Origin of the sequence: Anaerococcus tetradius ATCC 35098 (assembly GCF_000159095.1) — a bacterium.
GTDB lineage: Bacteria > Bacillota > Clostridia > Tissierellales > Peptoniphilaceae > Anaerococcus > Anaerococcus tetradius.
This window is the reverse complement of sequence record NZ_GG666295.1, coordinates 470,827-586,169: the sequence shown is the minus strand read 5'-3', so window position 1 is coordinate 586,169 and position 115,343 is coordinate 470,827. Positions and strand designations below refer to the sequence as shown.

107 protein-coding genes, 3 tRNA genes and 2 other annotated features (1 of these 112 running past the window's edge) are annotated in these 115,343 nt (G+C 35.0%); of the genes, 86 read left to right on the top strand and 24 right to left on the bottom strand.

Features of this window, described 5'->3' with window-relative positions; all coding sequences use genetic code 11:
• The 3 genes in view from HMPREF0077_RS02915 to HMPREF0077_RS02905 are tightly spaced (at most 6 nt apart) and all read left to right on the top strand, a layout consistent with a single transcriptional unit that may run on beyond the window.
• On the top strand, positions 1-842 hold the final stretch of the coding sequence (locus HMPREF0077_RS02915) for a penicillin-binding transpeptidase domain-containing protein (RefSeq protein ID WP_004836471.1). 2,629 nt of this gene lie to the left of the window's left edge; 842 of the gene's 3,471 nt are visible here — the last part of the coding sequence; its start codon lies beyond the left edge, outside the window; its stop codon occupies positions 840-842.
• Positions 843-848: 6 nt separating this feature from the next.
• Entirely contained in the window at positions 849-1,472 is a 624-nt protein-coding gene (locus HMPREF0077_RS02910; protein ID WP_004836470.1) for a P-loop NTPase family protein, read from the top strand.
• Entirely contained in the window at positions 1,469-2,398 is a 930-nt protein-coding gene (locus HMPREF0077_RS02905; protein ID WP_004836469.1) for a ribonuclease E/G, read from the top strand. The genes HMPREF0077_RS02910 and HMPREF0077_RS02905 overlap by 4 nt, the downstream gene beginning before the upstream one ends.
• On the opposite strand, the gene HMPREF0077_RS02900 is transcribed toward HMPREF0077_RS02905, so the two are convergent.
• The gene (locus HMPREF0077_RS02900; RefSeq protein WP_004836468.1) at positions 2,387-2,644 is read right to left on the bottom strand and encodes a GIY-YIG nuclease family protein; all 258 of its coding nucleotides are present in this window, start codon (positions 2,642-2,644) and stop codon (positions 2,387-2,389) included. The two genes, HMPREF0077_RS02905 and HMPREF0077_RS02900, sit on opposite strands and share 12 nt — an antisense overlap.
• Positions 2,641-3,246, bottom strand: coding sequence for a regulatory protein RecX (locus HMPREF0077_RS02895; RefSeq protein ID WP_004836467.1), 606 nt, complete (start codon positions 3,244-3,246; stop codon positions 2,641-2,643). Before HMPREF0077_RS02895 ends, HMPREF0077_RS02900 begins: the two co-directional genes overlap by 4 nt.
• A 302-nt stretch (positions 3,247-3,548) precedes the next feature.
• Between HMPREF0077_RS02895 and HMPREF0077_RS02890 the strand changes: the two genes are divergently transcribed.
• The 19 genes from HMPREF0077_RS02890 (at position 3,549) to topA (ending at position 19,166) form a co-directional block, all read left to right on the top strand.
• Positions 3,549-3,625 (top strand) — tRNA-His (locus tag HMPREF0077_RS02890).
• Positions 3,626-3,628: 3 nt separating this feature from the next.
• A tRNA-Leu gene (locus HMPREF0077_RS02885) sits at positions 3,629-3,715 on the top strand.
• 244 nt (positions 3,716-3,959) lie between these two features.
• Positions 3,960-5,207, top strand: coding sequence for a S1C family serine protease (locus HMPREF0077_RS02880; RefSeq protein ID WP_004836466.1), 1,248 nt, complete (start codon positions 3,960-3,962; stop codon positions 5,205-5,207).
• Between the two features lie 131 nt (positions 5,208-5,338).
• Positions 5,339-5,662 (top strand): YlxM family DNA-binding protein, encoded by a 324-nt coding sequence (gene ylxM, locus HMPREF0077_RS02875; protein WP_004836465.1) that lies wholly within the window; start codon positions 5,339-5,341, stop codon positions 5,660-5,662.
• An 11-nt stretch (positions 5,663-5,673) separates the two neighbouring features.
• Positions 5,674-7,011, top strand: a complete 1,338-nt coding sequence (ffh, locus tag HMPREF0077_RS02870) for a signal recognition particle protein (protein WP_004836464.1) — start codon at positions 5,674-5,676, stop codon at positions 7,009-7,011.
• A gap of 24 nt (positions 7,012-7,035) precedes the next feature.
• The gene (rpsP, locus tag HMPREF0077_RS02865) at positions 7,036-7,281 is read left to right on the top strand and encodes a 30S ribosomal protein S16 (protein WP_004836463.1); all 246 of its coding nucleotides are present in this window, start codon (positions 7,036-7,038) and stop codon (positions 7,279-7,281) included.
• A 1-nt stretch (position 7,282) separates the two neighbouring features.
• Positions 7,283-7,507, top strand: a complete 225-nt coding sequence (locus HMPREF0077_RS02860) for a KH domain-containing protein (protein WP_004836462.1) — start codon at positions 7,283-7,285, stop codon at positions 7,505-7,507.
• Positions 7,504-7,992 (top strand): ribosome maturation factor RimM, encoded by a 489-nt coding sequence (rimM, locus tag HMPREF0077_RS02855; RefSeq protein ID WP_004836461.1) that lies wholly within the window; start codon positions 7,504-7,506, stop codon positions 7,990-7,992. Before HMPREF0077_RS02860 ends, rimM begins: the two co-directional genes overlap by 4 nt.
• Positions 7,985-8,701: a tRNA (guanosine(37)-N1)-methyltransferase TrmD gene (trmD, locus tag HMPREF0077_RS02850; RefSeq protein ID WP_004836460.1), complete on the top strand. Its 717-nt coding sequence runs from the start codon at positions 7,985-7,987 to the stop codon at positions 8,699-8,701. Before rimM ends, trmD begins: the two co-directional genes overlap by 8 nt.
• The gene (rplS, locus tag HMPREF0077_RS02845) at positions 8,679-9,026 is read left to right on the top strand and encodes a 50S ribosomal protein L19 (RefSeq protein ID WP_004836459.1); all 348 of its coding nucleotides are present in this window, start codon (positions 8,679-8,681) and stop codon (positions 9,024-9,026) included. Before trmD ends, rplS begins: the two co-directional genes overlap by 23 nt.
• A 101-nt stretch (positions 9,027-9,127) precedes the next feature.
• Positions 9,128-10,006 (top strand): helix-turn-helix domain-containing protein, encoded by an 879-nt coding sequence (locus HMPREF0077_RS02840; protein WP_040349279.1) that lies wholly within the window; start codon positions 9,128-9,130, stop codon positions 10,004-10,006.
• Positions 10,007-10,783: 777 nt separating this feature from the next.
• Complete coding sequence (locus HMPREF0077_RS02835) at positions 10,784-12,217, top strand: ATP-binding cassette domain-containing protein (protein ID WP_081445712.1); 1,434 nt, start codon at positions 10,784-10,786, stop codon at positions 12,215-12,217.
• Between the two features lie 114 nt (positions 12,218-12,331).
• Positions 12,332-13,048: an ABC transporter ATP-binding protein gene (locus HMPREF0077_RS02830; protein ID WP_004836455.1), complete on the top strand. Its 717-nt coding sequence runs from the start codon at positions 12,332-12,334 to the stop codon at positions 13,046-13,048.
• Between the two features lie 8 nt (positions 13,049-13,056).
• The gene (locus HMPREF0077_RS02825) at positions 13,057-13,836 is read left to right on the top strand and encodes a hypothetical protein (RefSeq protein ID WP_004836454.1); all 780 of its coding nucleotides are present in this window, start codon (positions 13,057-13,059) and stop codon (positions 13,834-13,836) included.
• Positions 13,837-14,226: 390 nt separating this feature from the next.
• A complete protein-coding gene (gene ylqF / locus HMPREF0077_RS02820) occupies positions 14,227-15,063 on the top strand; it encodes a ribosome biogenesis GTPase YlqF (protein ID WP_040349339.1) in 837 nt (278 codons plus the stop codon).
• Positions 15,060-15,689 (top strand): ribonuclease HII, encoded by a 630-nt coding sequence (locus HMPREF0077_RS02815; protein WP_004836452.1) that lies wholly within the window; start codon positions 15,060-15,062, stop codon positions 15,687-15,689. The genes ylqF and HMPREF0077_RS02815 overlap by 4 nt, the downstream gene beginning before the upstream one ends.
• The gene (locus tag HMPREF0077_RS02810) at positions 15,679-16,026 is read left to right on the top strand and encodes a YraN family protein (protein ID WP_004836451.1); all 348 of its coding nucleotides are present in this window, start codon (positions 15,679-15,681) and stop codon (positions 16,024-16,026) included. Before HMPREF0077_RS02815 ends, HMPREF0077_RS02810 begins: the two co-directional genes overlap by 11 nt.
• Entirely contained in the window at positions 16,016-17,107 is a 1,092-nt protein-coding gene (dprA, locus tag HMPREF0077_RS02805; RefSeq protein WP_004836450.1) for a DNA-processing protein DprA, read from the top strand. The genes HMPREF0077_RS02810 and dprA overlap by 11 nt, the downstream gene beginning before the upstream one ends.
• Before the next feature lie 4 nt (positions 17,108-17,111).
• On the top strand, positions 17,112-19,166 hold the full coding sequence (topA, locus tag HMPREF0077_RS02800; protein ID WP_004836449.1) for a type I DNA topoisomerase: 2,055 nt from the start codon (positions 17,112-17,114) through the stop codon (positions 19,164-19,166).
• Positions 19,167-19,202: 36 nt separating this feature from the next.
• Here the strand turns inward: topA and mscL are convergent, their stop codons facing one another.
• Positions 19,203-19,610 carry a large conductance mechanosensitive channel protein MscL gene (gene mscL, locus HMPREF0077_RS02795; RefSeq protein WP_004836448.1) on the bottom strand — a complete coding sequence of 136 codons (408 nt, stop codon included), beginning with the start codon at positions 19,608-19,610 and terminating at the stop codon, positions 19,203-19,205.
• Positions 19,611-19,719: 109 nt separating this feature from the next.
• Here mscL and HMPREF0077_RS02790 point away from each other — a divergent pair, with 109 nt between their 5' ends.
• The 5 genes from HMPREF0077_RS02790 (at position 19,720) to HMPREF0077_RS02770 (ending at position 23,027) form a co-directional block, all read left to right on the top strand.
• Positions 19,720-20,310: an NUDIX hydrolase gene (locus tag HMPREF0077_RS02790; protein WP_004836447.1), complete on the top strand. Its 591-nt coding sequence runs from the start codon at positions 19,720-19,722 to the stop codon at positions 20,308-20,310.
• Complete coding sequence (locus HMPREF0077_RS02785; protein WP_004836446.1) at positions 20,300-21,130, top strand: aminoglycoside 6-adenylyltransferase; 831 nt, start codon at positions 20,300-20,302, stop codon at positions 21,128-21,130. Before HMPREF0077_RS02790 ends, HMPREF0077_RS02785 begins: the two co-directional genes overlap by 11 nt.
• Positions 21,131-21,136: 6 nt before the next feature.
• The gene (locus tag HMPREF0077_RS02780) at positions 21,137-22,345 is read left to right on the top strand and encodes a D-alanyl-D-alanine carboxypeptidase family protein (protein WP_004836445.1); all 1,209 of its coding nucleotides are present in this window, start codon (positions 21,137-21,139) and stop codon (positions 22,343-22,345) included.
• A gap of 42 nt (positions 22,346-22,387) precedes the next feature.
• A tRNA-Arg gene (locus tag HMPREF0077_RS02775) sits at positions 22,388-22,464 on the top strand.
• A 53-nt stretch (positions 22,465-22,517) separates the two neighbouring features.
• Entirely contained in the window at positions 22,518-23,027 is a 510-nt protein-coding gene (locus tag HMPREF0077_RS02770) for a nucleoside deaminase (RefSeq protein ID WP_004836443.1), read from the top strand.
• Between the two features lie 28 nt (positions 23,028-23,055).
• Here HMPREF0077_RS02770 and HMPREF0077_RS02765 read toward each other — a convergent pair whose 3' ends face one another.
• Positions 23,056-23,460 (bottom strand): VOC family protein, encoded by a 405-nt coding sequence (locus tag HMPREF0077_RS02765; RefSeq protein WP_004836442.1) that lies wholly within the window; start codon positions 23,458-23,460, stop codon positions 23,056-23,058.
• A 161-nt stretch (positions 23,461-23,621) separates the two neighbouring features.
• Between HMPREF0077_RS02765 and HMPREF0077_RS02760 the strand changes: the two genes are divergently transcribed.
• The 6 genes from HMPREF0077_RS02760 (at position 23,622) to HMPREF0077_RS02735 (ending at position 30,394) form a co-directional block, all read left to right on the top strand.
• Entirely contained in the window at positions 23,622-24,569 is a 948-nt protein-coding gene (locus HMPREF0077_RS02760; RefSeq protein WP_004836440.1) for an NAD(P)-dependent oxidoreductase, read from the top strand.
• On the top strand, positions 24,566-25,195 hold the full coding sequence (gene udk / locus HMPREF0077_RS02755; protein ID WP_004836439.1) for a uridine kinase: 630 nt from the start codon (positions 24,566-24,568) through the stop codon (positions 25,193-25,195). Before HMPREF0077_RS02760 ends, udk begins: the two co-directional genes overlap by 4 nt.
• The gene (glgB, locus tag HMPREF0077_RS02750; protein WP_004836437.1) at positions 25,185-26,996 is read left to right on the top strand and encodes a 1,4-alpha-glucan branching protein GlgB; all 1,812 of its coding nucleotides are present in this window, start codon (positions 25,185-25,187) and stop codon (positions 26,994-26,996) included. The genes udk and glgB overlap by 11 nt, the downstream gene beginning before the upstream one ends.
• Positions 26,986-27,453 carry a UPF0158 family protein gene (locus HMPREF0077_RS02745; RefSeq protein WP_004836436.1) on the top strand — a complete coding sequence of 156 codons (468 nt, stop codon included), beginning with the start codon at positions 26,986-26,988 and terminating at the stop codon, positions 27,451-27,453. The genes glgB and HMPREF0077_RS02745 overlap by 11 nt, the downstream gene beginning before the upstream one ends.
• Positions 27,450-28,619, top strand: coding sequence for an FAD:protein FMN transferase (locus HMPREF0077_RS02740; RefSeq protein WP_004836434.1), 1,170 nt, complete (start codon positions 27,450-27,452; stop codon positions 28,617-28,619). The genes HMPREF0077_RS02745 and HMPREF0077_RS02740 overlap by 4 nt, the downstream gene beginning before the upstream one ends.
• A gap of 299 nt (positions 28,620-28,918) precedes the next feature.
• The gene (locus tag HMPREF0077_RS02735) at positions 28,919-30,394 is read left to right on the top strand and encodes a DUF1846 domain-containing protein (protein ID WP_004836433.1); all 1,476 of its coding nucleotides are present in this window, start codon (positions 28,919-28,921) and stop codon (positions 30,392-30,394) included.
• 36 nt (positions 30,395-30,430) lie between these two features.
• On the opposite strand, the gene HMPREF0077_RS02730 is transcribed toward HMPREF0077_RS02735, so the two are convergent.
• The gene (locus HMPREF0077_RS02730; RefSeq protein WP_004836431.1) at positions 30,431-32,587 is read right to left on the bottom strand and encodes a metallophosphoesterase family protein; all 2,157 of its coding nucleotides are present in this window, start codon (positions 32,585-32,587) and stop codon (positions 30,431-30,433) included.
• Between the two features lie 177 nt (positions 32,588-32,764).
• Between HMPREF0077_RS02730 and HMPREF0077_RS02725 the strand changes: the two genes are divergently transcribed.
• The 9 genes from HMPREF0077_RS02725 to HMPREF0077_RS02685 are packed head-to-tail and all read left to right on the top strand — an operon-like array spanning position 32,765 to position 40,659.
• Complete coding sequence (locus tag HMPREF0077_RS02725; RefSeq protein ID WP_004836429.1) at positions 32,765-33,667, top strand: YybS family protein; 903 nt, start codon at positions 32,765-32,767, stop codon at positions 33,665-33,667.
• Positions 33,657-35,666 carry a DHH family phosphoesterase gene (locus HMPREF0077_RS02720; RefSeq protein ID WP_004836428.1) on the top strand — a complete coding sequence of 670 codons (2,010 nt, stop codon included), beginning with the start codon at positions 33,657-33,659 and terminating at the stop codon, positions 35,664-35,666. Before HMPREF0077_RS02725 ends, HMPREF0077_RS02720 begins: the two co-directional genes overlap by 11 nt.
• On the top strand, positions 35,644-36,093 hold the full coding sequence (gene rplI / locus HMPREF0077_RS02715; protein WP_004836426.1) for a 50S ribosomal protein L9: 450 nt from the start codon (positions 35,644-35,646) through the stop codon (positions 36,091-36,093). Before HMPREF0077_RS02720 ends, rplI begins: the two co-directional genes overlap by 23 nt.
• Positions 36,093-37,424 (top strand): replicative DNA helicase, encoded by a 1,332-nt coding sequence (gene dnaB / locus HMPREF0077_RS02710; RefSeq protein WP_004836425.1) that lies wholly within the window; start codon positions 36,093-36,095, stop codon positions 37,422-37,424. The genes rplI and dnaB overlap by 1 nt, the downstream gene beginning before the upstream one ends.
• A complete protein-coding gene (locus HMPREF0077_RS02705) occupies positions 37,417-37,971 on the top strand; it encodes a GNAT family N-acetyltransferase (RefSeq protein WP_004836423.1) in 555 nt (184 codons plus the stop codon). The genes dnaB and HMPREF0077_RS02705 overlap by 8 nt, the downstream gene beginning before the upstream one ends.
• Positions 37,961-38,728, top strand: a complete 768-nt coding sequence (locus HMPREF0077_RS02700) for a DnaD domain-containing protein (RefSeq protein ID WP_081445711.1) — start codon at positions 37,961-37,963, stop codon at positions 38,726-38,728. Before HMPREF0077_RS02705 ends, HMPREF0077_RS02700 begins: the two co-directional genes overlap by 11 nt.
• The gene (locus HMPREF0077_RS02695) at positions 38,709-39,677 is read left to right on the top strand and encodes an ATP-binding protein (RefSeq protein WP_248596426.1); all 969 of its coding nucleotides are present in this window, start codon (positions 38,709-38,711) and stop codon (positions 39,675-39,677) included. Before HMPREF0077_RS02700 ends, HMPREF0077_RS02695 begins: the two co-directional genes overlap by 20 nt.
• Before the next feature lie 2 nt (positions 39,678-39,679).
• A complete protein-coding gene (locus HMPREF0077_RS02690) occupies positions 39,680-40,339 on the top strand; it encodes an NAD(P)H-hydrate epimerase (RefSeq protein WP_004836418.1) in 660 nt (219 codons plus the stop codon).
• A complete protein-coding gene (locus HMPREF0077_RS02685) occupies positions 40,282-40,659 on the top strand; it encodes a DUF1294 domain-containing protein (protein WP_248596425.1) in 378 nt (125 codons plus the stop codon). The genes HMPREF0077_RS02690 and HMPREF0077_RS02685 overlap by 58 nt, the downstream gene beginning before the upstream one ends.
• A gap of 48 nt (positions 40,660-40,707) precedes the next feature.
• Here the strand turns inward: HMPREF0077_RS02685 and HMPREF0077_RS02680 are convergent, their stop codons facing one another.
• The 3 genes from HMPREF0077_RS02680 to HMPREF0077_RS02670 all read right to left on the bottom strand — a co-directional run bounded on the left by HMPREF0077_RS02680 (position 40,708) and on the right by HMPREF0077_RS02670 (position 44,276).
• Positions 40,708-41,478, bottom strand: coding sequence for a type III pantothenate kinase (locus tag HMPREF0077_RS02680; protein WP_004836414.1), 771 nt, complete (start codon positions 41,476-41,478; stop codon positions 40,708-40,710).
• Position 41,479: 1 nt separating this feature from the next.
• Positions 41,480-42,229, bottom strand: coding sequence for an ECF transporter S component (locus HMPREF0077_RS02675; protein WP_004836413.1), 750 nt, complete (start codon positions 42,227-42,229; stop codon positions 41,480-41,482).
• A gap of 202 nt (positions 42,230-42,431) precedes the next feature.
• Positions 42,432-44,276 (bottom strand): acyltransferase family protein, encoded by a 1,845-nt coding sequence (locus HMPREF0077_RS02670; RefSeq protein ID WP_004836410.1) that lies wholly within the window; start codon positions 44,274-44,276, stop codon positions 42,432-42,434.
• Positions 44,277-44,382: 106 nt separating this feature from the next.
• Positions 44,383-44,548 (top strand) — a binding site (T-box leader).
• Positions 44,549-44,586: 38 nt separating this feature from the next.
• Here HMPREF0077_RS02670 and serS point away from each other — a divergent pair.
• Positions 44,587-45,876, top strand: a complete 1,290-nt coding sequence (gene serS / locus HMPREF0077_RS02665; RefSeq protein WP_040349273.1) for a serine--tRNA ligase — start codon at positions 44,587-44,589, stop codon at positions 45,874-45,876.
• 243 nt (positions 45,877-46,119) lie between these two features.
• On the opposite strand, the gene HMPREF0077_RS02660 is transcribed toward serS, so the two are convergent.
• The 6 genes from HMPREF0077_RS02660 to HMPREF0077_RS02635 form a co-directional block, all read right to left on the bottom strand.
• Entirely contained in the window at positions 46,120-46,854 is a 735-nt protein-coding gene (locus tag HMPREF0077_RS02660; RefSeq protein ID WP_004836407.1) for a cyclase family protein, read from the bottom strand.
• Positions 46,854-48,014 carry a uroporphyrinogen decarboxylase/cobalamine-independent methonine synthase family protein gene (locus tag HMPREF0077_RS02655; RefSeq protein WP_004836406.1) on the bottom strand — a complete coding sequence of 387 codons (1,161 nt, stop codon included), beginning with the start codon at positions 48,012-48,014 and terminating at the stop codon, positions 46,854-46,856. The genes HMPREF0077_RS02660 and HMPREF0077_RS02655 overlap by 1 nt, the downstream gene beginning before the upstream one ends.
• 114 nt (positions 48,015-48,128) lie before the next feature.
• Positions 48,129-48,363 (bottom strand) — a binding site (T-box leader).
• Between the two features lie 26 nt (positions 48,364-48,389).
• On the bottom strand, positions 48,390-50,099 hold the full coding sequence (gene ade / locus HMPREF0077_RS02650) for an adenine deaminase (RefSeq protein WP_004836404.1): 1,710 nt from the start codon (positions 50,097-50,099) through the stop codon (positions 48,390-48,392).
• A 123-nt stretch (positions 50,100-50,222) separates the two neighbouring features.
• Positions 50,223-50,759 carry a 5-formyltetrahydrofolate cyclo-ligase gene (locus HMPREF0077_RS02645; protein ID WP_004836401.1) on the bottom strand — a complete coding sequence of 179 codons (537 nt, stop codon included), beginning with the start codon at positions 50,757-50,759 and terminating at the stop codon, positions 50,223-50,225.
• Positions 50,752-51,714, bottom strand: coding sequence for a YihY/virulence factor BrkB family protein (locus HMPREF0077_RS02640; RefSeq protein ID WP_004836400.1), 963 nt, complete (start codon positions 51,712-51,714; stop codon positions 50,752-50,754). The genes HMPREF0077_RS02645 and HMPREF0077_RS02640 overlap by 8 nt, the downstream gene beginning before the upstream one ends.
• Positions 51,695-53,623: an alpha/beta hydrolase family protein gene (locus HMPREF0077_RS02635; protein ID WP_040349271.1), complete on the bottom strand. Its 1,929-nt coding sequence runs from the start codon at positions 53,621-53,623 to the stop codon at positions 51,695-51,697. Before HMPREF0077_RS02635 ends, HMPREF0077_RS02640 begins: the two co-directional genes overlap by 20 nt.
• A 115-nt stretch (positions 53,624-53,738) precedes the next feature.
• On the opposite strand from HMPREF0077_RS02635, the gene hpf reads away from it, so the two are divergent.
• The 6 genes from hpf to HMPREF0077_RS02605 all read left to right on the top strand — a co-directional run bounded on the left by hpf (position 53,739) and on the right by HMPREF0077_RS02605 (position 62,570).
• A complete protein-coding gene (gene hpf / locus HMPREF0077_RS02630; RefSeq protein WP_040349270.1) occupies positions 53,739-54,278 on the top strand; it encodes a ribosome hibernation-promoting factor, HPF/YfiA family in 540 nt (179 codons plus the stop codon).
• Between the two features lie 308 nt (positions 54,279-54,586).
• Positions 54,587-57,313: a preprotein translocase subunit SecA gene (gene secA / locus HMPREF0077_RS02625; protein WP_040349269.1), complete on the top strand. Its 2,727-nt coding sequence runs from the start codon at positions 54,587-54,589 to the stop codon at positions 57,311-57,313.
• Between the two features lies 1 nt (position 57,314).
• A protein-coding gene (prfB, locus tag HMPREF0077_RS02620) for a peptide chain release factor 2 (protein ID WP_155811718.1) occupies positions 57,315-58,425 on the top strand; the annotation gives its coding sequence in 2 pieces (ribosomal slippage) (positions 57,315-57,389 and positions 57,391-58,425; 1,110 coding nt in all).
• Positions 58,426-58,468: 43 nt separating this feature from the next.
• Entirely contained in the window at positions 58,469-59,551 is a 1,083-nt protein-coding gene (gene trpS, locus HMPREF0077_RS02615; protein WP_040349268.1) for a tryptophan--tRNA ligase, read from the top strand.
• Between the two features lie 58 nt (positions 59,552-59,609).
• Positions 59,610-60,902 carry a sodium-dependent transporter gene (locus HMPREF0077_RS02610; protein WP_004836390.1) on the top strand — a complete coding sequence of 431 codons (1,293 nt, stop codon included), beginning with the start codon at positions 59,610-59,612 and terminating at the stop codon, positions 60,900-60,902.
• A 363-nt stretch (positions 60,903-61,265) separates the two neighbouring features.
• On the top strand, positions 61,266-62,570 hold the full coding sequence (locus HMPREF0077_RS02605; RefSeq protein ID WP_004836389.1) for a sodium-dependent transporter: 1,305 nt from the start codon (positions 61,266-61,268) through the stop codon (positions 62,568-62,570).
• Between the two features lie 68 nt (positions 62,571-62,638).
• Here HMPREF0077_RS02605 and HMPREF0077_RS02600 read toward each other — a convergent pair whose 3' ends face one another.
• The 3 genes from HMPREF0077_RS02600 to HMPREF0077_RS02590 all read right to left on the bottom strand — a co-directional run bounded on the left by HMPREF0077_RS02600 (position 62,639) and on the right by HMPREF0077_RS02590 (position 67,757).
• The gene (locus HMPREF0077_RS02600) at positions 62,639-64,111 is read right to left on the bottom strand and encodes an aldehyde dehydrogenase family protein (protein WP_004836387.1); all 1,473 of its coding nucleotides are present in this window, start codon (positions 64,109-64,111) and stop codon (positions 62,639-62,641) included.
• 203 nt (positions 64,112-64,314) lie between these two features.
• Positions 64,315-66,945, bottom strand: a complete 2,631-nt coding sequence (gene ppdK, locus HMPREF0077_RS02595; protein WP_004836385.1) for a pyruvate, phosphate dikinase — start codon at positions 66,943-66,945, stop codon at positions 64,315-64,317.
• Entirely contained in the window at positions 66,942-67,757 is an 816-nt protein-coding gene (locus tag HMPREF0077_RS02590; protein ID WP_004836384.1) for a pyruvate, water dikinase regulatory protein, read from the bottom strand. The genes ppdK and HMPREF0077_RS02590 overlap by 4 nt, the downstream gene beginning before the upstream one ends.
• Positions 67,758-68,213: 456 nt before the next feature.
• On the opposite strand from HMPREF0077_RS02590, the gene HMPREF0077_RS02585 reads away from it, so the two are divergent.
• Genes HMPREF0077_RS02585 through HMPREF0077_RS02575 form a run of 3 tightly spaced genes read left to right on the top strand, consistent with a single transcriptional unit; the run spans position 68,214 to position 71,789 of the window.
• Complete coding sequence (locus HMPREF0077_RS02585) at positions 68,214-70,853, top strand: valine--tRNA ligase (protein ID WP_004836382.1); 2,640 nt, start codon at positions 68,214-68,216, stop codon at positions 70,851-70,853.
• The gene (locus tag HMPREF0077_RS02580; protein WP_004836381.1) at positions 70,853-71,581 is read left to right on the top strand and encodes a class I SAM-dependent DNA methyltransferase; all 729 of its coding nucleotides are present in this window, start codon (positions 70,853-70,855) and stop codon (positions 71,579-71,581) included. The genes HMPREF0077_RS02585 and HMPREF0077_RS02580 overlap by 1 nt, the downstream gene beginning before the upstream one ends.
• A 1-nt stretch (position 71,582) precedes the next feature.
• Entirely contained in the window at positions 71,583-71,789 is a 207-nt protein-coding gene (locus tag HMPREF0077_RS02575; protein ID WP_004836380.1) for a cold-shock protein, read from the top strand.
• 40 nt (positions 71,790-71,829) lie between these two features.
• Here HMPREF0077_RS02575 and HMPREF0077_RS02570 read toward each other — a convergent pair whose 3' ends face one another.
• Positions 71,830-72,126 (bottom strand): rhodanese-like domain-containing protein, encoded by a 297-nt coding sequence (locus HMPREF0077_RS02570; RefSeq protein WP_040349266.1) that lies wholly within the window; start codon positions 72,124-72,126, stop codon positions 71,830-71,832.
• Positions 72,127-72,205: 79 nt separating this feature from the next.
• Here HMPREF0077_RS02570 and pcp point away from each other — a divergent pair, with 79 nt between their 5' ends.
• From pcp to HMPREF0077_RS02550, 5 genes are all read left to right on the top strand, one after another.
• Positions 72,206-72,850, top strand: a complete 645-nt coding sequence (gene pcp, locus HMPREF0077_RS02565; RefSeq protein ID WP_004836377.1) for a pyroglutamyl-peptidase I — start codon at positions 72,206-72,208, stop codon at positions 72,848-72,850.
• Positions 72,851-72,907: 57 nt separating this feature from the next.
• Positions 72,908-73,915: an alpha/beta fold hydrolase gene (locus tag HMPREF0077_RS02560; protein ID WP_004836376.1), complete on the top strand. Its 1,008-nt coding sequence runs from the start codon at positions 72,908-72,910 to the stop codon at positions 73,913-73,915.
• A 52-nt stretch (positions 73,916-73,967) separates the two neighbouring features.
• Entirely contained in the window at positions 73,968-74,120 is a 153-nt protein-coding gene (locus HMPREF0077_RS10750) for a hypothetical protein (protein WP_004836375.1), read from the top strand.
• A 100-nt stretch (positions 74,121-74,220) separates the two neighbouring features.
• Positions 74,221-75,168, top strand: coding sequence for an L-lactate dehydrogenase (locus HMPREF0077_RS02555; RefSeq protein WP_004836373.1), 948 nt, complete (start codon positions 74,221-74,223; stop codon positions 75,166-75,168).
• Between the two features lie 24 nt (positions 75,169-75,192).
• Positions 75,193-75,402 carry a TOBE domain-containing protein gene (locus HMPREF0077_RS02550; RefSeq protein WP_004836372.1) on the top strand — a complete coding sequence of 70 codons (210 nt, stop codon included), beginning with the start codon at positions 75,193-75,195 and terminating at the stop codon, positions 75,400-75,402.
• 88 nt (positions 75,403-75,490) lie between these two features.
• On the opposite strand, the gene HMPREF0077_RS02545 is transcribed toward HMPREF0077_RS02550, so the two are convergent.
• Positions 75,491-76,759: an L-cysteine desulfidase family protein gene (locus HMPREF0077_RS02545; RefSeq protein WP_004836371.1), complete on the bottom strand. Its 1,269-nt coding sequence runs from the start codon at positions 76,757-76,759 to the stop codon at positions 75,491-75,493.
• 1 nt (position 76,760) lies between these two features.
• Positions 76,761-77,954, bottom strand: coding sequence for a dicarboxylate/amino acid:cation symporter (locus tag HMPREF0077_RS02540; RefSeq protein ID WP_004836368.1), 1,194 nt, complete (start codon positions 77,952-77,954; stop codon positions 76,761-76,763).
• Between the two features lie 193 nt (positions 77,955-78,147).
• Here HMPREF0077_RS02540 and HMPREF0077_RS02535 point away from each other — a divergent pair, with 193 nt between their 5' ends.
• From HMPREF0077_RS02535 to HMPREF0077_RS02480, 12 genes are all read left to right on the top strand, one after another.
• On the top strand, positions 78,148-79,248 hold the full coding sequence (locus tag HMPREF0077_RS02535; RefSeq protein ID WP_004836367.1) for an ABC transporter ATP-binding protein: 1,101 nt from the start codon (positions 78,148-78,150) through the stop codon (positions 79,246-79,248).
• Complete coding sequence (locus HMPREF0077_RS02530) at positions 79,241-80,032, top strand: ABC transporter permease (protein ID WP_040349265.1); 792 nt, start codon at positions 79,241-79,243, stop codon at positions 80,030-80,032. The genes HMPREF0077_RS02535 and HMPREF0077_RS02530 overlap by 8 nt, the downstream gene beginning before the upstream one ends.
• Complete coding sequence (locus HMPREF0077_RS02525) at positions 80,029-80,841, top strand: ABC transporter permease (RefSeq protein ID WP_004836364.1); 813 nt, start codon at positions 80,029-80,031, stop codon at positions 80,839-80,841. Before HMPREF0077_RS02530 ends, HMPREF0077_RS02525 begins: the two co-directional genes overlap by 4 nt.
• Positions 80,834-81,922: an ABC transporter substrate-binding protein gene (locus tag HMPREF0077_RS02520; RefSeq protein ID WP_004836362.1), complete on the top strand. Its 1,089-nt coding sequence runs from the start codon at positions 80,834-80,836 to the stop codon at positions 81,920-81,922. The genes HMPREF0077_RS02525 and HMPREF0077_RS02520 overlap by 8 nt, the downstream gene beginning before the upstream one ends.
• Before the next feature lie 366 nt (positions 81,923-82,288).
• Positions 82,289-82,741 carry a MarR family winged helix-turn-helix transcriptional regulator gene (locus HMPREF0077_RS02515; protein ID WP_004836360.1) on the top strand — a complete coding sequence of 151 codons (453 nt, stop codon included), beginning with the start codon at positions 82,289-82,291 and terminating at the stop codon, positions 82,739-82,741.
• A gap of 81 nt (positions 82,742-82,822) precedes the next feature.
• On the top strand, positions 82,823-83,683 hold the full coding sequence (locus tag HMPREF0077_RS02510) for a fructosamine kinase family protein (protein ID WP_248596424.1): 861 nt from the start codon (positions 82,823-82,825) through the stop codon (positions 83,681-83,683).
• Between the two features lie 13 nt (positions 83,684-83,696).
• Positions 83,697-84,998 (top strand): pyrimidine-nucleoside phosphorylase, encoded by a 1,302-nt coding sequence (locus tag HMPREF0077_RS02505; protein WP_004836357.1) that lies wholly within the window; start codon positions 83,697-83,699, stop codon positions 84,996-84,998.
• 135 nt (positions 84,999-85,133) lie between these two features.
• Entirely contained in the window at positions 85,134-86,555 is a 1,422-nt protein-coding gene (locus HMPREF0077_RS02500; RefSeq protein ID WP_004836356.1) for a tellurite resistance TerB C-terminal domain-containing protein, read from the top strand.
• The gene (locus HMPREF0077_RS02495) at positions 86,536-87,861 is read left to right on the top strand and encodes a BREX system ATP-binding domain-containing protein (RefSeq protein ID WP_004836354.1); all 1,326 of its coding nucleotides are present in this window, start codon (positions 86,536-86,538) and stop codon (positions 87,859-87,861) included. Before HMPREF0077_RS02500 ends, HMPREF0077_RS02495 begins: the two co-directional genes overlap by 20 nt.
• An 11-nt stretch (positions 87,862-87,872) precedes the next feature.
• Positions 87,873-89,963, top strand: coding sequence for a DEAD/DEAH box helicase (locus HMPREF0077_RS02490; RefSeq protein ID WP_248596423.1), 2,091 nt, complete (start codon positions 87,873-87,875; stop codon positions 89,961-89,963).
• Positions 89,964-89,966: 3 nt separating this feature from the next.
• Complete coding sequence (locus HMPREF0077_RS02485) at positions 89,967-90,887, top strand: restriction endonuclease (protein ID WP_004836351.1); 921 nt, start codon at positions 89,967-89,969, stop codon at positions 90,885-90,887.
• Between the two features lie 111 nt (positions 90,888-90,998).
• Positions 90,999-92,066, top strand: coding sequence for a TIGR04086 family membrane protein (locus HMPREF0077_RS02480; RefSeq protein WP_004836348.1), 1,068 nt, complete (start codon positions 90,999-91,001; stop codon positions 92,064-92,066).
• 47 nt (positions 92,067-92,113) lie between these two features.
• On the opposite strand, the gene HMPREF0077_RS02475 is transcribed toward HMPREF0077_RS02480, so the two are convergent.
• The 3 genes from HMPREF0077_RS02475 to HMPREF0077_RS02465 are packed head-to-tail and all read right to left on the bottom strand — an operon-like array spanning position 92,114 to position 95,504.
• Entirely contained in the window at positions 92,114-93,472 is a 1,359-nt protein-coding gene (locus tag HMPREF0077_RS02475) for a S41 family peptidase (RefSeq protein WP_004836347.1), read from the bottom strand.
• Between the two features lie 12 nt (positions 93,473-93,484).
• The gene (locus HMPREF0077_RS02470; RefSeq protein ID WP_004836345.1) at positions 93,485-94,810 is read right to left on the bottom strand and encodes a sensor histidine kinase; all 1,326 of its coding nucleotides are present in this window, start codon (positions 94,808-94,810) and stop codon (positions 93,485-93,487) included.
• Positions 94,791-95,504: a response regulator transcription factor gene (locus HMPREF0077_RS02465; RefSeq protein ID WP_004836343.1), complete on the bottom strand. Its 714-nt coding sequence runs from the start codon at positions 95,502-95,504 to the stop codon at positions 94,791-94,793. Before HMPREF0077_RS02465 ends, HMPREF0077_RS02470 begins: the two co-directional genes overlap by 20 nt.
• 174 nt (positions 95,505-95,678) lie before the next feature.
• Here HMPREF0077_RS02465 and HMPREF0077_RS02460 point away from each other — a divergent pair, with 174 nt between their 5' ends.
• Positions 95,679-95,942: a GlsB/YeaQ/YmgE family stress response membrane protein gene (locus HMPREF0077_RS02460; protein WP_004836342.1), complete on the top strand. Its 264-nt coding sequence runs from the start codon at positions 95,679-95,681 to the stop codon at positions 95,940-95,942.
• 162 nt (positions 95,943-96,104) lie between these two features.
• Here the strand turns inward: HMPREF0077_RS02460 and HMPREF0077_RS02455 are convergent, their stop codons facing one another.
• Positions 96,105-99,026: a transglycosylase domain-containing protein gene (locus tag HMPREF0077_RS02455; protein WP_040349264.1), complete on the bottom strand. Its 2,922-nt coding sequence runs from the start codon at positions 99,024-99,026 to the stop codon at positions 96,105-96,107.
• Positions 99,027-99,196: 170 nt separating this feature from the next.
• Between HMPREF0077_RS02455 and hflX the strand changes: the two genes are divergently transcribed.
• From hflX to leuS, 16 genes are all read left to right on the top strand, one after another.
• The gene (gene hflX / locus HMPREF0077_RS02450; RefSeq protein ID WP_040349262.1) at positions 99,197-100,435 is read left to right on the top strand and encodes a GTPase HflX; all 1,239 of its coding nucleotides are present in this window, start codon (positions 99,197-99,199) and stop codon (positions 100,433-100,435) included.
• Positions 100,410-101,045: a YigZ family protein gene (locus HMPREF0077_RS02445; RefSeq protein WP_040349330.1), complete on the top strand. Its 636-nt coding sequence runs from the start codon at positions 100,410-100,412 to the stop codon at positions 101,043-101,045. The genes hflX and HMPREF0077_RS02445 overlap by 26 nt, the downstream gene beginning before the upstream one ends.
• A gap of 11 nt (positions 101,046-101,056) precedes the next feature.
• Positions 101,057-101,788, top strand: coding sequence for a YebC/PmpR family DNA-binding transcriptional regulator (locus HMPREF0077_RS02440; protein ID WP_004836336.1), 732 nt, complete (start codon positions 101,057-101,059; stop codon positions 101,786-101,788).
• 2 nt (positions 101,789-101,790) lie between these two features.
• The gene (gene lgt, locus HMPREF0077_RS02435; RefSeq protein ID WP_004836335.1) at positions 101,791-102,591 is read left to right on the top strand and encodes a prolipoprotein diacylglyceryl transferase; all 801 of its coding nucleotides are present in this window, start codon (positions 101,791-101,793) and stop codon (positions 102,589-102,591) included.
• A gap of 125 nt (positions 102,592-102,716) precedes the next feature.
• A complete protein-coding gene (mraZ, locus tag HMPREF0077_RS02430) occupies positions 102,717-103,130 on the top strand; it encodes a division/cell wall cluster transcriptional repressor MraZ (RefSeq protein WP_004836333.1) in 414 nt (137 codons plus the stop codon).
• A 1-nt stretch (position 103,131) separates the two neighbouring features.
• Positions 103,132-104,052: a 16S rRNA (cytosine(1402)-N(4))-methyltransferase RsmH gene (rsmH, locus tag HMPREF0077_RS02425; protein WP_040349327.1), complete on the top strand. Its 921-nt coding sequence runs from the start codon at positions 103,132-103,134 to the stop codon at positions 104,050-104,052.
• A 2-nt stretch (positions 104,053-104,054) separates the two neighbouring features.
• Complete coding sequence (locus HMPREF0077_RS02420; RefSeq protein ID WP_004836331.1) at positions 104,055-104,456, top strand: hypothetical protein; 402 nt, start codon at positions 104,055-104,057, stop codon at positions 104,454-104,456.
• A gap of 2 nt (positions 104,457-104,458) precedes the next feature.
• Positions 104,459-105,409 carry a phospho-N-acetylmuramoyl-pentapeptide-transferase gene (gene mraY, locus HMPREF0077_RS02415; RefSeq protein ID WP_004836330.1) on the top strand — a complete coding sequence of 317 codons (951 nt, stop codon included), beginning with the start codon at positions 104,459-104,461 and terminating at the stop codon, positions 105,407-105,409.
• Positions 105,406-106,722, top strand: coding sequence for a UDP-N-acetylmuramoyl-L-alanine--D-glutamate ligase (gene murD / locus HMPREF0077_RS02410; RefSeq protein ID WP_004836329.1), 1,317 nt, complete (start codon positions 105,406-105,408; stop codon positions 106,720-106,722). The genes mraY and murD overlap by 4 nt, the downstream gene beginning before the upstream one ends.
• Before the next feature lie 3 nt (positions 106,723-106,725).
• Positions 106,726-107,817, top strand: coding sequence for an undecaprenyldiphospho-muramoylpentapeptide beta-N-acetylglucosaminyltransferase (murG, locus tag HMPREF0077_RS02405; RefSeq protein WP_004836327.1), 1,092 nt, complete (start codon positions 106,726-106,728; stop codon positions 107,815-107,817).
• Complete coding sequence (locus HMPREF0077_RS02400) at positions 107,807-108,607, top strand: cell division protein FtsQ/DivIB (RefSeq protein ID WP_004836326.1); 801 nt, start codon at positions 107,807-107,809, stop codon at positions 108,605-108,607. The genes murG and HMPREF0077_RS02400 overlap by 11 nt, the downstream gene beginning before the upstream one ends.
• Before the next feature lie 37 nt (positions 108,608-108,644).
• On the top strand, positions 108,645-109,736 hold the full coding sequence (gene ftsZ / locus HMPREF0077_RS02395; RefSeq protein WP_040349259.1) for a cell division protein FtsZ: 1,092 nt from the start codon (positions 108,645-108,647) through the stop codon (positions 109,734-109,736).
• Position 109,737: 1 nt separating this feature from the next.
• Complete coding sequence (nrdR, locus tag HMPREF0077_RS02390) at positions 109,738-110,205, top strand: transcriptional regulator NrdR (RefSeq protein ID WP_004836324.1); 468 nt, start codon at positions 109,738-109,740, stop codon at positions 110,203-110,205.
• Between the two features lie 28 nt (positions 110,206-110,233).
• The gene (locus tag HMPREF0077_RS02385) at positions 110,234-111,553 is read left to right on the top strand and encodes a replication-associated recombination protein A (RefSeq protein ID WP_040349257.1); all 1,320 of its coding nucleotides are present in this window, start codon (positions 110,234-110,236) and stop codon (positions 111,551-111,553) included.
• A complete protein-coding gene (gene asnS, locus HMPREF0077_RS02380; protein ID WP_040349255.1) occupies positions 111,543-112,931 on the top strand; it encodes an asparagine--tRNA ligase in 1,389 nt (462 codons plus the stop codon). Before HMPREF0077_RS02385 ends, asnS begins: the two co-directional genes overlap by 11 nt.
• Before the next feature lie 8 nt (positions 112,932-112,939).
• Positions 112,940-115,342, top strand: coding sequence for a leucine--tRNA ligase (gene leuS, locus HMPREF0077_RS02375; RefSeq protein WP_004836321.1), 2,403 nt, complete (start codon positions 112,940-112,942; stop codon positions 115,340-115,342).
• The last annotated feature ends 1 nt before the right edge of the window (position 115,343 follow it).

Here is a 115,343-nt window from a genome sequence, read left to right as displayed (position 1 = left end):
AGGATATTGACGAGATTGTCTCCTTTGCAGATGATCCAAAGAAATGGACTAGAGATAAAATCATAGATTATTTGGATGAAAAAGGCTATGATTCAATGGGCATATACGATGGACAAATAGCAGGCCTTGCCGATACTATAAAATTCACCTACCTAAACCAAGCTAATTGGGATGTTACGGATATGCTAAACATAGTAATAGGTCAAGGTCAAAACGCCTACACTCCTTTACAGATGAATAGGGTAATGGCAACCATCTCAAATGGTGGCTACCTCAACAAATACACTCTAATAAGTAAGATTGCCAACCATGATTCTAAGGAAGTTCTCTTCAAAAATGTTCCAGAATCAAAGAGAATTGACATAAATGATACTAAACACCTTGAAGATATCAAATATGGTGCACTCTTAGTAGCTCAAAACAATCCAATCCTAAACAAAATGCCAATAGATATAGGAGTTAAGACTGGTACAGCCGAAGTAGAAGGTAAAAACGCAGACGGTTCTGACTATTCATCCTATGCTTGGATGATAGGCTTTGCCCCTTATGATGATCCAGAAATTGCCGTATCAGTAATCCTTACCCAAGGAGATACTAGCTACAATGTTAGTCCTATAGTGAGGGATATAGTCTCAAAATACTTTGATCTTAATACAGGTGCGTCTAACTCATCTGATTCGAAGGCTGACTTTAACCAAGTTGAATTTGGAACAAACCCAGCTACAAGAAATATGGACGATGAAGCCGGTATGAATCATGAAGGTAATATGAACCATGATGGAGCCATGAACCAGGAAACAATGAATCATAAAGGCCACGAAAAAAACACTGAAGGGAATTGATCTTTTATGAAAGTTTATATAATAAATTCAAGCGAGTCTAGGGCGAGGGTTAGCTTTGCCCTAGCCCTAGCAAAAAGCCTAAAAAAAGATGGCAAGACCCTCCTCATATCGACAAAAAGAAATGATGTAAATATAGAAGATTATTTCGGAAAAGATGGAATGATTAGCTATGATTTGGCTGATTACTTCAAGGAGGTCTATAGCTTTAAAGATGTTAAGTGCCATGAAGAAGAAAATCTAGACTTTATCATCGCTCCCCTCCTAGAGGGAAAACATGAAATAAGCAAAGAAGATTTGCAAAGACTGGTCAAAGAAGAAGCCTATGAATATATAGTAATAGATAAGCTCGACTTAAATCTAATAGATGAGAAAAAATCTGTAAAAATAATTAAGATAGACCAGGTCAATGAACGTATAGAGGAAGATAGCTTTTTTATAGATGAAGTCGATGAAAACTTAGATATCAGGCTATTCAAAGAAAAAATTGAAGCAAAAGGAAAAATCTTTTTAGGAAAAAGAAGAGCCAATGAAGTCTACGATAAGATAATCGACAATCTCATAAATGGTAGAAATACAAGCATAGCTAGCCTATCATTTTTCGAAAAGCTAAAGATGAAGTTTAAAAAATGACATCCTATGTATTTATAGACCGAGAAAAAAAACTTCTTGGCAAATTAATAGACGACAAAATAGTAGAAATCAAATTTTTTGATAGTCTCATAGGAAATATATATAGGGGAAGAGTTGTAAACAAAATTGATGCCCTAAATGGCTATTTTGTTGAATACGATAAGGGAGAAAGCCTTTATCTAAACTCAAGTATTCCCTACAAGATAGGCGATAATGTAATCGTTCAATATGTAAGAAATCCAGCAAATGGCAAGCTTGCCCTTGGATCTCTTAATTTTAAAATAGAAAATGAATCCTACTCAATAAAGAGATTCCCACCAAAGGCGGGGCCAAGGCTAAAAAAGGGCAAGAAAAAAGATGATGCTTCCTATAAAGAAATCTTTGAAAGAAAGACTAGGCTAATAGAAGAAGAAAAATTCTTTCCAACTCCCAAAATCCTCTATAAAAACTCTTTCTTAGCTTCTTATTTATCCAAAAACAAGGACCTAGAAGTAAGAGAAGTAAATATTGAAGACTTTAATCCCTACAAGGAAGTATTAAAACTGATAAAGGATCCAAGACCAAGCCTTGGGGACTCATCACTAATAATTGATCAACTAGAAACCCTAACTGTAATAGATGTAAACTCATCTGCTGAGAAATCAAAAAACAATAAAGACAAATTTTTGGAAAACATAAATCTAAAGCTAATCGACCTTATAATTTATAACCTAAAAATTAGAAACATAGGTGGTATGGTCCTTATTGATTTTCTAAGAAACAAAGATAAGGAAAAAATCGAAGAAAGCTTCAGACAAAAAGCAGAAGAAAAAGGTCTAGAATGTGAAATCTATGGCTTTAGTCTCATGGGGCTATTTGAAATGACCATAAAAAGAAGAGGAGCTAGTCTAATAGATGAACTTAGAAGAAGAAAATTACTTCTCTAAGCCAAAACTATGGACTAGGTCCTCTTTTTTCTTTTTACTAAATTTTTTAATAGTACGCTCAAGCCTTAGCCCTTCAGACATAGAGGAAACTTCCTCATAAAAAACAAGCCTAACTGGCCTTCTGCCACGAGTGTACTTAGCTCCTTTGCCCTTATTGTGAACATCAACTCTCTTATCAATATCATTAGTATAGCCTGTATAAAGACTATCATCTGCACATCTTAAAATATAAACAAAATGACTCATGAGAAAAGCTCAGCTATAACCCTTCCTATGATATCAAAATCAAAGCCCTTAGAAGCCAAATGTCTGTAGACCTTATTCTTACTCTCAAAAGAAAAATCTCCACGAGCCTTTTTCTCCGCAAAATAAAAAGCCTTCTCATACTCCTTATCATCATCAATAAGATCCAAATTCTCATCGATAAGAGAATCAGAAACTCCCTTTAGCTTTAACTTATACTTGATTTTATTCTTAGGCCAGCCATTAATAGAAGACTTATCAGCAATAAAAGACCTGACAAAGGCCTCATCATCAATCAGATTATAAGAAATAAGAAAATCAATCAGCCTGTCGATTACATCCCCATCATAGCCCTTATCCTTGAGAATCTTTCTAATCTCAAAACTAGTCTTTGTAGCATAAGAAATACGACTAAGAATATAATTCTTAGCCCTATTATAAGAATTATCGGCAAGAATTAACTTATAAGTATCAAAATCAAGCTCAGCATCCTTAACAATATGTAGCTTATTAAACAAATCATAAGAAATATAAAAAAGCTCGCCAGAAATATCCAACCTACACAAGTTGTACTTATCAGAATAGCTGATTTCTTTTACAATCATAGACCGACAAAAGAATTGTAAGCACTATAGATAATAGGGGCTATCATTGAAATAGCAATAACAATTGCAAAAATTTTAAGTATAGTTTTTCTACTGTTCATAATTCACCTCTACTCATATTCTACTACATAAGCCAAAAAATAAAAACTTTCTAAAAAAACTTGCACGAAAATAAAAAACATGGTATTATAAATATTGTTGAGAGAGAGATAAAGCAATTAAATACTTAAAAAATATAAATAATTGTTAGAAAAACTTGACAAGCTACTTCATAGATGGTATCATGAAATAGTGATGGCTTGGTGGGTATGGTCCAGTTGGTTAAGACACCTGGTTGTGGCCCAGGAGGCCGTGAGTTCGAATCTCACTACTCACCCCATATGCGGGATTGGCGGAATTGGCAGACGCGCTAGACTTAGGATCTAGTGGGAATTTTCTCGTGAAGGTTCAACTCCTTTATCCCGCACCAGTAACGACGTTGAGAAATCAGCGTCTTTTTTTGTGCTTACAAGTATGGAGGATTTATGAGTTGCTAGGGGGATATTTGTGTTGATTAAAGATTTTTATAGTTAGTTATTTCTTCTTGACTGGTGAGTGATTAACCATATATTTATTTTAGGTTCGTATTTTCTTATGAACTTTATATTAACTTAATATTTCTGACAAAGTATTGCCACAAATATCTTGTATTATTAGTAAAACAGGAGGTAGTTATGAGAAGTAATAAATCAGGTGGAGCTTTTTTCCGTTTTTTATCTGCTTTTTTGGGAGCTATTATTGGTGGCTTTCTTGTATTTTTTCTCCTAAATGGGGAAGTTTTAAAGGATAAAGCTAGCCTTAAAGAGTCTGATAGCCCAAAGCAAATAGAAAGTAAAGAGGATAAGGCTTCTAATAAAGATATTAATATTAAGGCTAATCAGTCTATAGAATCTGTTGTTGTTAAGAAGTCTATAAATTCGGTTGTTGGTATTAATACAATTTCCGAGGTTACTCAGAATACATTTTTCGGCCAACAGTCTGGTTATGTGGAAGGTATTGGTTCAGGTTCTATTGTTACTGAGGATGGTTATATTGTAACTAATTCTCATGTAGTAAGTAATGGAAATGTTAGTCAGATAAATGTGCTTTTTTCTGATGGTAAAACTAGTGAGGCTGATCTTGTTTGGAATGATGCAGCCCTAGACCTTGCTATTATTAAGGTTAAGAAGAAAAATCTTCCTGCTATTGAATTAGGTGATAGTGATAAGGTCGGTATTGGTGATAAGGCTATAGCTATTGGTAATCCACTAGGCTTCGAGCTTCAATCAACTGTTACTAGTGGTATTATTTCAGGTCTTAATAGGTCAGTTAAGTTTAATACGGGTGTTAGCATGGATGGTCTTATGCAGACTGATGCTGCTATAAATTCTGGTAATTCTGGCGGGGCTCTTCTTAATACGAATGGTGAGCTTATAGGTATTAATACTGCCAAGGCTGGTAATAGCGATGGAATTGGTTTTGCTATTCCTATTAATATTGTTAAGCCTGTTATAGAGAAGGTAAGAAAGACTGGTAAGTTTAATTCAGTTTATCTTGGTATTACTGGTCAATCAATTGATTATCTAAAACAAGTTCCAAACTTTAAGACTGATAAGCTCGGCACAGATAAGGGAGTTTATGTAGTTTCTGTTTTTGATAAGAAGAGTGATATAGAAAAAGGCGATGTGATTACTGCCATTGATGGTAAGGATGTTAAGGATATGAATAGTCTTAGGAAGGTCCTCTTATCATATACTGTCGGAGATAAGGCAAAACTCACTGTTTATAGGGATGGAGCAAAGAAGGAGATTGAGGTTAAGTTTAATATAGATTCATCTAATATAGATGAGTTTGATAAGGCTAAGCCTAAGAAAATTAATAGTAAAGACGACACTGACGATGAAAATGAGAGTGATTCAAATCCATTTTTCAATCTTCCTTAGATAGTTTAAGGCTCTTGTAAGTTATGAAAAGTAAGCTTGCAAGGGCTTTTTTAGTCAATATTTTATCTTGACTTAGGCATGTTTTTGGTGTATAATAGCTAAGTCAAGTAAAAGACTTGACAGGTGATTTTATGGAAAAAATAGTAAAAGTGGCTCAATTATTTGATATATACGGCGCACTTCTTAATGAAAAACAAAGAGATGTTATTAATTGTTATTATAACGAAGATTTATCTTTGCAGGAGATTGCTGATAATACCGCTAGGAGCAAGCAAGCTATATCGGATATGATGGCAAGGTCTGTTGATAAATTATTTGAGTTTGAAGATGAGCTTTCTTTACTGAAAAGCCGCGAGGAACTGAAAGATTCTCTTATTGGTATAAGAGAGCTGATGGAAAGTTCAAATTATGAATTAGCAATTAGTAAAATAACGGACGTAATAGATAAGATTTAGAGAGGGATGCTATGGTATTTGAAGGCCTTTCGGAAAGACTCCAGGAGACTCTTGGAAAGCTTACAGGAAAAGGAAAATTAAGTGAAAAAGATATAGATGCCGCTATGAGAGAGATAAGGCTCTCTTTACTAGAAGCAGATGTCAACTACAAGGTTGTAAAGGACTTTGTGAAGACAATCAAGGAAAGATCACTTGGGCAAGATGTTATGACTTCCCTATCGCCAGGACAGATGGTAGTCAAAATTGTAAACGAAGAGCTAACTTGTCTAATGGGTAAGGAAAATTCCAAGCTTGACCTAAAGGGTTCTACACCTCACATGGTAATGATGGTAGGTCTTCAAGGTTCAGGTAAGACAACCCATTCGGGAAAGCTTGCTTTAAAGCTAAAGAAGGAAAATAGAAATCCTATGCTTACTGCCCTAGATATTTATAGGCCTGCTGCTATTGAACAATTAAAGGTAGTAGGTAAAAATGCAGGGGTTGAGGTTTTTGAGAAAGATAAGCAAGACCCAGTTAAGACTGCAAAAGAAGCCAAGGATTATGCTAGGGCTAACAGGCACGATGTTGTTATACTCGATACAGCTGGACGTTTACAAATAGACACCGACCTTATGGATGAGCTTAAAAATATAAAAGAAGCTGTAAATCCAGATGAAATTCTTCTTGTCGTTGATGCTATGACAGGTCAAGAGGCGGTTAATGTTGCAAAGACTTTTGACGATTATCTAGATATAACTGGTGTTATACTAACAAAGCTAGATGGTGATGCCAGGGGTGGTGCAGCCCTATCAATCAGGCAAGTTGTAGGTAAGCCTATCAAGTTCATAGGTGTTGGAGAAAAACTAGAAGACCTAGAGCCTTTCCATCCAGATAGGATGGCAAATAGGATTCTAGGTATGGGAGATGTACTTTCTTTGATAGAGAAAGCTGAAAAGCAACTTTCCCTAGAAAATGCTAAGGAGTTAGAGCGTAAGATGCGTGAGCAGACTTACACCTTAGATGACTTCATGGAGCAAATCCAACAAATAAGGAACATGGGCCCCCTAGAAGATTTGCTTGCGATGATTCCTGGAGTAAACTCCAAGATGCTAAAGGGAGTAGACATTGACGATCGAGGATTTGTAAGAATCGAAGCTCTAATCAATTCTATGACCAAAGAGGAAAAAGAAAAACCTGAGATTATTGGCAAGAGCAGAAAAGATAGAATAGCCAAGGGCTCAGGGGTAGATGTCAAAGAACTTAACAAATTGCTCAAACAGTTCAAAGAACTGAAAAAAATGATGAAGAAAATGACAGGCATGAAAATGAATAAAAGAGGCAGAAGATTACCAAAGTTGCCTTTCTTTTAAGCCTAAATCAAATAGGAGGAAACAATGGCAGTAAAAATTAGATTAAAGAGAATGGGACAAAAGAAAAAACCATTCTACAGAGTTGTAGTAGCAGATTCAAGAAGCCCAAGAGATGGTAAGTTCATCGAAGAAATTGGAACATACAATCCAATTTCTAATCCAAAAGAATTTAGAATTGACAACGAAAAAGCTAAACAATGGATTAAGAACGGTGCAAAGCCAACATCAATAGTTGAAAAACTATTCAAAGACAATAACGTATTAGCATAAGATGAAAGAATTAGTAGAACTAATTGTAAAAGAATTAGTAGAAGATAAGGAAGCTGTTTCTATCGAAGAAAATAGAAATGGCGGAGAAGTAGACATACTTATCCATGTAGCAGAATCCGACAAGGGTAGAGTTATAGGAGTTCGTGGAAATATCATCAATTCCATAAGAAACATAGCTCGATCTTGTGCAATCAAGGAAGATGTTAAGGTCAACATAAGAATATGAGAATAACAGTAGCAGAGGTAATAACAACTCATGGCATTAGGGGAAATGTCAAAGTTAAGACTTATTCCGACAATGAAATGAGATTTAAAAAAGGAGCAAAAGTTTATATAGGAGATGAGCTTCTAACAATAGAAGATTCTTTCAATCAAAAAGGAATGATGGTTCTAAAGTTTGATCAGTACAATGATATAAACGACTCCCTAAAATTAGTAGGCAAGGACATAACCATAGAAGAAGAAGACTTGGGAGAATTAAAAGAAGATGAGTTTTACATCTACAAACTCATAGGACTTGACACTTACTCCAATGGGCAAAAAGTGGGTAGGGTCAAAGACGTAATCACCGGAGTCTATCCAAACGATGTTTATGTCATAGAAACTATGGACAAGAAAGAAATCTTATTACCAGCCCTAAAATCTGTTATAAAAAATGTTGATATAGAAAACAAGAAAATAGAAGTAGATAACCTACGAGATTATGAATAGAGTTACCATACTTAGCCTATTTCCAGAAAGCTTCGAGTTCTTAAAGACTTATGGAGTAATAGGAAAAGCAATAGAAAATAAAAAACTAGAAATAAAATTAGTAGACATAAGAGATTTTAGTAATGACAAGCACAATCATGTAGACGATACAGTTTACGGCGGGGCAGCCGGCATGCTTATCAAACCACAAGTAATCTATGATTGTTTGATGTCTGTAAAAAAACCCCAATCAAAAGTCTGCTTCATGTCAGCAGCAGGCAAGAAATTAAATCAGGAATTAGCAATCGACTTTGCAGAAATCAAAGATCTAATAATAATATGTGGTCACTACGAAGGAATTGATGCGAGAATCACTAACCACTATGTCGACTACGAAATATCTATAGGAGACTATGTCCTAACAGGTGGAGAAATACCTGCCATGGTACTTATAGATTCAATGGCAAGATTCATAGATGGAGTTGTAGGAAAGAAAGAATCCTTAACTACAGACTCCCACTACAATACTCTCTTGCAACAAGATGAATACACCAAACCAAGAAACTTCAGAGGCTACTTCGTGCCAAATGAATTAGTTAGCGGAGATCACAAGAAGATTGCCGCTTGGAATAGGAAAAGTGCAATAGAGAAAACAAAAAGAGTTAGGCCAGATTTATACGAAAAATTCTTACGAGAGGAGAGCAAAGATGGAATTAATCAAAAAAATTGAACAAGAAAATCTACGTAAAGAAAACTACGATTTCAGAGTAGGAGATACAGTAAGACTAAGCTACAGAATCAAAGAGGGAGATAAGGAAAGACTTCAAGACTTCGAAGGAACTGTAATCTACATCAAAGAAGGTGGAGTAAACAAAACCTTCACAGTTAGAAGAATCAGCTACGGAGTAGGAGTAGAAAGAACTTTCGCTTATCACTCACCAAAAATCGAAAAACTAAGAGTTGTTAGACGTGGTAAGGTAAGAAGAGCTAAACTTAAATACCTTAGAGACCGTCAAGGTAAGGCAGCTAAAGTTAAAGAAAAAACAAATTATTAAGATTAAGGACTTTTGCAAAATATATTTGCAGAAGTCTTTTTTTGGTTATTTTCATGATTTATGATATTATTTTATTAAATCATATATACATAGAGGCTAAGATGACAGATGAAAGAAAAGAATTTGGCAAAAAATTAATAGAAATAAGAGAAGTAAAAGGCCTAAGACAGGCCGATGTAGCAGAGATATCAGATATAAGTCAAAGAACAATAGGTAGGCTAGAAAGAGGAGAAATTTTTAATCCATCCGTAGACAGTCTAATTGAATTATCCAAAATATATAATATTGATATCTTAACCCTATACAAAAAATATATCTATGGAAGTTTTTACATACTAGAAGAAATCAAGAACTTACTAGATATCAATGCAATGTTTCTAACAAAGGATATAAGAATAGACCTTTTAGAAAAAATAGACTTAATAAAAGATTGCAGAGAACTAAAAGCAAGGAAATACGAGATAGACATCTTAGATCTATTTATACGATATCTAAACTGTGAGGTAACTAGCGAACAATTAAGTGAAATATACGAGGACCTATCCTCAAGTAAGATCAAAAGAAAAAACTTCGAAAATCTAGACCTTCAAGGCATAGACCTCCGCATATTATTAAATATAGCAACCACTTCCCAAGATTTTAAGGGAATTGATAGGGTGGAGATATTTAATAAGTGCAAAAATCAAGATAAAGATAAAATAGTAAAAATAGCTACTTGTAATAACCTTGCTAATTGGAATATAGTAAATAAAAATTATATAGAAGCTATTAAAACAACAAATGAAGGGCTAGTATGTTCAAGAGAAAACTCATCGATAGATGCTTTTTTATACCTATATTTTGCAAAATTTATTGCTTGTTATAGAGCTCATAAAAATTATGAAGAGCCATTAACAGTAGCAAAAGTCTTATTGGAAAATATCTTAAATAAAGATTTACAGGTTCTAATGAATAAAAAAATAGAAAATATACTGGTATAAACTGAAGAGTAGTAATGGAATCTAAATAAATATCGCCCTAAAAGTAGAAAGCTTTCCTAGGAAATTTAGCCCGATATACCTGAAGTATGTTTCATACTTCAGGAATACGAGAAAAAGATTCAATTGAGTTTTTTAATAATTATTGGACGATTAATATAGTGTAAGAGTAGTGAAAGAGCTAGACTATTTTATTTATCCAGAAACGTCAATTTTTAAAATTAAATATAATCAGATTTATATGTAATAGATTTAATCATAATAATATTATCTTCATCATCAGCTAAAGATTAATTGATATTATACAAAAATTGTGTTAATAGCATGACTAAGACTATGGCTAAAAATTTAAATTTTTTCATAAAATCACCTCTGTCTACCTTATATAATAAAGAATACTAATGACTTTTTCAAAGGCACATATGCCTTTGAAAATTCGAATATATTGTTGTATCCTTATATCGAGAATATTCATAATAAAAATAGTAGGAAAATATGAAAAATAGAAAATTTAGAAGAAGTAATAGACTCTTGAAATGGGGGATGTTTTGTCGAAAAAAAGATTGTTAATAATAAGTATGATAAATGTTGTGATCCGAAATGTTATAGATATTTAGGTGTGTAGTAATGTTGGTGTATCTTTTTAAGAAAAATAAAAAATTGTTTATCAAAAGCCTTATATTTTTGTTATTATTCTCCTTGAGTAGGCCAGTTTTTTCTAAATTGATAATTTATTATACCAATTTATCAAAATCATAAACTGGAGTTAATATTGGATATTTGCTATTACCTGGCTTATTGTATCTGTTGGGGTACTTTTTGGTTAATTTATTATCTGAAAAGTACTTGGATAAGTTTATGATCATGTGTAAGCAATGCTTAAATGAGGGAGTCTATGAAAGCTTGCTGGATAGGCATGGATTAAACTTTGATAAATCGTATTTAACTAGTATCTTTACAAATGATATAGATCAGATTTCGAATGATTATATCCAGGGATTGACTCAAATTGTCTATTTTATAGTGTCTTTTCTGGGTGCAAGTCTAGTTATATATTCCTTATCTGGTAAGATTTTGCTATATTTGATAGTCATCTCTACTCTAACTTTTATAATTCAAAAATTACTTGCGAATACTTTAGCAGATAAGCAATATTCATACAATACCAAGTTTTCAAAAATCATAAAAATATTAAATGAAAGTATTGATAATATTAGAGAGATAAAGATTTATAATTTAGAGGACAAGTTCAGATATAAGTTTAAGAAGGCATCGATAGAAGCTAATGAGGAACTTTTCAGGTTGAATTTGTCTGAAGATATGGTAGAAGTTATTAATCAGACATCTGCTAGTTTGATTGAGGTTGGTCTATATATTGTAGGGGTTGTTTTGATTATTGATGGTAAGCTCACTATTTCTGAATTGTTAGCGATTGTAGTTTCTTGTGATTCTATAACTCTTCCTATATATGCATTTTCCAGAACTTATGCTAAGTTTGCAAAGACTAAGAAAACAAGGGAAAAACTAATTGAAATTATAAATGGGTCCAATACATCTAAGGGCGATTTTAAAATATCTACAATAGATGAAATAAGAGTGGACGAATATGCTTGCAAATATCAACTTGAACCTATAAGTGATAGTTTTAGTTTTTCAATTAACTATGGAGAGAAAATCTTGATTGTAGGGGAGAATGGAGCTGGAAAATCTACGCTTATTTCTTCAATACTAGATTTTTCCAGAAATCATGTTGGTAACATATTTATAAATGGAATAAACATAAAAAACATAGATAAAGAGTCATATTATAAAAGGATATCATTTTTAGGTCAAAGATATATTTTAACAGAAGATACTATAAGTAATAATATAATAGGAAATGAAGTTTATTTGAAGGAAAAATACAATAGAATAATTGATGGATTAAATATTAAAGACTTCGATAAAACTACAAGGGTTAATGAAGATAGAGATAATTTAAGTGGCGGAGAAATGCAGAAAATAAGTATAGCAAGGGCTATTTATAAGGATAGCGATATACTTATTTTAGATGAGCCATTTTCCTCTCTCGATAGGAAAAGTGTTGACAAAATATTGGATATACTGCTTAGGGATGAGAGAAGTTTAATAGTGATTGCCCATAATTTGAGTAACGATAAGATTAATAAATTTGATAAAGTTGTTCATATCAAAAGAAAGACTAAATATTTGTAATTATGGTAATAAATATGCCATAAGTTTTTATATCGTATTATCTTTATACGTTATATTTTAAACATATACATTAACATGCATTTTACACTTTTAATAATTTAAAATGGAGTATTTATGGAAATTACATTAAAAAATATAAGTAGATATTATAAAAATAGACTAGCGGTAGATAATTTTACATGGACGATTAATTTCGATAATAATAATATTTTTGCCTTAATTGGTCCAAATGGTGCAGGTAAGACTACTATTCTTAAAATCATATCTGGAATTTATTATTTCGAAAGCGGAGAAATACATTCATCTTCCCAAGATAAGTACTATCCTATCTGGGCGAGGGATAATATATCCTTCTTACAATCAGGAGATAGGGGCCTTAGATTTAGAAATTCGGTTTATGACAATGTTAGATATTTCGGAGCCTTGAAAGGAATAGATTTCAAAAAGGTGAAGGAATTGTACGAAAGCTATAGCAAATTATTATCAATGGAGGAGTTTAGAGATAGAAATGTTGGAGATCTATCTACTGGTGAGAAGAAAAAAGCTGCCTTATTGTGTTGCTTGTGCTCGGATAGCAAAATAATTATTTTAGATGAGCCTTCTGATGGTCTAGATATAGATGCCAAGCTCAATTTACAAAAGATAATACTGAAAGTAGCAAAAGATACAGATAGGAAATTTATAATCTCAACCCATGACCTAGATTTTATAAGTGATATAGCAGATAACTATACATTTATATCGAAAGGCAAAAATACATATCAATATTCTTCACAAATGACCAATGAGGAAATAAGAGAAAAGTTTAGGGAAGTTAACTCAAATATTTAGGAGATAGTATGGACTATATAAATTTAATCAAAACCGAGCTTAGTTTGGATATAAAAAAGATAAGAAGTTATAAAGTTAGCTTCGTAACAGATATATTAATATTCGCCATTGTATTATTTTCGATATTTATAACAGGTCTTGACTCAGCCTTTGCCGACTCTTATGGAATAGACATTAATTCAGGGAAAATTATAGTTCTCATTGGTTTTATATTTTGGCAAATATCGACTACTGCCCTAGGCTGGAGCTCAGCAAATATTAGGGGACAGTCTGTTTCTGGAACTCTTGAATTAAAAATGCAGAGCAAATATTCGGCAGAACTATTACTCTTTATTGAGATGCTTACATATTTATTTATAAGCTTTTTAAGCTTTTTCGTGATTTTCCTAATATTTATTTTATCTATAAAGGCAGATACAAAAGATATTTTATACATATTATTATCTTACCTAGTAGCCTTCCCTGCATTAATAGGTATGTACGGACTTGGACTATTATTAGGAGGTATATCCCTAATAGAAAAAGAAATAGGAAGTCTAGTATTTATTTTACAATCAGTGTTGATTTTTTTATCAGATATGATCGAAGTGAGAAGCAGACTATTTAACATAATCCCATTTAATGCGGGCATAAAAATAATGAGACAGATGTATTTGGGACAGAGTGTAGAAGCCTCTTTAATAGTTGATTATTTGATTTCTAATGCAGTATGGATAATTCTGGGAGTGATATGCTTTAGATATCTATTAAAAAGGGTCAGAACAAGCGATTCTTTTAACAATTATTAGCTGATTGTATTAGTAATAAAGACATGAGATATTATTTAAAGCAGACAATTAACTAAACTTTAAGCTTAAAAATATATCGGAGAATTAAATAATCAATTTAGAAAGCGTTGAAATTTAAAATAAAACTTATAAGAAAAAGAATGGGATAGTTATTGTATTGAAGGATTTTCTGAGAAAATATTTAAAAACTACTAATCTATCTATTAATCTGGCTTCCATTTTCTGATACTGTGTGTAGTCTATTTCCTAGTATTTCCAAGAAAAATATACCTACTAAAATAAGAGTTTTAGTCTATAGATCTGGGCTTAAGTCGCATGTTTTTTTATTTGTATAAGTACGGATATTTTATGTATAATATATAGAAGAGAATACGGAGGATAACAATGACTATGAATATTAACTGGTTTCCTGGGCATATGAAAAAGACCAAGGAAATTATTATAGATAATTTAAAGCTTGTGGATGTGGTTTTGGAGATAATCGATTCTAGGATTCCTATTTCATCTAGAAATCCCATGATAGATGAGATTATCGCTGATAAGCCAAGGATAATTATTATGAATAAATCAGACCTATCAGATCCAGAAGTGAATAAAAAATGGATAGCTAAGTTTAAGGAAGAAGGGATTCCTGCTATCTTGATGAATTCTAAGGAAAATGTCCCAGTAGATAGGATATATAAGGAAGCAAAGATTCTCCTAAAGGATAAGTTTAAGAAAAATGAAGAGAAAAATATCGACAATCCTTTGATTAGGATGATGATAGTAGGTGTTCCTAATTCTGGTAAGTCTACCTTTATCAACAAGCTATCTAAGAAAAAGGGAGCTAAGGTAGGGAATCGTCCTGGCATTACTCAAAGTAAGCAATGGATAAAGGCTGGGTCAAATATCCAACTACTCGATACTCCAGGTATCTTGTGGCCTAAGTTTGAAGAAAAAATCGGCCTCCATCTTTCTTTTACCAACGCTATAAGAGATGAGGTTTTAAACATAGAAGATTTAACCTTGAAATTTTTGGAGGAGATGAAGGAGATTAAGCCGGAAGCCCTTGTGGATAGGTATGGAATAGAACTAGAGGTCCCTGCCCTAGAAATTTATGAGGCTATAGCAAAAAAGCGTGGAGCTATTATAGCTGGTGGAGATTTTGATTATACGAGAACTGCCAATATTATCCTAAACGACTTTAGGTCAGGTAAGCTTGGTAAGATTAGTTTGGAAAGACCATGAAATATTCTCCTTACAATGATGATATAAAAAGAAAAGTTCATGAAAAATATGAGCTTATAGCAGGAATTGATGAGGTAGGTAGGGGACCCTTGGCAGGTCCCGTCGTAACTTGTGCTCTTATTATGAAGAAGGATTCGAAGATAGAAGGGGTTACTGATTCAAAGAAGCTTACTCGTAAGAAGATGCTAGTCCTAAAGGATAAAATCCTTGCCGATTGCCTAACTTATGCTTATGGCTATGCCAACTCTTTGTTGATAGATAAGCTTAATATCAAAAACGCCACCCACAAGGCTATGGAAGATGCCCTAAATAATCTTAAAATCCGCCCAGAAATCGTCCTAATCGATGCAGAAAGGATAAATACCGACCTCCCTCAGATGAATATTGTAAAGGGGGATCTCAACGAATACGTTATATCCTGTGCTTCAATTCTTGCAAAAATTAGAAGAGATGATATTATGATTAACTTTTCTAAAATCTATAAAGGCTACGGCTTTGAGACTAATATGGGCTATGGAACTAAGAAACACTATGAAGGCCTAGAAAAGTACGGAGAAACTCCAATTCATAGACAGACCTTCCTAAGGAAATTTCACGAAAGGCAGATGAGCTTTGATGACTTATAAAAAACAATTTGGAGATTTTGGAGAAAATTTGGTAGAGGATTATCTAAGAGAAAAATCTTATACAATTCTCGATAGAAATTATAGAAAACCCTTCGGCGAGATTGATATTATTGCAAAAATTGACGATTTTATAGTCTTCGTCGAGGTAAAGACTAGGAAAAATAGAAATTTCGAAAATCCATCCGAAGCTGTTACTCCAAGCAAACAAGCCAAGATTATAAAAGCTAGTCAGGCCTATCTAATAGAAAATAAGCTAACAGATTTTTTGATGAGATTTGATGTGGCGGAAGTTGTAGTTGAAAGTAGAGAGATTAATTATATTGAAAATGCCTTCTGAGTTAACAAAAAATGAAATTATTTTATATCTAAATTACATATATCTTAACAATATGACCATCCTAAATCTTTATGAAAATACAAATCTTGATAATTTTTTTCAGAGGGATTTAAGAGAATATGATTTCCTAACAGACCAACAAAAGGAAAAAATCTTTAGTGCAAAGAATTTAGAAGATTTTAGGGCTTATCTTGATAAGGTTCATAAGTATGATTATAAATATGTGACTATGCTAGATGAAGCTTACCCTACTAACCTTATTTATATAGAAGATAGGCCGGCTATCTTGTATTACAAGGGAGAATTAAATCAAGAGCTTGACAAAAATTCCTTAGCCTTTGTTGGTTCTAGAAAATGTACTGATTATGGCAAGTGGGCTTGCAGGATGTTGGCTGAAAAGATTGCCCTTTCTGGAATTACTACAGTGTCTGGTCTTGCCTATGGGATTGATGCGACTTGCCATAAGGCGACCCTTGATGTAGGAAAAAGAACAATAGGTGTTATCGGTTGTGGGATTGATAAGATTTACCCTAAAAAAAATAGGGACCTCTATAGGAGGATAGAAGAAAGTGGTCTTATCCTTTCAGAATTTCCTCTAGGAACTGAGCCAATTTCCTATAATTTTCCGAGAAGAAATAGGATTATATCAGGGATTTCCTTGGGGACTGTAGTAATTGAGGCTAGGGAGAAATCTGGAACTATGATAACTACAAGGTGTGCCCTAGAGCAGGGTAGGGAAGTTTTTGCCCTTCCTGGCAATATCAATTCCATTTATTCTAAGGGGACCAATAAGATGATTCAAGAAGGAGCAAAGCTCGTTCTTGATGCAGATGATATTATTGATGAGCTTGATTTTATCTTGGATAGTGATTTTACAAAAAGAAGCCTTGATTATACAAAACTTGATAAGGATGAGGCTTTAGTGGTAAGATACATTGAGAACAATCCTAATGCTAGTAGTGATAAGATAGCTTATGATTTGGAAATGGGAATAGACCTTGTTAATTTCCTACTGACATCACTAGAGCTAAAGGATTATATAGAAAATATTGGAAATAATGAATTTACTATAAAGGAGTGAGTATTTGGCTAAGAACTTAGTAATAGTGGAATCTCCAACCAAGGCGAAATCTATTGCCAAGATGCTTGGAAGAAACTACAAGGTAATGGCAACCATTGGCCACCTAAGAGATCTTCCTAAGAGCAAATTTGGTGTAGATATAGAAAATGACTTTGAACCAGAATACATCAAGGTTAGGGGACGAGCAAAGACTATTAATGAATTGAAAAAGGAAGCTGACAAGGCAGAGAAGGTTTATCTTGCGACAGACCCGGATAGGGAAGGAGAAGCTATAAGTTGGCATTTACAATTTCTCTTAGGCCTTGATCCTCATGCGAAAAATAGAGTTGAGTTTCACGAAATTACCAAAGAAAATATAAAAAATGCTATAAGAAATCCGAGAGAAATTGATCAAAACTTAGTTGATGCCCAACAAGCAAGACGTGTAATGGATAGGATTGTAGGTTATGAGATAAGTCCGATTTTGTGGAAGAGAATCAAATCGGGCCTATCTGCAGGTCGTGTTCAATCAGTAGCCCTAAAGCTAATAGTTGATAGGCAAAAGGAAATTGATGACTTTATTCCAGAGGAATACTGGACAATAACAGCCCATCACAAGCATGATAAGCTAAAATTTGATTCGGAATTTTATGGTCAAATTAATAAAAAGGTTAAGATTTCTAAGGAAAGTGGGGCAGATAAGGTTCTTAGTAAAATTGATAAGGATAATTTTAAGGTCGTAAAAATCACAAAGACTAAGAAGAGTAGAAAGCCTCAAAAGCCTTACACGACTTCTACCCTCCAACAGGACGCTTCAAATAGGCTTGGTTTTTCCACCAAATTTACTATGCAGCTTGCCCAACAACTCTTTGAGGGTATTGACGTAGGAGATGGTAGTGTTGGTCTAATCACTTACATGAGAACCGATGCCAATAGGATATCCAAGGAGATTGTAGGAGAAGCCCTCTCATATATAAAAGAAAAGTATGGGCCAGAATATGCTTCAAGGGGCAATACCTATGAAGGAAGAAAAAAAGGTAGTCAAGACGCCCACGAGGCCATAAGACCTACATCAATTAGGAGAAATCCCCTAGAGATAAAACAATACCTAACTGACCAACAATACAAGCTTTACAAGATGATTTGGGAAAGAGTTGTAGCAAGCCAAATGACTGACTACGAGTACCTATCAACCCAAGTCCTCTTTGATAATAATTCTCTTATCTTTAAGACAAATGGTAAGATTACCCTCTTTGAAGGCTTCAATAAACTATCTTCTGCTAATGAAAATGAAAATATCCTTCCAGAACTTAAAGAAGGAGATGTTATTGGAGCAGAAAAAATAGATAAAGACCAACACTTTACCAATCCACCAGCAAGGTACACAGAAGCCTCTCTAGTGAAAACTCTTGAAGAATTCGGCATAGGCAGACCTTCAACCTACTCAGCAACTATCAATCAAATAATATCAAGAAACTATGTTGAATTTGAAGGAAGGAGCATCTATCCAACAGATTTGGGTAAAACTGTAAATACCTTCCTCCAAGAAAACTTTGATGATATTATAAACGTAGAATTTACGGCAGAAATGGAAAATGCCCTAGATAATATAGCTGAAGGAGAAAGATTCTGGAAAGAAACTCTCAAAGCCTTCTACAAGGACTTCGAAAAAGACATGAGGGGTGTAAAAAAAGACGAAAATGACTATAAGGTCAAGGATGAAGTTCTCGATGAAAAATGCCCTAAGTGTGGCAAAAATCTAGCCATCAAACATGGAAGAAATGGCAAGTTTATAGGTTGCACTGGCTTTCCAGCTTGCGATTTTACTAAATCCATCATCAAGTCTACTGGGGTTAAGTGCCCAAACTGCAAGGACGGAACTCTGATAGAGAAAGTTAGCAAGAGGGGAAAGAGATTTTACGGTTGCGACAACTATCCAAAATGTGACTTCGCCCTATGGGACCCACCAACAGGAGAGAAATGTCCAAAATGTGGTTCGCTCTTAATCCATAAGAAAAATAGATCGACAGATGAAATCAGATGTTCATCCTGTGATTATATAAAAGAAAAGAAGAGATGAAAATAACGCTGCATGTGAATCCTGCAGCGTTTTAGCTTATTCATTAATGTTTTTGTAATTGTCTAGCTTTGATGTGCAATGTGGACATCTTGTAGCTTCAAGTGGGATTTTGGATTGGCAGTAAGGACAAGTTTTATCAGTTTCTTCTTCTTTATCGTCCTTATGTCTTGAGTTTAGGGTCTTAACTATTACAAACATAACAAAGGCTATGATTAGAAAAGATATGACAGCATTTATAAAGTTACCGACCCTTAGGCTAGCTCCTCCAATATTTACTACTATATCCTCATAATTGATACCAGCAGTTAGACCTGATATTATTGGCATCAAGATATCATCTACCATGCTCTTAACTATTGCTGTAAAGGCAGAACCCATGATTATACCAATAGCCATGTCAATTACATTGCCACGAGATATAAATTCTTTAAATTCTTTTAGCATTTTTCCTCCTATTTGTTTCTTGCCTTACACTTATACCCAAGTAAAAAGATTATAATTATATATTTGACTTTACTAGCTTAATTTAATATTATTTTATATAGGAGTTAGGATGAAAAAATTATTAGTCGATGATGAATTTTATAATGAACTAGAAAACTTTGCAGTCTTTATTCCTATAATAGAAGTAAAGGGTACAGATCATATACTTTTTGAAGTAAGAAGTGATAAAATTTCCCAAGCCGGGGAGGTTTCTTTTCCTGGTGGAAGGCTTGAGGAAGGCGAAGATTTTAAGAATTGTGCCATAAGAGAGACTATGGAGGAACTTAACTTAAAGATAGATGATATAGAGTATATGGGATATTCTTCTATGTCTTTAAATGCATCCTATAGGCAGGTCAAAAGTTTTTATGGTAAAATTAAGAAAAATATTGAAGATATAAAGTATAATGAGGAAGTGGCATCTGTTTTTGCAGTAGATATTTTTTATTTGAAAGAAAATCCCCCTACTAAATATAGGGCTAATTATAAGATGGATTTTCCCGAGGACTTCCCTTTTGATAAAATACCTGGTGGAAGAAATTACAAGTTTTGGCCTGGTCATAGGGACTATTATTTTTATGATACCAAGCCTATCATATGGGGTCTAACTGCAAGACTATTAAAGAATTTTATAGAAAGCTGGAATATAGATGAGAGATGATATTAAAAAAAGATTTATAGATTATGGTAATGATAAGGATTCCATAGTCTCTATTTTCTATGTAAAATCTAATACAAACGACGAATTTATAGACCTATACACAGTTGTAGATGAAATAATTATCGGCAAACTTGAAGAAGAGTTAAAATTTTTGTTTGATGATATTATTCTTATTAACAGGATCAAGAATAGCTTTGAAATTGATAAAAACAAGCAGAATTACACAATACTTGAGCTATACAGGGCCTGTGGTGTAAAGATTTCTGAGTCAATCATAGCCAAGGATTTGGCAGAAGATTTTATAAAGAAATTACCTAGTGATATTGAGTTTATCTACAATAAGCCTGGTGAAATTGATCTTAGCCCAAACAAGGATTTTAAGCATGATACTCCAAAAGAATATGAATTTAAGTCATGCGTAGATAATTTCTTCGCCAATGCCATGGAAGTTTCCCTTTATATCAACCAAAAAGATCCGATAGCTGCCTCAATTAAGATGGAAGATTTGCGTAGACAGTTAATCAAGATGTTAAACTTCCACCTAATAGACAAATTTTATGGTCTAAGGAATATGGGCAAGGATGGCTCTAATCTTATCAACGGCCTTAGCAAGGAATACAGGGAGGATTTGGAGTTAAGTTTTAATACCAATGACTTAGTTGATATATATACTTGTCTATTTAAGGCTTGCAATTTATTTAGGAAAGTTGGCATGCAAGAGGCAGCTAATCTAGGCTTTCCTTATAACAAAGAAGCTGATGTCAATACCCTAAAGCTTCTTAGAGATAATTATAGAAAGTTAGAATCTTTTTTAAGGTAGGTAAGGATGAAATTCAAAAAAACAATGCTAATCAGCCTATTAACCCTAGTTTTTCTACTAATGCCAGGAGAAATTTTTGCTGCTCAGACTAGGGTAGTGGGACTTGATTCCAATGTTTCTTCTTATCTTATTGGTAATGAAGAAACAGGTGATGTCTATTACGAAAAAAACGCCGATGAAGCAAGACCAATGGCATCATTAACTAAGCTAATGACTTTTCTCCTAGTGAGGGATGCCATTGAAGAAGGAAAAATCAATCTTAACACATCCGTAAAGGCCGATAAGAAGGCTGAGGAGCTAACAAGTTGGGAATACTCCTCCCTTGGTCTAAAGGAAAAGGAGTCTTACTCAGTTGAAGAACTTCTCCAAGGCCTTATAGCAGTAAGCGGTAATGATTGTGCCTATCTTTTAGCAAAGACAGTAGCAGGTTCCGAAGAAAAATTTGCAACTCTTATGAATGAAAAGGCTAAAGAATTGGGACTATCTAGCCAAAAATACTACAATGCCAGTGGAATAGAAACTAAAGATAATAAGGAAAATCAATCATCAGCAAGAGATTTGTTCAAACTATCTTCCTTTATTGTTAGAAAATATCCTGATATCCTAAGATATTCAACAATGGATGAAGTAAATATTCCAGGAAAGGGCATAAGAAAAACCTCCACTATCCCTCTAAGAAAAGATATAAAGGGAGTTGATGGCCTAAAGACTGGAACGACAGATAAGGCAGGCTATTGTCTAGTAACTACTGTTGATATGAAGGAGCTTGATGGAAGTGATGATTTTAGATGTATAGGTGTAGTTATGGGGGCTGACCAAAAAGACACTAGGGAAAGTGTAATGAGTGATTTGATCTATTACATTTCAAGATTTTATTCCTGCAAGAAGGTCTTAGATGTTAATAAAAGCCTCGATAGTATAGAAGTAGGATCAGCTAAACAAGGCTACATAGAATTATATCCAAAAGAAAATCTATCAATAATCTCCAATGACGATAAGAAAGTTGCTACAAAAATCACCCTCAATAAGGATATTAAGGCTCCAATCAAAAAGGGAGATATCCTGGGTAAGGTTGATGTGTCTTATGATAATAAATACCATGTAGTCGATTTGGTCAGTGGCAGTGATGTCGAAAGAGCTAGCCTTTTTACAAGAATTGTCAGAAATATTGAAAATAATGTTAATTTCTTAGTTGACCTATTGATTGCAAGATAAAAAAGCATATAATAATAAAGGACTGTTTTTTGTCCTTTATATGTATCGGTAGCTCAGCTGGATAGAGCACCGCCCTCCTAAGGCGGGTGTCGGAGGTTCGAATCCTCTCCGGTACACCAAAAGTTGGCTGTTGTTTATCAACAGCTTATTTTTTTATAAAATAGGAGCTAAGATGCTAGAAAACGAGATGATAAATAAAGAAAAATTTAGCGAAGAAGACTACTTTTTTATGGGTGAAGCTATTAATGAGGCAAGGCTTGCAAGATTTATCGAAGAAGTCCCAGTGGGAGCTGTTATAGTCCTAGATGGAAAGATTATAGGAAGGGGTCATAACTATACCTTTAAGGGTAAATCTGCCCTAAAGCATGCAGAAATTATGGCAATCAAAGAAGCAAGTGCCTACATAGATGACTTTAGGCTCGAAAGAGCAACTATGTATGTTACTATGGAGCCATGTTCCATGTGTGCAGGGGCTATAATAAATTCTAGGATAGATAGGCTAGTAATAGGCATAAGAGATCATAAAAGAGGAGCTTGTGGGTCAAATACCAATATAACAGGAGATAGGAGTCAACTTCACTATCTAGACGCAGAATTTGGACTCAGGGATGAAGAAGCCTTGTATGAAATTCAAACTTTTTTTAGGTATCTAAGAGAAAAGAACAAGAAGAAAGATAAATAAAAAAGGACTTTAAGGTCCTTCAAAATTATCAATCATTAATTTCTGCAATAAATTGCCATGAAATGTTGTATTTATCTATCAGAGTTGTAAACAGTTTTTTGTTTACCTTTTGTGGCTCCATAGTAACAGTGGAGTCTTTCCTAAAGTTCATATAGGCTCTGTAAAGATTATCAGAGCTGGTTTCTATTACGACTCTGACATTGTTGCCATTTTTTATCATCCTATCATTAGCAACATCGTATAAGTAAACTCTATTATTATAAATATCAAGATAGGAATTATAAATCCTATTTTTAATGTCTTTTGGATGATTATATTTTTCGAAATCACTATATCTAATTATTTTTTTAGGTTCTTCAATACCAAAGACATTGCAATAATATTTAAGGGCCTCTATACATTTTCCATCTGTAAAAGCTAATCCTACTGCCATAACTATTCCTTTCTGTTCTATACTAATAATTTATCACAATATCAGTCGATAAACAAGCATAGTTAATAATTAAACTAAATGAATTTTTCTATTTAAATATTAGCAAGAAGAGTATAATATTATAAAGTAAACGATATATATTTTGTATAAAGGAGCATAAAATGAAAATTAGCCTTATTGATCCACTAGAAGTTGACAAAAAGATTATTGAAGCTAATAAGAAAAAAATCGAATCTATGGGTCATGACTTCGAATACTTTGAGGAAAGTGCAAAAACTGACGAAGAAAAAATCGAGAGACTAAAAGATACAGATATTGCCATCATAACCAACAAGCCTTTAAGAAGTGAAGTCATAAACAAGACCAACTTAAAATTAATAGATGTTGCCTTTACAGGAGTAGATCATATTGCTCTTGATACTTGCAAAGAAAAGGGCATCAAGGTATTAAATGCAAGTGGTTATTCTGATGATTCTGTAGCAGAGCTTGTCATCGGTCTAACTATTGGAGTTTTGAGAAAGTTTAACGAAAATAGGGAAAATATTTTTAACGCTGGCGACAATTACCTTCTAGGCGAGCTTATCAAGGGCAAGACTTTTGGAGTAATAGGAACAGGCCATATTGGATCTAAACTTATAGACCTACTTTCTGTTTTTGGTTGTAAGATTATTGCTTATTCAAGGACTGAAAAAGAAGAAGTAAGGGCTAAGGGAGTTGACTATGTTGACCTTCAAAGCCTCCTAAAAGAAAGTGACATAGTATCCCTCCACATTCCAAACAACAAAGAAACCAAGGGATTTTTGGGTAAAGCTGAGCTTGACTTAATGAAAGAAAATGCAGTTCTAATCAATTGTGCTAGGGGAGCTGTAGTAGATAATGACTATATAGCTAAACTTCTCAACGAAGATAAACTTAGGGCAGGTATTGATGTTTTCGATATGGAACCACCACTTCCTGAGGATTATCCACTAAGAAATGCTAAAAATGTAATCCTTACCAATCACGTAGCCTTCTATACCAAGCAAGCTATGGAGATTAGGGCTAATATTGTTTTTGACAACCTTTATAAATATTTAGATGGACAAATTGTTAATGAGATAAAATTATGAGTGATGTAAAAATTGTAGCTATAGCTGGAGGCTCTGCTTCTGGCAAAAGCTCTATTGTAAGAGAAATTGAAGCCTACTTCAAAGATGATTTGATAGTTATTGGTCATGATAACTACTACAAGGCCCACGATGATATAGACTTTGAGCAAAGGGCTAAACTTAACTACGACTATCCAGGTGCCTTCGATAATGATTTATTTTATAAGGATTTATTAAAATTACTCGAGGGTAAGGAAATTGATATGCCCATTTATGACTATAGCAAACATACTAGAAGTGATGAAACTATAAGAGTCAAGCCTACAAAGATTATCCTGATTGAGGGAATCTTAGTCTTGTATGATGAAAGAATCAGATCAATTACCGATACCAAGGTCTTTGTGGACGCTGATAGTGACGTTAGACTTCAAAGAAGAATCCTAAGAGATACTAAGGAAAGGGCGAGGTCTATTGAATCAGTCTTGACCCAATATATTAATCAAGTTAAACCTATGCACGAAACCTATGTAGAACCTAGCAAAAAATACGCAGATATTATTATTCCAAGGGGAGCTAGAAATCTAAAGGGAATTCAAATTTTAAAAAGACACATAAAACATTTGATTGAGGAAGAAAATGAAGGTTGATATAATTGAAACTGATTATGCTTTTATAGAAAGTTATTTAAGTGGCCATTCGTCTATGGGAGCTGATATTTGGGGTGCCCATGATGATGGGGGCGGATATTATATATTTAGGGTCCTTGCACCAAATGCTAATGAAGTTTTTATTAAAGGAGATTTTACATCTTGGGAAAATATCAAGATGACTAAAAATTTCAAATATGGCTATTTTTTCACCAAATTAAAGGCTAAAGTTGGTGATTATTATAAATATGTCATTAACCATGAGGGAAATTTCGTAGAAAAAGCAGATCCTTTTGCTAGGGCTATGGACAAAGAAGGTGATTTTGCAAGTATTATCACAGATGATACTTACGATTTTAATGATTATGACTTCATAAAAAATAGGGATAAGAATTTTGATAAGCCCTTAAATATTTATGAAATTCACATAGGTAGCTGGCTTAGATATGGAAATAGTGTAAACTTCTTAGATATAGTTGACAAACTAGTAGCTTATGTTAAGGAAATGAACTATACCCACGTTGAAATCATGCCTATTACAGAATATCCTTACTACCCATCCTGGGGCTATCAATCGAGCGGATTTTTCGCTACAAGCTCTAGGTTTGGAAGCCCAGTCGACCTAAAGAAGTTTGTCGACATCCTCCATCAAAATGGCATAGGAGTTATCCTCGATATGGTAGCAGTCCATTTTGCAAGCGACTATTTTGGCCTTAACCACTTCGATGGAACTGGTATGTATGAGTCAATCTATCCAGACTTGAAGTATTCTGAGTGGGGCTCAAATAATTTTGATTATTCTAAAGGTCATGTAAGAAGCTTTATGAAATCTGCCTTTTCTTATTGGATTGAAAATTTCCATTTCGATGGAATAAGAATTGATGCAGTTAGCTACATGATCCACTACAATGGCAACAAGTATCGTGGAGTCCACTATGATAATATTAATTTCATAAAAGATCTTAACGAAACAATCCACAAGGCCCACCCAGACGTCATGCTTATAGCAGAAGATTCTTCTGACTATCCGCTAGTAACAGGAAAAGTCGAAGATGGCGGACTTGGTTTTGATTATAAGTGGGATTTAGGTTGGATGAATGATACCCTAAGATATTTTAAGACAGACTCCATCAATAGGATAGACTATCAAGGCAAAATTAATTTTTCTATGTTTTATTTCTACAATGAGAGATTTATTCTGCCATTAAGTCACGATGAGGTAGTTCATCTCAAGGGAGCAATGATTAATAAGATGAGTGGCTCTTATGAGGAAAAATTCAAACAGCTCAAGCTCCTCTACACTTACCAGATGACCCACCCTGGTAAAAAGCTAAACTTTATGGGTAATGAAATAGCAACCTTTGATGAATGGAATGAAAATGCTTCAATAAATTGGGATATATTAAAATTCCCAGTTCACGATGATTTCCATAGATTTATAAAAGACTTAAACAAACTCTACAAGGATGAAAAGGCCTTTTTCGAGAAAGATTATGAGGGTGAAGGCTTTACTTGGAAGGTTGTAGATGATAATATCAATTCTGTCTTTGCCTACGAAAGAAGGGCGGGGGATGATAGATTCCTTGTAGTTTTAAATATGACTAACACCTACAAGAACGCTTATCACATTTACTATGATGAGGATTTAGAATTTGTAGAAGTAATAGATTCCTTATCCGAAAGTTATGGTGGAAGTAGATGGGAAAAGAGAAATATTAGAATAGAGAAAGGAAATAATTTAGTAGTAGAGCTTTGGGAATATGAGGCTCTCGTATTAAGAGTGAGGAAATATGAAAGTTAGAAAACCAATTAATCTATCATGGCTTGTCGAAAAATGGACCTTGATAGATGAAGACTCATATCTAAAGAATATGTGGTTAAATACAGAATCTTTAGATTTTATTAGGATAAACAAGGAGATTCAAACACCTGAAGATATTGAGGAAAATTATATAGATATAGATCAAGATGTGGAAAATTATTTGCTATTGCCAACAGCCGATGAGCTCGACGAGCAAAGACTTAGAGAAGCCTTTGTGGCAAGCCTAAACAAGCAACAAAGAGATAACTTCCAAGATAACTATGAAGGAATTGCTCCTAGAGAGGAATTTCTCGATATAGTCTATGAAGAAGGTCTTGAAGGTGTTTGGAATGAATTTAGAGATAAGGCAGCAGCGGATATATTGCTAAATTGGGCCCTTGAGGAATCAATCCCAGTTAATAAGGATATGGAGACAATTAATATAAACAGATTATGAGATTAAAGAAGATATTTTACCCCTTGGCTATGGCTTTCTTATTAGCAGCTTGTGCCAATGGATCAAAGGATAAGGAAACTAAAGAAGAAGTAAAGTCCAATCAAGTTAGTCAAGCAGAAGACCAAAAGGACGCCGAGGATGATAAGTCAGATGAGAATGAAATCGACGTAGATTTAGATGACTCAGAAGAGCTTCCAAAACTAGATAAGACCTACTATGAATATTTCGATACTGTTACAACTATACTTACCTACTCTAAGGATAAGAAAAGTTTCGATAAGCATTGCAAGCTTTTGGAAAAGGAACTTGATAGATACAACAAGCTTTACAATTCTTACGATAGTTTTGATGGAGTTAACAACTTTAGAACAATAAACGATAAGGCGGGTATAGAACCTGTTAAGGTAGACCCTGAAATTATCGAATTGATAGAATATTCTGAAAAGATATATGACCTAACTGGTGGAACTATCAACATAGCTATGGGTTCCTTATTAGGTTTGTGGCATCAATATAGGGAAATGTCCATAGATCATCCTGAAAAGGCTGCCATCCCAAGTGAAAAAGAACTTACAGAAAAGGCAAATCATAAAGATATAAATTCTATAGTAATAGATAAGAAAAACTCTACAGTTTATATAAAAGACCCAGATGTACAAATCGACATAGGAGCTATAGGTAAGGGTTTTGCTACTGAAAAAATAGCAAAAAAACTCAAAGAAGCTGGCTTTACTAAGGGGATAATCTCTGTAGGTGGAGATGATGTTATTATTGGAGATAACCCAAACAACAGCCAAGGTCTCTGGAAAATTGCAGTCCAAAATCCCTTCTTGGACCAAAAAGATAAGCCATATTCTTCTATAGTTTCAGTTAAAAATACATCAGTCGTAACCAGTGGTGACTATCAAAGATTTTTCACAGTAAATGGCAAGAATTATCACCATATAATCGACCCTGCCACAAGATATCCTTCTACTAGATGGAAGTCAGTTTCAGTACAAGCTGACAGTATCTCCCTAGCTGATAGTTTATCCACATATTTCTTTATAATAGATCATGAAACAGGTCTAAAGAAGGCAAGGGAAAATAAGGTAGAAGCTTATTGGATAGACCCAGAAGGAAACGAATTTAAGACAGACGGCTGGAAGGCAATGGAAGATGAATAAGAAAAAATAAAGGAGGCAGAAATCTGTCTCTTTTTTGGGTTGGATAGATTAAATAAAAGAAAAATCCAAGATTATTTTAAGTCAGAAAGTAAGTAGAATACTTAGGTCATGGAAAGGCTAATTGAGAATTTTTTTAAAAACATCGAGAAATCTTTTCATAAAACATTTAGTAAATGTTGGTATTTAAGGACTTTTGCCCTTAGAAAATAAAATTAGCTAAGCCTAATAAAAAATTTTTTTAGCATCTTTTCATCTTATAAAATCTTGGTATAATACTTAGATAATGATTGGAGGTCAATATGAAAGAAGCTTTTAATAATGATAAATATATAAAATTGCAGTCTGAAAAAATTGAAGAGAGAATTTCGCACTTTGACAAACTCTATTTGGAATTTGGAGGAAAGCTCTTTGATGATGCTCATGCATCAAGGGTCTTGCCTGGATTTTTGCCAGATTCTAAGTTGAGAATGCTCAATAATTTGAAGGATAAGGCAGAGATAATCATAACTGTAAATGCTAATGACATCGAAAACAATAAAATCAGAGGTGACAATGAGACATCTTATGACCAAGAGAGCATAAGACTAAAACAAGCCTTTGAAGATTTCGGTTTCAAAGTAAGTGGTATAATAATTACCCAATTTGATAATCAAGCCAAGGCTATTAAGTTTCAACAATACTTGGACAATCTAAATATCCCAAACTATAAAACCTATAATATTGAGGGATATCCAAATAATATTGACCATATTATATCCAAGGATGGTTTTGGAAGAAATGAAAGACTAGTTACTACAAGACCCCTTGTAGTAATCACAGGACCTGGTCCAGGTTCAGGAAAAATGGCAACTTGCCTATCACAAATGTACCTTGATCATGAGGCAGGAATAAATGCAGGCTATGCCAAATTTGAAACCTTCCCAATTTGGAATATCGCCCTAAAACATCCTGTAAACATGGCATATGAAGCTGCCACAGCAAATCTTGATGACGTAAATATGATAGATCCATATCATCTTGATGCCTATGGAGAACTTGCTGTAAATTACAACAGGGATGTCGAAGCTTTCCCAATACTAAAGAAGATGTTCGAAAAAATCATGGGGGCTTGCCCTTACAAATCACCAACTGATATGGGTGTAAATATGGCAGGCTTTTGCATAGAAGATCAAGAAGGTGTAAGTCGTGCTAGCAAGGAAGAGATAATTAGAAGATATTACAATACTCTTATTGATTATAGATATGCCAAAGAAAGCTACCATGCAGTAGAAAAAATCGAGATGCTAATGAGCCAACTTGGAATCACTCCTTTAGATAGGACTGTTGCAGTTAAGGCTAGAGAAAAAGCTAAAGCAAATAAGACTGAAGCCTTTGCTATAAGACTAGAAGATGGTGAGATTATTACTGGCAAAAAATCTGACCTCCTATCTGCTCCATCAGCTTGCATTCTAAATGCCCTAAAAAAATTGGGTAATCTCGATGATGATATCCTTCTAATATCACCTCATATTATAGAGCCAGTATCAAATCTAAAGACCAAGTCCCTTGGAGGAGTTGAAACCTCACTAACAGCAAATGAGATGCTCATAGCCCTATCAATTTCAGCAACAACCAATCCTCTAAGTCACATGGCAATGAAGCAAATTACTAAGTTAAGGGGACTTGATGCCCATTCAACTGTAATTTTAAGTGACTCACAAAGGTCCATGCTAAGAAAACTTGGCCTAAACTTTACCCAAGACCCAATCTTACACCATGATGATTATGAATATTAAAAAAAGGAGCTTTACGCTCCTTTTTTAATGGAAAATTTATTTTTTACTATTTGTATCATCGTATTCTATATAGTTAAAATAGTGGTCGACTTCATTTAGGTCGGCATTTTGATAGATTGTTTTCATCCCCTCATTCATTTCTCCTATTAGGGCTAGGATAGAAACTCTAAAGGAAGCTTGACCGAACATTTTATTTGATATATTCATCTTTGCCTGCCTAATAAGTTTATTGTTGGCTAGGCTTTTGGCAAGGTCTACTCCTGTAATTTTGGGTTTTTTGGTTATAAATATTGAAAAATAGTCGAGGAGATCTCTTAGGGTATTGACTTTCCTTACCAAATGTTTGTAGGCTAGGTTAACTGGAAGTCCCTTTGTTTGGACTAAGCTATCAAAAAATTTCTGTTTTGAGCCATCTTTTTCAAGTTTTATAGAAGAAGAAACTACATCGAATGTCTCATTTATCTCATCTTTTGCGTAATCAAGTATAGCATCAACAAAATCATATGACGGATCATTAATATTTTCTATCATTTTTTCAACAAAAGGAGGTTTTTTCTCATTTGTTGTTGACCTATATTGGTAGATATAGTTGGCAAAATCATAAAAAGTATGGCCTTCATCATCTATGGGCATAGCAAAAATCTTCTCAGTAATTTTATCCATAGATGAAATAAGGAAATGTGGAGTAAGGACCTTTTCTGCTTGACCAAGGATTTCATCAATTGCATCTTCTATACTTGTAGCTTTAATAAACAAGGTATTCATCAAAGCCTTGATTCTAAATTCATAATTATAGTTGAGATTGCTTATTACGATTCTTCCTACATACTTACTATAAATTGGAAAGTAATCGGCAATCATAGGAAAGACTACTTTGTTCATGTAGTTGTTATAGGGAATGTCTTCGCCAGTTCTTGCCTTTAGGCTATCTATAAGCTCTTTTTTAAAACTTATCTTATCAAAAAAAGGGTTGTTGGCTTGAATCCTTATATAATTGTGAATCACATCCCTAAGGCTTAATTGGTTGGTCATGGTGTGGACTATGGCATCATCTACCTCGTGGACTTGACCAAAATGATCAGTATAAGAAAAACTATCAATCAGTTCGGTCGTAACATAAATCGAAAAGGCCTTGTCTGTTGATGTATTATTATGAATAAGAAGGTGCCTTATAGGAAGTGGGTAGGTTATAGTAGAACCGGTTTGGATATCATAGATTGTATTATTTTCTTCGCTAGTGTACTTGGCGGTTCCGTTTTCATGAAGATGGCCTGTAAATATAAACTTAACGCCACAATCCGCCAATATTTCAATCGGAGTTTTTTGATTAATCCTAGGGTCTTCATCAGTAAATTTATCCCTCCACTCCTTGATGATAAAAGGAGAGAAGGCCAGTTCTTGATTTCTAAAATTAGGCAAGAAAGCATGGTGGGCTACTACAACTACCATATCCTTTCTTTCTTTGGCTTCATCAATTTTTTTAATGACCCATCTGAGCATCTCTATGTTGATTGATCCTGGAATGTTTTCCCTGTCATCCCTGTGCTTTTCCTCAGAATCTGCCGAGTAAATAGAAGTATCAAGCATAATAATAGAAACGCCATTGTCATTAAGATGTTCTTTTTTTATGCGAGCAAGGTATGAAAAATACCCTTGGGCATAGTAGGAGTATTGGTCAGCTCTCCCATATTGCTTGTTTATCCTATCCAAATAATTTTTAAAAATTAGGCTATCCCTATAAAATTCTAAGATGGAATCATCATCATAGACAAAATCATAGATTTGTTCAAACTCTCTGGGACTTACACTTCTTGCAGGTTTATCCTTGGAGAAATCAAAGGCTCTGTGGTTATTTAAGTCATGATTGCCAGGAATCATTAGGACTTTTCTATCAGGGTCTTTATCCTTCCAAGCTTTAAGGTAAGTAGCAACTAGTTGATGCGACTTGTATTCTCCTTCTTTTGCCAAATCTCCCGGAAGAATTAGAAACTTACTATTTGCCCTGTCGACAATTTCCAAAGCCCTCTTAAAAAGGGCCTCGCTTTCTACGACTAATTTCCTTTCTACTTTAAGTTCTTTAATAAATCTTTCGCTAGGGCCAATGAGCTCTCTTGCCAAGACATGGGGATCTGAAATAATTGATATATCAAAATCTGTTATAGATTTATTATTAATATTATTTAATCTGGTCATAAGGATATTATACTTATTGCTTATATAATTACATCATATTTAGTAAATACTTTTTAATTTGAGAAATTTATGGAGCCTTCTTATTATCTATCATTTAAAGTTTGTATAATTGAGTAAAGAGAAAGAAGTAGTAAAATATTTATAGCTTAATTTTTTTTATTAAGTGAAAGGAATTTTATGGAAATTAATAAAAATTTGAGAAAGATTATTGAATTAGTCTTTATGAGTGCCCTAGTAAGCCTTATTATATTCGCATCGAATATATCCTTACTAATACTGGCTACTGCTCCTGTACTTTTAAGTATCTATCTCTTTAAGAATGGATTTGCCGAATTTATTTTACTAGGAATTACTAGTTTGATTTTTGGACTTATGTATATGAGTCTTAGTGAAGCTTGTATGCTTACGCTTGCAATATTTTTAGTATGTCTAATCTTATCCCTTCCTATAAAGTATATAAGAAGTGATAAGCTACAGATTCTTACAAGTTTTGTTCTTATAAGCCTTGTCTTGATAGGTTTTTATACATATGGTCTAATGAAAGAAAAAGTTGATTTCGATAGTTTGGCTAGGCAAGTCAAGCTTTTAGTCGAATCTTCTATTGATTATAAGATGGATATAGAAATTTATAGGGCAAGTCTTAGCCTATATCCAGCTATCTTTGCATTTTTTTCTTTTATTTATACCTTGCTTGCCCTTAAACTAATTAGAAATTATGCTAGTATAAAACTTGATGGTTTTAAGGATTTGACTAAGGTAAATGAGCAAAGGATAAGCTATAAGGATCTTCTTATTATTGGACTTACTTGTGTTTTAGCTTATGGATTTTCTTATTTATTTAAGCTAAATATGACCTATGCATCTTTAAATATTATTATGATTTTCCTAGAGCTTTTGGCTTTTAATGGATTTTCTCTTTATGATTATATGATTGCAAGATCTAATATTCCCTTATCCAGAGGCTTCCAGTGGTTTTTCGTCATTATTTTAATACAATTCTTGCTAATTTTTTTCGTGATTTTAGGATTTATTGATATAATACTAGATATAAGAAAGAAAAGGAGCTTAAATGAAAAATAATGATGAGTATGTAGGGTTAAATAATATTATTGCTATAATGGCTCTTCCTAGTATAGCTTCTATAGTTTTATTTTATTTTAACGAGATTATCGGTTCTATTTCCATAATCCTCAGCATCCTTCTTTACTTCTTTTTGACTAAGATTAACAAAAAGAAGAAGGATGATTTGCAAGCATATGTCGATCAAATGAATGTTTCTTTTGATAGTATAACCAAAAACGTAGTATTCGAGATGCCTTTTCCTATTGTTATCGTAGAAGACGATAGGACAATCAAGTGGCACAATACTTATTTTAGGGACTTGTTTGACAATAAGTCTATAGTAGGAAATAAGATAGAAGACTTCTTGCCAGAATTTGCTGATTTTGATTTTAAGGAAGATGGTCTAAGGACTCCTAGAAATATAAACATCAAGGATAAAGTCTTGCAGTTTTATTATCAGACTATAATCAATGACGAAGATGGTAAATCTCAGACTTTTCTTTATGGTATTGATAATACTTATGATGAGTCAATCAAAAAGTTGTTTAAGAATAAGAGACTTGTCTTCTACTCAGTCTTTATAGATAATTACGAAGATATCAGAAACGCAACTCAATCAATTGATAGACCTGCTGTTTTAGGAGAAATCGACAGGGTTATCAATGAATATTTCAAAACATATGATGGTATAATCCGCAAGTATGAAAATGACAGGTTCATGGTAATTAGTGAATATCAAGATTATAGGAAAATCTATGAGTCTAAGTTTTCAATTCTTGATCAAGTTAGAAATATCCAAAAGGGTAATAGCCTTCCACCAACTCTTTCTATAGGAGTTGGTATAGCAGGAGCTAAGCCTTCTGATATTTATTCTGATTCGAGAGAAGCAGTCGACATAGCCCTATCTCGTGGAGGAGATCAGGCGGTAGTAAAACTTGAAGATAATTATGAGTATTTCGGTGGAAAGACCAAGGCCATAGAAAAGACCAGTAAGGTTAGATCTAGGGTAATATCTCAAGCCTTAAAGAGGATGATGCAATCATCTCCAGATATTTATATAATGGGTCATAACAATCCTGATATGGATTCTTTTGGTTCATCCCTAGGAGTTTATGAGGGTGCTTACCACATGGGTAAGGAGGCCTACATTGTCCTAGACGAAGTTACAAAGCCAATCGAAAATATGTATCAAAGAGTAACTAGTGAGTTAGGTGAGCTAAGGGCTAACATTTTGACAGAAGATGAAGCACTTGCTAAAATTAGTCCACAGTCTCTGATTATAGTAACCGATAACCATAGGAAAAATTCAACAGAGGCTCCAGCTCTTCTTGATAAAAACGACAATATCTTTATTATCGACCATCATAGGAGGGGCAAGGATTATATAGCAAATGCAACAATTTCTTATATAGAGCCTTATGCTTCAAGTGCATCAGAGCTTGTAACTGAAATTTTATCCTATCTTGACGAGGACTTTAGGGCGAGAACGCCTGTAGCGGAAAGTCTTCTTGCGGGAATTACAGTTGATACCAAAAACTTTGTCTACCAGACAAGGGTAAGGACTTTTGAAGCTGCTTCAATTTTAAAAAGATGGGGAGCAGATTCAGTATATATTAAGAGAATGTTTAAAGATGACTTTGAAATAGTAAAATATAAGTCAGAGGTTATAGCTGATTCATTTATTGTTAATGACTCAATAGCCATAGCCCACTTTAATAGAGATATCGATGGATCAACCCTCATAGCTTCGCAGGCTGCGGATGATTTGTTAAATATAAAGGGAGTCTTGGCAAGTTTTGTACTTACCATATCCAATAATAAAATTCACATATCAGGTAGAAGCTTAGGCGATATATCGGTACAATTAATACTAGAGCGTATCGGTGGTGGCGGTCACTTAACAGCTGCTGCGACCCAATTAGATATGAGCATGGAAAATGCTGAAGACATGTTAAGAAAAGCAATTAATGAATATTTAAGAGAGGAAGAAGAAAATGAAAGTAATACTAACAGATAATATTGTAAGAGTTGGCGTTAAGGGAGACCTTGTAGATGTAAAGTCAGGATATTTTAGAAATTTCCTTGACCCACAAGGAAAGGCTGTAAAGGCTACAAAAGAAAATATGGCTGAACTTGAAAAGATGAGAGAAGAATTAAAGAAAGAAGAAGCTGAAAATAGAAAAGAAGCTGAAGCTCTTAAAGAAAAAATCGAAGCTTTAACTCTTACAAAGAAAGTTAGAGCTGGAGAAGACGGCAAACTTTTTGGATCAGTAACAAACAAAGACATCGCTGAAAGCCTAGCAAAAGAAGGTATCGAAATTGACAGAAAGAGAATCGAACAAGTAGAAAAAATCAATGGACTTGGTGAGTTCGTTCTTAATGCTAGACTTTATGAAGGAGTTAATGCTGATCTTAAAGTAAACGTAGTAGCTGAGGTAGAATAATGACCGAGGGCCTAAGGCCCCTACCAAATGACTTCTTAGCAGAGCAAGGAATAATCGGAAGTATTCTCGCCAAAAACGAGACTTTTGATAGTGTAAATCAAATTATAAAACCTGTAGACTTTTATGATTCTAGAACGCAGAGGATATATAAGTCCATCATCAAGATGTTTGAAAAAGACATCAAGGTAGATGAGATTTCTTTGATATCCCAGCTGAAAGATGAAAATATATTACAAGAAGTTGGAGGGGAGGAGTTTATCACTGAGATTACCCTCTCCTCATTTTATACTCCAAATGTCGATACATATGCCAAATCAGTCAAAGAAAAATCTATTCTAAGGAGTCTAATAGGGGCGAGTGAGGATATTATCGATCTAAGTTACAGGCACGAAGAAAAAATTGAATCTATTTTATCAACTGCTGAATCAAAAATTTTTGAAGTTTCTCAAGATAATCACAACAAGGGTCTGGTAAGATTATCTGAAACCATGGAAGAGACCTTACAGATGATAAATGAACTAACCCTATCTGATGGCAAGATTACAGGTGTAACAACTGGTCTTGAGACAGTGGATAATAAGCTTTCTGGTCTCCAACAATCTCAATTGATCCTCCTTGCAGCAAGACCTGCTATGGGAAAGACTGCTTTGGGTCTTACTATGGCTTGGAATGCAGCCAAGGCTGACAAATCAGTTGCCTTTTTCTCTCTAGAGATGTCAACCTACCAACTAAATCAAAGGCTTCTATCAATGGTTTCTGTTGTAAAACTTGAAAATATCATTAATGGTTCTATTAGGGATGAAGATTGGCAACTTCTAATTCACGCAACCAAATTAATTAGATCAAAGAACATCTTTGTCGATGAAACTCCAGGTATTACCCTTTCTGAGATGCGAAGCAAGCTTAAAAGACTAAAAGCAGAAGTTGGACTTGATCTAGTTGTGATTGATTATCTCCAACTTATGCAAGCAGATAGCAGACAAGAAAATAGGCAAAATGAAATCGCTTCAATATCTAGGGGCCTAAAAAGTCTTTCTAAGGAACTTAACTGCCCAATTCTTTCCCTTGCCCAGCTATCTCGTGAGGCAGACAAGAGGGCTGATCATAAGCCAATTCTTTCAGACCTTAGGGAATCTGGAGCTATCGAGCAGGATGCTGATGTCGTAATGCTCTTGTATAGAGAAGACTACTATGATGAAGAGGATAATCCAAATATAGCTAAGCTTATTTTTGCCAAGCATAGAAATGGTGCAACAGGCGCAGTCGAATTATTCTTCAACAAGCCTTGCACAAGCTTTAGAGACCTAACCCAAAGAGAGCAAAATGCCTAGGATATATCTACAAAAAATGAATATGGCAACTGCAAAGCTCGTTAGAGAATGGACAGATTTTAATGATCCAAGGCTTATTGGCTACAATTACGCCAAGCTATCAGACTTTGAAATAAAATTATGGTATGGATCTATTACAACTCCAAGGAGAAAGTATTTTGCAGTAAAAAAATTAGATGATGATAGATTTATTGGCTTTATAGGTCTTAAACAGATTAACCCCATAACAAGAAGAGCGAAACTTGGTATAGTTTTTGATAGTGCCTATGTTTCCATGGGCTATGGGACGGAGGCAATAAAACTTCTTTTGGATAAGGCCTTTAGTGATTATAAGCTAAGAGAAGTAAGTCTTGAGGTAAATTTATTTAACGAGAGAGCCTACAGGGCCTATAGGAAGTGTGGTTTTAAGCAAGTGGATTCAAGCACAGAAGTTTTTGAAAACCAAAATATAGACATGGATGAGAGGTATTTTGTCGATAAATCTGGACTGATTTATTCGAAAATACTTACGATGATGATTACAAAGGATGATTATTATGGACTTTAAGATGCAAGATTTAAAATTAGATATGGGTACGACACCCTTGGAAAATATGTTCTTGAATACCTATATCCAAATGGCGGACGGGGATGCTATTAAGGTCTATTTGTTAATATACAAGGATTGCTACGCCTACCAAAGGGTAGACGTGGAAAAAATCAAAAGACAGTTAAGATTTAGCGATGAGAGGTTCCAAGAAGCTGTAGATTACTGGGTGAATATGGGAATATTCAGGCAAAAAAGAGCCGACAATGGAACAGATTTTATAGAGATAGTATCTCTTAGACAAATGTATTTTGGAGATAGCGTAGACAATCAAACAAGCGAAGCTGCCTACGATTTAGCCCAAAGAAAGTCTATTATGTTTACCAATATCGAAACAATCATTGATAGAAACCTCACACCAGCTGATATAACTAGGATTCAAGAAACAATCCTTGAATATAATTGTGACCCAGAACTTGTCACAGAGGCCTTTAGCCAGGCTAAGCAAAGTGGAAATGTTGATGTAAAATACGTCATGGGCTTTATCAAAACTTGGCGTGATCAAAACATATCTTCCCTAAATGATTTGAGGATGAAAGAAGAAAGAGATAAGCTTCTTAGGGCAAAGTCCCCACGCCAATATAGAAGAAAGGCTAATCCTAAATCAGGAAGACTCACTCCAAGGTCTGAAAGTGATATATCTTCCTTTATCCAAAGACGTAAAGAGGAAAGGCTTAACAAAATTTTAGAACAAAGGGGTGAGGAAGTTGACTCCTAGTCAAAAGGCAAGTGCCATTCTAGCGCAAAGAAGAGAAAATGACAAAAAAGAGCAGAGGATGAGAATTGAGGAAGTCTATAAAAAAGTCCCTCAAATCAAAGCCCTTGATAAGCAAATCAAAGAGCTAGGCTTTAGAACTCTAAGCCGTATAGCTTGCGGAGCTGATACAAGCGAGGATGAAGCAAAGATTTTGTTTTTGACTGAAGAAAAAAAGAGAATCCTAGCCGAAAATGGCTTTACAGATGATTATATGGACATCAAATATTATCACGATAAGTGCAAGGATACTGGCTTTGTTGGAACAAAGATGTGTACTTGCAGGAAGCAGTTGATAATTGATCAAAAATATGACCAATCAAATATCAAAAACCAAATATCAGAAGAAAACTTTTCCTCCTTTAACATAAACCTATTTTCCAAAAACACTAACAAGATCTATGGGGTAAGTCCTTATGAAAATATCACTTATGTTATAGCAGGGCTTAAAAAATTTATCAATAATTTTGCCTACGAAACAGGCAATATCTATATCTATGGAGATGTAGGAAGGGGCAAGACCTTCCTAGTTAATTCCGTAGCCAAGGAGATTTTGGATAGGAATTTCTCTGTAGTCTATATGACCTCAACCAAACTTTTTAAATTCCTAAACGACTATCTTTATGCCTTTGAAGATAGGAGAGAAAATCTCGAAGAAAAATATAGACTGATTTTCGACTGCGATCTTTTGATAATCGATGATTTGGGAGCTGAAGCCAGTCGCCAATCCGATAGGGCGAATCTTTTTGATGTAGTAAATGAGAGGATGAATGAGGGAAAACCTATAATTTTCTCATCCAACCTCAATGAAGAAGCCTTAGAAGAATTCTATGGAGCAAGGATTTTCTCAAGGATAATGGGCAACAATAGTAGAATTTATGAAATATTCGGCGAAGATTTGAGATTGAGGTAAAAATGCTAGTAGTAGACAAAGACCAAATGAAAAAAATCGATCAGTATGCAATAAATATATTAAAAGTACCATCCATCTGCCTGGTAGAAAGGGCAGCCCTTGCAGTGTTAAAAAACATCAACCTAGAAGTAAGGTCGACCTTTGCCATAGTAGTTGGATGTGGAAATAACGGAGCTGATGGTCTCGCCCTCGCAAGAAATCTCCTTGCCATGGGTAAGTATGTTGAGATATATATAGTAGGAAATATGGACAAGGCAACTGAAGACTTTAAACAAAACTTAGAAGCTTGTAAGAGGCTAACTGATAAAATCTATCCTATAGTAAGCATAGAAGACTTATCTAACATGGAAAAAAATCTCGAAGAAGTTTCTACCATAGTCGAAGGCCTCTTTGGCACAGGCCTAAATAGGACAATCCAAGGAGTCCCTGCCTATGTCATAGCTCTAATTAATAGATGTCTTAAATACACTATATCAATAGACCTACCATCAGGTCTTGATGCAAGCACTGGCAAAAAATGGGGAGAAGTAGTTGATTGTGACCTAATAGTAAGTATGCAGCTTATGAAAAAGGGAATCTACGAAAGAATAAATCTTAGAGAAAAATGCCTAGTAGAAGATATAGGCATACCTCAAAAGGCAATAGATGCTGTTATGAAATAATTGAAAGGTGGATAGGGGTTGTTAAAACAACCTCTTTTATTATGGAAAAAGAAATTATACTTTACTTACTTTTAATAAACATCCTAGCTTTTGTCCTTACAGTATATGACAAATTAGCAAGCAAAAAATTTAGGAAAAATAGGATAAGGGAAAATATCCTCATCCTTGTTGGATTTTTGGGAGGAGGCCTTCTTATGTATATAACAATGAGAATAATAAATCACAAGATTAGGCATAAGAAATTCATGCTAGGCCTTCCTCTAATAGTTATTTTTCATTTATTTATTATTTATGCTTGGTCCAAATCTTTATGGGGCTAGAAGATAGCAAGCAAAAAGACGAAAATCACTCGATTCTCGTCTTTTTTCTTATCTATTCAAATCATAAATTGTCTTTAATCCAAAAAGTCCTAAATAGGGGATCTCTTGGATTTTATAGTTGTCATCATCTAAGAGCTTGGCAAACTCGCCAGTCGATATTATCGTCGTTTCTTTGATATCTAGGTCGTTTTCTTTTATGATTTCTTCGACTATGGCTGAGATAGCCTTTTGGTAGGCAAAATATATACCCTTTTGCATGGCCTTGGTGGTAGAGTTTCCTAATATCTTATCGCTCTTTTTTATTTCTACTTGGAAAAGTTTGGCACTTTCCTTGGCTAGGGATTCTTGGAAAAGACTTGCTCCAGGCATAATTACTCCTCCCAGAAATTCTTTTTTGCTATTGATATAGTCGATTGTAGTAATAGATGAGGCTGAAATTATTACTATATTATCCTTATAGAGTTTTTTTCCTCCAACAGCCCTTATTATTCTATCGCTTCCTACGTCCTTGGGATTGTCGTATTTGATGTTTATTCCAATTTTAAGACCTGCCGATATAAAGATGGGGCTTTTGCCACAAATCAGTTTAGAAACTTCCTCATAAGTCCTATCGACTTCTGGGACGACTGATGAGATTATAAAATCGTCAATTTCTTTTGAGTTTATATTTTTTTCTCTTAGGAGTAACTTGATTAATAGGCTAAGCTCGTTTGATGACCTATCTTGATTACTTTTTATGCTGAAATTGTAAAGCATTTTATCTTTGTCGAAAAGACCAAAGTCAGCCTTTCTATTTTCTATATCAATTGCTAGAAGCATTTTATCTCCTTGATGATTTTAGAGCTTTAATAACAGCTGTGGAAAGGATGACTGAAAGGATTGCTTCAGGAATACCACTTGTAATTGTTACTCCAAGGATTGCAGATCTTGCACTATCCATAGGAATACCCAAGGTTGTTACATATTTTTCGGCATAGATTAGATAAATTCCACCCAAAACTAGGATGGTGTTGGTCATAGATCCTACAAAGGCTCCGATAGCTATTGGGAAATCCCCCTTGGCAGATTTTTGTGAATAGATAAATAAGCCGATAACGACAAGGAGCAAGACGCCTACAAAAATTATATTCATAGTTGACTTAGCTGCTTTTATGTTTTTTACAAGTAAGTAAACTAGGGCAAGAGCAATGATAGCCCACAAGCCTTTGGCAAGGCCCTTTAGCTTATCGCTATTTATCTTTGTACAAGCCTTATAAGCATAGTAAGATGTTATACCAATCAAAATTCTTGGAATAACCGAAATAATTGGGTTGTAAAATACGAAGGATACAGGACTAGGATTTCTTAGTAGGGCATTTAAGAGTGAAGATACACCAAAAATCAATCCTACAAGAGCACCGACAATAGGCCCTTCTGCAATCGCACCTATAATAACGGGGATGTGCATGGTTGTCGCATTGATGAAACCCAAAGGGATAAGACCGAGTGGTGTCAGACTTAGCACTATGGTGATAGCACCAAGCATAGCTGACGTTACAAGCTTTCTACTGCTGATTGTTTTCTTATTCATAATTACCTCCTGATACGGTTCACTGGGATACCGTTCATATGCATCAAAAGATGCTAGAAAAATTTACGCCTACAATTTTATTTTAGTATCTCCAAATAAATGTGAAATCTAAATCTTTCTAATTATAGACTACTAAAATTATAACTAAATTTCTTAGATAAGTAAAGAAAAAAATTCCCCAAGCCCAGCTTGAGGAATAAATCTAAGGACGAACCTTATTTACATTTAGTATTTTTCTGCATACGAGTTTGGCAAAGTCATCGCTTCCTTCGACATTTGGGTGAACCTTATCGACTGCTAAGAGATTTTCCTTATCCTTAATAAAAGCTCTCCAATCAACCAAGTGAGCCTTAGGGTTCTTGTCGGTAAAGGACTTGATTTGATCATTTACCTGGTCCATATAAGATTGAAGGTGGCTGGTATTTACAAAATACACATCTCTGCCGTCAGCTTCGTCTACTATAGCCTGCATATCATCAGTTGACTTAAAACCATTAGAGCCAAGGACGACTAGGATTATATCGTTAAGTCCATTAGAAGCCTTCACATTATTAAGAGTATCAGGTCCATCCCACATATTTCTTCCCACAAGACCATCAAGGTAGAGATTAGGGACTAAAGATCTTAGGTAAGAATCAATATTTACAAGAACTGAATCACCGATAGCGGTAATAGAAATATTTTTTAGATATTCTTTTTCCTTGTCTGTAAAGTTGAAGTCGTCATAGGCTTTTTCTTCAAAATTACCGCCTTTGTTTGGACTTTCTTCTTTCTTTTCTTCTTTAAGCTTGTCATCTTTCTTTTTCTTGTTAGTGTTTTTCTTAGCTTCTGCGTTTCTTTTCTTGATTTCCAGTTCGTTTTTAGCAAATTCTTTCTTAAACTCTTCCATTTGAGCTTCTTTTTTATTGCCAATCACTAGGGAAGTCGCATTTAAAATTCCCACAAGGGCTAGGGCTATCGCCAATTTCTTGATCTTATAGGATTTTTTCATCCTTCTTAGGCTATAGGAAAGCTCGGATAATATAACTAAAATACCTAATTCTACTAAGTAGAAAATAGCCTTCGAAGAAATTTTATTCCTAAAGAGATAAAGCATAAAAATTTGGACTATATATTGCCACAAATAGTAGTAGTAAGACCTATCTCCAAGCCAAATCATAAACTTAAAGAAGGGATTATGATCCCTATATCTTATAGGATTGTCTACTTCCAATTTATATATAAAGGCTAAGAAGAGGCAAACAAGTAACTGATATATAAGGAAAAATGTCCTATAAACCCACAAGCTTTTGCCATCTATGAAGAAGAAGGGAAGGATTATTGCTAGGAAAAGAAGCAAAGAAGTTTTTTTCCTAGTAAGCCTATCCAACAAAGTTCCCCATTTTTCGTAGGCAAGATAGCTAACTGAGCCTAAGAAAAATGCACTAAGCCTTACATCTGTCCCATAATAAATCCTAATAACGCTAGCCTTAGTAAAGGATAGGTAGTAGCTAAGAATTATTGATAAGATACTAAGTCCTCCAAAAATATAAATCCTAAAAGCATTCAGATTAAGCTTATTAATAAGATAATCTAAAAGATAATAGATAAGTATATATTGTAGATAGACTGCTATATACCAAAGGTGGGTAAAGATATTAAAATTACCTGACCTATCAAAATAAGAAATCCCCTTAACAATAGCCCTAATATTTTCGTAGGCAAACATGGTAGCAAGAGAACTTCTCACACTATCATCAAAAATATCCCTAGCAAAAATCAAGGAAACAAGAAGGGAAATGGCTATGATAGACCACATAGGAGATATTATTTTAAATAATCTCGCCTTAATTTTGTCTATAAAAAATTTAACTTCAACTAAATCATAAGTCTTTGTCGACGATTTGGCTAGGAAAAATCCAGATATAATCATAAAGATTATAACTCCCAAAAAACCACCACTTAGCCTGTGGCTAAACAAGTGATAGATAGAAACTGCCAACAAACTTACTGCCTTTAGCATGGTAACATAGTTAAATTTCACTTTCTTCATTCTTTTATTTTTCATTAATCTTCCTTCCTAACTTATACATTATAGCACAACTAGCTTAAATTTGCATAAAAAAACAAGGTCTTGAGAAAAAAAATATTTAATGTATAATGAGTATAAATTTAATATTGCATTGATAAGCCCTAGTAACTAGGAAAGGCATATAGAGAGGAGATGGTTGGTGAAAATCTCTTGCAGGGAACTAGTGAATCTAGCTTTGAGCATATATATTAATTAAGGCAAAGTAATTTGCATAATTTGGGTGGCACCACGAGACCTTCGTCCCAATTGGGCGGGTCTTTTTTTATTGGAAAAAGGAGAAATAATTATGATTGATATTAAATTACTTAGAGAAAATCCAGAATTAGTTAAAGAAAACATTAAGAAAAAATTTCAAGAAGAAAAACTTAAACTTGTAGATGAAGTCCTTGAACTTGATGAAAAACTTAGAGCCTTCAAAACTGAGGGAGACAATCTAAGAAGTCAAAGAAATAAGACTAGCAAGGAAATCGGCGCCCTTATGGGCCAAGGCAAGAAGGAAGCTGCCGAAGAAGCCAAGAAATTGGTAAAAGAAATAAACGATAAGCTCCTCCACATAGAAAGCGAAACAGAAGAATTTGCCAAAGAAGTCAAAAAAAGAATGCAAGTCATCCCACAAATAATTGACGATACTGTCCCAATAGGAAAAGACGATACAGAAAATGTCGAAATCGAAAAATATGGTGAACCCCTTGTACCTGACTACGAAATCCCTTACCACATAGACATCATGGAATCCTTTGATGGAGTTGACCTTGATGCAGCAAGAGAAACATCAGGAGCAGGCTTCTACTATCTAAGAGGAGATATAGCAAGACTACACTCAGCTATCCTTTCTTATGCTAGGGACTTCATGATAGACAGGGGCTACACCTACTACATCCCACCATTTATGATAAGATCTGACGTTGTTACTGGCGTAATGAGCTTTTCAGAAATGGAAGATATGATGTATAAAATAGAAGGCGAAGACCTCTACCTAATCGGAACAAGCGAACACTCCATGATAGGTAAATTCATCAACACCATAACAGAAGAAGAAAAAATGCCACTCAAGATGACCTCCTACTCACCATGCTTTAGAAAAGAAGTTGGAGCTCACGGTATAGAAGAAAGAGGAGTTTATAGGATCCACCAATTCGAAAAACAAGAGATGGTAATAATCTGCAAACCAGAAGATTCCAAAACCCTCTACAACGAACTATGGAAAAACACAGTAGACTTCTTTAGAAGCCTAGAAATCCCAGTAAGAACTCTCGAATGTTGCTCTGGAGACCTTGCAGACCTCAAGGTAAAATCATGCGACGTAGAAGCATGGAGTCCAAGACAAAAGAAATACTTCGAAGTAGGAAGCTGCTCTAACCTAGGAGATGCTCAAGCTAGAAGACTTGGCATAAGACTAAGAGGAGAAAATGGAACCTACTTTGCCCACACCCTAAATAACACAGTAGTAGCTCCACCAAGAATGCTAATAGCCTTCCTAGAAAACCTACTCCAAGAAGACGGAAGCGTAAAAATCCCAGCCCCACTACAAATGTATATGGGAGGCAAGGAAAAAATCGAACCAAAAAATAAATAAAAAGAATTAGTCCCCCGCAAGGGGGATTTTTTAGTGGACAAAATTAAAACATAATTTACAAAAAAAGTAAGCATTAATTGCTAGAATTGATAAACAAATTTAACAAGAATATTTGTAAAAATATTTTCCGTGATAATATATTATAAAAACATGATATTTTGACACGGGGGGGGAGAAGAAGCAAAAAGCTTAGCTGACGATTAGCTAAGCTTTTACTTTTGTATAATATAGGAGAGATTTATTTTAGTATAATGCGTTTACTTCTACACCGAATCCTGAGATTTTATCTATTTGTGGATAGGCGATTATGATTATTGATCCACTTGCTGGGAGTTTATCGAGATTGTTTAGGACTTCAATCTGATACTTATTTTGGCTTAACCAGTAGTATTCGGCTTCTAATGCTTTGTTTTTATAAAAACTCAAACCTGAGTCAGTGTTTAATGTTTCATGACCTATGGCAGTTATTTTTCTTTCTTCGTTTAGGAATTTTAGGGCTTCTAATGACCAGCCTGGTGTGTGTTCTATACCATTTTCATCTTTATTAATGAAAGCTTTTTCGTCATCAAATTTTGTTGACCAGTCGCTTCTTAGTGCTACGAATGAGTTTTCTGATATTAGTCCGTACTCATCTTCAAATTTTAGTATATCATCTACGCTAAGTTCATAGTCAGGATTTATTTTTACTTTATCGCTTATGTCAATCACATATAGGGGAAGACATCTTTCAAAAAATGGTATATCTAGGAGTGTTCTTGTATTTTTAGCAAAATGATTTGGTGCATCTATATGCGTGCCGTATTGACTACCGATTGTAATTTCATTTCCCCAGAAGCCATCTTTATCTATTGTAGCTATGTTTTTTATTTCAAGTTTTTTAAAAGCTTCAAAGTGGGGAATATCACTTGTTACTGTGTGACTTAGGCAGATGGATTTTCCTTTTTTAAGTTCAGCTAATAGATTTGTGTTGGTAGACATTATTCGCCCCAGAATTCTTCAGCGAGTCTTTGTCCTTGGTCAATTTTTGCCCATTCTTCTTCTTGGCTAAGTTCATTTCCGCAATCGCATGAGGCAAAACCACATTGGTGGGATAGGTAGAGTCTGTTTTTGTCTATAATCTCACTTGCTTTATTTAGGAGGTCAAGGGTTCTTTCTTCATCATCAAGGCTATTTGTCTTACTTGATAGAAGACCTAGGACGATTTCTACCTTATCTCTATCTTTAAATACTTCGAGAGCCTTTAGTGAGCCAGCTCTTTCGTCATCCCATTCAAGATAGAACCTATCGTAGTGTTGATTTTTGAGGAAGAGGTTGGCTATGGAATCATAAGTTCCAGCTCCGAAAAATCTTGATGCGTAATTACCCCTACAGTTGTGGGTGTAAACTAGAAGGCCAAGTTCATGTCCGTAATCAATAACTTCATTGTTTATTGCTATATATTTTTCAGCTAGTTTGATGTCTTTGAGATCTTCCTTGCTTTCGCCATCAAATTGGCTATTGTCAGCTTCATCGGCAAATTGTTCCCACAAGCAATCATCAAATTGTATTATTTCACCACCTATAGCTTTGAAATCGTCCAAAAATTCCTTGTAGGCATTGATAAGATCTGTGCAGAAATCTTCGTTTGACCTGTAATAACTAGAATCTTTTACGAAACCGAAGTTAACAAGTTCTCCGTAGATGTGAGCAGGGGAAGGGATACATTGTTTTACTTCGCTTCTTCCTGCTACTATTTCTTTAAGTCTTCTAAAGTGGTTGATAAATTCATGGTTTTTGCCGGAAAGTTTACCAACAAGTCTGATACCTATATCACGTCTTGTTTCGTACTTGTGGCAGCCATCCTTATCTTCAAAGAAGTAGCCTGAATCTTTTATAAATCTTTCAACCCCATCAAGTCCCCAAAGAAAGTCAAGATGCCAGAGGGATTTAGAATATTCTCCATCAGTTACTTGAACAAGGCCATGGGCTAGTTGTTTTTCAACAACGTCTTTTACCGCTTCATCTTCACATTTTTTGTAACCTTCTAAATCTTCGTAGAAAGGATAAGTGATATCTTCTCTTTTTTCTATTTCTCTTTTGTATTTTAGTAAATCTTCATTTCTTAGTAGTGATCCAACAGTTAAAAATCTTTTTGACATATTATTACCTCTTTTTATTATTTTTTTTCTCGAAACATTCTATTAATAATTGGCGCCAATAGAAAATTTAACTATGTATATCCTCATAGGTGAAATCAAAAAAAGCCCCGTCCAATAAAGGACGAAGCTAAAGCTCGTGTTACCACCTAAATTTTATATTAATCTCACAATTAATAACTCATCGGGTACAAACATACCCTATCGCTATAACGGGCGAGACCGTCTTATCTTAAATATCGGATAAGAAACTCAAAGGCCATTTTCAATATAAACTTCCTAAACTATTTTCACCAAACATAGTCTCTCTGTGTAGGTCCTTCATATCTACTTTTCTTCTCACAGTTTATTTTCTATGTTTCACATTATACATGGCTTTTATTTTTCTGTCAAATTTTTACATGAAATATTTATCAAAGAGAAAATATCATTGTCGAAAAGCCCTAAATCAGTCATTTTTAGGTGGGGGATAACTGGAAGGGCCATAAAGCCGAGGCTCATAAAAGGATCTATTCCATCATCTAGACCGAGATTTTTTAATAGCTTATACAAAACTTTATAGGACTTATTGAGTTCATTTATAGATTTTCTAGACATTAATCCTGCAATTTCTAATTTCAAATCACCAAGAATTTCTCCCTTTGAGCTAACTACAAGGCCTCCTTCAATATCAATTAGCCTATTAATAGCAAGTATTAAATCCCTATCATTATCGCCAATAGCAACTATATTGTGGCTGTCATGGGCTATAGTAGAGGCTACAGCACCATTAGTAATTGGATAGCCTGTAATAAGTCCTAGACCTATGTTAGTTTTTTGGCTGTACCTATCGCAGACTACGATTTTTTTGATTCCATCATCAGCATAAGAGAACTTTCCATCAAGGACTTTGACTTTTCTAATCAATTTATCTGTAACTAGGCTATTTTTGTTCATTCCTATTACAAAAACTTGGTCATTTTCTAAATAAATATCCAAATCCTTCTCTTCGATTTTTCTAGCCCTCATAGGAGATTTGACTTTGTCTGTAAATTTTTGCTCATATTTTTTGAAATATTTTCCCTTATCATAAACAAGCTCGCCCTTGTAAAAGACGCTTTTACATTTTAAGTCCTTGAAATCATCAAAAAGGAAAAAGCTAGCCTCATAGGAAGGGGCTATGGCTCCAAGTTTATCGAGCTTATAGGCAGAAGCTGTGTTTATTGTAGCCATCTTTATAGCATCAATTGGATCAAGGCCATAGGCTATTGCTTTTCTAACATTATTATCGACAGAGCCTTCATTTGTCAAATCCTCAGGGTGCCTATCATCTGTACAGAAAAAGCAACGATTTAGATTATTTTTGTTTACTGCTCCAATAAGATTGTCGAAGTCTTTGGCAGCAGAGCCTTCCCTTATTTGAATAAACATTCCCTTTCTAAGTTTTTCTTTCATCTCTTCTTGACTTCTACATTCGTGGTCTGTAGCTATACCAGATTTTATGTAGATATCGAGATCTCTGCCAGTTAGCCCTGGACAATGACCGTCAGCTGTTAAATTTCTTTCCTTAGCCAAGGCGATTTTATCCAAGATATCCTTATCTTGATTGACAAGGCCTGGATAGTTCATCATCTCTCCAAGTCCTAGGACATTTTCGTGGTCTATAAGCTTTGCCAAGTCTTTAGCTAATAATTTTGCCCCGCTTGTCTCAAAAGATGTGGCTGGGACACATGAAGCTAGCATCATATAGATATTAAAAGGCAAATCTTTTGCCTCATCTAAGATGTAGGTCATTCCATCTAGACCACAGACATTTGCAATTTCGTGGGGGTCAGCTATTATAGTTAGGATTCCCCTACTAGTTAGGTATTTACTTAACTCGGCTGCTGAGAGCATGGAGCTTTCTATGTGGACATGGCCATCAATTAAGCTAGGGCATAGGTAGGCCCCTTGGGCATCAAAATATTCTTTAGCGTTTTCATAATAGGGACCAAAGCCCAAGATTTCTCCATCCTTTATTGCAAGATTTTCTTCAAATATTTCTGCATTAAAAACATCAATTATTTTGGCGTTTTTTATGATTAAATCAGCTTTTATTAAATCACTCATAAAACTACCTCCCAAGTATCTTTTAATTATTATAACATTTGTGGGAATTTATGTAAACGTTTGTACAGCTTGTGAAATTAATAAAAAAACTAGCCCCTAATTCACAAAGGAATTAGGGCTAGTTTATATAAATTCTTCTTCTGTCAAAATATAGTCTAGTTTTATGTCGTGATCTTCTATTGGTAGATTTTTGGATTCGAAAACTTTTGCAAAGAGACCAAGGCTAGTCGTCTTGGAATTTTTGAGAAAGCTATCATAAAATCCTCCACCATATCCAAGTCTATTTTTATTTCTATCAAAGGATAGGCCAGGAGTAAGTGTAAGATCTGGGTCTTTGATATTTATACCAGAATAGGAAGTTTTGATTGAAAATTTATCTTCTTCAAGATCGTCTACATTAAGGAGTCTATTGGCAAACATCTTGCTATTTTCTATGAAGGGAACATAGACCTCCTTGCCATCAGCTAAGGCTTTTTCTATTATTTTCTGTGTTTGAATTTCTTTATCCATAGCCACATAAACAAAGATTGTCTTAGCCTTTTTGTAGAGGTCTTTTTCTATTAGCTTATCAAAAATCTTATCTGAAATTTCTTCTATTTCTTCTACATCCATCTCACGGCGGAGATTTAGGAAGAATCTTCTAAATTCGCTTTTAATCATAGGTCCTCTTAATTATTCTTAGTATTTTTTCTTTTATGCTTTTTTTATTTCTTATATTTTTGTCAAAATAGTCTTCCTTGTAGCCTTCCCTATAGGCTGCTATACATTCAGCACCAAGGATTAGGATAGTTGATATCATCAACAGCCAGATAAATAAGGCAAGGATACCTGCCAAGGCCCCATATACTAGGGATTGGTTGGAGAAGTTGTTTGTGAAGTAGGAATATATGAAGCTAGCAATAAAACTTGCAATTGTCGCAAATAGCCCACCACAAAAGGCCTCCTTTACACTTATTCTATTTGAAGCATTGGAAGGGGAATACCTATAAAAGAAACCTACAGCAACAGCCATGATTAAAAATGGGATTGCTATACTTGTAAGCTTAAAAATAGGCGAAGAGATCATATCCAAGCCCTTTTGTACATTTGTGTTGAAGTGAATGGTAAATTTTTCGATTATTTGAGCATTAAAGATGCCAATAATACTTGTATTATATACTTGAAAAATTAGGACAAATACAAGCAAACTAATAAATATAATCGTAAATAAAACACTCATTATTCTTTGTTTGATAGCTTGTTTGTTATTCTTTAGGCCATAGGCATGGTTTATAGCATTTATAAGTTTATTGACTCCCGAGGTGGCAGAAAATAGGGCAAAGAAAATCGTAAGTGTTGTAACGGTTGGTGATTGCGATGAAGCAATCAAGATATCAATAGCTTCAAGAATCAACTTGTTAGTAGTCTTTGGTAGAAATTCTAAAAGATTAATTATTAAATCTTCCTTACCCTCCAAAAAATATGACAGGACACTGACGAGAACCATCATTAGTGGGATTGAGGCTTGGAGGAGGTAGAAGGATAGGGCGGCTGAGTAGGTCATTATATCATGCTTAACCACCCTATTTAACAGATTTAATAAAAATCTCTTGGTCTTAGGCTTCTTTATCTTCATCTTTCAAATACTTATCAAACCAAGCCTTAATCTCTGTAAGCCTTTTAATTCTACCCTTAGGCCTACCAGATCTTGATAGCTCGTGATTTTCACCATGGAAGATATACATTTTAGTGTCAACTCCATTTTCTTTTATCCTCTCATACATCTGTATACCCTGCTCGAGTGGACATCTGTAGTCCTCATCTGAATGGATAAAAAGAGTTGGAGTCTTTACATTCTTTGCGTGCTTGAGAGGAGATTTCTCCCAAACTTTTTCGAGATTATCCCACATGTTAGCACCAGTCTGATCAGGGGCAAAATAGTAGCCTATATCACTTACTCCATAAAAGCTTAGCCAGTTAGAAATTGACCTTTGAGAGCAAGCTGCCTTAAATCTATCTGTGTGACCTATGGCCCAATTGGTCATAAAGCCACCATAACTTCCTCCGTAAATCGCCATCCTGTCCTTATCGATTTGCGGATATTTTTCTATAGCTAGGTCGGCAAAGTTCATTAGATCGTAAAAGTCTACTTCTCCATATTTTCCTCTTATATCAGAAAATTTTACACCTCGTCCACTAGAGCCATGAGGATTGGTATAGATAATAATATAGCCAGCATTGGCAAGGACTTGGTGTTCGTGATGGAAGATATCAGAAAATTCTGTCTTAGGTCCACCGTGAACTGAAAGGATAGTAGGGTATTTTTTATTTTCATCAAAATCTTTTGGTAAGATGACATAGCCCCCGAGCTTATCACCATTAGAGGTAAAATCAAAGCTTTCTATTGGACATACCCAAGTAGCTATTTTATTTTCAACTAAGATATCTCCAGTTGATTTTTCTTTTAACTCACAAAGGCTATTTGATGAAATAGAAGAATAGTAGATATCATTTGTTCCAAGGGCAAAATCTTCCACTTCTGAAGATATTTCTTCTCTTATTTCTCCAGCTAGATTTATAGAATAAAGCTTGCTTTTTTCATATTCTGTAACTAGGAAATAGAGCCTATTATCCTTAACAGCAAAGGTCTTAGTAGATCCAAAACGTGCATCAGTTCCTATGGAATTGCCAAAGGCCATATCAAAATCGTCCGGACTAATTTTTTTATAAGCTCCATCAAAATCACAAGAGTAAATAAAAGAATCTTCGTTGACCCCACCTTTTTTCATATTAGTTCCAACAAAAATTATCTTATCTTCGATAAATCTACTTGTATAAAAAGAAAATTCTTTTTCGATAAGGCTAGTTAGTTTTTTACTTTTGATATCATATAAAAGTAGGTCTTCTCTAAGCTCCATTACTGAATTTGGACTATAATTTGCCCTAAATAACAAGAGCTTGTCGAAGTTTTCGTTAATATCAACAAAGCTTAGCCTGTCTTTTTTATCTAAGTTAAGAATCAATTCGACCTTATCCTTCGCCTTATCGTAAAAATATAGGGCAGAGTCTTCGTCTTTAATGAAGCCTACTCCATTTAGATAAAAAGGAAGCTCGTTAATTTCTTTGAAATAGGAATTTTCTTTCTCTTCTTCCTTAGCTTCTTTGGATTTCTTATCCTTGGCTTTAATTAGGTATAAATCATCCCTAAGATGTCTAATCATACTAACATCTTTTTTGATTGAAAAATATTTTTGACCTACGCCAGAATCTTTCTTGACAAAAAATATGTCTTCATCATCATTACTTTCTTTCTTGTAGACGAGCTTAGAATTTTGGTTGAAGCAAGAAATAGAAGCCTTATTATCATCAGTTACTTGGAAGTTTTCCTTACTTGTTAAATCGTAAATCCAAAAATTTGTATCGTATTTGTTTTCTTTATAGTTAGCCTTAGTTTTTTTGTAGACTAATTTCTTATTATCTTTTGATATATCAAGACTAGATAAAAACTCGTAATCAAGTATATCTTTTATTTCTGTATCTTTCATATTTTCTCCTTTGTACATCTTTGTTTATTATACTTGATAATTGAAAAAAATTAAAAGAAAACGTTTATTAAAATTGATTTTGGGTAAATTAATAAAAAGACAAGAGGAGGGTATTATGAAATTAAATTTAATAGCCAAGAATTTTACACTAACCAATGATATCAGAAATGAATCTATCAAGAAATTTGAAAGGCTAGATAAATACTTCCATGACCAACAAGAGATGGATATTAGATTTGCCAAAGAAGGAAATGACTTCGTAGTAGAAACTACAGCAGTTCTTGATGGTGGCAGAATCCTAAGATCTGAAACAAGTGATAATAGCTACCAAACAGCTATTGATAAGAATATCGATGGTCTTGTTAGACAAGTAATGAAAAATAAGACCAAGCTAATGAAGGGTAGACAAAGTGGAGCAAGCATTAAGTTTGATAATTTCGAAGCTTATGATGACAAAAAAGATGACGAAAAAATCAACATCGTAAGAACTAAAGAAATTAATGTAAAACCAATGAGTGCTGAGGAAGCTATCCTACAGATGGAATTACTAGATCATAACTTCTTTGTATATCTCGATAGCGATGATATGCAAGTGAGGGTTGTATATAGAAGAAGAAAAGGCGACTACGGACAAATCATTCCTAACCTCGATTAGTTATATCATTTCGACCTAACAAGATTTTCTTGCTAGGTCTTTTTTCTTGATTTTTATATTTACTTTACCAAAACAATTTTGCTAAGAAATTTAGTAGCAGAGAATTTTTAATTTTTATGAGATAAAAGTGTTAAAATTATCAAATAGATATTTTTTTATGAAAATTAACTGGTATAGTAGTAAGAGCGAATATTTGAAGTATAAAGAATATATTTTACAAAATTGAAATTATGCTTTAAGATATATATGAAAAACCTATAGGAAGCTACTTATTTTGCTTTCTTGGGAAGAATTGGAGAGTGAATAATTTGGCATTATTTAATTTTTTTAAGTCATTTAGTCAAAAAGAAATCGATCAAAATATGAAATTAGTTGATCAAATTCTTGCCCTAGATGAGAAAATGCAAGAACTGACAGATATTCAGTTACAAGGAAAAACAAGTGAATTTAAACAAAGATTAGCTCAAGGTGAAACAGTTGATGACCTCCTTGTTGAAGCCTTTGCTGTTGTAAGAGAAGCAAGTTTTAGGGTTTTGGGTATGAAGCATTATCCAGTCCAACTTCTTGGTGGTATTGTTCTTCACAATGGACAAATTGCAGAGATGAAGACTGGTGAAGGTAAGACCTTGGTAGCAACCCTACCTGCTTACTTAAACGCCCTTACTGGTAGGGGAGTACACGTTGTTACTGTTAACGACTACCTAGCTAAGCGTGACCAAGAGTGGATGGGTAAGGTACATACTTTCTTAGGCCTAAGCGTTGGTTGTATTATTTATGGTTTAACCAATAGTGAAAGAAAGAAAAATTACCAAGCAGATATCACATATGGTACAAACAACCAATTTGGTTTTGACTATCTAAGAGATAATATGGTTACCTACAAGGATGATATGGTACAAAGAGATCTCCACTATGCTATAGTAGATGAGGTTGACTCTATCCTTATAGATGAAGCTAGAACTCCTCTTATTATTTCTGGCCAAGGGGATGAGTCTACAGATACTTATGTTAAGGCCAATGAGTTTATCCAAACTCTAGAGGGAAGAATCCTTGATCCTAACGAAGATGCTGATATAGATCCTTTCGATAGGGAGTTTAAGGTAGAAGATGTAGACTTCCTTGTAGATGAAAAGAGAAAGACATCAAACTTAACTGAAAAGGGTACAGCCAAGGCTGAAAAGTTCTTTGGTATAGATAACCTTTCAGATACAAATAATATAGAGCTAGCCCATTATATCAACAACGCCCTAAAGGCAAATACTACTATGACAAGGGATATTGATTATGTAGTTAACCACGGCGAAGTTGAAATTGTAGATGAGTTTACAGGCCGTATTATGCAAGGTAGGAGATTTTCTGATGGTCTTCACCAAGCTATTGAAGCTAAGGAAGGGGTTGAAGTTAAGGCGGAAAGTAAGACTCTTGCTACTATTACCTTCCAAAACTACTTTAGAATGTATGATAAGCTTTCAGGTATGACTGGTACTGCAAAGACTGAAGAAGATGAGTTTAGCGAAATTTATAAGCTTGACGTTGTAGAAATTCCAACTAATAGACCTGTTCAAAGAAAAGACGATGTGGACTATGTTTACATCAATGAACGTGGTAAATTTAATGCAATCATAGATGAGATTAATAGGGTTCACGCTACAGGTCAACCAATCCTTGTAGGTACTATTTCAATCGAGGCTAGTGAGAGATTATCAGCTGAGCTAAAAAAGGCTGGCATAACTCATACAGTCCTAAATGCTAAGAACCACGAAAGAGAAGCAGATATTGTTGCCCAAGCTGGTAGACTTAACCAAGTTACTATAGCAACCAACATGGCAGGTCGTGGTACTGATATCATGTTAGGTGGTAACGTAGACCACATGGCTATGTCAAGACTAAAAAGAGAAGGAGTAAGCGAAGAGGTTCTTGAACAAGTAGATTCTTTTGCTGAAACAAGTGATCAAGAAGTACTCGATGCTCGTAAGAAATATAGACACTATAAGGATATATACAGACCAGAAATTAAGGCTGAAGCTGAGAAAGTAAAGGCTGTTGGTGGTCTATATATCATAGGATCTGAAAGACACGAATCACGTCGTATAGACAATCAGTTGAGGGGTCGTTCAGGTCGTCAAGGAGACCCAGGTAAGTCAAGATTCTTCATTTCTCTAGAAGATGACCTAATCAGACTTAATGGTGGTGAAGCAGTAGCTAAGTTTGTAGAAAAATATAACTACGACGAAAATGAACCAATAGTTTCAAGACTCGTTACAAAGTCTGTGGAACGTGCTCAAACAAGGGTAGAAGCTAACAACTTCGCTACAAGAAAAAGAGTCCTCCAATACGATGATGTTATGAATAAACAAAGAACTATCATCTACAACGAGAGAAAAGAAGTTCTTTATGGTCAAAACATGAAAGAAACTATTATAGCTATGATTAAGGATGTTATAGCTAATGCAGTTTATACTTTCACCAACCCAGAAGTTAAACCAGAAAACTGGGAGATGACAGCCCTACTAAACTACCTTCACGGTCTTGCTATTCCTGTAGCTAGCCTTCACTTTGAAAATATCAACTCCTATAGCCAACAAGACTTGATTGATTATATTACAGATGCAACTCTTGCTAAATATGAAGATAAGGAATCAAGCTTTGGCCCTGATAATATGAGAGAAGTAGAAAGAGTAATCCTACTTAGGGTAATAGATCAAAAATGGATGGATCATATTGATGCCATGGATCAAATGAGAAAGGAAATCGGCGTTAGAGCTATGGGCCAAGAAGACCCAGTTAGGGCTTACACTAACGAAGGTTTCGATATGTATGAAGATATGACAAGATCTATCCAAGAAGATACTGTTAAATACATGCTAAGTGTTGAAATTAGACAAAATATTGAAAGAAAACAAGTCCTAAAACCAAGTGAAGAACACCTTGAAGATATAAATGATGATAAAAGTGATGAGAACTTGGAAGGACTTAATAGAGCAGAACGTAGAAGACTTGAACGTGAAGCTAAAAAAACTAATGTAAAGAATTAAGATGAAAGAATTATTTGAACTAAGGTCTGAGATTGAAGACCTATCTCAAAAACTAAAATTAATCGGAGATTCTCTTTGACCCAGCTAGTCTAGAAAAAGAGATTGGAGAATTGGAAAAGAAGTCACAAAGTCCTGACTTCTGGAACGATTCGGACAAGGCTTCGCAAATCATGGCAGATCTTTCCTTAAAAAAGGAAGACCTAAATGAATACAAAAAGCTAGAAGAAGGTATTAGGGATAATGTAGACTTGCTTGACCTTGTTGAGCTTAGCGATAATAAGGAAGAGGATACTGTTAATGCTGTAGAAGAGTCCCTAGAGGCTTTATATAAACTAGCTGATAAGATGAAACTTAAAACTCAGCTAAGTGGAGAGTATGACAAAAACAATTGTTATATCTCAATAAATGCAGGGGCAGGTGGACTCGAAGCTACTGATTGGGCTGATATGCTCTTTAGGATGTATAAAAGATATTTCGATAATGTCGGCTACAAGTATGAGTTAAAGGACCTTAACAATGAGGAGGCGGGAGGTATCAAATCTGCTACCTTGCATGTGAAAGGCCCTTATGCCTATGGTTATCTAAAGGGCGAAAAGGGGGTTCATAGACTTGTAAGAATCTCACCTTTTGATAGTCAATCCAGAAGACATACTTCCTTCGCATCAGTAGATGTCTTTCCAGAATTAGATGATAATTTAGAAATTGATATAGATCCATCTGACTTGAGAATTGATACCTACAGGGCAAGTGGAGCAGGGGGACAACACGTCAATAAGACTGACTCCGCTGTAAGAATAACCCACATCCCAACAGGGGTAGTTGCCACAAGCCAAGCAGAAAGAAGTCAAATACAAAACAAGCAAACAGCTATGAATCTTCTCATGAGTAAGCTTGTCCAAATCAAAGAAGAAGAGCAAAGAGAAAAAATAGAAGATATCCAAGGTAAGTATTCTCAAATCGCTTGGGGTAGCCAAATTAGATCATATGTTTTCCAACCCTATACTATGGTTAAAGACCACAGGACCAACTACGAGATGGGAAATGTTGAGGCTGTAATGGATGGCGACCTTCAAGGCTTCATTGATGCCTACCTTGCAAGCAAGAATGATTAGGTGGAAGGTTACTCCTTCCCCTTTTTTGAATAAGGAGGAAATTTTGAAAGATATAATTCTTACAGGTGATAGGCCAACTGGTAGACTTCACCTAGGCCATTATGTTGGAAGCCTAAGAAATAGGGTAAGGATGCAGGAAGAAGCTAATTATGACAGGATGTATGTTATGATTGCTGATAGCCAAGCCCTAACTGATAATTTTGATAATCCAGGAAAAATCAGAGAAAATCTTATTGAAGTAGCTCTAGACTATCTAAGTGTGGGTCTTGATCCTAACAAGGTAACTTTTTTTGTTCAATCTCAAGTCGAAGAGCTAACTGAGCTTACTTTTTATTTTCTAAATCTTGTTAGTCTATCAAGACTCGAAAGAAATCCAACTGTAAAAGCAGAAATTAAATTAAGGAATTTTGAAACCTCACTTCCAGCAGGCTTTATAATCTACCCTGTTAGTCAAGCTGCCGACATTTTGCTTTTTGATGCAAATATTGTTCCAGTTGGAGAAGACCAAGAACCAATGCTTGAACAGGCAAGGGAGATTGCTAGAAGCTTTAATAATATCTATGGTGAAACCTTCATCGAGCCAAAAGCAGTCCTTCCTGAAGAAAAAATAGCAAGACGTATGCCAGGTATAGATGGGGCAGCTAAGATGAGTAAGTCCTTGGGTAATGCTATCTATCTTGCTGATGATAAAAAAACTCTAAAGAAAAAAGTAATGAGTATGTACACAGACCCTGATCATATAAATATAGATGACCCAGGAAAGATAGAAGGAAATATTGTATTTACCTATCTAGATGTCTTTGCCAAAGATTCGCATTTTGAAAGATTTCTTCCAGAATATGAAAATCTTGATGCCCTAAAAGCCCACTACAAGAGGGGTGGACTTGGAGATGTTAAATGCAAAAAGTTCTTAATCAAAGTCCTAGAAGATGAACTTGAGCCAATTAGACAAAGGCGTGCTCAATACGAAAAAGACTTAGACTCAGTTTTTAAAATCCTTGAAGAAGGAACAAAGAAAGCTAGAGAAAAAGGAAGATCAAAAATCGAAGAAGTAAAGAAAGCCATGGGCATCAACTACTTTGAAGATAAAGATCTAATCAAATTTTTAGAAGAAAAATATAAATAAAAAAGGGGGCTAGTTTAAATTTCCATAAACTAGCCTGTTTTTTGAGAAAGGAATAATAATGAACAAATTTAATTCAAGGCTTGGCTTTATTCTTACAGCAGTAGGATCAGCTGTAGGTATGGCCAACGTATGGGGCTTTCCCTATAAGCTTCAAGAAGGAGGACTGTTTTTCTTAATAGTCTACATATTCTTTATAGCACTCTTTTCCTATGTAGGCCTTACTAGCGAGTTTGCCATAGGAAGAATCGCCGAAGCAGGCACAATCGGCTCTTACGAGAAAGCCTTCGCCTCATCAGGCAAGAATCCCAAATTAGGAAGGGCCATATCAATCCTTCCCCTAATAGGCTTAGTCCTCCTTACCATAGGCTATGCAGTTGTAGTTGCCTATATATTTAAGGCCCTCTTTGATTCAGTAACAGGAAGCCTAATGACAAGTGATGTAAATATATGGTATAAGAATTTATCTGAAAGAGCATATTCTATCTGGCCATTTCATCTTTTAGTAATTATTTTTACACTCATAAATTGCCTAGGTTCAGCTAAGACGCTAGAAAAATCAAGCAAATTTATGATGCCAGCCTTCTTTATCCTCTTTATAGTAATAGCTATTAAAATCCTAACCCTTCCAAATGCCCTAGAAGGTTATAAATATATGTTTAGAATTGATAATAGTAAGATTAATATAGGAAATGTAGTATCTGCTATGGGCCAAGCCTTCTTCTCCCTATCTATAACAGGTTCTGCCATGATGATTTGTGGGGCCTATCTTCATAAGGGAGAAGACATAGTCTATTCATCAAAAATGACAGGCCTTCTAGATACCATAGCAGCCCTAGTTGCAGCCTTCGTAATGATACCATCAATAATAGTATTTTCTATGGATCAAGCTGGTGGCCCTGGGCTACTTTTCCAAGTCTTGCCAACTATCCTACAAAACATTGAAGGCGGAAGGCTTTTTGCCATAATATTATATCTAGCAGTTTTATTTGCAGGTATCTCATCCCTACAAATAATGTTTGAAGTAGTAGTAGAATCCCTTACTTATGTATTTAAAAAACTTGATAGAAAAGTAGTCCTATTTTCGATAGCAAGCCTTGTCTTTCTAGTAGGGGTAAATATGGAAAAAATTAGCGATTGGGGTCCATTCATGGACATAATATCAATCTACATTATCCCTATAGGAGCTATGATTGGTGCTATTACTTGGTTTTACATCTTAGACAAAAAGACCCTAATAGATGAAGTAAACTCAGGAGCTAGCAAAAAGTATGGAGAAGCTTGGTATAAAATCGGAAAATATCTCTATACTCCACTAGTAGTTGTCATTTGTATCTTGACTATAATCATGTAAGTGAATTTATAACAATAAGTTGCTTTTGCAGAATGAATAAATCATATGATATCATTAGAAAACTCTACGGAAGAATCAATAGGTCGCTGGCCATAGCAAACGGCAAGGAGAGCTAAAATTTCCAAAGAGAATCTTTAAATGATGGACGATGCTATTTAAAATTCTGCAGGAGCCTTTTTTTATATAAAATCTTAAATCTGGGTAAATAAAAAAAGTATAAGGTGGCTTGATTAGAAGCTTTAGCTAGCTTTTAGAAAAAAACTTATAAAAATTTTTTTAATAAAGACTTTACTTATTTAAAGTTTGCGATATAATACTAACATGCTTTAAAGTGACAAACTTTTTAAAGCTCAAGGAGTAATTATGAATAAATTTAATTCGAAAATTGGTTTTATTTTGACGGCAGTTGGTTCTGCTGTCGGTATGGCGAACGTCTGGGGCTTTCCATACAAGTTCCAACAAGGTGGACTAGTATTTTTACTATCATATTTGGTCTTTATAGTAATATTTTCTTATGTGGGTCTGTCTAGTGAGTTTGCTGTTGGTAGGCTTGCTGGTACTGGAACCCTTGGGGCCTACTATAAATCATTTAAGAGTAAAAATAAAGATACAGTTATAGGAAAATACATAGGCTTTATTCCTCTTTTGGGATCTTTGCTAATAGCAGTTGGCTATGCTGTAATAGTTTCTTATGTATGCAAGGCTCTTTTCGATTCACTTACTGGAGAGTTGATGCTTGCGGATACAAGCACATGGTTTGATAGCTTTTCCCAAAAATCATACTCGGTTGTATTCTTCCACTTTTTTGTAATAGCTATAACTTTAATAACTTGTATAGGTGGGGCAAGCACAATCGAGAAGTCTAACAAATTTATGATGCCAACATTCTTTATACTTTTTGTAGTCCTAGCTATAAAGATACTTAGTCTTGAAGGTTCCTTGGAAGGTTACAAGTACATGTTTAGATTTGATAGCCAAGCCTTGAATATAAACACTGTTGTTCAAGCTATGGGTCAAGCCTTTTTCTCTCTTTCTGTAACAGGATCAGGAATGATAGTTTGTGGGGCCTACCTAAACAAAGATGAGGATATTGTATCTTCATCAAAGACAACAGGTTTACTCGATACAATAGCAGCCCTACTTGCTTCATGTGTTATAATTCCAGCTATAATGGTTTACAAAATGGATCAAGCAGGTGGTCCTGGACTCTTATTTCAAGTCTTGCCAAAAATCTTACAAGATATGTTCTTGGGTAGACTTTTTGCTATTATTTTATACTTAGCAGTAATCCTTGCAGGTATCTCATCACTTCAAAATATGTTTGAGGTTGTAGCAGAGTCATTAATGTACAGATACCCAAAGATTAAGAGAAATATCGCCTTGATTGTAATTGGAATATTTGTATTTGGTATTGGGGTAAATATGGAAATGATTAGTCAATGGGGTCCATTTATGGACATCATTTCAATATACATCATCCCAATAGGAGCATCTATAGGAGCTGTAACTTGGTTTTACATCTTGGCAAAAGATAAGCTCGTAGGAGAAATTAACCTTGGCGCAAGCAAAAAATATGGAGATAATTGGTATAAGGTAGGAAAATACATCTACACACCAATAGCAATAATTCTATGCTTGATTGCCTTGATATTTAAGGTTTCTTTCTAAAAATAAGTTTTAATTCAAAATAGCTAGCAGCTTCGTGCCGCTAGCTATTTTTGCTTAGAGCTTTCATTTTAATAAAAACCTAACTTATCTTTTGAAGAGTCTATTATTATATTTTTAACTTGACTATAAGCGTCAAGGGCTAGTTTATCAGTTTCCCTACCTATACCAGAATCCTTATAGCCACCGAATGGGGCACCTGCTGGGAATTGGTTGTATGTGTTAACCCAAATCCTTCCTGTTTGAAGAGCGTTTGAGACTTTCATTATCCTATACATATCATTAGAATAAATTCCTCCGCCTAGACCGTAGTGGGAGTCATTTGCCATTCTTATTACATCATCTTCATCCTTAAATTTCTTTATTATAACAACTGGTCCAAAAATTTCTTCTTTGTAGGCTTCGTTATCTTCGGAAACATCAGCAAGGATTGTAGGAGCATAGAAGGCACCCTTATCAAGGCCATTTTCTGTAAGCCTTTTGCCTCCAGTTAGGATTTTTCCGCCAGCTTCAACAGCCTTATCTACGAAGGATTGAATTACAGGAATTCTTTTTTCATCTCTTAAAGCTCCCATTTGTGTTGATGGGTCAAGGGGATCTCCGACTTTTACCTTCTCGAAAGCTTTTACTAACTTGTCTACAAATTCATCATAGATACTTTCTTGGATGAAAAGCCTTGAACCTGCTGAGCAAACCTCACCTTGGTTAAATAAAATACCAACTTGGGCACCCTCTAGGGCCTTTTCGATATCACAATCATCAAAGATAATGTGAGCAGACTTGCCACCTAGCTCTAGGGTAGAAGGGATGAGATTTTCTGCGGCAGAAATACCTATATGGCGACCTACACTAGTTGAGCCTGTAAAGGCAAGCTTATCTAAGCCCTTGTGATGTTGGAGGTATTCTCCAGTTTTTGAACCCTTACCACTTACTACATTGATAAGGCCCTTTGGAAGAAGGTCTTCAATTATTCTAATCATCTCCAAAAGTCCTATAGATGTGTTTGATGAAGGGGAGATGACAATGGTGTTTCCACCAGCTATGGCTGGAGCCAGTTTCCAAGCTGCCATTAGGAGAGGGAAGTTCCAAGGAATCATTTGACCTACAACCCCAAGAGGCTCTCTTTTTCTAATTGAAATAAATCTTCCTTGGAGTTTTGAAATCTCATCCTCATCACATCTTATCAAAGAAGCGAAATACCTAAAGTGATCTACTACCCAAGGAAGGTCAACAGTCTTTGTTTCTCTAATAGCCTTACCATTATCCATACTTTCAATTTCTGCTAGATAATCAAGATTTTCTTCAATCCTATCTGCTAAATTGAATAAAAGCTTGGCTCTTTCTTCCTTAGACCATGATCCATATTCGCCTTCAAAACATAATCTGGCAGCTTCAATAGCCTTATCTACATCTTCATTATTTGCTGTAGCAAACTCTGAGATTTTTTCTCCGTTAGCTGGGTTAATGGCATCAAGATACTCGCCTGATGTTGGTTTTACCCATTCTCCATTTATATATAATTCGTATCTATCTTTAATACTCATTAGTAACTCCTTTATTTTCTATCATTACCTTCTTTATTTTACCCAGCTAGGATAGTTAATAAACATTTATTTACTGTGCAGCAATAAAATCTAAAGGGAAATATTGGCAATGATAAGTGAAGTTTAGATGACATGAACATTTTTATGAGAAATTTTATCTATAAAAATAGACCCAGGCTTTAGCCCAGGTCTAAGCTTATATATTATTTATTTCTTGGGTTTTCAATTGAAGCTTGAGCTGCTGCAAGTTTTGCAATTGGAACTCTGTAAGGAGAACATGAAACATAGTCAAGACCTACACCATATAGGTATTTTACTGTGCTTGGTTCACCACCGTGTTCACCACAGATACCAACATGAAGTTTTGGATTTGCCTTTCTTCCATTTTTAACGGCATGTTCTACTAGGAAGCCTACACCCTTTTGGTCGAGAACTTGGAAAGGATCTTTTTGGAAGATGTCTTTATCAATATAGGCTGGCAAGAACTTGCCTGCGTCATCTCTTGATAGACCAAAGGTCATTTGTGTAAGGTCATTTGTACCGAAGCTGAAGAAGTCTGTTACTTCTGCGATTTCGTCTGCTGTTATTGCAGCTCTAGGAATTTCTATCATAGTACCTAATAGGTAGTCGATTTTCTTTCCTTTTTCTTCAAATACTTTTTCTATTTCTTCTTTTACAGTTTCTTTTACTCTTGAAAGTTCCACAACATCGCTTGATAGTGGAATCATGATTTCTGGAACAACATTAATTCCGTCTTCATGGCAGTGGATAGCAGCTTGGATTATTGCACGAGCTTGCATCCTAGCTATTTCTGGATAGATGATTGCAAGTCTTAGGCCTCTGAAACCAAGCATTGGGTTTACTTCTTGAAGTTCTGCTATTCTTTCCTTAACTCTTGCTGGTTGGATATTTAATTCAAGGGCGAGATCTTTTATTTCATTTTCACCCTTTGGAAGGAATTCGTGAAGAGGTGGGTCAAGAAGTCTAACTGTAACTGGTCTTTCTTTCATAAGTGAGTAAATTTGATAGAAGTCATCTTCTTGCATAGGAAGAATTTTCTCTAGGGCAGATTCTCTAGTTTCAAGATCGCTTGCTAGGATCATCTTTCTTACTTGGAAGATTCTATCTTCTTTAAAGAACATATGCTCAGTTCTACATAAACCAATTCCTTCTGCACCAAAATCTAGGGCATGCTCTACATCCCTTGGTGTATCAGCGTTTGTTCTAACCTTCATATCTCTAAATTTGTCAACCCAACTCATAAAAGTACCGAAAGCACCGTGCAATTGTGGTGGTTGAGTTTCAAGACCGCCAGCATATATTGCCCCTGTTGATCCGTCAATGGAGATGACATCTTCACCAGTTAGGACTAAATTACCGATTCTTACTGTATGTTCATATTCATCTACGTGAAGCTCACCTGCACCTGCAACACAGCATTTACCCATACCTCTTGCAACTACGGCAGCATGGCTTGTCATTCCTCCACGAGCTGTTAGGATACCCTTAGCTGTTACCATACCCTCAAGGTCTTCTGGGGAAGTTTCTTCACGAACAAGTATTACTGCTTCGCCTTCACCAGCTCTTTTTGCAGCTTCTTTGGCAGAGAAAGCTATCTTACCAACAGCAGCTCCAGGAGATGCAGCAAGTCCCTTTGCTACAGCCTTATTATTTTCTACAGCTTCTTTTGTAAAAGTAGGGTGGAGAAGACCGTCTAAGTCTTTTGGATTAACTCTTAGTACAGCTTCTTTCTCATCTATTAGGCCTTCCTTAACTAAATCTACTGCAACTTGTACTGCAGCTTGGGCAGTTCTCTTACCATTTCTAGTTTGAAGGAGGAAGAGTTTACCATCTTGGATAGTAAATTCCATATCTTGCATATCTTTGTAATGAGCTTCAAGTTTTTCTGATGTATCGAAGAATTCCTTATATACTTCTGGCATAGCATCAGCTAGGGTTTGGATTTCTTGAGGAGTCCTTACACCTGCAACAACGTCTTCACCTTGGGCATTGATTAGGTATTCACCAAATAGTTTATTCTCACCTGTAGCAGGGTTTCTAGAAAAGGCTACACCAGTTCCTGAAGTATCTCCCATATTACCAAATACCATTGATTGAACGTTAACTGCAGTACCCATTGCATCGTCTATATCGTTTAGCTTTCTATATAGGATTGCTCTTTCATTACCCCAAGATCTAAATACAGCTGCGATTGCAAGATCAAGTTGTTTTCTAGGTTCTTGAGGGAAGTCAACTCCCATTAGCTCTTTATATTTTGCCTTATATTCTTCAACAAGTTCTTTTAGGTCATTTGCATCAAGTTCTGTATCAAGCTTAACGCCCTTAGCTTCTTTTTTAGCTGTAAGAAGTTTTTCAAAATTATTTTTATCAAGTTCCATAGCAACGTCAGAAAACATTTGGATGAAACGTCTATAAGAATCATAGGCAAATCTTTCGTTATCAGTCTTCTTAGCAAGCCCTATTACAGCATCATCGTTAAGGCCAAGATTTAGGATAGTATCCATCATACCAGGCATGGAGATAGGAGCTCCTGATCTAACTGAAACAAGGAGTGGATCTTCTGTTGAGCCAAAGGTTTTGTTGTTTGCTTTTTCCAAGTCTTTGATGTGTTCACTAACTTCTTTGTTTAAATCTTCCCAAAGTTTCTTATCTTCTTTGTAAAATCTGGTACAAGCCTCAGTAGTAATTGTAAAACCGTAAGGTACTCTAATACCAAGATTGGTCATTTCTGCGAGGTTTGCACCCTTACCGCCCAAGAGGGCTCTCATTGACATGTCACCTTCATTAAAGTTGTAAACGTATTTGTTTGTCATTTTCCTTTCCTTTCCAATAACTTATTTTTGTACAGATAATTGATAATTATATCTGAAGTTTCCTCAATTGACCTGTAAGTAACATCAATCCTAAAACAGCCCAAATCTTTCATCAAATCGTTTGCATATACAAGCTCATCTTCAATCCTTTTCATGCTTGAATATATAGAATCGTTGGATAATTTCAAAAATCTAAGCCTTTCATTTCTAATGCTCTTTAGTCTATCCTTATCTATAGTAAGGCCTATAATACGCTTGGGATCGATTTCAAATAACTCTCGAGGAGCCTTTGAATCCACTATCAGCGGTATATTTGATACCCTAAAGCCCTTACTAGCAAGATACATAGATAGGGGAGTCTTCGATGATCTGGAAACTCCGATAATAGCTATATCACAAAATTTTAACCCCCTGAAGTCAGCTCCGTCATCGAATTTGATAGCAAAATCTAGGGCATCTAAACGTCTGAAATGTTCTGAGTCATAAGCATTAATAAACTTTGGATGTTCAATCGGCTTCTTATCAAATATCTTTGAGAGCTTGTTGATAGAATAGGCCATAAGATCTACTGTCTCTATCTCATGGGTTTGGGTAAAATTTTTAATATAAGCACTCATCTTAGAATCTTGGAAAGAGTGATAGATTATTATATTGTTGGTATCTATGCTAGATAAAATATCAGAAAGTCTGTCTAGATCTCTAATTTGTGATTTGATTATAATCCTACAATCAAAATCAAATTGGCTCAAAGAGAGATTGACTATTTCTGATATAGCAAGACCTGCTGTATCTGAAATAATATAAATGTCCAAATTATTTTCACTCCTTTACGTGATCCTAGCTATATTATATCAAATTTTTTCTAATATGAAAACTTTTCCATAACTTTTTTATAAAAGCTTTAAAAACAGGGAGTATACTCATGAAAAGACTTGTAATTGTGCAAATTTATAAAATAATATGTAAATTACTAGGAGGACTTACTTGCTAAAATCCTTATCATTAGTTTTTAGTTAAATTGACAAAAGCTCTTATTAAAATATAATAATGGCAATAAAGAAACAATAAAAGAGGAGTAGAAGGGGACTTCTTTCAGAGAGGAAATGTTTGGTGGAAATTTCTAGAATGAAGCTTTGAAGGTTGCTTTTGTAAATGTTTCATGTCGCACGCATTTGTGCAAAGAGAGTCTTATTTAAGAAAATTAGGTGGTAACGCGATCATTCGTCCTATGTCGTTATCGCCTTTTTTATTTGTTAAAGGAGTTTTTTATGGATACAAAATATAATCCAAGTCAATTTGAAAAAGAAATATATGAAAAATGGGAAAAAGGCGGTTATTTTAAAGCAAGAGTTAATCCTGACAAGAAGCCTTTTTCTATAGTTATGCCACCACCAAATGTAACAGGCTACCTCCACTTAGGTCATGCCCTAAACAATACCATCCAAGATATTATAATTCGTTATAAAAGACTTGCTGGCTTTGAAGCCTTATGGATACCTGGCACAGACCACGCTTCTATTTCTACCGAAAGTAAGGTAGTTGAAAAGATTGCAGGTGAAGGAAAAACTAAACAAGATCTCGGCCGTGAAGGGTTTTTGGAAGAAGCCTGGGATTGGACTCATAAATATGGAGGAAGAATTAAGGAACAACTTCGTACGATCGGTGTATCTTGCGATTGGGACCACGATTCTTTTACCATGGATGAAAATCTTACAAGAGCTGTAAAGAAAGTCTTCAAGAAAATGTATGACGATGGCTATATTTATAGGGGAGATAGGATAGTAAACTGGGATCCTTTGGCAGAAACTGCAATCTCCGATGCTGAAGTATATCACGAAGACCAAGTTGGCCATTTATGGTATATCAAATACTTCTTCGAAGATAGTGATGACTTTGTAACAATAGCTACAACAAGACCAGAAACCATGCTAGGAGATTTGGCAGTAGCAGTCAATCCAGAAGACCCACGTTTTAAAGATAAAATAGGTAAGAATTTAATTCTTCCCCTAGTTGGTAGGAAAATCCCCCTAATTGAGGATTCTTATGTAGATATGGAATATGGTACAGGACTCGTTAAGATTACTCCATCACACGACCCTAACGACTTTGAAGTAGGAGAAAGACACAAGCTGGGTCAATGTGTAGTATTAGATTCTAAAGCTCACATAGTAGAAGGATATGGCAAGTATTCTGGTATGGATCGTTACGAGGCTCGTAAGGAAATGGTAAAAGACCTAGAAGATTTGGGTCAACTTGTAAAAATCGAAGAAATCGAGCATGCTGTCGGCTTTTCCGAAAGAAGCCATGTTGTAATTGAGCCTCTTATCTCTAAACAATGGTTTGTTAAGATGGATGACTTTGCAAAAATGTGCATAGAAGCCTATGACAAGGGAGAAGTTAAATTAATTCCTGATAGCTTATCAAAAACCTACATGAACTGGCTAAATAATATTAGGGACTGGACAATTTCCCGTCAATTGTGGTGGGGACACAGACTTCCTGTTTTCTATACAGATGATGGAGAAGTCATTGTATCAGAAGATGAGCCAGATGAAAATGGTATGCTTAATGGAATCCATGTAACCCAAGATGAAGATACCCTAGATACATGGTTCTCATCAGCCCTCTGGCCTTTTGCAACCCTAGGCTGGCCAAATGAAAATGAAGAATATGATTATTTCTTCCCAACAGATATACTCGTAACAGGTTATGATATAATCTTCTTCTGGGTAATAAGGATGATATTCTCATCAGTTTATAACACAGGCGAAGTTCCATTTAGCCATGTCTTATTTACAGGTCTTATTAGAGATTCTCAAGGTAGAAAGATGAGCAAATCTCTTGGAAACGGAGTAGACCCAATTGATGTAGTAAATGAATATGGAGCAGATGCCCTAAGATTTACCCTAATTACAGGTAACTCCCCTGGAAATGATATGCGTTATGATGAAAAGAGAATCCTTGCAAGCAGAAACTTTGCTAACAAATTGTGGAATGCTTCAAGATTTGTCCTAATGAATATCGAAGATGGGGATGATCTTGAATTTACTGGAGAAAATCTAGAGCTTGAGGATAAGTGGATACTCAAAAGACTTAACGACGTTATAGTTGACGTTACTAAGAATCTCGAAAAATACGAAATAGGTCTTGCAGCAGATAGGATAGAGGACTTCATCTGGAATGAATATTGCGATTGGTATATAGAATTTGCCAAGATTAGACTTTACGGAGATGACAAAGAAGCTAAGAAAAATGTAAAGAAAGTCCTTCTTTATGTTTTAAAGAATATGCTAATTCTCCTTCATCCATTTATGCCTTTCATAACAGAAGAAATTTACGCATCCCTTCCAAACAAGAAGGACCTATTAATAGTAGAAGCTTGGCCAGAATTTAAGGAAGAGTTTAACTTTGTAAACGAAGAAAACAACGTAAACTCAGTAATAGAAGCTATTACTTCCATAAGAAATCAAAGATCTAGCCTAAATGTTCCTGCAAAGACCAAACAAAAGTTAACTATCCTTGTAGAAGATAAGGCTAATATTTCTCTTATAGAAGAAATCAAAGACCAATTTGTAAATCTCGCTAGTGCAAGCGAAGTTTGTGTTATGGCAAAAGAAGCTAATGATTCAACCAAGGAAGAAGGCCTTGTAAGACTTGTCTTCAATGAATTTTCAGTTTTGATGAGCCTAGATGAATTAGTTGATTACGAAAAAGAAAGACAAAGACTAAAAGATGAAATCAAACGCCTAGAAGGTGAAATAAAAAGAGCAAGCGGTAAGCTTTCAAACAAGGGTTTCGTAGAAAAAGCACCAGAAGCAGTTGTAAACGAAGAACGTGAGAAACTAAAAGCCTACCAAGACTTACTAGAAAAAACTAAGGCATCTTACGAAGAAATCAAGGATAAATAATGTACGATGAATTTTCCTATATCTATGATAAACTTAGCTTTGATATAGAATATGAAAAATATGCTTCAAATATCAAAGGATTGTGTGAGAAAAATCACATAAAAAAGGAAAATATGCTAGAGCTTGCAGCAGGCTCTGGCATGTTGACCAGATTTTTCTTTGGTGATTTCAAAAATATAGACGCCCTAGACCTATCAAGCGATATGCTTAATGTCTTTGCCGAAAAATATGACCAAGCCAATGTCAATCTCATTCATTATGATATGGTGGATTTCTGTAATGAAAATTTCTATGACCTTATAGTTATCCTCCTTGATTCCATAAACTACCTTACTGAGGAAGGGGACTTGGAAAAATTATTGAGAAATTCTTATAGGAACCTCAAAAAGGGTGGACTTTTGGTCTTTGATATCAATTCAGTCTACAAGATGAGAGAAATTTTCGGCTCTAACTGCTATGTCTATGAGTATGAAGATATTTTCTATACTTGGGACAATTACTTGGAAGATGACCTAGTTGATATGCATCTTGATTTTTTCATAGAAAATGAAGATGGGTCCTATAGGAGGGTCAGAGAATTTCAGCAAGAAAGAGTCTATGAAATAGATGAAGTGTTAAAATTTGCAAGAGAAGCTGGCTTTAAGGATATAGAAATTTTTGATGAGGACGATATGGAAGAAGTGAAGGATGATAGTCTTAGAATACTTTTTTCCCTAAAAAAGGAGTAGGATGAATAAAGGAGAAGTGAAACTTTTTGACAACAAAAGAGGTTTTGGATTTATCAAATGGTCAGGAGATGACCTTTTCGTCCACTATACTGATATAGAAGCAGATGACGACTATAAAAAACTCTTTGCAGGTCAAAAGGTGGAATTTGAAATAAAACAAGCCCCTAGGGGGCCCCAGGCAATAAGAGTAAAGATAATAGAAGATTAAAAAAACAGCTTGAGAAACGAAGGGATTTCTCAAGCTGCTTTTATTTTACAAGCTTATAATCGTAAAGGCTAACTCCATCAGCTATATAGATATAGACAAAGCCTACTGATTTAAGGGATAGACTTGCAATCTCAGCCCTGGAATTTGACCTACAATAAAGGACGGTTGGCTTATCCTTATTTATCATATCCAAATGTTCTAGAATTTCATCATAGGGGATATTTATAGCGCTTTCGACATGACCCTCGTCGTATTCTTCCTTAGTTCTTACGTCTATTATATCGAAATTATCTTTATTTCTTTCGAGGTCCTCACCGGACATTATCTTACTAAACATAAAGCCTCCTTTTTTTTCATTATACCAATTAATAACTTTCATAAAAGATATAGTACAATATAAGAAATAGGAGGCAAAGATGAAAATTTTAATAACGGCTTTTGATCCCTTTGGAGGTGAAAAAATCAATCCAGCCCTAGAAGTTATTAAGGGTCTTGATGATAATATAGAATCATGCCAGCTAATAAAGTTAGAAATACCGACAGTTTTTGGCAAGGCTGAAGAAGTCATTGAAAGAAAAATTAAGGAAGTTAGACCAGATGTAATACTTTCTCTGGGTCAGGCAGGTGGAAGAAGTGACATAAGCGTAGAAAGGGTCGCTATTAATATTGATGATGCGAAAATTTCTGATAATGAAGGAAATATGCCCATAGATGAAAAAATAAGAGAGGATGGCGATACGGCTTATTTTGCAACTATTCCCATTAAAGCTATTGTGGAAGAGATAAGGAAAGAAAAATTACCAGCCTCAATCTCAAATACGGCTGGGACCTTTCTTTGTAATCATGTTATGTACCAAGACCTCTATTTGGCAAAAAAATATGGCAATATGAGGGCAGGTTTTATACACATACCCTTTCTTCCAGATCAAGTTTTGGATAAGAAGGATACTGCTTCAATGAATCTTGATGATATGCTAAGGGCAATAAGGGCTGCTATTAGGGCTATCATAAAATACGAAGATAAGCAAGACCTAAAAATAAGCGGAGGAGCTTGCCATTAGTAGCCTCAACAAAATAAGAATTTGAATTATAGGCCTTGTAATTTAAAGGAGGAATTTATGAAATATATAGCAATAGTTTTAATTATCTTACTTTTGCCTCAACTTTATTATTATATAAAGGATAAGCGCCACGAAGCAATTGACGATGGGAGCAAATTTTACAAAAAAATTGAAGTAAAGTCTATTGAAAATTATAGAGAATTTTACCTAACTGGAGCTGATGGTTTTGATATTTTCGTAAGAGAATTAGAAAAGAAAAGGCCAAAAGGCATAGTCCAATTAGTTCATGGGATGAGTGAGCATGGAGGAAACTACATGGACTTTGCAAAATTCTTAAATGATAAGGGTTATGTAGTTATAATACATGACCACAGGGGCCATGGTAGATCACTTAGTGAGTCCTATCCTAAAGGCCATATGAAAAGGGCAAGCGAGCTAGTAGGAGATACTGTCCTCGTAAGTAGCTATGTAAAATTGAAATATCCCGGTCTTCCCCTATATATGCTAGGTCATTCTATGGGCTCTATGACGGCTAGGGTTTATTTGCAAAAATACGATAGGATGATTGATAAATTAATCCTAAATGGTACGCCAGTCCAAGATCCTTTGGCAGGTCTACTTGTGTTTTTCTTAAATATAGTTAACTTCTATACAGGAGCTTATAGGAGGGCAAATCTGATTAACCACTTAGTGGGAAATTCTGATGCGAGTCTCGATTTTATTTCTTATAATGAGGAAAATAGGCAAAAGAAATACAAGGATCCCCAAAGAATATTTAGCTTTACTATGGGATATACCAAAGTCCTTGTTGAAATTAACAAAAAGCTTTCACAAAAATCAAAATACAAGGTCAAAAACCCTAATCTTCCTATCTATAACCTAACAGGTGAGGATGATATAATAACCAAGGGCTCTAAGGGAATAGAAAAATCCCTAAGCCTACTCAAATCCCTAGGATACAAAAATATCAAAAGCAAAAGTTACCAAAATATGCGCCATGAAATTTTAAATGAAGATGAAAAAGAAATGGTTTATTGGGACATTTTAGGAATTTTAGAAGATTAAAAATTAAATTTTCGGGTATATATTGAGTGGTTAGAAAAGAAAGGAAGTTATTATGACTGAAAAGAAAGATATAAAAAAATCTGAAGAAGAAAAAAATACAAAAAATGGTGAATATTGCGGTATAGAAGAATTTAATGGTAAAAAATTCAATACATGCAAGGGTGAAGAAATAGTTGAGGATGGATATAAGAATCCAGACAAATAGAATCAATAAGACTTGAGGGGGTTTTTGGCCCTTCAAGTCTTTTGCTTTGATAAATATTATATATTAATGAACAATTATATAAATTTATAGGTGGTAGAATATGAAAAATGGAAATAAAGTTGTACTAATTGGTGATGGTTTTGTTGGAAGCTCCTATGCCTTTTCATTGATAAATTCGGGACTTGCCACAGAACTTGCTATTATAGATATTAGAAAAGATAAGGAACTTGCAGATGTCAATGATTTGTTGGATGCAACAGTTTTGACTTCATCTGCTACTATTGTAAAAAGAGGAACTTATGAAGATTGCAAAGACTGTGACCTTGTTGTTCTTGCTTATGGTAACAGCCAAAAGAATCTAAAAAATAGACTTGATGATATAAAAATTGCAAGCGAGATGGTCTTAGATACTATTCCTAAGGTCGTTGAAGCAGGCTATAAGGGAGTAATCCTACTAGCTACAAATCCTGTCGATGTTATAGCAAGAGTAGTAAGGGAAGTATCAGATTTCCCTTATGAAAAAATAGTTGGAACAGGAACAAGTCTCGATACAGCAAGATTTGCCCAATATCTAGCAATAGAAACAGGCTTCAATGTAAGTGATATTAATGCCTATGTAATAGGAGAACATGGCAATTCTTCTGTGGCAGTTTGGTCTAATGCTAACATAAATGGTATAGCCATAGATAAGTTTATAAAAAATATTGACGACACTTATAAGGATAAGGTTGGAGATTTGATTAGGGATAAGGCCTTTAGGATAATTAAGGGTAAGGGAGCTACACATTTTGGCATAGCAAACTGCCTATTAGCCTTCACTAGGGCAATCCTTCTCGATGAAAAGAAAGTCCTTATGGCTTCTGCCTATCTAAGGGGTGAATATAAAAATGAGGGTCTTTATACAGGAGTTCCTACTGTAATTGGCAAGAATGGTGCAGAAAAAATCTTGGAGATGCCAATTGATGATAGGGAACAGAAAATGTTTGATGCCTCATGTAAGGCTTTAAAAGAAAATTTTCTTTTGGCTGATTTAGGGTATAATAATTAGAAAATAAGATATAAGGAGGAAATTATGAAAATTTCAGCAAGAAATACAATTAAAGGTAAAGTAGTAGAAGTTGTTGAGGGTGCAGTTAATGGAATTGTTAAAATTGACATCGGAAACGGAACTATCATCACATCATCTATCACTAACAACGCTATCGAAGAACTTGGTCTTGAAAAAGGTAAAGAAGCTTATGCAGTAATCAAGGCAAGCAACGTTATGGTAGCTGTTGACTAATTTTTAAACCTAAGAATAGACGAGCTAGACTTAAAGTCAGGCTCGTCTTTTTTTGCTAGGCTCTTATCATCCAAAAGGATAAAAAAACTTATTCGAAATCACTTAGGTAGTCATGATTATTTATCATTTCACTTAGGACTACCTCGTCAGTCTTCTTCATCCCGTACTTGGCTATTCTTGCTACAGTTTCAATAGTTTTATCTATATCTTCTTTTACTATTCCATCTCCACTTCTAAAGGAGTTGTTTGTCTTAGCCTGTATATAGGCAAGGCTTGCATTTCTAAGACTTGAAGCAATTTTCATAGCACATGATGATTTAGCACCATCGCAGATTATACCAGAATTTACTGCAAGGGCGTTAGTTATAGTTTCTTCTATTATCTTCCTATCTTCTTTGTTGATGAAGGCGATTGAAGAGATAACAGCAGCAGAGGCTGAAACTACTCCACAATAAGCAGAAAGCTTGCCTATTTCATTTTTTATATAAAGAGCGATTAAATTTGAGAAAATCAAAGCCCTATACAAGTCATCATCAGAAAAACCCTTGTCTTTGGCATATAGGATTATGGGAACTGAAGTTGTTATACCTTGATTGCCCGAACCAGAATTGATTATAACTGGTAGCTCGCAACCGTCCATTCTCGCATCAGAGCCTGCAGCAGCGAAGGCTACAAGTTTTTCGTAGTAGTTGGATGGGTTATTAGATAGGATTAATTTTCCAATATTTGCACCCCAATCGTTTGATAGACCAGCTGAGGCTATGGCTTGGTTGTAAGAAATTTGCCTGTCTAGGACATCTTTTATATCTGCATAGTCGCAAGTTTTTGCAAAGTCGTAGACCTTATCGAAAGAAAATTCCAAATCCTGCTTTTGATTTTCATTATTTTCTTTGGAAAAAATTAGCTCATCATTTTTTCTGATTTCTGTGATATTGGTATGGCTAGCAGTAATTACTACTGAAGCCTTATCTGTTTTATTTTTGCAAATTATCTCTACAAAAACTCCATCCTTATCTTTAACTAGATTGAGCTTAACTCTTCCTTCTTCGATAAATTTATCGCACTTATCTAATTGTGACTTATCTATATTAGAAAGGACTTCGAGTTTCTTAGAGGCCTTGCCAAGGAAGGCTCCAGCAACAATGGATATCTCAATTCCCTTTCTTCCATCAGTTCCTGGAACTGTAACCGCCTTGGCGTTTTTTATTATATTACTAGATAGATTAGCAATAATTTCATCTGGATTACTTCCAAGGGTTTCTCTTGCCTTGGCTGCGGCATAGGCTATAGCTATAGGCTCTGTACAACCTGTGGCAGGGATTAGCTCATCTCTTATAATTTTTTTAAAATCTGTCATACTAAACCCTTGCCTCTTTTGGTACCTTATTTAATAGACCTGTAACCATTAAGGCTATGGCCCCATCTCCTGTTATGTTGCAAGCTGTACCAAAAGAATCTTGGAGGGCAAAGATAGAAAGTATTAGGGCAGTTCCTGTTGAATCAAAGCCAAGAACTGAAGTAATAAGACCGAGGGAGGCCATAACAGTACCTCCAGGAACTCCAGGAGCACCAATTGCAAAAATTCCAAGTAGGATTATAAATAAAATCATATTTCCAGTGTTTGGAAGTTTTCCATAAAGGACTTGGCTTACGATCATTACGAAAAATGTTTCAGTAAGAACAGATCCGCAAAGGTGGGTGTTTGAACAAAGGGAAACTACAAAATCCCTTATCTTTGGATCTAAGGTTTTGGCTTTGGCAGAACACTGTAGACAAACAGATAGGGTTGCAGCAGAAGACATAGTACCTAGGGCTGTAACATAAGCAGGTGGATAGTGCTTTAAGACTTCCATAGGGTTGGTCTTAGAGAAAATTCCACCAAGGCTGTAAAGGAGAGCAAGCCATATATAATGACCCATTATTACCAAGATTATAACCTTGATAAAGACAGGAAATTGGCTAAGAATGACTCCTTCATAACTAAGTTCTGCAAAAGTTGATGCTATATAAACAGGTAAGATTCTTATAATTACCCTGTTAACTATCTCTAGGACCATATTGTTAAATTCTTTCAATAAATTCGCCCAATTTTCTGACTTAGTCCAGATAACAGCAAGACCGAAAAGTATTGAAGTAACGAGTGCTGTCATTACTGGCATTATGGATGGAATCTCCAGTTTAAATAGAATTTCTGGAAGCTTCCTACCAGCTTCGCTTGCACTTACAATATTAAGATGAGGAATAATCATCTTACCAGATAAAAATGAAAATAAAGCTGCTCCAACAGATGAAAGATAGCAAATGATCAGGGTTAGAGATAATACCTTGCCAGCACTCTCATTAAGCGAAACAATCGCAGGTGTGATAAAGGCAAGGATTATGATAGGGACTATATAATTGATAAGATTACTTAGGATAGTCTTTATTGTAGAAATAACTTGCATCATTCCTTCATTAGAAATATTTCCTAAAAATATACCGATTATAATTGCTATAACAAGTTTGAAAAGTAAGGAATTAAATATAGATTTTTTTGCTTTTATATCAGTCATATGTACCTCCTAATAAAAAAATTCCTAATTTGATTATAATATATAGAAATTTTTGGGTCAAATTTGAACTAGGAGCAAAGAAAAATAAGTAAGCCCTTATAGGAAAATATATAGGTATCCACATAAAAACTGTGCAAATTTATGGTATACTCTTCTATAAGATGATAAGAAAGTAGGAGGGAGAAGCAAAATCATGTCTAACAAAAGTGTTGTCTTGAGAAATGTAACAAAAAGCTATGATGACGAACTTGTCCTAAAGACAGTAGACCTAGAGCTAGAGAAGGGGAAATTCTATACACTCTTGGGGCCATCGGGTTGTGGCAAGACTACGATTTTAAATATAATAGCAGGCTTTGTCGAACAGACCAGTGGAGATGTATTCATCAATGGAGAAAATGTAAACAAGACCCCAGCCAACAAGAGGAAGGTAAATACAGTTTTTCAAAACTATTCCCTATTTCCCCATATGAATGTCTACGACAATGTAGCCTTTGGTTTAAATATAAAAAAAGTTGATAAGAAAACTATCAAACAAGAAGTAAAGAAGGCCTTGGATATGGTAAATCTTTCAGGCTTTGAGAATAGGAAGATTTCGCAAATGTCTGGTGGACAAAGGCAAAGAGTTGCCATAGCAAGGGCTATTGTTAATAGACCGGATGTTTTGCTTCTTGATGAACCCCTATCTGCCCTCGATATGAAACTTAGAAAATCTATGCAGGTCCTTCTTTCTAATATCCAATGGGAACTTGGCATAACCTTCGTCTTTGTAACCCACGATCAAGAAGAAGCCCTAGCCCTATCTGACGAAATTTTTGTTATGGATAAGGGTGAGATTGTTCAATCTGGATCTCCTATAGATATTTATGATGAGCCGATTAATAGATATGTAGCAGAATTTATTGGTGAATCAAATATCCTCGATGCAGTAATGAAGGATGATTATCTTGTAGAATTTTCTAATAAAATCTTTGAGTGTGAAGATGCTGGTATAGCCAAAGGCGAGAAGGTAGAAGTTGTAATTAGACCTGAGGATATCGAAGTTTCTAAGTCAAAAGATGCTGACATTAAGGCAACTGTTGATAATGTCTTGTTTAGGGGGGTCTTTAATGAATTAATCTGCTTTGATGAAGATAATTTTAGGTGGAAAATACATACGACCAAGAGATTTGAAGAGGGGGATGTCATTGGTATATCAATTGATCCTGGCGATATTCATGTAATGAGATTTAACGAATCAGAAGATGATTTCGATAAGAGGATAGAGATGTATTCTTTGGAGGATGATGATGAATAGAAAATACAAGGCCCTATCAAGTATATATTATTTGTGGATACTTCTATTTATCATCGCTCCTATAGCCATGCTTCTATACCAATCATTTTTTGATATATATGGCTCTTTCACCTTTGCTAATTATATTTCCTATTTTACATCTGGAAATTATGTGAAAATGACCCTAAATTCCTTCCTTACAGCCTTTCTCATAACAATAACGACCCTTTTTTTGGCATATCCCTTTGCCTATTTTCTTTGTTCAAGCAAGAATAAGGAAATATTCCTCCTCCTAGTTACCCTACCAACTTGGATTAACCTACTATTAAAGGCTTACGCCTTTATTGGTTTGCTTAGCAAGCAGGGGACTATTGCGAAATTTTTGGGCCTTGCAAGCCAGGGGATTCTTTTTACTAATCCAGCTTTCGTCTTGGTAGCTTCCTACGTCGAGCTTCCCTTTATGATACTTCCGATTTTTAGGGCCCTCGATTCCATACCAAAGGAATATTTAATAGCAAGTGAGGATTTGGGAGCTAGTAAGTGGCAGACTTTTACAAAGATTATCTTTCCCTTGTCCATGGATGGGGTAATAGCGGGAAGTCAAGCAGTTTTTATTCCTTCCCTATCACTTTTCTTGATTACTAGAATTATAGGAGGAAATAAGATTATAACCCTTGGAACCGCTGTCGAAGAGCATTATCTAGTTACCCAAAACTGGGGGATGGGAGCGACCATTGGTTTAGTTTTAATAGTCTTGATGTTTGTGGTAATGAGTATACTTAATACTAGAAAGGATATTAAATGATGAAAAAAGGATTTAAAATATCAAATCTATATCTATTATTTATCTTTGTCCTCTTGTATCTACCTATAATCTATCTGATATTTTATTCTTTTAACAGTGGAGTAAGCATGAATTCCTTTGATGGATTTTCTATTAATCATTATAGGGAAGTTTTTAGGGATACAAGACTTTGGGTTATTGTCATAAACACCCTTATCCTAGGTCTCCTTTCTTCACTAATTGCAACAGTTATAGGCACAATAGGAGCCCTCGCTATCTATTATCTAAAAAATGACAGGATGAGAAAAAGAGTTCTTAATTTTAACTCCGTCCTTATGGTTATGCCAGATGTAATGATGGGGGCAAGCTTTTTGGTACTTTTTACTTTTTTGCTAAAGATACCTATGGGCTTTATGACAGTCCTTCTTTCTCATATAGCCTTTTCTATACCGATTGTAGTATTGATGGTTCTACCAAGACTCTACGCCCTAAACGAGTCTATGATTCTTGCAGCAGAAGACTTGGGAGCAAGCGATCTTACAATACTAAATAAGATAATATTGCCCAATATTACAGGAGGAGTTCTTACGGGATTTTTTATGGCTCTTACCTATTCCCTTGACGACTTCGCTGTAACATTTTTCGTTACAGGAGCAGGATTTTCTACTCTTTCTGTAGAAATTTACTCTAGGGTTAGGGCAGGGATTTCTCTTGAGATAAACGCCCTATCAACTTTGATGTTTCTAGTATCCTTCTTCTTAGTCCTTATATATTATTTTATAAGTGAGAGAGAAAAAAAGCTTACAGATAGGAGGGCTATTGATGAATAAAGTTTATAAATTTTTTCTAACGAGTATTTGTGCCATAGGCCTCCTATTAGTCCTAAGGACTTTCTTAACATCATCTAGGGCTACGGCCGATAATAAGACCCTATATTTTTACAATTGGGGAGATTATATTGACCCAGACCTTATAGATAAATTTGAAAAAGAGACAGGATATAAAATTGTAACAGAAACCTTCGATTCAAATGAGGCTATGATTGCGAAAATCAAACAGAACTCAACTAATTTCGATATTTGTATTCCTAGTGAGTATGCTGTTGAGATGATGAGAGATCAGGGGCTTCTTAAAAAACTTGACCACAAAAAAATCGTGGGTCTTGATAATATAGATAAGAGATTTTTAAATCTCGCCTATGACCCAGAAAATGAATACTCTATTCCCTATCTTTGGGGTAGCTTTGGCATAATTTATAACACCAAAAAATACAAGGCTGAGGATTTTTCTTCTTGGAAAAACTTGTGGGATCCGAAATTTAAGGGAGAGATACTAAGCTTTGATGGTGCAAGAGAAACCCTAGGTATAGGTCTACTTGCTGATAATTTAAGCTTAAACACCTGTGATAAGGATAAGCTTGTAAGAGTTAGTAATGAACTAGTTGGCTATATGGCAAATGTAAGGGCGATTTTAGCTGATGAGATTAGGATGTATATGGCTCTTGGAGAAGCTAATGTTGGTATCACATTTTCTGGAGATGCAGCAAGTGCTATAGACTCAAACCCAGACCTGGCCTATGCTATACCAAAGGAAGGATCAAACATTTGGTTTGATAGCATGGTAATACCAAAGACAAGCAAGAATACCGAGGCAGCCTACGCCTTTATCAACTTCATGCTAAGAGCTGAAAATGCTGCCCAAAATGCTGAATATATTTCCTATGCGACACCAAACAAAAAAGCCCTAGCCTTAATTGATCCTGCTATGAGAAATAACAAGACCCTATATCCCGACGATGATGTGATTGATAGACTTGAAGTTTTTAAGGCTCTTGATAAAAAAACAACTATACTTTACAATGACCTCTTTCTAGATCTAAAAATTTCACCAAAGGCTAAGGAAGATAACTAAAAGAGATGAAAAAATTATAAATCTAAGAGAAGACTTTAAGATAGAAGATTTCATAATAATGGCTTTATGAATGAAGACATCTTAATTAAGAGATCAAGATAAGCTAAATGAATTTGCTTACTCTAACAAGTTATTTCTCTAGAGGGGATAATATTAAGATAAAAAATTATCAAATAAATTTAGCTAAGACTTGAAATAAATATTAGATATGTTACAATTATTGTAAGAAGAGTATTTTTAGTCAGCAAATTTAAACTTCGCAAGGTAAGTATGATTTACTTTGCAAAATAATGCTGATATAATATGAAGTCTGAGTAGTTATTACTCAAATTGTAGAGATATAAAATATCTGGTGAGGAGAGCAATATGATAGATTATGAAATGCATATAGCATTTTCAACAACGAAAGCTTCTAAGGCATTAAATGATTCTTTCAATAATGTCGTTTTAAAATATGGGGTTACAAGAAGCCAATGTGTAGCAATGTATTACATAAACCTTGCTAAGGCAATTGGACAAAAAGAGTTGGCACAAAAGATGAATATCAGAGAGTCAACCATGACAGGTCTTCTTGATAGGATGCAAAGAGATGGTCTCATAGACAGAAAACTTGATGACGAAGATATGAGAAAAAAGACAATTTCTCTTTCAAAAAAAGGCTATGAGAAGCTTGATGAGCTTATCGTAGTTGCAGATGATTTTATAAGTAACGCAGTCAAAGATTTAAAAGAAGAAGACATCGATGTCTTTAAAATGGTTCTCAAATCTATGGTAAAATCTACCTTAGAATGGGAAGAAAGAATGTTAAAGTCAATCTAGCCTAGGCGGTTGGCTTTTTTTTATTGGCAAAAATCAGCCTTATAATTTTTTTTGGGTAAAATGGTAATAAGAGGTGATTATTTGTTAAGTATAGTAAATGAACTTCCCCTTGATGGAATTTATGATATAAGAAGCATGAGGGGAGGAGATGTGAATGATGCCTACAAAGTTTATACAGACCAAGGTCCATATTTTCTCCTTGTAAAAAAGGATGGAGATATAAATTTCTTTCAGGGTGAAATTGAGGGCCTAAAGCTTTTTGAAAAGTACGGGGTCAATGCGCCAAGACTTATAGATTTTGGTTTAATCAGTGAAGGAGCCTACATGCTTTTAACTTTCCTAGAAGAAGGAAGGCCAGCTGATCAAAGTAAGCTTGCTAGAGAAGTTTTAAAGATTCATGCTATCGAAAGCCCCAAAAACAAGTTTGGTTTTGAATATGCTTATAAGGGCTCTGCTATTAGCTTTTCCAACGATTTTAGGAACACTTGGAAGGAAGTTTTCCTGGAAGAAAGATTAGATAAATTAAGCAGAAGTCTTTCTGACAAAAAAATTTTTACCAAAGATGATTTGTCTAAGTATGAAAAACTTAGAAAGATAATAAATAAGTATTTGGATGAACACGAAAGTAATCCAGTCCTAGTCCATGGAGATTTGTGGCCAGGTAATTTCATGTTTGATAGTCATGGCGAGGCCTATCTTTTCGATCCATCTCCACTTTATGGGGATAGGGAGTTTGATTTAGGCATATCCACTGTATTTTCTGGTTTTAATGATGATTTCTACAAAACATACATGGAGGATTTTCCAAAAGATAAGGATTTGAGTCTTAGGCTGGAGTTTTATAGATTATATATGTTCATGATCCATCTTGATAAGTTTGGCAATATTTACAGGCCAGAGTTTGAGCTATCAATGGATAAGATTTTTGCTAATGCTAAGTAATTGAGGAGCTATTATGAGAATTGTCGATATTATTGAAAAGAAAAAAGATAAAAAAGAATTGAGTGATGAAGAAATTCAATTTTGGATTGATGGTGTGGTTGATGGTTCGATAAAGGACTACCAAACATCAGCCCTCCTAATGGCTATAGTTCTTAATGGTATGAATGATAGGGAAACGACCAAGCTTGCCCATGCCATGATGAAGTCGGGGGATGTTTTGGACTTATCTTCTATCGAAGGAATAAAGGCAGATAAACATTCTACTGGAGGAGTAGGTGATAAGACGACCCTTGCCCTAAGTCCAATGGTTGCTTCTTGCGGAGTAAAAATTGCCAAGATGAGCGGTAGGGCTCTGGGTCATACGGGAGGAACTATTGATAAGCTAGAATCAATCCAAGGCTTTAGGACAGATATTAGCCAAGAAGATTTCATCAAACAAGTAAGAGAAATAGGTCTTGCCCTAGTTGGTCAATCTGGCCATCTCGTTCCTGCCGACAAGAAGCTCTATGCCCTAAGAGATGTAACAGCAACAGTTGATTCTATTCCTCTAATAGCTTCATCAATAATGTCCAAAAAGCTCGCCTCAGGCTCAGATACAATTCTTCTTGATGTAAAATATGGCGAGGGAGCCTTCATGTCGACAGTTTCAGATGCTAGAAAGCTTGCTGAAACTATGATAAAAATAGGCAAGGCCCTTGGTAGAAACACCATGGCAATTATCACAGATATGAACCAACCTCTAGGAAATACCATCGGCAATGCCCTCGAAGTAAGAGAGGCAATAGAAACTGTTAGGGGTCATGGTGCAGAAGACTTTAAGGAACTTTGTATGGGGGCAGGAGAAATTATCTTAGTTCAGGCGAAAGTCGCAAAGACAAAAGAGGAAGCAAGAAGCCTCCTAGAAGATGCCATAAATTCTGGCAGAGCCTTTGAGAAATTAAAAGAAATGGTAGCCTACCAAAAGGGAAATGTCAATCAAATTGAAAATCCAGACCTACTTCCTAAGGCAAAATATGTAAGCAAAATAAAGTCAAAGGAAGAAGGCTACCTAGCAGATATCCATGCTTTAGGCCTAGGCCTTTGTGCTATGAAATTAGGAGCAGGTAGAAAGAAAAAAGAAGATGAAATAAATTATGCAGTAGGCTTGGACCTCAAAAAGAAAAGGGGAGATTTTGTTAAAAAAGGCGAGACCCTTTGCCTAGTCCACCACGATTATCCACTAGAAGATGACTGGCTTAACGATTTCTACGCTTGCTTTAGCTATGCTAACAAAAAAATTGAGAAAAGACCAATTATAGAGGAAATTATCTCATAGAAAATAGTTTTATAATGCAAATAAACTCGACTAAGACGAAAGTGCCAAGAAGGTTGAGCTTATTTGCATATTTTTTTATTCTCAAAAAATTCTGAAGCAGTATAATGAAAGGAAGAAGACTTTAGGGGAGGGCTTATGAAAATTGACGATATATTTTCCTTGATCGACGGCTTACTGGAAGATTTTTCTAATATTAATAACAAAAATCATAAGAAGTCCTTTAAGAGGAAAGTTAATAATGATAAAATTAAGACCCATATAAATATATCATTAGATGGTAAAAAAATTAGCAAAAATAAGGAAGGCCTAGATGCGTGGAATAGAAAAAAATCAGGGGATAAGCAGCTAAATTTAGGCTTTTTTGAAGACTATAAGGACTTAATAAAGTCTTTGAATTTCACTGACAAAGAAATTAAGCTAATCCTTCAAGTGACTAAGAGAAATAATAACTTGTGGGCAAACGACCTAGCAAGAAATATTCTAATTGAATCCTACCTTAGTGTACTTAAAGAATCTTTTGACCAAGAAGACATTGATACCACAAAAATCATTAAATATACAAGTCCCTACACCCTTTCTAAGAATATATTGGATAGCCTCTTAGTTATAAGTGAACAAAGGCTAAGGAAGGACTTCTGGGTTTTTGCTGATATTGATAGCAGTCGAGCAGAAGAAGTCTTGATTTCTAACCGAGTAGAAGACTTATTAGAATTTTTCATAAAAAGGCTAGATGTCTTTTACAAAAATTTGGACCCAGACCTTAAAAGCAAGCTTTATGAAAACTACCTTTGGGAAAATCCTAAAAAAGTCAAGGATTGGCTGAGATATATAAAGACTTGTGATGTAGCTAAACAAATTGATTTTATGGCTAAGATAAAAGATGAAGCAATGATTAAAGAACTAGCTAACGGCCTTAGTAAGGAAAGCTTTAAGCCAAGCCTTGTCATAGGCTTTTATTATCTATACAAATATTTTAATCCAACTATGGCTACTCAGAGTAGGTTATTTAAAATAATTTTGGAAGAAAATTATGATAGCTTCCTAGAAATTATTTCAAAAAAAGACCTATCCCTAGAAACTATTAATAAAATTTTAGACCTTGATAAGAAAAAGTTAAAAAGAATCGACATAGATGACAAAAAACTAAAGATATCTAGGAAAGAATTAAATAAAACAGTAAATATAGTAACAGACTTTATTGGAGATGACCTTGTCTTAGAAGAAGATGAGAAAGCTTTATCCCCAGAAGAAATAGTCGATAAACAAGCTTATAGGCTAGATGAAAATGCCGAAGAAGAAGGGGATAAGGGTCTAGAAGATTTCACCCATAAATTCTTAAAGGATTTACTAGCTAGGGGAGAAATCCCAGAAGCTGAGGTAAAATCAATAGCTCTTAGTAATTCCAAGATGCTTAATTCTTTCCTAAAGGATATGAATGACCAATTGTACGATTATACAGGAGATCAGACTTTGATTAATGAAGATGGATATATAAGGATAGATCCCTTTTATGAAGAAATGGTAAAGGAGATAGTTGATGGCAAATATAAATCCTAAGCAGGCAGATGTAATAATAAAATCTTTGGAAGGAGGTGTTGTACCTAACTTTGGCATAGAACACCTCTTGGTCGGTAGAAACAAGGAAGTTGAAGAGATTATAGGGATTTTGGATAAGGTTAGTCAAGGGGCAAGCGATATTAGATTTTGGGTAGGGGACTTCGGTTCTGGCAAATCTTTCATGCTTGCTACAATCGAGCAACTAGCCCTTTCCAAAAATTTTGTAGCATCTAGCATAGACCTTGCTCCCCAAAGAAGATTTTATGCGACCGACAAGAAGGCCCAAGCCCTTTATAGGGAGATAATAGATAATCTAAAGACAAAAACACAGAGAAGTGGAAATGTAATTGAAGAAATAATTGAAGAGTGGCTTATGGGAATTTTTGCCAAACTTAGCGAAAAGAATTCTTGGCAGATGGAAAATTTGCTCAAGGGGTCTTATCAAAAGGAAGTTAGAAATGAAATTCTCGATTGCCTAGGAAAATTTAAGACTGTGGGTCTATCATATGCTCTGGGCACTGCCATAGTCAAATATTATGAAGGCTTAATCAATGACGATAGGCTCCTAAAGATAAAGGCTATCCGTTGGATTAGGGGAGATATTTCAACTAAAACTGAGGCCAAAAGAGAGCTTGGCATAGGTGAAATTATAAATGATGATAATTATTTCGAAGCCCTAAAGAATTTAGCGGAACTATTTCTTGAAATTGGATATTCTGGTTTTGTTATTAATTTTGATGAAGCGGTTAACCTATATAAGCTTGCCCAAGCTGTAACTCGTGAGAGAAATTATGAGAGAGTCCTAAATATTTATAACGAATGTAAAAGCGATAAGGCTAGGGGTCTTTTTGTAAATTTTGCAGCTACAAGGGCGACAGTTTTTGACAAAAATAGGGGGATGAGCTCCTATGGAGCCCTTGGTGGTAGGCTCGGTACTGAGGGAGATTTAAGTCTTGTAAACACCAGTAGGACTGCTCTAATATTAAAGCCACTGAGTGAAGAGGAGATTTTTACCCTCCTCGAAAATATTTTAAATATTTACAATATAAACTACAAGGATTCCCTTATTATGACAAAAGAACAGATTATTACTTATATGGAAGGACAACTTAACAGACCTGGAGCTAGGGAGTTTCTAACACCTAGGGCTGTTGTCAAAGATTTCTTGGAAATATTAGATATCAAAAGACAAAATAAGGATTTAGAAATTGACGATATCCTTATGAAGAAATTTTCTGGCATTTTAAATCCAGTGGAAAAAGATCCACTTAATCACGATGATGACGAGGACATCTTAATCTTGTAATGGACGCCTATATGCTATTAGCTAGACCCATGAGGGAGTATGTTTATAAGAATGCTTGGCCTAGCCTAAGTAAGATTCAAGAAGCTTCTATCAAACAATGTTTTTCATCAGAAGATAATTTGATTCTAATAGCGCCAACTGCCCAGGGGAAAACTGAAGCCGCCTTTTTGCCAGCCATATCCTTGGCTAATGATTTTAATACAGGTCTAAGGATTTTGTACATTTCACCCCTAATTGCCCTAATCAACGATCAATTTAAGAGGATAGAAAAGATGTGCGAGGACTTATCCATAAATGTAACTAGTTGGCATGGTGAGTCAAGTAAGGCTAGGAAGGATAGGCTAATGGAAAATCCTTCAGGCATAGCCTTGATAACCCCAGAATCCTTGGAGGCGATTTTTGTAAATAAAAGCAAAGAAGCGAGGAGACTTTTTTCTGGACTTGACTTTATAATAGTTGACGAAATTCATTCTTTCCTTACGGGAAATAGGGGAGGAGAACTTAGGAGCCTTTTGGGAAGAATTCTTCCCTACTGCCAAAAAGATCCGAGATTTATCGGCCTATCAGCAAGTGTGGGCGATGAGAATTATGATTTGGTGAGGGGGTTTTTTAATAATAAGAGAAAAACTCAAATCCTTGTCGACAAGTCAAGAAACGAATTACTTACAAGCCTTTCATATATAGAAGAAGATGAAATAGGGTATAAAACTTTGGAGCAAATCTTAACTTTTGCCAAAGAAGGATCTATGCTTGTTTTTCCAAACTCAAGGGAAAAGGTAGAAGAAATGGCTGTCAAATTAAAAAATAAGGCCAAGGAAAATTCCTTCGACCTTTCCATCTTTGCCCATCATTCATCAGTTAGTAAAATCCGCAGGAAAGAAATCGAAGATTTTGCCAAAAACTCGGACAGGGAGAAGTTTATAATATGTGCAACTTCCACTCTGGAGCTTGGTATCGATATAGGCTCAGTTTATTCTATCTTACAATATGAATCATGCTTTAGTTCCCTTTCCCTTGCCCAAAGATTGGGTAGGTCTGGACGAAAGACCCACAAGTCAATCCTCCATCAAATAGCGACAAGCCCTTGGGATCTAGTCCAAGCCCTAGCTATAATAAGCTTATTCAAAGAAGGAAGGCTTGATAAGCTAAGAGCTTCTAGAAAAGCTTATGATCTTTTCGCCCACCAGATTCTTTCAGTCCTCCTTGAAAATAACGGTCTTGCCTTAGATGAATTTAATAAGCTAAACAAAAGCCTTCCTGTCTTTAAGGACATAGATGATGAGGAATTTATGGCTATTAAATCTTACATGGAAGAAGAAGCCTACATAGAAAGGCTGGAAGGTGAGTATATAACAGGTATCAAGACAGAAAGCCTTATGAAGATGGGCTCTTTCTACAATCAATTCGTCTTAACCGACTCCTATGCAGTTTATAATGATAGGTCAAAAATCGGAAGCATTTGCCCATCGAATATTATAAGAGTAGGAGATAGGATATTTCTAGGAGGCCAAGTTTGGCAAATTGACAAAATCCAAAAGGCTACAAAGAAAATCCATGTAGAAAAAGCAGAAGAAGGGAAGGCTAACAACTTCTCATCAAACTCTATCGAAGATATAAACGATATAGTCAGAATAAGGATGGAGGAAATACTCAAAGATAGGACAAAATATTCCTATAGCAAAAAGATTGACGAACTTTTGGATAAATTATATGTTGGAAAAAACGAAGATGGTTTTTATATCTCATCTGATGAAGATGGGGATTTCCTTAGGACATTTAGGTCTAGCAAAATCAACAGGAGCATATGTCTTTGCCTCAATTCTTTGAGTAAGCTAAACAATTTTACTGTAAATGAAAAAGATTCTAGCATAAGGGGAGCTGGCCTTAGAAAAAATTTTTATATCCTGAGAAGTAAAAAGATAAAATCCATACCTATAAAAGAATATCTTATGACTAAGGAGGAGCTTGTGGAAAATTTGCTTAGGGCAAATAAGTACATGATCCTCGTACCAAAAGAGCTTAAAATAAATTATATAGTAGATAACCTATTAGACCTAGAGGGCCTAGAAGATTATCTTTTGGGAGGAGTTTCTAAGGAGTAGTATATGGAAATAAGTAAAAAGTTTGCAATAGATAAAAGCAAGGAAAAATATGATTTTTCAATAAAACATACCACAATTCCCCTTAAGCTTAACAAGGATTTGGACGAAGCAATAAAGATGTTACTTTGGTATGTTCCAAACATTTCATCCGAACAATCAGCAACAAATGAGCTTCTCCTAAATCCTGAATATGATGATTATATTTTTAAGGCAATAATGATGTCTATGGATATGACTGACGAAGATATACTTATTACAGATGTAATCCACAAAAAGCTCGCCAAACATTTTGTGGGTAGGGTTAGCATTGATGAGCAAAAATTAGTTATGACTCTCGCTGATGATAATGAAACAAAAACTATGGCCCTATTAAGGCATGTAAGAAATGCCATTGCCCATGGTAACTTTAATGTAATCAACAAGCTTGTAATAGGTTTTGATATCAAAAGATATGGCGAAGATATCGAATATAGGGGAGTCTTTAAAATTAATCCGACCAATCTTCTTACGGCCCTCAAAAAAATCATCATGGACTTTACTAATGATGAATTTATAGCAAGGGCCTTTAGAAGATGTGGCTATAAGGTGGAAGCCTTCCAGGAAGAATATCAAAAGTCCCACAGATTTGACTTGTACGCAAAAAAGAAGGATAGGCGTTTTGCTATTGAAATAAAAAACTATGACTTCGAAAAAAATCTAAGTGAAAGTTTCATAAAAGAAATGATAGAAAAAATTAATGGCATTGATTCTAGGATAAGACCAGTCCTTATTATCAATTCCTCATATCTAACAGAAAAAAGCAAGGAAGATCTTATAAAAAAGGATGTCATAATCCTCGATATAAAAAACATAAAAAAGATGCAAAAGGGCAGGGATATGGTCTCTGAAATTCTAAGAGAGCAGGAGCTATTTAAGAATAAATGATTAAATTTGCATTTTAGGGGTATAAGATATAAAGAGACATTGATAAATATTCATTTATATTCGAGCAAAACGAATATAAATGAATATCATTTGTTATTATAAGGAGGAAATATGACAGAAGAAAATAATAGAAGACCACAAAGGCCTGTTTATAGGAAAGAAACAAGTCCTATTCAAGCAGGAAAGAATTTGTCTTGGGCATCTATCTTTGCTGGAACAGTAACAGCCTTAGCTCTATTTACAGTTTTAAGCTTACTAACGGCAGCCTTGGGCTTTGGTTTATTTGCACCAACAAAGGCTAACCCTATGGCAGGAATAGGAATCGGTACAGGAATTTTAACTATAGTAATACTTTTACTATCCTTTTGTGCAGGAGCTTTCATAGCAGGTTATGCTGCAAGATCAACCGGAATGCTTCATGGGGCAATTAGCTGGGCACTTACAGTTTTACTTCTAGTAACATTAACTTTTAATACCCTTGCCCTTGCTTTAGGCTTATCTGGTAATGTTCTTGGTAAAGTCTTAGGAGGGATAGGAAGTGCGACTGCTAATATCACAAGCTCAGTAGCTGATATTACAGGAGATGCCCTTAGTGAAGGACTTGAAAAAGCCGGAGGAGCAATTTCTGATGTAGATACAAAAGAATTAAAAGATAATCTTGAAAAATACCTAAAAGATACAGAAGTTGCTGAACTTCAACCAGATTATCTTGAAGGTCAACTACAAGAATCAAGAGATGAAATTACCAAGGCTGTCAAAGACATAGCTATAAATCCAGAAAATAAGGATGCTATAATCAAAGATTTGACAGAATCCCTCAAAGAAAAAGCTAAAAAGATATCTAATTCAGCAGATAAGGATGCTATAGATAGGGCTCTTGCACTAAACTCTAGTCTTACAGAACAAGAAGCTAGTGAAGTTTCAGAAAATATCTACAAGGGCCTACAAGATGCTTCCAAGAAAGCAGAAGAATCAATTGATAAGGCTAACGCAGAGATACAAAAATTTTCAAGCAAAGCAAGCGAAAAAGTAGATGATGCAAAACAAGGAGCAGAAAGTGCTTCAAAGAAAGCATCCCTTGGTTCAATCCTAATCTTTCTAGGTCTTATTGTTGCCCTAGTAGTTTCAGCTTTCGCTGGAAAATACGGAGAGAATAAGTCTAAAGAAATTCTCAGATAATAATATAGAAAAAGCCTGTAAGTTATGGTAAAACTTACAGGCTTAATTTATTTGATTATATCTACTAGGGCCTTATCTGGATTTTCGGAATTGATTCTTTGATCATAAGTTATAAATTTATCATCACCTAAATTTACATTAGACCTTAGGGATAGGATTAGTCCTGAATGATCTAGCAAGATTAAATTAGGAGGCATATAGTCAATCCTGTCTTTGGGATTTTGTTTTGCATCTAGGGCGTTTTTGATGGTATAGCCACCATTATCTTTTAGGATAGCTGCCATTCTTATTGCTTGATTTGCAGTATTCTCGTTAGTTAATACGTAGATTTTTCTTTTTCTAAAATCATCCTTCTTCTTAATTTTCAAATCTATCTCATCATAATATAGATAATCATTAGTATTGAATTTTTTGCTTTCGCCATTAAATTTGCTAGCTAGGTTTTTAACCTTAGCTGTAGTATATGAACTGTTTTCGCTAGCCTTAATATCATCTAGGCTTTCTTCAAAAAGAGCTGACCTATAAAAATAAAGGTCCTTTTCTTCATAATCTTTGTCGATGAAATAACTTACAAAGTCATTAACATAGTAATTATCAATAGAGTTATTATCTGATAGGTCAAAGGCTATGGCTTCGACATTTCCCTTGTTTAGGTCCTTAGCTATAAGGTCTAAGTCATCATCTAATTTATTTCTATTAAATCTAGGAATTTTGACAATCAAAAGATTTGGACCAGCATGATTAATAGTTATATCTTTTTGGACATTTTCCTTATTAATCATCCTCTTATACCTGTCCACAGCCTGATCATCTCCGAGAATTTCTGCCTTCTTAGAATCTTTCTTGTTTCTATAAGCACTAAAGAGATTGGAGTAGCTATCCTTATCTAGAATGAAGCTTGAGCTATCTTCTAAGAGGGATACGCTCTCGTTAAGAATGTCAAAATACTCTTGATCAGTTTTTGAATTTTTGACTCTTTTTCTTAACTCATCCTTGCCTTTGACAAACTTATCGAAATTAGCCTTATTTTCCTTAGTTATAGGATAGGATCTAGAAATGCTTTCAACAAGTTTGTCAAAATCCGAAAGTTTTTCTGCACTTGTTAGGCTTCTACCCTTGCTATCTGCTACCAGAACATTATTTCCTAGTCCTTCGAGGACTTCATCTCTAAATTTTGGATAGCCCATCTTCGAATAAGAATTAAGCTTTTTCGTTAATAAAGTTATGGGGATAGCTATAATTAATATAGCAAGTATGGCAAGAATCCTCCTTCTTCTTTGATAGATTCTTTTTCTACGAAGTCTAGCCTTTCTCATCAAGGGTTTTTTCCTAGTATCCCTTCTCTTAACTATCCTTATTTCACTTTTCTTTTTGGAAGTCTTTCTTTTTCTGTTATTTATTCTCATATTTCACCGCCCTTATTTTTTAAAGATAAGGGAAAAACTCGTTCCTTCATTCAACTTACTCTTAACAATGATTTTGCCATTTAAGGCTTCCACGAAATTCTTAGTAATAGCAAGCCCCAGACCCAGACCGTTGGTCTTTGTATTTCTAGAATCGTCAATCCTATAGAATCTTTCAAATATCATATCCAACTTGTCTTCATCAATACCGATACCATCATCAGTAATTTCTATAGTCACATTCTTGTTAGTATCAGCTAGCTTAATAGAAATATTTCCATCCCTGTCTATAGCCTTGATGGCATTAGTAAGGATATTTTGGATTACCTGCATTAGCTTAGTTTTATCAGTTATCATATAAACATCGGCTTTTAAATTTTTATCAAGTTTTATATTTTTATTTAAGAAATTGGCCATAAAGCCATTTGAAATTTCTTCAAGCATGCTGGAAATATTTACCTCTTCAAGGTTTAACTTGCCCATCTCAACACTTTCATTGAAGGAATCTTTAAGGCCATCTATCAAGACCTGAAGCCTATTAATCTCACCGTTTAAGCTCTTAGCAACACTTTGATCAAATTCCATCACTCCATCATCTATAGCCTCTATGTAGAGCTTTAAATTGGTTAGGGGAGTCCTAAGCTCATGGGAAATATCTTGAGCATAGCGCATTCTAATCTCCTCCTGTCTTTTAAGTGACTTGGAAAGAAAGTTTATATTATTTTGCAGGTCTGAAATTTCTATTATATCGCTATCCTCATTGTCAATACTGCCATAAATTCCCTCCTTTATTTTCAAAGTAAAGTTATTAATATTAACTATGGGCTTGGAAATATTGGTAGAAAGAATTATGGCAATCAAAAATCCTATCAGTAGGGAAGAGGATATGGCATAAATCACTGCATGTCTAAAATCATCTTGGAGACGGTTGAAGGTGGTATAGTCAACAGAATATTCGACTGCAATTTTTCCAGCTTCTTGTTTTTTCTCTGCATTAAAGACCTTGTAGGTCTTACTTTTGATATTCTCGCCACTATCCTTATCTATCGCCTTTATATACTTAACCAAATTGCCATTTTGGTCAAAATATTTTATATTTACATTTTGTTGCTTGCTTAAATCTTCCAGATAGTCCCACATCATATTTGATGAAATATTTTCATCGTTGTTAAGCCTGATAAACCATTCACTTATAAGATTTGGCTTCTTGTCATCTATTATTTTTAACATATCAGAATATCTAAAAGTTACCAAAAGGGTAATTAGGATAGAATAGATTAGGATGCAAGAAAGAACGCCTGCAATAAAGTTTTTAATTAACTTATTCCTTAATGATGTCATCTACACCACCGGATTTGTAGCCCATACCATAAATTGTCTTTATATATTGTGGTTTTTTAGGGTTGTCTTCGATTTTTTGTCTGATATTTTTGATATGGGTATCTATAGCCCTATCATAAGCATCATAATCAAGACCAAAGGTAAGTTCAATAATCTCATCCCTAGTAAAAATTTTGTTGGGATTAGAAAATAAGGTCCTAATAATTGAAAACTCATTTTTGGTAAGAGAGACTTCCTCTCCATCTTTTAGGAAAATATTGTATTTAAGATCCATTAGGAGCCTACCATCGTTAGTCTTTATAATATCAGCCCTTGGTATATTGTATTTTTCAATCCTACGAAGAACAGCCTTAACTCTTTCTACAAGCTCCTTGTTAGAAAAAGGCTTAGTTACATAATCATCAGCTCCAAGCCTTAGACCATTTATCCTATCAAACTCTTCTACCTTGGCAGAAGTAATTATTACAGGGACCTTGGACTTATTTCTAATATTCTTTAGGACTTCTTCACCTGATAGCTTTGGAAGCATGAGATCAAGAATAACTAGGTCGATTTCTTCCTTATCAAAAATTTCTAGGGCTTCTTTCCCGTCATAGGCTTGAAAAACTACATAATTATCTTTAATGAGATAATTCTTAACTATATCAGAGATTGTTTTTTCATCTTCTACTATTAATATTTTAATTTCATTCATAAGTTTTACCTCTCATCTACTATTATATCACATCAACAGATTCTTATAACATTGTACCAGCTATAAAGAAAAATGTTTAAAACATAAAAAAATGGATATAAATATAATGTAAGCGAGTGATAAAGCTTGACTTAATGAATAATAAGTAACTAAAGTAGATTAAAAGGAGAATTTATGGGAAATTATGGAATAATAGCTTCAATTATCATAGGAGCTATAGCAGGATGGATTGCAAGTAAAATTATGGGAAGAGATGCTCAAATGGGTAGTATCGCTAACATCATTGTCGGTGTAATAGGTGGTGGAGTTGGTAACTGGTTATTTAGAACTCTATTTAATGCAGCAAACCCTGGTCTAATCATGCAAATAGTTTATGCAGTAATAGGTGCAGTAATCCTCTTATTTGTAGTAGATAAAATAACAGGTAAAAATAAATAGTAGTTTATTAACTCACGAGTATATGTTATATGATCAATAAAGCTAGTATTAATCAATTATGATTAGTCTAGTCTTTATTGATTTTTTTGTGGAAAAATTCTATATAAAAGACCCTCCTTACATATATCCGGTAAGGAGGGTTGATATAAAATTTGTACATTTCTAGTTGCCAGAGCCACTAGATTTTAGATTAAAGTCTGTATTTAATAAGTTCTCCAAGCTATCGCTAGTAGATTTGCTATCTGTCTGGGAGTCCTTATCTTTTTTCTTATCCTTATCCTTGTCTTTATCCTTATCTTTGTCGTCTTCTTTTGGAGGAGTATAGACTAGGGAAGAATAAGCCTTAGGCATCCTATAAGCCCAATCTCTAGGGATGATACCATTGAATTTATTAGGATCATACTCGTTTTTCTCAACAATCATGGATCTTATTTGGACTAAAAACTTAGGCGTATAATCACTTGCAAGTAGGTTATTTCTAGAATCTATATTAGCCCATTGGTGGATATCATCTTCAGTCTTTGGATAATTGTTTGGACCAAAGATTTCTTCTTTGACAGTTCCCCTTGGATCAGCCCTTGAAGCATCTGTTGGAAGCTTACCACTAATAGTATCGACTTGCATACGTACAATTCCCTTTGGTTCGTCAAAACTTACAGGTTCTTTACCTTCTAGTATTTTTGAATTAATGGTATTCCACATTAGGGCAGCCCTATCAATGCTATCACCACTTAAGCTTATATTTTGATTATCTGCACCCATCCATACGCCAACAGTGTAATAAGGAGTATAGCCTACACACCAAAAATCCGTCTTATCATCTGTTGTACCAGTTTTAGTTGCATATTCTATGCCATTGAGGTAGATATTGCCATAATATTGACCAGCTGTTTGGAGGGCAGATGTTATTTGGTAGGCAGTTTCAGGACTAGTTACCCTATGCCTTACGATATCTTTATCGTCAAATATTACCTTTCCTTGAGAATCAGTTATCTTTGAGAAGGTCAAAGCCTCTTGGTATTCTCCTTCATTAGCTAGGGCAGCGTAAGCGGAAGTCATATCGAGATTGGTTAAACCATGACTCATAGCTCCAACTCCTAAGGCAGCTAGGTTTTCATCGTTGGTATCTGGATTTTCTTGTTTAGTAACGAAATTGTCATTGCCATTTTCTTTGATAATGCCAAAGTTCTTGAGATATTCAAGACTTGTCTTTATTCCTACCTTGTTAAGGGTCGAAACAGCAATAGTATTAATACTCATCTTTATAGCATCCCTTATAGGGGTAATACCCATATAATAACCGTAGACATTTACAGGCCAAGGCTCATTATTCTCGTGCATCTCAAAAGGAACATCATCCACACCAGTAGCTAAGTTAAAGCCATTATCTAGGGCAGGTGTATAGGTTGCTATTGGTTTAATTGATGAACCAGGTTGTCTTGGTACACTTGAAGCCCTATCTAAAATATTCATACCTTCTTGGTCACGTCCACCCATAAGGGCTTTGATATGACCAGTTTTTTGATCGATAACTACAGCGGAAGATTGAGGTTGGATTACACCTTCTAAGTCTATGTCATATAAATCTTTGTTAAAAGAAAAACTTCCATCATCATTAGCTATTAGTAAGTTATCATTATTATTCAAATATTTGCTACTTATGACAATATTATCATCTTTATCCTTGTATATATCCTCATTAGACTCAAATTCTATTTGACCTGTCCTATGAGTTCTAAGATTTGAGTTTTTCTCGTCTAGGGTGTAGAAGTTTTTAAAGATTAACCTTGTTTGATCTAGATAGGCCTTGTTAGTTGATAAAATCAAGTTGCCCTTATCATCATACCAGGCTTCCTCAGAATTAAGACGAACATTGTTGTTGTCATCTAGTAGATTTGCTTTTTTGTAAAACAAAAGAGAACCTGAAGAATTGACAATATTTGCCCAATTATCATAGGATAAGTTCAAAAGGGGAGCATATCCCATTGCTTGACTTTCTCCTATAAGGTATTTTGAAAAATTGGCATAAATATCTTCCAATTGATTTTGCATCTTTGAATCAAGGGTAGTTGTTATCTTTAGACCACCATAGTATAGCTTATCCCAGGCTTGGTTTTCAGATATATTCAAAATATCCATAAGCTTACTAACAACTTGACGCTCTAGGAGGGAGTTAAAATAGCTTGCGATTTCTGTATTTGACCTTTCAGCAGGCTCAATAGTGTTAGCTACATCAAAATTCTTAGCCTCATCATATTGTTTCTTGTCTATATATTTATTCTCTAGCATCTTATCGAGAACATACTCTTCTCTCTTGAAGGGAGCTTCATTGTAAACAGCCGAATACTTGTTTCCATCTATGGAAAACTCACCGAGTACCCTTTGATCGGTTACTTCGCTAGTTTTTAGAGACTTATAGAGGGAGTTTTCTGAAGGTGATTGAACAATTCCTGCAAGAGATGCGCACTGAGCAAGATTTAGTTCTGATACATCTTTGTTAAAATAAGTCTTAGCGGCAGCTTGAACTCCATAAGAATTTTGACCCATAAAGACCCTATTTAGATAAGCACCGAGTATTTCATCCTTGCTTAAATATTTTTCAATCTCTAGGGCAAGATATATTTCTCTAATCTTTCTTTCATAGGTTTGATCGTTAGAAAGATATGTATTTCTTGCAAGTTGTTGGGTAATTGTAGAACCACCCCTTACTATAGATCCAGCCTTTATATTTTCAAAAGTTGAACCGATAATAGATAGGGGATCAATGCCCTTATGTTTATAAAATCTTTCATCTTCAACTGCAACAAAGGCATTTTTTAAATCCTTTGGTATTTTTTTATAATCTACTATTTGTCTGTATTCACTTGTAGCAATTGAATCGACTTCTTTTCCGTCTTCATCTACTATTGTTGAGTTCTGACTCATTTCATATTTTATGCTATTTGCATCAATTTTTGGAGCTGTTTTCATTACCTCGAGTATGGCTCCGCCAGTCATGCCAGCAAAAATTACGCCAAGGCCAGCTACAAATAATATTACTAGGAGTATTATTTTTCCAACAAGAGCGGCAATTTTATTTTGCATAATGCCTCCGTTATTACTTTTTAATATTCTAGATACTATCATTTTATCATTTTTGAGTAAATACTTCCACACCTAATATAATTATTATAAGAAATTCAAAGATAAGCTAATCTACAAACGCTTTTATAATTAACTCATTAGTCGTATAATCAATGATAGAAAGGAAGTTTATGCAAAAAGTTATACAAGTAAATGTCTTAGATAAGGATGATGATCTTGATAATAAGATTTACGAATTAGAATCCTTAATCAATACAGCAGGAGGAGAAACTATTGCTTATGTTAGTCAAAACATAACAAAGGTTAATCCAAGATATTATATAGGTAAGGGCAAGGTGGAAGAGATAATGGACCTTGCCAAAAAAAATGATATAGATACGGTTATATTTGATGTAGAATTATCAGCTAGCCAACTTTACAATCTAGAAGAAGAGATGAAGCTTCACGTCGTTGATTGGACAACTCTTATCCTAGATATTTTTGCTATGAGAGCAAATACTAGGGAGTCTAGGCTTAAAATTAAGCTTGCCCAGTTAAAATACCAACTACCAAGGATTAACAAGTGGTTTTCTTATTTGTCAAGACAGGCTGGTGGTATAGGAACAAGGGGTCCTGGTGAAACCATGCTTGAGACAGATAGGCGTGCTATCGTTAGGGACATAAAGAGTTTGGAAAAGGCCTTAAAGGATGTAGAAAAAACTAAAAGGATAAACAGAAAAGCTAGGAAAGATGTTCATAATATTTCCCTAGTGGGCTATACCAACGCTGGAAAGAGCACCATCCTAAATGGCATGCTCAATCTTTTTGGTGAAGAAAAGTTTGTCTATTCAGATGATTTGCTTTTTGCAACTCTCGATACATCGACTAGGAGGCTTGATTTTTCAAACACCAAAGTTACCCTAACTGACACAGTTGGTTTCATAGATAATCTTTCCAAGGAGCTTAATGATTCCTTCCTAACGACCCTTGATGAAGTAAGATTTGCTGATATGCTCTTAATTGTAATAGATTCATCCCACAATATCGACCATCAATTAAAAACAATTGAGAAGTCTTTAGCAGATATAGATATAGGCGATAAGGAAATCCTCTATGTTTTTAACAAGATGGATAAGGTGGAAAATGAGCTTAAAGTTAGCCTTTACAAAAGGGATGCTGAAAAGATTTATATAAGTGCCCACAAAGACCAAGACCTAGTTAGGCTAAAGGAGAAAATTGTTTCAATCATAAAAGAAGATTATAAGCTAGTAAGCATGCACATCCCCTTTACAGATGGAAAAATTATGGATTATATAATGACTAATTACGATATATTAGAAAGGGAATATGACGAGCTTGGTTTAAGGATGAAGCTTAAAATTAGCCATGAGGATTATGCAAAATATGACAGATATATTGAAAAAGTATAAGACCATAGAGGGCCATAGGCAAAGTCAATTCGAAGAGGAAAAGTCGATTTTTATTACTAATGCCAAATATGTAGAAAGTGAAGACGAAGCTATAAGCTTTATAGAAGAAATTAGACAAGAGCACAAACAAGCTACCCACAATTGCTATGCCTACATTATAAACACTCTTCCGGAGACAAAAAGATACTCAGATGATGGCGAGCCCCAAGGTTCGGCTGGCCTACCCATGCTTAGTGTTTTGGAAAAAGAAGAGGTAAGAAACCTTGCGGTTGTAGTTACTAGATATTTTGGTGGCAAGCTTCTTGGAAAGGGAGGGCTCGTTAGAGCCTATACTAGAGGAGTTTCCGATACAATTTCTACTAATGTAGTTTGTAAGAGAGAGTATTTTGAAGTAGAATTAACTCATTCGTATGCACTACTTGGTTTATTAGAAAATTACCTTAATGAAAATAAGTTCAAAATAATAGATAAGACTTTTACAGATGAGGTTACAGTTAAACTCTATGTAAGAAGCGATGATTATGAAAAACTTGAAAATGATTTAATAAATCTTACAAGTGCCAATATAAAAATTCATAAATTAAATACGCTTATGCTATTTGAAAAATAAGAGGAGGATATATGTCAGGACATAATAAATGGAGCAAGATTAAAAATAAAAAAGGAAGCGAAGATGCTAAGAAGGGAAAAATCTTTACAAAGCATGCTAGAAATATAACAGTAGCTGCTAAAGAAGGAGGAACTAACCCAGACTATAACCCATCTCTAAAGACTGCCATAGAAAAAGCTAAGGCAGATAATATGCCTAATGATAACATAGAAAGAGCCATCAAAAAGGCTGCTGGAGATGATGCTTCTGATAACTTTGTTAGAGTAATCTATGAAGGATATGGTCCAGGAGGAGTTGCTGTAATAGTTGATTGTCTAACAGATAACAAAAATAGGACAGCCCCAGATGTAAGACATGCCTTCGACAAAAACGGTGGTAATCTCGGAACTGATGGATCAGTAATGTTCATGTTCGAAAGAAAGGGAGATATCATTGTAGAAAAAAACGGCAAGGACTTTGATGACTTTATGATGGATGCCCTAGAAGCAGGCTGTGAAGATGTCAAAGAAATGGGAGAATACTTTGAAGCTATTACTGATGTAGCAAGCTTTAACGATGCTAATGATAAACTAAAAGAAGCTGGCTACAAAATAGAAAGTGCGGATATTTCATATCTTGCCAACAATATGATTTCTGTAAGTGAAGAGCATGTAGTTAAATTAAATAAATTAATTGATACACTCGAGGATAACGATGATGTCCAAGAAGTCTACACCAACTGGGATGATTCAAGCGAGGAATAGACATGGAGTTTAATATAAATCCTGTAGCCTTCAGGATATTTGGCATAGCTATTTATTGGTATGCCATAATTATAATAAGTGGTATCTTCATAGCAAGTCAATTTGCTAAAAACGAATTTGTAAGGCGTGGTTTTGATGAAGATTTTGTCTACGACTTACTCTTTGTTTGCCTACCTGTAGGAATTATAGGGGCTAGATTTTGGTATGTAATCTTTGAGTGGGACTTTTATGGAGCAAATCCAGCTCAAATCCTTAACTTTAGAGCTGGAGGTCTTGCCATCCATGGGGGAATTCTTTTTGGAAGTTTAGCCTTGCTTGTATATGCTAGACGCAAAAAAATTCCTATTCTAGATTTAACAGATGTAATGGTAACTTCCCTAGTCCTAGCCCAGGGCATCGGTCGTTGGGGTAACTTTGCAAACTCTGAAGCCCATGGTGGCCCAACCAACCTTCCTTGGGGAATAATCATTGATGGAACAAAAGTTCATCCGACTTTTCTCTATGAATCAATAGGAGATGTCCTCATCTTTTTATTCTTATTAAATTATAGGAAAAATAATCCGGATAAGGGCAAGCAAACAGCTATTTATTTTATGGCCTATGGTGTTTTGAGATACTTTGTTGAAGGGCTTAGAACTGATTCACTTTATATAGGCTCCTTTAGGACAGCACAATTGATGAGTATAGCCTACCTTATCTTAGGAATTTGCTTGTTCATTTGGGCCAACAAGAATCATCTACCACCATTTTTCTATAAGAATAAAACAACTGAAAAGAAAGAAAGATTTGTAAAATTCAAGTAGGAACTTTTATCATCTGATACTAATATAAGGAAGCTGACAAGATGTCGGCTTTTTTTGTTGCAAATAAAATGCTTTTAGTATAAAATGATTATAAAGTGGATGATAGTGGTAGAAGGTGGTAAGAAATGTTTTTAGGAGAATTTATTCACAAATTAGATGCGAAAAATCGAATAATGATGCCTAGTGAGTTTAGGGATGAACTTACAGATGTTTTTTATATCACCAAGGGACCAGAAAAGTCTTTGCTAATCTATACCGAGGATGAATTTATCAAACAATCCCAAAGATTAGATGCCATGATTAATGAAAATAAAAAGAATCGTGCTATCAAGAGATTATTCTTCTCATCCACAGTAAAAACTAGCCTTGACAAGCAAGGTAGGATTTTACTAAACAAAAACCTGAGAGATTATAGCGAAATAGACAAGGAAGCTATGATTATTGGCAATAATAAGACCATAGAGTTATGGGATAGTGAAAATTGGAAAGCATACATTGACGAAGTAGAGGTGAATTTGTCCGATATAATGGATGAATAATATGAAATTTGAACATATACCGGTACTCGCTACCGATACAATAAAAAATTTGAATATTAAAAAAGACGGAGTCTATGTAGACCTAACCCTAGGTAAGGGCGGCCATTCCAAGATGATTCTAGAAAACCTATCCGATAAGGGAAGGCTTATTGCCATAGACCAGGATAAGGAAGCCATTGAAGCGGCCAAGGAGAATCTAAAGGACTTTTCTAATGTTACTTTTATTAATAGTAACTTCGAAAAATTTGAAGAAGTTCTAGCAAATCTTGGCCTTGATTTAATAGATGGGGCTTTGATGGACATTGGCGTTAGTTCATATCAAATTGACAATGCGGAAAGGGGCTTTTCATATATGAAAGACGGCCCTTTGGATATGAGAATGAACCAAGATAATGAGTTAACAGCAGAAATAGTAGTCAATGAATACTCTCAGGATGAGCTAGAGAGAATATTTTTTGAATATGGTGAGGAAAGATTCTCAAAGTCCGTTGCAAGAAATATTATCAAGCAAAGAAGCGAAGGAAGAATAGATTCGACCATAAAGCTTCGTGATATCATTAGAAAATCCATAAAATCTAATGAAACTCATCCTGAAAAAAGAGTATTTCAAGCCCTAAGAATTGAAGTTAATAGAGAACTAGAAGTGCTAGAAAATACCATAGAAACAGTAGTCGACCACCTAAAAGTTGGAGGAAGAATAGCGATAATAAGCTTTCATTCCCTAGAAGATAGGATAGTCAAAAACAAATTTAAAGACTTGGCGACTTCTTGTATCTGCCCACCAGAACTTCCAGTTTGCGTTTGCAATCATAAGGCGAAAATTAAAGTGATTACAAGAAAACCTATAACAGCTACTATGAAAGAGCTAAAGATGAACTCCCGCTCTAAGCCTGCAAAACTTAGAGTAGGGGAAAGGATATAGCCATGGAAGAAAGATTAACTAGCATAAGATATAAAAATGATAATTACAAGAGAAAAAGGCTAAGGGTAAAAGATGATAGGAAAGCTATCAAGCTTAGAAAGATAGAAAATCTCAAGCAAAGAGACAGGAAGGTTAAAATAGTCTTATCTACACTTACAGTAATTTTTGTACTAAGCTTAGCATCTATAACATTAATTAAGAGAAATAACTTGAAGGCTAAAAGATTTGAGTATAATACATTACAGGCAGATGTTAACTCCTATGAACTCCAAAGGGATAGGTTAAGTCAAAAGCTTGAAAATGCAATAGATATTAACAGAATCCAAAGATATGCCCTAGAAGAATTGGGCATGGTTTATAAGGATGATAATAACACTGTCAAATTAAATGTAGATAGGAATTAAGCATGAATATTTATTTATTAATAGTAATTAGTATTTTTTTAAGTATCGGTCTTGGACTGATTATCCTACCCGAGCTCAAGAAACATAAGATTGGACAAAATATCAGAGAAGTTGGACCAAAAAGCCATTTATCTAAGGCTGGTACTCCAACAATGGGAGGCATAATTTTTATTATAAGCTCACTCATACTAGCTCTGATATTTCTTCCCCTAAAATCCTTGGATACTTGGATTTTACTCTTATCAACCATAGGCTTTGGAGCTATAGGATTTATAGATGATTTTAGAAAACTTGTTTTGAAACAATCCGAAGGACTAAGCCCTAGGGGGAAAATCGTCTTGCAATTTGGCTTAGCTGTAATAATTTCAATTTTAGCTTATGTAAATGATAAAGATAGTATAGCTAGCCTATTGATTCCATTCACAAACACAAGGATAAATCTCGGTATCTTGGGTATTGCTTTGATGATTTTCATAATAGTTGGAACAACTAATGCCACAAATCTTACAGATGGTCTTGATGGATTACTCGCAAGTGTATCCCTACCAGTTTTTATAAGTCTTGCGATTATTGGCAAGAACACATCCAATGCAGTATTTTCTTATATAATGCTTGGATCTCTTCTAGGATTTTTAATCTTTAACTCAAATCCTGCGGCAGTCTTTATGGGTGATACAGGATCTATGGCGATTGGAGGAGCAGTAGTTGCCCTAGCCATTAACCTAAAGATACCTATATATCTAGTTATCTTTGGAGGAATATATGTCTTGGAGACCCTTTCAGTAATAATCCAAGTAACAAGTTATAGGTATAGGAATAAGAAAAGGGTATTTCTTATGACCCCTATCCACCATCATTTTGAACTCAAGGGATATAAGGAACAAAAAATAGTAGAAGGATTCACTGTAGTATCAGTAATATTTTGTATGATAACATTGGCGGCATTGAGATGAAGAAAGTATTAGTTTATGGGCTAGGCCTAACAGGAATATCAGCAGTTAAAACCCTTGCTAAAGAGGGCTACCTAGTCTATACTTATGACAAAAATAAAAAAGATGATAAAAATTTAGAGGGCTATAAGTATAGCCCTATTTCTGATTGTGAAATTGATAAGATTGACTATGATTTTGTAGTAAAAAGTCCAGGAATCCCACCAAGAGATGAACTTGTGCGTAGACTTAGCAAAAAATATGAGATAATTTCTGACATAGAACTATCTTACAGGCTCTATCCTCAGGCAAAAATAATCTCAATTACAGGAACTAATGGTAAAACCTCATCCACTTCCATGGTCAATCACATAGTAAATGAAGCATGTATCAAATCTATTGCGGTTGGAAATATCGGAGAGGGAATTTTATGGCAAATGTATAACAACAAAGATGCATTTTTTGCTTGTGAATTATCAAGCTTTCAGCTTCACGATACAAAAACTTACCATCCTCATATAGCTTGCATTACAAATATCACAGAAGATCACATAGACTGGCATGGTTCTTTTGAGGATTATATAAATTCCAAACTAAACATTACAAAAAATCAAGATGAAAATGACTTTTTGATAATAAATCACGAGGATAAAATCCTCCAAGACCACAAAAAAGACTACAAGGCCCAAGTTTATGAATTTTCATCAAAAAATGAAGTTGAAAGAGGAGCCTACCTCAAAGACGGGGCCATATATCTAAAGGATAAGGAAGAAATAAAAGTAATTGATGTTGACGAATTATCAGTAATAGGTAGCCACAATTATGAAAATATAATGGTTGCTTTGTTGTCAACCTATCTTTTTGGCATCAAAATCCAAGATATAATAAAAGGCCTAAGGAGCTTTAAAGCCATTGAACATAGGCTAGAATATGTAGATACCATAAGGAAAGTAAAGATTTATAATGACTCAAAAGGAACAAATGTCGACAGCTCCATCAAGGCTATAGAATCTTTTACTGAACCATTGATAATCATTGCAGGTGGCTATGATAAGCACATAGACTACACCGACTATGTAAAAAGCTTCAAGAAAAATGGCAAGCTCATGGTAATAATGGGTCAAACCAAAGATAAACTAAAAAAATTGTGCGAAAACTACCAAGTAGCCTACAAGGAGGCAGAAGATATGGAAGATGCCATAAGAATCTGTTTTGAAAATGCAAAAGAGGGTGATGTTATCCTCCTATCTCCAGCAAGTGCTTCTTGGGGTATGTATAAGAATTTTGAACTAAGGGGCAAGGACTTTAAAGAAAAAGTTCGTAAATATAAAGGATAAAAGATGAAAGTAATTATTTCTGGTGGCGGAACTGGCGGACACATATATCCAGCCATAGCCATAGGTCAAAAGCTCGAAAAAGAAATAAAAGATGTGAAAATTTACTATGTTGGAATAAAGGGAGGTCCAGAGGAATCCATAGCCCACAAATACGGCTATGAATTTATAGACCTACCAGCTATGGGCATACCTAGAAGACTTAACAAAAAATTGTTTAGGGCTATAATAAAAAACCTTGAAGGTTTCAGGAAGGCTAAAAAAATCATAAGAGAACTAAAGCCAGACCTAGTAATTGGGACTGGAGGCTATGTTTGTGCACCTATTTTATACCAAGCAAGTAAGGCCCATATTCCAAGCCTAGTTCACGAGTCCAACTCCTATCCAGGTATGGCATCTAAGTTTCTATCCAACAAGGTAGACAAGGTACTAATATCTTACAAGGAAGCCAAAAAACATTTCAAATACCAAGAAAACATAGTAGTTACAGGTAACCCTGTCAGAACTAGCTTTTCTTTAACTTATACAGACAAAGATTTGGATGATTTGGGCATTAAGAAGGATAGACCAGTAGTATTTTCCTTTGGTGGGTCAAATGGATCTTACTATATGAATGAAGCTGTAAAAGACTTATCGGCAAAGCTTGATGGCTCTTACTATCTAATCCATCAAACAGGTAAGAAAAATTACGAGGACTTCCTAAAAGAAGCAATTGAGAGTCCTTACCTAAAAGTTTTTGCATATATTGATAACATTGACCTTTTTTATGCAGTAAGTGATTTAGTTATAGCATCATCCGGTGCTATGAGCCTATCGGAAATTTCTGCAGTTGGCAAGGCTTCAATACTTATACCAAAATCATACACTACTGAAAACCACCAACAATTTAATGCACAAACCTATGTGGACAACAAGGCATCCATTATGATCTTAGAAAAAGACCTTAGTGCTGATATCTTGGATGAGAAAATCAAAGAAATCATAAATGATAAGGCTAGGCTAGAAGAAATGGGATCAAGGGCTAAGGCCTTGTCCGATGAGGATGCTTCTGATAAGATTTATGAAATTATAAAAGGGTTGATAAAAGATGCAAAATAAAAGGCAAGCTAGAAGGAGATTAAAAAAAGAAAATAGTCCAAAGTTAGCTAAAAATAGAAAAGGCGAAGATGGCAAGGTTTTTAATAAAAGATTTGTGGGATTTTTGTGTATCTTAGCCCTCTTGATATTTCTAGTAAGGGCCTTTAACCACCCCTACTTACAGGTTTCACAAATATATGTAAATGGCAACGAAAGGCTAAAAGATACGGATGTCATTTCATACATATCTAATCCAATAGGAAAGAACATCCTAACCTATAATAGCAAGAAAAACGAAAAGAAGCTTCTGAAAAATGATATGATAGCAGAAGCAAAAATCAAAAAAGTATTTCCAAAAATAATAAACATTAACATTAGCGAAGTATATCCTAGATTTTTCATAGAAGATGGCGATAAAATAACTTACATTTCAAACCATGGACAGGTCTTGGATAAAGAAAATATTTCGAAAAATATAGAAAATTCTCTTATCAAAATCAAGCTTGATGATTATGAGGAAAATCCAAAGGAAGATTTCACCAAAGACTATAATATATTAGAATTTATTAAAAAAATTAACGCATCATCCTATGCCGATTTGATAAGTCAATTAAATTTTGAAAACAAGGCTCACATTGGTATAATGATAAAAGATATGAAAGTTGATTTTGGCGATTTAAAAGACAGCTCATACAAGATAAAATTGCTTGAGTCAATATTAAAGGATATAGAAAGTAAGAACCTCGACGTTTCTTCCATTAACTTAAAAGATGGGAAAAACCCAGTGGTTGAAATAAACCAAGGTTCTTAATATAAAATAACTTATTAGAAATTAAATGGGGGAAAGTATGGCAAACATTAACATGGATATGGATAACAGCGCTTTAGCTAAGATTAAAGTCATTGGAGTTGGTGGCGGTGGAAACAATGCTATCAGCCGAATGAGAGAAGGCGGACTATCAGGAGTAGAGTTTTTAGCATTAAACACTGATCTTCAAACACTACAAGAATCTAATGCGGACGTAAGACTTCAAATTGGTGAGAAACTAACAAGAGGTCTTGGTGCAGGTGCTAATCCTGAAGTAGGAGAAAAAGCTGCAGAAGAATCTAAAAATGAAATATCAGAAGCAATCAAAGGTGCGGATATGATCTTTATTACTGCTGGTATGGGTGGTGGAACAGGTACAGGTGCTGCTCCAGTTGTTGCAAAAGTCGCAAAAGAGATGGAGATTTTAACAGTAGGTGTTGTTACTAAGCCATTTACTTTCGAAGGAAGAAAAAGACAAAATCAAGCTGAAAGTGGTATAGAAAAACTTAAAGAAAACGTCGATACCCTTATTACAATTCCAAATGACAAACTTTTACAAATCGTAGAAAAAAGAACATCCATGGTTGATGCCTTCAAGATGGCAGATCAAGTCCTAATGGATGCCGTAAGTGGTATATCAGAACTTATAGCTGTACCTAATGTTATCAACCTTGACTTTGCGGATGTTGAATCAATTATGTCTGATCAAGGTATAGCTCACATGGGTATTGGTAGGGCTAATGGCGAAAATAGAGCTGTTGATGCTGCCAAGGCTGCTATTAACTCTCCACTTCTTGAAACAAGCATTGACGGAGCAAATGCAGTTCTTCTTAATGTAACTGCAGCAGAAGTAGGTTTAATGGAAGCTAATGAAGCTGCTGAATTAATTAGAGAAAACATTGACTCTGATGCAAATATTATCTTTGGTGTTGGAAGTGATGAATCCCTAGGTGATGATATCAAGATTACAGTTATTGCGACAGGTTTTGATAATAATGCTTCTAGTAGAAGAGTAAGCCCTGCTCCAAGCAGAAATAGAGAAACATTAAGTGCACCACAAAGACAAAACGCAAGCAAGAAAAAATCATCAAATCCATTTGATGACTTTGATTTACCAGACTTCTTAAAATAATATGAGGTGTCCCTACTGCGATTCAACAAACACTAGGGTTCTAGATTCTAGGTCAACTGATGATGATAGGGCTATAAGGCGTAGGCGTCTTTGTGAAGATTGTGATAGAAGATTTTCTACATACGAAAGATATGAAGATTCTACTATCATGGTCGTAAAAAAAGATCAAACTAGGGAATCCTATGATCCTTCCAAACTAATCAGTGGAATTGTAAAAAGTTGTCAAAAAAGGCCGGTAACTATGGCTGACATAGAAAAAGTAGCCAGGAACATAGAAACTAGTATCAATCATACAGGCAATAAAGAGATTAGTTCAACCTTCATAGGAGAATTAGTCATGAAAGAATTAAAAGAACTTGACCCTGTGGCATATGTTAGATTCGCATCGGTTTATAGAGAATTTAAGGATGTAGATTCCTTTTATGAAGAAATTAAAAGTTTAAAAGATAAAAAAGATGCTACAGACTAGCATCTTTTTTTAAGCATAAGGAGCTATGATGGATTTATTTGAATATAACAGAATAAAACAGCTAGAAAAAGAAGCTCCCCTAGCAGATCGACTCAGGCCAAAAAATCTAGAAGCCTACCTTGGCCAAGACCATCTACTAGGTCCTGGAAAAATTATTACTAGGATGATAAAGGCTGATAGGATATACTCTTGTATCTTCTATGGGCCACCTGGAGTAGGAAAGACTAGCCTAGCTAAGATTATTTCTCAAAAGACTAATATGGCTTTCGAAGAAATTTCAGCAGTTGCTAGTGGGATAAATGACCTAAAGAAGAAGGTTCAGATAGCTAAGGATAATCTAGCTTATGAAAATAAAAAGACCATCCTCTTCATAGACGAGATACACAGATTTAACAAGAGCCAACAGGACTATCTTTTGCCCTTCGTGGAAGATTCGACTTTGATTTTGATAGGAGCGACAACTGAAAATCCTTATTTTGAAGTCAATAAGGCCTTGATATCTAGGATGTATGTCTTTGAACTAAAGAGCCTTTCTGATAGGGACCTTGATAGGCTCATAGATATGGCCCTAAATAAGGATCCTATCCTCAAAAGAAAAAATATCGACATAAGTAAAGATGCTAGAAATACCCTAATTACGTATTCAAATGGCGATTGTAGAGCCCTCCTAAATGCTCTAGAAATTGCGATATTTTCAGAAGATGAGAAAGAGGGTAAAATAGTAATTGATAAGTCAACTATAGAAAATTCGACTCAAAAAAAGATAGCTATTTATGACAAAGATGGTGATAGGCATTATGATACAACAAGCGCATTCATAAAGTCTATGAGAGGCTCTGATATTGACGCTTCAATATACTATCTTGCTAAGATGCTTGAATCTGGCGAAGACATAAAGTTTATTGCACGAAGGATGATGATTTTTGCAGCTGAAGATATTTCTAATGCAGATCCTAAAGCCTTAATAATGGCAACTTCATGCTTTAAGGCAATAGATGCTGTTGGAATGCCAGAGGCAAGAATAATACTTGCCCAAGTAGTAACTTACTTAGCGGCAGCTCCTAAGAGTAATTCGACTTATCTTGCCATTGACAAGGCCCTTGATTTTGTAAGGAGAAATAAGGATGAAGAAGTTTCCAACAAACTAAAAGACACCCACTATCAGGCTGCGAAAAACTTTGTCCATGATAAATATTTATATCCTCACGATTATAACGGCTATGTCAAGCAAGACTATTTACCAGATGAGTTTCTAGCAGAGAAGTTCTATGAGCCAAAAAAAGTGGGATTTGAGAAAGAAATGATAGAAAGACTTGAAAAAATTAAGAGAGGGAATAATGAAAATTAGAGATATATTAAATGAAGTAGATAAGTATGTTGACACAGAAGTTAAAGTTTACGGTTGGATTAGAAACCAAAGATTTGGTAAAAATGTAGGCTTTATAGAACTAAATGATGGAACTTGCTTTAAGAACCTACAAATAGTTGTTGGAAGTGATATTAGTAACTACAATGAACTTGATAAACAATTTCTGTCAACATCACTTGAGGTTAGGGGAGTTTTGGTTAAGACTGGAAATAGCAAAAATCCTTATGAAATCCAAGCTAAAGAAATAAAAGTCTTAGGCGAATCATCAGACAAATACCCAATCCAAAAACAAAGACAAACTCTCGAATACATGAGAACTATCCCTCATCTTAGGGCTAGAACTAATACTTATAGGGCTGTCTTTAGGGTAAGAAGTATCCTCGCCTACGCTCTTCACAACTTCTTCCAACAAAGAGGCTTTGTCTACATAAACCCACCAATAGTAACCTCATCTGATGCAGAAGGTGCCGGTGAGATGTTTAATATCACAACAATTGACCCTAACAATCCACCAAGAAAGGAAGATGGCAGTGTAGACTTTAGTAAAGATTTCTTTAGCAAAAAATCTTACCTAACAGTTTCTGGCCAACTTGAAGCAGAAGACTATGCCCTAGCCTTTGGCGATGTCTATACTTTTGGACCAACCTTTAGGGCAGAAGAATCAAATACACCAAGACATGCTGCAGAATTTTGGATGTTAGAGCCAGAAATGGCATTTACTGACTACAATCTCGCTATGGATGTAGCAGAAGATATGATTAAATACGCCATTGACTACCTACTAAAAAATGCGCCTGATGAGATGGAATTTTTCAACAAATGGATAGATGAAGGCTTAATCGAAAGACTAAAAAGAGTAAGAGATGCAGAATTTAAGAGATTAACCTACACTGAAGCCATAGAACTCTTACAAAAATCTGGCGAAAAATTCGAGTACCCAGTAGAATGGGGAATCGACCTTCAAACAGAACATGAGAGATACCTTTCAGAAGTAATAGTCAAGGGCCCAGTCTTTGTTACTGACTATCCAAAAAACATCAAGGCCTTCTATATGAAAAGAAACGATGATGGAAAAACCGTTGCTGCCTTTGATATGCTTGTTCCAGGAGTTGGAGAGCTAATAGGCGGTTCTCAAAGAGAAGAAAGATATGATGAGCTTTACAAGTCTATGGAAGAAAATGGTCTAAAACCAGAAGAATACCAAAACTACCTCGACCTAAGAAGATTTGGAACTGTAGTTCACTCAGGCTTCGGTCTAGGCTTTGAAAGAGCTGTAATGTATGTTACAGGAATGAAAAACATCAGAGACGTCTTGGCTTACCCAAGATATGTCCATGCATTTGCTGAGAAGAATTAGGAGGAATCATGGTAGAATATAATCCAAATGCCATAGAGAAAAAATGGCAAAAAAAATGGGATGAAGAAAAAACATTCAAATCAGTTATAGACAAAAATAAGAAAAAATTCTATCCCTTGGTAGAATTTCCATATCCATCAGGACAAGGCCTACACGTTGGCCATCCACGTCCATACACAGCCCTTGATGTTGTAGCTCGCAAGAGAAGACTTGAGGGAGAAAATGTAATGTATCCTATGGGTTGGGATGCCTTTGGTCTTCCTACGGAAAACTATGCTATAAAGAATAAGATTCATCCAGCAAAAGTTACAGAAGACAATATCAAAAACTTCAAGGCTCAAATGAAATCAATTGGTTTTTCCTTTGATTGGGATAGAGAAGTAAACACTACTGACCCAGACTACTACAAATGGAGTCAATGGATTTTCATTCAAATGTATAAACATGGTCTAGCTTACAAAAACGAGATGTCCGTAAACTGGTGCCCATCCTGCCAAGTCGGTCTTGCCAACGAAGAAGTAGTCGATGGCAAATGCGAAAGATGTGGTACAGAAGTAGTTCATAAGATGAAAAATCAATGGATGCTCAAGATTACAGCCTATGCCGACAGACTTATTGATGATCTAGAAGAAGTTGACTTCGAAGAAAGAATAAAGGCAAGCCAAATCAATTGGATAGGAAGAAGTCATGGCTGTGACGTTGATTTTAAAATCAAAGATAAGGATGCCAAGCTAACAGTATATACAACAAGACCTGATACCATCTTTGGAGTTTCCTACATGGTAGTAAGTCCAGAACACCCAATCCTTGACCAATACAAGGACGAAATTAAAAATCTTTCAGCAATTAAAGCTTACCAAGAAGAAGCTAAGAAAAAATCCGACTTCGAAAGAGCTGAGCTTAACAAGGACAAAACTGGTGTAATGATTGAGGGAATAAGCGCAATCAATCCCCTAAACAACAAAGAAATCCCTATCTGGGTATCTGACTATGTATTAATGACCTATGGTACGGGAGCTATCATGGCTGTACCTGCTCATGATACAAGGGACTTTGAATTTGCCCAAAAATTCGATATGCCAATAATACCAGTCTATGACACAGGAGAAGAACTACCAACAACAGACATCAACAAGGGTAAGGCTATAAACTCTGACTTCCTAAATGGTCTATCAGCAAGCGATGCTAAGAAAAAAGCTATAGCATATGTAGAAGAAAAGGGACTCGGCAAGGCTAAGACAAACTTTAAGCTTCGTGACTGGGTATTTTCAAGACAAAGATACTGGGGCGAACCAATACCAATGATTTATTGCGAAGAGCACGGTTGGGTTCCAGTTCCTGAAAGCGAACTTCCAGTAAAACTTCCTGAAGTAGAATCCTATGAGCCAACAGCAACTGGTGAATCTCCACTATCAGAAATAGAAGAATTCGTAAATACAACTTGTCCAATCTGTGGCAAGGCTTCAAAAAGAGAAACTGATACCATGCCTCAATGGGCAGGATCAAGCTGGTATTACCTAAGATATATGGATCCACACAACAACGAAGCCATAGCAAGTGATGAAGCCTTGAACTATTTTTCACCTGTCGATTGGTACAATGGAGGAATGGAGCATACAACCCTCCACTTACTCTACTCAAGATTTTGGCACAAATTCCTCTACGACATAGGAGTTGTTCCAACTAAAGAGCCTTACAAGAAAAGAACTAGCCATGGTATGATACTCGGAAGCGACCATCAAAAGATGAGTAAATCTCGTGGCAATGTCATAAATCCTGATGACATCATTAGAGACTATGGAGCAGACACATTAAGATGCTATGAGATGTTTATGGGTGACTTCTCATCAATGGCAATCTGGTCAGATGAGGGAGTAAGGGGATGTAGAAAATACCTAGAAAGAGTCTTTAACCTCAAAGACCTAGTAGGAGAAGGCGAAGAACATAGCAAAGACCTTGAAGTTCTAATAAACCAAACCATCAAAAAAGTTAGCGAAGACTATGAAAACCTCAAATTTAATACAGGTATAGCCCAACTAATGACCCTACTAAACGAAATGAAGGCAAAAGGATCAATCACTAGGAAGGACTTTAAAACCTATATCATCCTCCTTAACCCAGTAGCTCCTCACATAACCGAAGAATTGTGGGAGATGATGGGCTATGAAGGCGAACTTAACCAAACATCATGGCCAAGCTATGATGAAGATAAACTATCTTTCGATTCCTTCGAAATGCCTGTCCAAATCAACGGCAAAGTAAGGGGTAAGGTCTTGATGAGCAAGGAAGCAAACAAGGAAGACGCATTAAAGGCTGCAAGAGAAGATAAAAATATCAAATCCTACATTGAGGCAAAAGAAGTCAAGAAAATAATCTATGTTCCAGGCAAAATTCTAAATATAGTAATCTAAG

Coding starts and splice junctions, on each gene's coding strand:
- dnaB (WP_004836425.1), top strand. CDS start 36,093: ATGACCGAGGGCCTAAGGCCCCTACCAAATGACTTCTTAGCAGAGCAA.
- HMPREF0077_RS02670 (WP_004836410.1), bottom strand. CDS start 44,276: ATGAAAAATAAAAGAATGAAGAAAGTGAAATTTAACTATGTTACCATG.
- HMPREF0077_RS02470 (WP_004836345.1), bottom strand. CDS start 94,810: ATGACATCATTAAGGAATAAGTTAATTAAAAACTTTATTGCAGGCGTT.
- hflX (WP_040349262.1), top strand. CDS start 99,197: ATGCAAAAAGTTATACAAGTAAATGTCTTAGATAAGGATGATGATCTT.
- HMPREF0077_RS02480 (WP_004836348.1), top strand. CDS start 90,999: ATGACAGAAGAAAATAATAGAAGACCACAAAGGCCTGTTTATAGGAAA.
- HMPREF0077_RS02780 (WP_004836445.1), top strand. CDS start 21,137: ATGAAATTCAAAAAAACAATGCTAATCAGCCTATTAACCCTAGTTTTT.
- hpf (WP_040349270.1), top strand. CDS start 53,739: ATGAAATTAAATTTAATAGCCAAGAATTTTACACTAACCAATGATATC.
- HMPREF0077_RS02790 (WP_004836447.1), top strand. CDS start 19,720: ATGAAAAAATTATTAGTCGATGATGAATTTTATAATGAACTAGAAAAC.
- HMPREF0077_RS02540 (WP_004836368.1), bottom strand. CDS start 77,954: ATGACTGATATAAAAGCAAAAAAATCTATATTTAATTCCTTACTTTTC.
- HMPREF0077_RS02605 (WP_004836389.1), top strand. CDS start 61,266: ATGAATAAATTTAATTCGAAAATTGGTTTTATTTTGACGGCAGTTGGT.
- glgB (WP_004836437.1), top strand. CDS start 25,185: ATGAAGGTTGATATAATTGAAACTGATTATGCTTTTATAGAAAGTTAT.
- HMPREF0077_RS02555 (WP_004836373.1), top strand. CDS start 74,221: ATGAAAAATGGAAATAAAGTTGTACTAATTGGTGATGGTTTTGTTGGA.
- HMPREF0077_RS02725 (WP_004836429.1), top strand. CDS start 32,765: ATGGAAATTAATAAAAATTTGAGAAAGATTATTGAATTAGTCTTTATG.
- HMPREF0077_RS02720 (WP_004836428.1), top strand. CDS start 33,657: ATGAAAAATAATGATGAGTATGTAGGGTTAAATAATATTATTGCTATA.
- HMPREF0077_RS02745 (WP_004836436.1), top strand. CDS start 26,986: ATGAAAGTTAGAAAACCAATTAATCTATCATGGCTTGTCGAAAAATGG.
- HMPREF0077_RS02475 (WP_004836347.1), bottom strand. CDS start 93,472: ATGAGAATAAATAACAGAAAAAGAAAGACTTCCAAAAAGAAAAGTGAA.
- udk (WP_004836439.1), top strand. CDS start 24,566: ATGAGTGATGTAAAAATTGTAGCTATAGCTGGAGGCTCTGCTTCTGGC.
- HMPREF0077_RS02700 (WP_081445711.1), top strand. CDS start 37,961: ATGGACTTTAAGATGCAAGATTTAAAATTAGATATGGGTACGACACCC.
- HMPREF0077_RS02535 (WP_004836367.1), top strand. CDS start 78,148: ATGTCTAACAAAAGTGTTGTCTTGAGAAATGTAACAAAAAGCTATGAT.
- murG (WP_004836327.1), top strand. CDS start 106,726: ATGAAAGTAATTATTTCTGGTGGCGGAACTGGCGGACACATATATCCA.
- mraY (WP_004836330.1), top strand. CDS start 104,459: ATGAATATTTATTTATTAATAGTAATTAGTATTTTTTTAAGTATCGGT.
- HMPREF0077_RS02420 (WP_004836331.1), top strand. CDS start 104,055: ATGGAAGAAAGATTAACTAGCATAAGATATAAAAATGATAATTACAAG.
- HMPREF0077_RS02545 (WP_004836371.1), bottom strand. CDS start 76,759: ATGACAGATTTTAAAAAAATTATAAGAGATGAGCTAATCCCTGCCACA.
- HMPREF0077_RS02690 (WP_004836418.1), top strand. CDS start 39,680: ATGCTAGTAGTAGACAAAGACCAAATGAAAAAAATCGATCAGTATGCA.
- murD (WP_004836329.1), top strand. CDS start 105,406: ATGAAGAAAGTATTAGTTTATGGGCTAGGCCTAACAGGAATATCAGCA.
- HMPREF0077_RS02520 (WP_004836362.1), top strand. CDS start 80,834: ATGAATAAAGTTTATAAATTTTTTCTAACGAGTATTTGTGCCATAGGC.
- rsmH (WP_040349327.1), top strand. CDS start 103,132: ATGAAATTTGAACATATACCGGTACTCGCTACCGATACAATAAAAAAT.
- HMPREF0077_RS02490 (WP_248596423.1), top strand. CDS start 87,873: ATGCTATTAGCTAGACCCATGAGGGAGTATGTTTATAAGAATGCTTGG.
- HMPREF0077_RS02400 (WP_004836326.1), top strand. CDS start 107,807: ATGCAAAATAAAAGGCAAGCTAGAAGGAGATTAAAAAAAGAAAATAGT.
- rplS (WP_004836459.1), top strand. CDS start 8,679: ATGGAATTAATCAAAAAAATTGAACAAGAAAATCTACGTAAAGAAAAC.
- HMPREF0077_RS02830 (WP_004836455.1), top strand. CDS start 12,332: ATGGAAATTACATTAAAAAATATAAGTAGATATTATAAAAATAGACTA.
- HMPREF0077_RS02640 (WP_004836400.1), bottom strand. CDS start 51,714: ATGAAGATAAAGAAGCCTAAGACCAAGAGATTTTTATTAAATCTGTTA.
- HMPREF0077_RS02440 (WP_004836336.1), top strand. CDS start 101,057: ATGTCAGGACATAATAAATGGAGCAAGATTAAAAATAAAAAAGGAAGC.
- HMPREF0077_RS02610 (WP_004836390.1), top strand. CDS start 59,610: ATGAACAAATTTAATTCAAGGCTTGGCTTTATTCTTACAGCAGTAGGA.
- HMPREF0077_RS02825 (WP_004836454.1), top strand. CDS start 13,057: ATGGACTATATAAATTTAATCAAAACCGAGCTTAGTTTGGATATAAAA.
- HMPREF0077_RS02525 (WP_004836364.1), top strand. CDS start 80,029: ATGATGAAAAAAGGATTTAAAATATCAAATCTATATCTATTATTTATC.
- HMPREF0077_RS02860 (WP_004836462.1), top strand. CDS start 7,283: ATGAAAGAATTAGTAGAACTAATTGTAAAAGAATTAGTAGAAGATAAG.
- HMPREF0077_RS02785 (WP_004836446.1), top strand. CDS start 20,300: ATGAGAGATGATATTAAAAAAAGATTTATAGATTATGGTAATGATAAG.
- HMPREF0077_RS02735 (WP_004836433.1), top strand. CDS start 28,919: ATGAAAGAAGCTTTTAATAATGATAAATATATAAAATTGCAGTCTGAA.
- HMPREF0077_RS02660 (WP_004836407.1), bottom strand. CDS start 46,854: ATGTCTACCAACACAAATCTATTAGCTGAACTTAAAAAAGGAAAATCC.
- HMPREF0077_RS02585 (WP_004836382.1), top strand. CDS start 68,214: ATGGATACAAAATATAATCCAAGTCAATTTGAAAAAGAAATATATGAA.
- HMPREF0077_RS02905 (WP_004836469.1), top strand. CDS start 1,469: ATGACATCCTATGTATTTATAGACCGAGAAAAAAAACTTCTTGGCAAA.
- HMPREF0077_RS02760 (WP_004836440.1), top strand. CDS start 23,622: ATGAAAATTAGCCTTATTGATCCACTAGAAGTTGACAAAAAGATTATT.
- mscL (WP_004836448.1), bottom strand. CDS start 19,610: ATGCTAAAAGAATTTAAAGAATTTATATCTCGTGGCAATGTAATTGAC.
- ftsZ (WP_040349259.1), top strand. CDS start 108,645: ATGGCAAACATTAACATGGATATGGATAACAGCGCTTTAGCTAAGATT.
- rimM (WP_004836461.1), top strand. CDS start 7,504: ATGAGAATAACAGTAGCAGAGGTAATAACAACTCATGGCATTAGGGGA.
- HMPREF0077_RS10750 (WP_004836375.1), top strand. CDS start 73,968: ATGACTGAAAAGAAAGATATAAAAAAATCTGAAGAAGAAAAAAATACA.
- HMPREF0077_RS02385 (WP_040349257.1), top strand. CDS start 110,234: ATGGATTTATTTGAATATAACAGAATAAAACAGCTAGAAAAAGAAGCT.
- HMPREF0077_RS02900 (WP_004836468.1), bottom strand. CDS start 2,644: ATGAGTCATTTTGTTTATATTTTAAGATGTGCAGATGATAGTCTTTAT.
- HMPREF0077_RS02655 (WP_004836406.1), bottom strand. CDS start 48,014: ATGTCAAAAAGATTTTTAACTGTTGGATCACTACTAAGAAATGAAGAT.
- HMPREF0077_RS02685 (WP_248596425.1), top strand. CDS start 40,282: ATGCCTAGTAGAAGATATAGGCATACCTCAAAAGGCAATAGATGCTGT.
- HMPREF0077_RS02445 (WP_040349330.1), top strand. CDS start 100,410: ATGACAGATATATTGAAAAAGTATAAGACCATAGAGGGCCATAGGCAA.
- HMPREF0077_RS02575 (WP_004836380.1), top strand. CDS start 71,583: ATGAATAAAGGAGAAGTGAAACTTTTTGACAACAAAAGAGGTTTTGGA.
- HMPREF0077_RS02740 (WP_004836434.1), top strand. CDS start 27,450: ATGAGATTAAAGAAGATATTTTACCCCTTGGCTATGGCTTTCTTATTA.
- HMPREF0077_RS02840 (WP_040349279.1), top strand. CDS start 9,128: ATGACAGATGAAAGAAAAGAATTTGGCAAAAAATTAATAGAAATAAGA.
- HMPREF0077_RS02810 (WP_004836451.1), top strand. CDS start 15,679: ATGACTTATAAAAAACAATTTGGAGATTTTGGAGAAAATTTGGTAGAG.
- HMPREF0077_RS02600 (WP_004836387.1), bottom strand. CDS start 64,111: ATGAGTATTAAAGATAGATACGAATTATATATAAATGGAGAATGGGTA.
- lgt (WP_004836335.1), top strand. CDS start 101,791: ATGGAGTTTAATATAAATCCTGTAGCCTTCAGGATATTTGGCATAGCT.
- HMPREF0077_RS02680 (WP_004836414.1), bottom strand. CDS start 41,478: ATGCTTCTAGCAATTGATATAGAAAATAGAAAGGCTGACTTTGGTCTT.
- HMPREF0077_RS02485 (WP_004836351.1), top strand. CDS start 89,967: ATGGAAATAAGTAAAAAGTTTGCAATAGATAAAAGCAAGGAAAAATAT.
- HMPREF0077_RS02465 (WP_004836343.1), bottom strand. CDS start 95,504: ATGAATGAAATTAAAATATTAATAGTAGAAGATGAAAAAACAATCTCT.
- trmD (WP_004836460.1), top strand. CDS start 7,985: ATGAATAGAGTTACCATACTTAGCCTATTTCCAGAAAGCTTCGAGTTC.
- HMPREF0077_RS02560 (WP_004836376.1), top strand. CDS start 72,908: ATGAAATATATAGCAATAGTTTTAATTATCTTACTTTTGCCTCAACTT.
- ylxM (WP_004836465.1), top strand. CDS start 5,339: ATGGAAAAAATAGTAAAAGTGGCTCAATTATTTGATATATACGGCGCA.
- HMPREF0077_RS02910 (WP_004836470.1), top strand. CDS start 849: ATGAAAGTTTATATAATAAATTCAAGCGAGTCTAGGGCGAGGGTTAGC.
- HMPREF0077_RS02570 (WP_040349266.1), bottom strand. CDS start 72,126: ATGTTTAGTAAGATAATGTCCGGTGAGGACCTCGAAAGAAATAAAGAT.
- dprA (WP_004836450.1), top strand. CDS start 16,016: ATGCCTTCTGAGTTAACAAAAAATGAAATTATTTTATATCTAAATTAC.
- HMPREF0077_RS02455 (WP_040349264.1), bottom strand. CDS start 99,026: ATGCAAAATAAAATTGCCGCTCTTGTTGGAAAAATAATACTCCTAGTA.
- HMPREF0077_RS02530 (WP_040349265.1), top strand. CDS start 79,241: ATGAATAGAAAATACAAGGCCCTATCAAGTATATATTATTTGTGGATA.
- HMPREF0077_RS02550 (WP_004836372.1), top strand. CDS start 75,193: ATGAAAATTTCAGCAAGAAATACAATTAAAGGTAAAGTAGTAGAAGTT.
- serS (WP_040349273.1), top strand. CDS start 44,587: ATGATTGATATTAAATTACTTAGAGAAAATCCAGAATTAGTTAAAGAA.
- ade (WP_004836404.1), bottom strand. CDS start 50,099: ATGAGTGATTTAATAAAAGCTGATTTAATCATAAAAAACGCCAAAATA.
- HMPREF0077_RS02880 (WP_004836466.1), top strand. CDS start 3,960: ATGAGAAGTAATAAATCAGGTGGAGCTTTTTTCCGTTTTTTATCTGCT.
- ffh (WP_004836464.1), top strand. CDS start 5,674: ATGGTATTTGAAGGCCTTTCGGAAAGACTCCAGGAGACTCTTGGAAAG.
- mraZ (WP_004836333.1), top strand. CDS start 102,717: ATGTTTTTAGGAGAATTTATTCACAAATTAGATGCGAAAAATCGAATA.
- HMPREF0077_RS02580 (WP_004836381.1), top strand. CDS start 70,853: ATGTACGATGAATTTTCCTATATCTATGATAAACTTAGCTTTGATATA.
- HMPREF0077_RS02815 (WP_004836452.1), top strand. CDS start 15,060: ATGAAATATTCTCCTTACAATGATGATATAAAAAGAAAAGTTCATGAA.
- HMPREF0077_RS02515 (WP_004836360.1), top strand. CDS start 82,289: ATGATAGATTATGAAATGCATATAGCATTTTCAACAACGAAAGCTTCT.
- HMPREF0077_RS02645 (WP_004836401.1), bottom strand. CDS start 50,759: ATGATTAAAAGCGAATTTAGAAGATTCTTCCTAAATCTCCGCCGTGAG.
- HMPREF0077_RS02635 (WP_040349271.1), bottom strand. CDS start 53,623: ATGAAAGATACAGAAATAAAAGATATACTTGATTACGAGTTTTTATCT.
- HMPREF0077_RS02765 (WP_004836442.1), bottom strand. CDS start 23,460: ATGGCAGTAGGATTAGCTTTTACAGATGGAAAATGTATAGAGGCCCTT.
- leuS (WP_004836321.1), top strand. CDS start 112,940: ATGGTAGAATATAATCCAAATGCCATAGAGAAAAAATGGCAAAAAAAA.
- HMPREF0077_RS02495 (WP_004836354.1), top strand. CDS start 86,536: ATGGCAAATATAAATCCTAAGCAGGCAGATGTAATAATAAAATCTTTG.
- ppdK (WP_004836385.1), bottom strand. CDS start 66,945: ATGACAAACAAATACGTTTACAACTTTAATGAAGGTGACATGTCAATG.
- HMPREF0077_RS02895 (WP_004836467.1), bottom strand. CDS start 3,246: ATGATTGTAAAAGAAATCAGCTATTCTGATAAGTACAACTTGTGTAGG.
- HMPREF0077_RS02730 (WP_004836431.1), bottom strand. CDS start 32,587: ATGACCAGATTAAATAATATTAATAATAAATCTATAACAGATTTTGAT.
- HMPREF0077_RS02460 (WP_004836342.1), top strand. CDS start 95,679: ATGGGAAATTATGGAATAATAGCTTCAATTATCATAGGAGCTATAGCA.
- HMPREF0077_RS02500 (WP_004836356.1), top strand. CDS start 85,134: ATGAAAATTGACGATATATTTTCCTTGATCGACGGCTTACTGGAAGAT.
- asnS (WP_040349255.1), top strand. CDS start 111,543: ATGAAAATTAGAGATATATTAAATGAAGTAGATAAGTATGTTGACACA.
- HMPREF0077_RS02505 (WP_004836357.1), top strand. CDS start 83,697: ATGAGAATTGTCGATATTATTGAAAAGAAAAAAGATAAAAAAGAATTG.
- HMPREF0077_RS02705 (WP_004836423.1), top strand. CDS start 37,417: ATGCCTAGGATATATCTACAAAAAATGAATATGGCAACTGCAAAGCTC.
- pcp (WP_004836377.1), top strand. CDS start 72,206: ATGAAAATTTTAATAACGGCTTTTGATCCCTTTGGAGGTGAAAAAATC.
- rplI (WP_004836426.1), top strand. CDS start 35,644: ATGAAAGTAATACTAACAGATAATATTGTAAGAGTTGGCGTTAAGGGA.
- ylqF (WP_040349339.1), top strand. CDS start 14,227: ATGAATATTAACTGGTTTCCTGGGCATATGAAAAAGACCAAGGAAATT.
- nrdR (WP_004836324.1), top strand. CDS start 109,738: ATGAGGTGTCCCTACTGCGATTCAACAAACACTAGGGTTCTAGATTCT.
- HMPREF0077_RS02770 (WP_004836443.1), top strand. CDS start 22,518: ATGCTAGAAAACGAGATGATAAATAAAGAAAAATTTAGCGAAGAAGAC.
- rpsP (WP_004836463.1), top strand. CDS start 7,036: ATGGCAGTAAAAATTAGATTAAAGAGAATGGGACAAAAGAAAAAACCA.
- HMPREF0077_RS02675 (WP_004836413.1), bottom strand. CDS start 42,229: ATGAATAAGAAAACAATCAGCAGTAGAAAGCTTGTAACGTCAGCTATG.